Source organism: Carboxylicivirga agarovorans (assembly GCF_050589845.1).
Taxonomy (GTDB): domain Bacteria; phylum Bacteroidota; class Bacteroidia; order Bacteroidales; family Marinilabiliaceae; genus Carboxylicivirga; species Carboxylicivirga agarovorans.
The window spans coordinates 1-115,343 of record NZ_JBNGPA010000006.1; the positions used below are offsets into that span (position 1 = coordinate 1).

At 38.6% G+C, this 115,343-nt stretch carries 78 protein-coding genes (1 of these 78 running past the window's edge); 30 read left to right on the forward strand and 48 right to left on the reverse strand.

Annotated features, from left to right (window positions below):
• Positions 1–413 precede the first annotated feature (413 nt).
• From ACRD69_RS08470 to ACRD69_RS08495, 6 genes are all read left to right on the forward strand, one after another.
• Positions 414–1,640, forward strand: coding sequence for a site-specific integrase (locus tag ACRD69_RS08470; protein WP_430814637.1), 1,227 nt, complete (start codon positions 414–416; stop codon positions 1,638–1,640).
• 2 nt (positions 1,641–1,642) lie between these two features.
• The gene (locus ACRD69_RS08475; RefSeq protein WP_430814638.1) at positions 1,643–2,113 is read left to right on the forward strand and encodes a hypothetical protein; all 471 of its coding nucleotides are present in this window, start codon (positions 1,643–1,645) and stop codon (positions 2,111–2,113) included.
• A 255-nt stretch (positions 2,114–2,368) separates the two neighbouring features.
• Positions 2,369–2,653, forward strand: coding sequence for a helix-turn-helix domain-containing protein (locus ACRD69_RS08480; protein WP_430814639.1), 285 nt, complete (start codon positions 2,369–2,371; stop codon positions 2,651–2,653).
• A gap of 74 nt (positions 2,654–2,727) precedes the next feature.
• Entirely contained in the window at positions 2,728–4,371 is a 1,644-nt protein-coding gene (locus ACRD69_RS08485) for a phage/plasmid replication domain-containing protein (RefSeq protein ID WP_430814640.1), read from the forward strand.
• A 436-nt stretch (positions 4,372–4,807) separates the two neighbouring features.
• Positions 4,808–5,389 (forward strand): hypothetical protein, encoded by a 582-nt coding sequence (locus ACRD69_RS08490; protein WP_430814641.1) that lies wholly within the window; start codon positions 4,808–4,810, stop codon positions 5,387–5,389.
• A gap of 434 nt (positions 5,390–5,823) precedes the next feature.
• Entirely contained in the window at positions 5,824–6,438 is a 615-nt protein-coding gene (locus ACRD69_RS08495) for a DUF6266 family protein (protein ID WP_430814642.1), read from the forward strand.
• A gap of 48 nt (positions 6,439–6,486) precedes the next feature.
• Here the strand turns inward: ACRD69_RS08495 and ACRD69_RS08500 are convergent, their stop codons facing one another.
• From ACRD69_RS08500 to ACRD69_RS08575, 16 genes are all read right to left on the reverse strand, one after another.
• Positions 6,487–7,995 carry a glucosamine inositolphosphorylceramide transferase family protein gene (locus ACRD69_RS08500; RefSeq protein WP_430814643.1) on the reverse strand — a complete coding sequence of 503 codons (1,509 nt, stop codon included), beginning with the start codon at positions 7,993–7,995 and terminating at the stop codon, positions 6,487–6,489.
• Positions 7,985–9,112 (reverse strand): glycosyltransferase, encoded by a 1,128-nt coding sequence (locus tag ACRD69_RS08505; RefSeq protein WP_430814644.1) that lies wholly within the window; start codon positions 9,110–9,112, stop codon positions 7,985–7,987. The genes ACRD69_RS08500 and ACRD69_RS08505 overlap by 11 nt, the downstream gene beginning before the upstream one ends.
• 18 nt (positions 9,113–9,130) lie before the next feature.
• Positions 9,131–10,774 carry an asparagine synthetase B family protein gene (locus ACRD69_RS08510; RefSeq protein WP_430814645.1) on the reverse strand — a complete coding sequence of 548 codons (1,644 nt, stop codon included), beginning with the start codon at positions 10,772–10,774 and terminating at the stop codon, positions 9,131–9,133.
• Complete coding sequence (locus ACRD69_RS08515) at positions 10,764–11,930, reverse strand: sugar-transfer associated ATP-grasp domain-containing protein (protein ID WP_430814646.1); 1,167 nt, start codon at positions 11,928–11,930, stop codon at positions 10,764–10,766. The genes ACRD69_RS08510 and ACRD69_RS08515 overlap by 11 nt, the downstream gene beginning before the upstream one ends.
• Positions 11,931–11,955: 25 nt before the next feature.
• On the reverse strand, positions 11,956–13,083 hold the full coding sequence (locus tag ACRD69_RS08520) for a sugar-transfer associated ATP-grasp domain-containing protein (RefSeq protein ID WP_430814647.1): 1,128 nt from the start codon (positions 13,081–13,083) through the stop codon (positions 11,956–11,958).
• A 179-nt stretch (positions 13,084–13,262) separates the two neighbouring features.
• Complete coding sequence (locus tag ACRD69_RS08525; RefSeq protein ID WP_430814648.1) at positions 13,263–14,429, reverse strand: sugar-transfer associated ATP-grasp domain-containing protein; 1,167 nt, start codon at positions 14,427–14,429, stop codon at positions 13,263–13,265.
• A gap of 31 nt (positions 14,430–14,460) precedes the next feature.
• The gene (locus ACRD69_RS08530; protein WP_430814649.1) at positions 14,461–15,297 is read right to left on the reverse strand and encodes a glycosyltransferase family 2 protein; all 837 of its coding nucleotides are present in this window, start codon (positions 15,295–15,297) and stop codon (positions 14,461–14,463) included.
• Positions 15,298–15,304: 7 nt separating this feature from the next.
• A complete protein-coding gene (locus tag ACRD69_RS08535; protein WP_430814650.1) occupies positions 15,305–16,543 on the reverse strand; it encodes a glycosyltransferase in 1,239 nt (412 codons plus the stop codon).
• A 34-nt stretch (positions 16,544–16,577) separates the two neighbouring features.
• The gene (locus tag ACRD69_RS08540; protein ID WP_430814651.1) at positions 16,578–17,945 is read right to left on the reverse strand and encodes a lipopolysaccharide biosynthesis protein; all 1,368 of its coding nucleotides are present in this window, start codon (positions 17,943–17,945) and stop codon (positions 16,578–16,580) included.
• Entirely contained in the window at positions 17,923–19,170 is a 1,248-nt protein-coding gene (locus tag ACRD69_RS08545; RefSeq protein WP_430814652.1) for an O-antigen ligase family protein, read from the reverse strand. Before ACRD69_RS08545 ends, ACRD69_RS08540 begins: the two co-directional genes overlap by 23 nt.
• Entirely contained in the window at positions 19,163–21,529 is a 2,367-nt protein-coding gene (locus ACRD69_RS08550) for a polysaccharide biosynthesis tyrosine autokinase (protein ID WP_430814653.1), read from the reverse strand. The genes ACRD69_RS08545 and ACRD69_RS08550 overlap by 8 nt, the downstream gene beginning before the upstream one ends.
• A 4-nt stretch (positions 21,530–21,533) precedes the next feature.
• Positions 21,534–22,298, reverse strand: a complete 765-nt coding sequence (locus ACRD69_RS08555; protein ID WP_430814654.1) for a polysaccharide biosynthesis/export family protein — start codon at positions 22,296–22,298, stop codon at positions 21,534–21,536.
• 181 nt (positions 22,299–22,479) lie between these two features.
• Positions 22,480–26,400: a T9SS type A sorting domain-containing protein gene (locus ACRD69_RS08560; RefSeq protein WP_430814655.1), complete on the reverse strand. Its 3,921-nt coding sequence runs from the start codon at positions 26,398–26,400 to the stop codon at positions 22,480–22,482.
• Between the two features lie 144 nt (positions 26,401–26,544).
• Complete coding sequence (gene def, locus ACRD69_RS08565) at positions 26,545–27,114, reverse strand: peptide deformylase (RefSeq protein WP_430814656.1); 570 nt, start codon at positions 27,112–27,114, stop codon at positions 26,545–26,547.
• A gap of 1 nt (position 27,115) precedes the next feature.
• Positions 27,116–27,529, reverse strand: a complete 414-nt coding sequence (gene ruvX / locus ACRD69_RS08570) for a Holliday junction resolvase RuvX (protein ID WP_430814657.1) — start codon at positions 27,527–27,529, stop codon at positions 27,116–27,118.
• A gap of 93 nt (positions 27,530–27,622) precedes the next feature.
• Positions 27,623–28,327, reverse strand: a complete 705-nt coding sequence (locus tag ACRD69_RS08575; RefSeq protein ID WP_430814658.1) for a hypothetical protein — start codon at positions 28,325–28,327, stop codon at positions 27,623–27,625.
• 327 nt (positions 28,328–28,654) lie between these two features.
• On the opposite strand from ACRD69_RS08575, the gene ACRD69_RS08580 reads away from it, so the two are divergent.
• Positions 28,655–29,176: an RNA polymerase sigma factor gene (locus ACRD69_RS08580; protein ID WP_430814659.1), complete on the forward strand. Its 522-nt coding sequence runs from the start codon at positions 28,655–28,657 to the stop codon at positions 29,174–29,176.
• Entirely contained in the window at positions 29,160–29,687 is a 528-nt protein-coding gene (locus ACRD69_RS08585) for a hypothetical protein (RefSeq protein ID WP_430814660.1), read from the forward strand. Before ACRD69_RS08580 ends, ACRD69_RS08585 begins: the two co-directional genes overlap by 17 nt.
• Positions 29,688–29,742: 55 nt before the next feature.
• Here the strand turns inward: ACRD69_RS08585 and ppdK are convergent, their stop codons facing one another.
• The 7 genes from ppdK to ACRD69_RS08620 form a co-directional block, all read right to left on the reverse strand.
• Positions 29,743–32,457 (reverse strand): pyruvate, phosphate dikinase, encoded by a 2,715-nt coding sequence (gene ppdK, locus ACRD69_RS08590; protein ID WP_430814661.1) that lies wholly within the window; start codon positions 32,455–32,457, stop codon positions 29,743–29,745.
• A gap of 222 nt (positions 32,458–32,679) precedes the next feature.
• Entirely contained in the window at positions 32,680–33,690 is a 1,011-nt protein-coding gene (locus ACRD69_RS08595; protein WP_430814662.1) for a dihydroorotate dehydrogenase-like protein, read from the reverse strand.
• A gap of 453 nt (positions 33,691–34,143) precedes the next feature.
• Positions 34,144–36,885, reverse strand: a complete 2,742-nt coding sequence (locus tag ACRD69_RS08600; RefSeq protein ID WP_430814663.1) for a S8 family serine peptidase — start codon at positions 36,883–36,885, stop codon at positions 34,144–34,146.
• Between the two features lie 270 nt (positions 36,886–37,155).
• Positions 37,156–40,695 carry a pyruvate:ferredoxin (flavodoxin) oxidoreductase gene (gene nifJ / locus ACRD69_RS08605; RefSeq protein ID WP_430814664.1) on the reverse strand — a complete coding sequence of 1,180 codons (3,540 nt, stop codon included), beginning with the start codon at positions 40,693–40,695 and terminating at the stop codon, positions 37,156–37,158.
• Between the two features lie 170 nt (positions 40,696–40,865).
• Complete coding sequence (locus ACRD69_RS08610) at positions 40,866–42,041, reverse strand: ATP-binding protein (protein WP_430814665.1); 1,176 nt, start codon at positions 42,039–42,041, stop codon at positions 40,866–40,868.
• Between the two features lie 607 nt (positions 42,042–42,648).
• Complete coding sequence (locus ACRD69_RS08615) at positions 42,649–44,991, reverse strand: TonB-dependent receptor (protein ID WP_430814666.1); 2,343 nt, start codon at positions 44,989–44,991, stop codon at positions 42,649–42,651.
• 181 nt (positions 44,992–45,172) lie between these two features.
• Positions 45,173–46,189, reverse strand: a complete 1,017-nt coding sequence (locus ACRD69_RS08620; RefSeq protein WP_430814667.1) for a helix-turn-helix domain-containing protein — start codon at positions 46,187–46,189, stop codon at positions 45,173–45,175.
• A gap of 234 nt (positions 46,190–46,423) precedes the next feature.
• On the opposite strand from ACRD69_RS08620, the gene ACRD69_RS08625 reads away from it, so the two are divergent.
• A complete protein-coding gene (locus ACRD69_RS08625; RefSeq protein WP_430814668.1) occupies positions 46,424–49,006 on the forward strand; it encodes a beta-mannosidase in 2,583 nt (860 codons plus the stop codon).
• Positions 49,007–49,313: 307 nt separating this feature from the next.
• Here the strand turns inward: ACRD69_RS08625 and ACRD69_RS08630 are convergent, their stop codons facing one another.
• The 7 genes from ACRD69_RS08630 to ACRD69_RS08660 all read right to left on the reverse strand — a co-directional run bounded on the left by ACRD69_RS08630 (position 49,314) and on the right by ACRD69_RS08660 (position 58,910).
• Entirely contained in the window at positions 49,314–50,282 is a 969-nt protein-coding gene (locus ACRD69_RS08630) for a type I phosphomannose isomerase catalytic subunit (protein ID WP_430814669.1), read from the reverse strand.
• 64 nt (positions 50,283–50,346) lie between these two features.
• The gene (locus tag ACRD69_RS08635) at positions 50,347–51,429 is read right to left on the reverse strand and encodes an ROK family protein (RefSeq protein WP_430814670.1); all 1,083 of its coding nucleotides are present in this window, start codon (positions 51,427–51,429) and stop codon (positions 50,347–50,349) included.
• A gap of 39 nt (positions 51,430–51,468) precedes the next feature.
• On the reverse strand, positions 51,469–52,446 hold the full coding sequence (locus ACRD69_RS08640; protein ID WP_430814671.1) for a LacI family DNA-binding transcriptional regulator: 978 nt from the start codon (positions 52,444–52,446) through the stop codon (positions 51,469–51,471).
• Between the two features lie 104 nt (positions 52,447–52,550).
• Positions 52,551–53,483 carry a YitT family protein gene (locus ACRD69_RS08645; protein ID WP_430814672.1) on the reverse strand — a complete coding sequence of 311 codons (933 nt, stop codon included), beginning with the start codon at positions 53,481–53,483 and terminating at the stop codon, positions 52,551–52,553.
• Positions 53,484–54,642: 1,159 nt separating this feature from the next.
• A complete protein-coding gene (locus tag ACRD69_RS08650) occupies positions 54,643–55,857 on the reverse strand; it encodes a PNGase F N-terminal domain-containing protein (protein WP_430814673.1) in 1,215 nt (404 codons plus the stop codon).
• A gap of 21 nt (positions 55,858–55,878) precedes the next feature.
• The gene (locus ACRD69_RS08655; protein WP_430814674.1) at positions 55,879–57,111 is read right to left on the reverse strand and encodes an MFS transporter; all 1,233 of its coding nucleotides are present in this window, start codon (positions 57,109–57,111) and stop codon (positions 55,879–55,881) included.
• Between the two features lie 359 nt (positions 57,112–57,470).
• The gene (locus ACRD69_RS08660; protein WP_430814675.1) at positions 57,471–58,910 is read right to left on the reverse strand and encodes a DUF3078 domain-containing protein; all 1,440 of its coding nucleotides are present in this window, start codon (positions 58,908–58,910) and stop codon (positions 57,471–57,473) included.
• A 561-nt stretch (positions 58,911–59,471) separates the two neighbouring features.
• Here ACRD69_RS08660 and tnaA point away from each other — a divergent pair.
• Together tnaA and ACRD69_RS08670 are read left to right on the forward strand one after the other, a co-directional pair.
• Positions 59,472–60,866: a tryptophanase TnaA gene (gene tnaA, locus ACRD69_RS08665; protein ID WP_430814676.1), complete on the forward strand. Its 1,395-nt coding sequence runs from the start codon at positions 59,472–59,474 to the stop codon at positions 60,864–60,866.
• Between the two features lie 166 nt (positions 60,867–61,032).
• Positions 61,033–62,367 (forward strand): MATE family efflux transporter, encoded by a 1,335-nt coding sequence (locus ACRD69_RS08670; RefSeq protein WP_430814677.1) that lies wholly within the window; start codon positions 61,033–61,035, stop codon positions 62,365–62,367.
• A gap of 151 nt (positions 62,368–62,518) precedes the next feature.
• Here ACRD69_RS08670 and ACRD69_RS08675 read toward each other — a convergent pair whose 3' ends face one another.
• Genes ACRD69_RS08675 through ACRD69_RS08700 form a run of 6 tightly spaced genes read right to left on the reverse strand, consistent with a single transcriptional unit; the run spans position 62,519 to position 74,374 of the window.
• Positions 62,519–64,102, reverse strand: coding sequence for a glycoside hydrolase (locus ACRD69_RS08675; protein ID WP_430814678.1), 1,584 nt, complete (start codon positions 64,100–64,102; stop codon positions 62,519–62,521).
• A gap of 19 nt (positions 64,103–64,121) precedes the next feature.
• A complete protein-coding gene (lacZ, locus tag ACRD69_RS08680) occupies positions 64,122–67,199 on the reverse strand; it encodes a beta-galactosidase, LacZ type (RefSeq protein WP_430814679.1) in 3,078 nt (1,025 codons plus the stop codon).
• 50 nt (positions 67,200–67,249) lie between these two features.
• On the reverse strand, positions 67,250–68,137 hold the full coding sequence (locus ACRD69_RS08685) for an alpha/beta hydrolase (RefSeq protein WP_430814680.1): 888 nt from the start codon (positions 68,135–68,137) through the stop codon (positions 67,250–67,252).
• On the reverse strand, positions 68,130–69,710 hold the full coding sequence (locus ACRD69_RS08690; RefSeq protein ID WP_430814681.1) for a GDSL-type esterase/lipase family protein: 1,581 nt from the start codon (positions 69,708–69,710) through the stop codon (positions 68,130–68,132). Before ACRD69_RS08690 ends, ACRD69_RS08685 begins: the two co-directional genes overlap by 8 nt.
• A 60-nt stretch (positions 69,711–69,770) precedes the next feature.
• The gene (locus ACRD69_RS08695; RefSeq protein ID WP_430814682.1) at positions 69,771–71,306 is read right to left on the reverse strand and encodes a RagB/SusD family nutrient uptake outer membrane protein; all 1,536 of its coding nucleotides are present in this window, start codon (positions 71,304–71,306) and stop codon (positions 69,771–69,773) included.
• 20 nt (positions 71,307–71,326) lie between these two features.
• Positions 71,327–74,374, reverse strand: a complete 3,048-nt coding sequence (locus ACRD69_RS08700) for a SusC/RagA family TonB-linked outer membrane protein (protein ID WP_430814683.1) — start codon at positions 74,372–74,374, stop codon at positions 71,327–71,329.
• Positions 74,375–74,584: 210 nt separating this feature from the next.
• Here ACRD69_RS08700 and ACRD69_RS08705 point away from each other — a divergent pair, with 210 nt between their 5' ends.
• Both ACRD69_RS08705 and ACRD69_RS08710 read left to right on the forward strand, forming a co-directional pair.
• Complete coding sequence (locus tag ACRD69_RS08705; RefSeq protein ID WP_430814684.1) at positions 74,585–78,670, forward strand: hybrid sensor histidine kinase/response regulator transcription factor; 4,086 nt, start codon at positions 74,585–74,587, stop codon at positions 78,668–78,670.
• A gap of 431 nt (positions 78,671–79,101) precedes the next feature.
• On the forward strand, positions 79,102–80,481 hold the full coding sequence (locus ACRD69_RS08710) for a hypothetical protein (protein WP_430814685.1): 1,380 nt from the start codon (positions 79,102–79,104) through the stop codon (positions 80,479–80,481).
• A 716-nt stretch (positions 80,482–81,197) separates the two neighbouring features.
• On the opposite strand, the gene ACRD69_RS08715 is transcribed toward ACRD69_RS08710, so the two are convergent.
• Both ACRD69_RS08715 and ACRD69_RS08720 read right to left on the reverse strand, forming a co-directional pair.
• Positions 81,198–82,082, reverse strand: a complete 885-nt coding sequence (locus ACRD69_RS08715) for a MerR family transcriptional regulator (protein WP_430814686.1) — start codon at positions 82,080–82,082, stop codon at positions 81,198–81,200.
• Positions 82,083–82,226: 144 nt separating this feature from the next.
• The gene (locus ACRD69_RS08720) at positions 82,227–83,603 is read right to left on the reverse strand and encodes a fasciclin domain-containing protein (RefSeq protein ID WP_430814687.1); all 1,377 of its coding nucleotides are present in this window, start codon (positions 83,601–83,603) and stop codon (positions 82,227–82,229) included.
• Positions 83,604–83,850: 247 nt separating this feature from the next.
• On the opposite strand from ACRD69_RS08720, the gene ACRD69_RS08725 reads away from it, so the two are divergent.
• From ACRD69_RS08725 to nadD, 3 genes are all read left to right on the forward strand, one after another.
• Positions 83,851–84,726 carry a YicC/YloC family endoribonuclease gene (locus ACRD69_RS08725; RefSeq protein WP_430814688.1) on the forward strand — a complete coding sequence of 292 codons (876 nt, stop codon included), beginning with the start codon at positions 83,851–83,853 and terminating at the stop codon, positions 84,724–84,726.
• A 124-nt stretch (positions 84,727–84,850) separates the two neighbouring features.
• Positions 84,851–85,444 (forward strand): guanylate kinase, encoded by a 594-nt coding sequence (gene gmk / locus ACRD69_RS08730; RefSeq protein WP_430814689.1) that lies wholly within the window; start codon positions 84,851–84,853, stop codon positions 85,442–85,444.
• A complete protein-coding gene (nadD, locus tag ACRD69_RS08735; protein ID WP_430814690.1) occupies positions 85,441–86,016 on the forward strand; it encodes a nicotinate (nicotinamide) nucleotide adenylyltransferase in 576 nt (191 codons plus the stop codon). The genes gmk and nadD overlap by 4 nt, the downstream gene beginning before the upstream one ends.
• Positions 86,017–86,100: 84 nt before the next feature.
• On the opposite strand, the gene ACRD69_RS08740 is transcribed toward nadD, so the two are convergent.
• The gene (locus ACRD69_RS08740; protein ID WP_430814691.1) at positions 86,101–87,141 is read right to left on the reverse strand and encodes an endonuclease/exonuclease/phosphatase family protein; all 1,041 of its coding nucleotides are present in this window, start codon (positions 87,139–87,141) and stop codon (positions 86,101–86,103) included.
• 313 nt (positions 87,142–87,454) lie between these two features.
• On the opposite strand from ACRD69_RS08740, the gene ACRD69_RS08745 reads away from it, so the two are divergent.
• From ACRD69_RS08745 to nspC, 3 genes are all read left to right on the forward strand, one after another.
• Positions 87,455–88,648: a saccharopine dehydrogenase family protein gene (locus tag ACRD69_RS08745; RefSeq protein ID WP_430814692.1), complete on the forward strand. Its 1,194-nt coding sequence runs from the start codon at positions 87,455–87,457 to the stop codon at positions 88,646–88,648.
• 498 nt (positions 88,649–89,146) lie between these two features.
• Positions 89,147–90,733: an asparagine synthase B gene (gene asnB / locus ACRD69_RS08750; RefSeq protein ID WP_430814693.1), complete on the forward strand. Its 1,587-nt coding sequence runs from the start codon at positions 89,147–89,149 to the stop codon at positions 90,731–90,733.
• Positions 90,734–90,845: 112 nt separating this feature from the next.
• Positions 90,846–91,988: a carboxynorspermidine decarboxylase gene (gene nspC / locus ACRD69_RS08755; RefSeq protein ID WP_430814694.1), complete on the forward strand. Its 1,143-nt coding sequence runs from the start codon at positions 90,846–90,848 to the stop codon at positions 91,986–91,988.
• Positions 91,989–92,053: 65 nt separating this feature from the next.
• Here the strand turns inward: nspC and ACRD69_RS08760 are convergent, their stop codons facing one another.
• From ACRD69_RS08760 to ACRD69_RS08770, 3 genes are all read right to left on the reverse strand, one after another.
• On the reverse strand, positions 92,054–92,452 hold the full coding sequence (locus ACRD69_RS08760) for a DoxX family protein (RefSeq protein ID WP_430814695.1): 399 nt from the start codon (positions 92,450–92,452) through the stop codon (positions 92,054–92,056).
• A 258-nt stretch (positions 92,453–92,710) separates the two neighbouring features.
• On the reverse strand, positions 92,711–93,226 hold the full coding sequence (locus ACRD69_RS08765; RefSeq protein ID WP_430814696.1) for a DUF4136 domain-containing protein: 516 nt from the start codon (positions 93,224–93,226) through the stop codon (positions 92,711–92,713).
• A gap of 34 nt (positions 93,227–93,260) precedes the next feature.
• Positions 93,261–94,700 carry a DUF3300 domain-containing protein gene (locus ACRD69_RS08770; protein ID WP_430814697.1) on the reverse strand — a complete coding sequence of 480 codons (1,440 nt, stop codon included), beginning with the start codon at positions 94,698–94,700 and terminating at the stop codon, positions 93,261–93,263.
• 286 nt (positions 94,701–94,986) lie between these two features.
• On the opposite strand from ACRD69_RS08770, the gene ACRD69_RS08775 reads away from it, so the two are divergent.
• The gene (locus tag ACRD69_RS08775) at positions 94,987–95,844 is read left to right on the forward strand and encodes an SDR family NAD(P)-dependent oxidoreductase (protein ID WP_430814698.1); all 858 of its coding nucleotides are present in this window, start codon (positions 94,987–94,989) and stop codon (positions 95,842–95,844) included.
• 39 nt (positions 95,845–95,883) lie between these two features.
• Here ACRD69_RS08775 and rlmD read toward each other — a convergent pair whose 3' ends face one another.
• Entirely contained in the window at positions 95,884–97,293 is a 1,410-nt protein-coding gene (gene rlmD, locus ACRD69_RS08780; protein WP_430814699.1) for a 23S rRNA (uracil(1939)-C(5))-methyltransferase RlmD, read from the reverse strand.
• 194 nt (positions 97,294–97,487) lie between these two features.
• Here rlmD and queF point away from each other — a divergent pair, with 194 nt between their 5' ends.
• A complete protein-coding gene (gene queF, locus ACRD69_RS08785) occupies positions 97,488–97,928 on the forward strand; it encodes a preQ(1) synthase (protein WP_430814700.1) in 441 nt (146 codons plus the stop codon).
• A 103-nt stretch (positions 97,929–98,031) separates the two neighbouring features.
• Here the strand turns inward: queF and ACRD69_RS08790 are convergent, their stop codons facing one another.
• From ACRD69_RS08790 to ACRD69_RS08810, 5 genes are all read right to left on the reverse strand, one after another.
• The gene (locus tag ACRD69_RS08790; RefSeq protein ID WP_430814701.1) at positions 98,032–98,205 is read right to left on the reverse strand and encodes a hypothetical protein; all 174 of its coding nucleotides are present in this window, start codon (positions 98,203–98,205) and stop codon (positions 98,032–98,034) included.
• 39 nt (positions 98,206–98,244) lie between these two features.
• Positions 98,245–100,212: a T9SS type A sorting domain-containing protein gene (locus tag ACRD69_RS08795; protein ID WP_430814702.1), complete on the reverse strand. Its 1,968-nt coding sequence runs from the start codon at positions 100,210–100,212 to the stop codon at positions 98,245–98,247.
• Positions 100,213–100,351: 139 nt separating this feature from the next.
• On the reverse strand, positions 100,352–101,074 hold the full coding sequence (locus tag ACRD69_RS08800) for a class I SAM-dependent methyltransferase (RefSeq protein WP_430814703.1): 723 nt from the start codon (positions 101,072–101,074) through the stop codon (positions 100,352–100,354).
• 286 nt (positions 101,075–101,360) lie between these two features.
• Positions 101,361–102,017: a ribulose-phosphate 3-epimerase gene (rpe, locus tag ACRD69_RS08805; protein WP_430814704.1), complete on the reverse strand. Its 657-nt coding sequence runs from the start codon at positions 102,015–102,017 to the stop codon at positions 101,361–101,363.
• A gap of 227 nt (positions 102,018–102,244) precedes the next feature.
• On the reverse strand, positions 102,245–103,111 hold the full coding sequence (locus tag ACRD69_RS08810) for a sigma-70 family RNA polymerase sigma factor (protein WP_430814705.1): 867 nt from the start codon (positions 103,109–103,111) through the stop codon (positions 102,245–102,247).
• A 304-nt stretch (positions 103,112–103,415) separates the two neighbouring features.
• On the opposite strand from ACRD69_RS08810, the gene rho reads away from it, so the two are divergent.
• From rho to ACRD69_RS08855, 9 genes are all read left to right on the forward strand, one after another.
• Positions 103,416–105,158: a transcription termination factor Rho gene (rho, locus tag ACRD69_RS08815; RefSeq protein WP_430814706.1), complete on the forward strand. Its 1,743-nt coding sequence runs from the start codon at positions 103,416–103,418 to the stop codon at positions 105,156–105,158.
• A gap of 511 nt (positions 105,159–105,669) precedes the next feature.
• The gene (locus ACRD69_RS08820; protein WP_430814707.1) at positions 105,670–106,221 is read left to right on the forward strand and encodes a DJ-1 family glyoxalase III; all 552 of its coding nucleotides are present in this window, start codon (positions 105,670–105,672) and stop codon (positions 106,219–106,221) included.
• Positions 106,222–106,410: 189 nt separating this feature from the next.
• On the forward strand, positions 106,411–109,629 hold the full coding sequence (locus ACRD69_RS08825; protein WP_430814708.1) for a sensor histidine kinase: 3,219 nt from the start codon (positions 106,411–106,413) through the stop codon (positions 109,627–109,629).
• Between the two features lie 25 nt (positions 109,630–109,654).
• On the forward strand, positions 109,655–110,140 hold the full coding sequence (locus tag ACRD69_RS08830) for a hypothetical protein (RefSeq protein ID WP_430814709.1): 486 nt from the start codon (positions 109,655–109,657) through the stop codon (positions 110,138–110,140).
• A 115-nt stretch (positions 110,141–110,255) separates the two neighbouring features.
• Positions 110,256–110,837 carry an RNA polymerase sigma-70 factor gene (locus ACRD69_RS08835; RefSeq protein ID WP_430814710.1) on the forward strand — a complete coding sequence of 194 codons (582 nt, stop codon included), beginning with the start codon at positions 110,256–110,258 and terminating at the stop codon, positions 110,835–110,837.
• 40 nt (positions 110,838–110,877) lie between these two features.
• Positions 110,878–111,822 (forward strand): FecR family protein, encoded by a 945-nt coding sequence (locus tag ACRD69_RS08840; RefSeq protein ID WP_430814711.1) that lies wholly within the window; start codon positions 110,878–110,880, stop codon positions 111,820–111,822.
• Positions 111,813–113,378: a carboxypeptidase-like regulatory domain-containing protein gene (locus tag ACRD69_RS08845; RefSeq protein ID WP_430814712.1), complete on the forward strand. Its 1,566-nt coding sequence runs from the start codon at positions 111,813–111,815 to the stop codon at positions 113,376–113,378. The genes ACRD69_RS08840 and ACRD69_RS08845 overlap by 10 nt, the downstream gene beginning before the upstream one ends.
• Positions 113,379–113,399: 21 nt before the next feature.
• Positions 113,400–114,968: a carboxypeptidase-like regulatory domain-containing protein gene (locus ACRD69_RS08850; RefSeq protein WP_430814713.1), complete on the forward strand. Its 1,569-nt coding sequence runs from the start codon at positions 113,400–113,402 to the stop codon at positions 114,966–114,968.
• Positions 114,955–115,343, forward strand: partial view of an ATP-binding cassette domain-containing protein gene (locus ACRD69_RS08855; protein WP_430814714.1) — the 5' portion only. Its footprint extends 301 nt past the window's final position; 389 of the gene's 690 nt are visible here — the first part of the coding sequence; it begins with the start codon at positions 114,955–114,957; its stop codon lies off the right edge, out of view. Before ACRD69_RS08850 ends, ACRD69_RS08855 begins: the two co-directional genes overlap by 14 nt.

Consider the following 115,343-nt stretch of genomic DNA (forward strand, 5'->3'; position numbering starts at 1 on the left):
CTCCCCTCTCCTTCGTCGAGGTACTCCTCCTTGCCAGGAGGAGAGCTGATTTACAGCTTGCAAAACACTATATATGTGAATGTTTGAATCTTTTCGAACACTCGTGCGCTTTGCCCCGGGCTATGATGTGGCAGGCCTACAGCCTGCTATTGACAGCTTGGTAATCAAATCCAGGGGATTTAATCCGTGTAATCCGTGGTCAAAAGGAAGAAACCGTGGTTTCGAAAACCTGCATTTGTCCCCAAGGGACTAATATTTGACTTTTAAAGACAAACAACATAAAACAACATCATTCACAAAAGCTAGTATATTAAAGGGTTTTGTTATATTTGACATGTAATAAGATTCAAATAGTCACAAATGAATTAAGTAATTATTGACACCACATTTGACACCTTTAAAATATTTAGCGCATGAAATACAATACAAAAACATTCGTCAAGTACAACCTAAAGAAGCATAGCGACACTACAAAACCGTTTCAAATAATCCTTATCATCGTTCATAAAGGGCAACGGTTAAGATACTATACAGGAAAACGAATAAAACAAAGTAATTGGGATGCAACTAAGCAACGTGCTAAATCATCCTACGCTACTGCAAGCACTTTAAATAGCTTTCTTGATACACTTGCCAACTTTGTAGAAGACGAATACAACAAGATGAAAATGTCAGGTGAAATCATAAGCACCAATAAAATAAAAGAGCTTATTGAACAACACCAACACAGAATTCCTACAGATGGCATTCTAAAGCACTACGATGAGTTTATAGAACTTTCAAAGAACTACAAAGCAGAAAGTACAGTCAAATCCTACCAATCCAACAAGAGCCGCTTAAAGGGCTTTTATGAAAGCACAAAGTATTCAATGTCATACAATCTTATTGATAAGCATTTCTATGAAAAATACATCAGCTATCTGATAAACGTAAAAAAGCTAACCAATAGCACAATAGCAAGAGATACCAAGTATATCAAGACTTTTCTCACATGGGCTACAGAAAAGGGATACAATAAGAATACAGAGTACCGAAAGTTCAAGTATAAATCAAGTGAGAGTCCGATAATCTTTTTGACGTGGGATGAACTGTTACACCTCTATAATCATGAATTAAATAATGATGCAACTCTAAAGCTAACCCGTGATATATTCTGTTTCGGTTGTTTTACCGGTATGCGCTTTTCTGACATTATGAATTTGAAGCATGAGAACATTGAAGGTGATTACATGAACTTTATTACAGTAAAAACGAATGATCCGTGTTCTATACCATTCAATAAGTACTCAATGGCAATTTATGAACGATATGCAGCTAAGAAGGGTAATGTGTTTCCAACGCTCACCAATTCAAAGATGAATGAGTATCTTAAAGAAATGGGAGAAATAGCAGAACTAAACGATGCAGTACACGTAGTCAGTCATAAAGGTTCCAAGAGAATTGAAGAATATGTGCCAAAGTATAAAAAAATAACTTCGCACATTGCCAGAAAAACATTTATCACAAACATGTTGGTAAAAGGTATGTCAACACAGGTAATCATGGATATTACCACACATAAAAGCTACAGTGCATTCAAGCGTTATTTTAAGGTTGTGGATGAGCATAAGAAAAACGAAATGGATAAAGTATTTGAATAATTATGGGAATAGGTAATGTACCTTCACTGGACGAGTGGATTAGGAGAAGTAAACAAAAGGAAAAAGAACAACTGCAAGACGAGAGAGTTGAAGCACTAACAGCGGAACTTGAAAAACTTGCGAATACTGACAAAACCAAACCAAAGAACACCAATCAGGGAACTAATAAACAAGTGGCATTGGCGTTTTATTATCTTAGAGAAGCTGAGAATTTTAAACGAACAGCTAGCAATAGTGCAGATGCAAGGTTTATTCAGTTTCTAACCGGACGTGATTTTGATGAGATACGCAAAAGGTTAGGTCAACCTTATAAAAGAGGAGAAGACAAAACAGGGAAAGCAACGAAGTCTCTAATAAAAGATTTAGAAGTAATAAAAGCGCAGTTTAAATCAGCAGAGCTTGTGGATGGTATGAAATTGATACAAAAAGATATTGACATTCTAGAAAATGACCTTAAATCCTTTGATGAATAAATGAGGTGTAACATTATTACGTTTCACCCTTCCCCTAAAAACAACAATACGATATTGCATAAAATTCATCTTTTGAAGAATTTCTTCTTTCATATTTCTTCTTGATTTATTTCATCTTATAAACTAATCGCCTCAATAAGTGCTTCGCCTTATTGAGGTTTTTTTGTATAGTTGGGTATACCCAAGCTGCCCCTCCCCACACCTCCAATGAGCTTCAATTTTGCATCGAATCAAAAAATAAAAAATCAATGCATCATGAAGTTACAATTTGAATTAACAGAAGATTTTAAAAATGAGCTTAAACAGCTTTTAAGAGAAGTCATTAATGAAGAGCTAAACAATGTTAGTTTAGACGTTCAGCCGGTAGTGGAAGATAAAGAGCTACTATCAAGAAAAGAAGCCAGTAAATTTCTTGGCTGTTCCCTTACTTCGCTTTACAACTACCAAAAGAATCGCTTAATACCATACCATCAGGTAGGGCGTAAAATTCTTTTTAGCAAATCTGATTTATTAAACCATTTAAAAATTAGTGCCAATTAAAAACGTTTCTGCGTGCTTATAACATAGCAGAACCTGCGCAATTATTGCACAAAGTTATATAAAGAGAATATAAGATGATAGATACAATAGTTTTAAGAATACACAACATTAACCAGTACCCCGAAGCAATAGATGCTTTAATTAAAGAGGGAGAGGGTGAATATTATTCAACAATTGATAATCCGCATAACAAAGAGGTGGTAGATTGTGATACTGGTGAGATTTCAAATGCTCCGCACTTACAGATTAGACAAATATATTATTCGGATACAGATAAAACCTATACACTTTATAGAAATAAAACCCTTACATCATCACACTACTATTTAGGTTATCGCATCAGCTTGGATAAGGATTTTGTGGAGTTTAACTTCTCAATTCCTAAGTACCTGTATGGTACAAATCTAAAGCAGTTTGTACCGCATAAAGAAGAGGGGCAAAATTACAAAGATGGGGAACTAGACTCGTTTGAATTCAATATGAACATTACCTATGAGCGTCTTATTCAGTTTATTCGTGATTTTATAAAGAAGTGGTTCAAGGGCGAAATAATATCTGAATTAGATGTTGAGATAGTTAGATTAGATATATGTTACAATCAAATATTTAATACTAAAGAGGATGCTTTAAAGTATTTGGAATATCAAAAGAAGATTAAAAAGAAGTACCTCAAAGCAACTTCTAAAAACAAGACCGATTGGGGAACATCTATCTTTTTACAAACCGATAGATACGCAGCTAAAATATATCATAAGGGCTCTGAATATTCTAGTAAAGATGGAGAGCGCAAGCATCACTTACAAGTCAACAAAAAACTTGGTAAAGAACAGTTTCCAATACAAAGTAAATACGATAAGGATTTTGGCCATATGCTTAGTGAAGGATTGCAAGACTATTCTGACCGCATATTAAGGTATGAGATAAGCTACAAGAATGCTTATATGAGTGCATTGTATAAGAAGTTTCTATTTGCACCGTCATGCCCAATATTTAAACAACTGGAAAGAGATTTTAAAACAGTTAAAGCACTACAAAGGAAAATTGACACGGCAAGGGAGAAAACAACAAAAATAACTGCTATCAAATACGACCAATTCGAACTTGAAGCTTTTGAAAATCAATTGCGTGATTTGCCTAAGCTGGTTAAATCAAACAGTAAGTTGTATGAAAGCATTTTGAATAAAAGAAATTCATTCCGATTGCAGATAACACCACAGGAAAAAGATGAAAACGCATTTTTAGAATATTGTGGTAAAGATGAAAAGGGAAAATTAATGATTCCTAAAACGGCACTATTCTCAAAAGAGTTACTTGATGAGATGTTTAAGGTATTTGTGGATTTTAAAGACCAGTTTCGCATTGAATCATTAGAGAAATTCACCGACGTTACAAAAAGGGTAATCAATTACAACAGGGATGTAGAGAAGTTTAACAAAGATATTCCGGCAGACTCTAAGCTTCGCAAAAAGCGGATTAATCAAACTTATATCAACTCAATTCTTTTGCACCTGCAATCATATTCTTTCGATGAGTTGGTAGATAATAAAATCATATCAAGACGCACAAAATACTACTACATAAAGGCTCTTGAAGCAATTGGATTAAGTAAAAATCATTTGGCCGTAGATAGTATAGATATTAGTAAAAGTGAGGAATTTGACATTTACCACATTGACAATAAGAAAGTATTAAATCAAATATTAATAAGTAAAAACTAGAATAATGGATAATTTAAAAATGTTATTAGACGAACACATGTTATCATGTAATAAGTGTAATTCAAACAGGAGAAAACTTGATTATGAAGAGTTGCCTATTAAGATGCAGAATGTATTTAAAGAGCTTAGAAACTGTGTAGATTATTATTTATACTGTTCCTGTTGCGAAGAATATTCGATGATAATGAATGATTTTTAAACCGACACCCTTGTTATTTATTTAGCAAGGGTGTTTTTGTTGGTAGGATACCCTAATTGAATAACTTCAATTGTTGAATTAAATAAAGTAAGAATTAGTCAATTGTAACTTTTTTGGAATAAATACATAATTAATATAGATTTGATATGCTTTATATAATACCAATATGGTACGATATAAAGCATATTACGTATATCGACTAGTTAGCGGTTATTTAAAAATTACAACGAATTATACATGAAACTAAAACTAATCTTGTTCTTCTTCATCTTTTTGTCGTTTAATCCATCATTTGGACAAGACTCAAATTCAACGCAGGAAATAGACCGTTATAATTTGAAAAACAAAAGTAATGACCAAAGGGTTAGGCAGTTTCTGACTATGAATAAACAATTGATTGCTTTTCGATGTCACCCTTTTGTAGCTCCTGAAATTCAAGATTCTTTGAAGCAATTTTATGGTATAATTGATTCTATAAGAATTACAAATGACTACAAAACAGACAGTACGATAGTTTGTATTAAAAAAAGTTATTGCTGGGAAATTGATAATGATCTACCTCAGATAAGTAACTATAAAATGCTAAAGAAACTCATTAAGAATAAAAGTAAGCTGACTAATGACGAAAAAAAGCTATTGGAATACTGGGCTTTCTATTCGAAACCACAAAATGCAAGGATAGAAAAATTCATTCACTATCAAAGTTTCACTGATACTGAGAAGCATATGCAGGTAGAATATGAAATAACATTTGATGCGGATTTGAAATATAAAGTCAACATTAAAAAGATAAAAACAACCGCTAACACGCCGCTATAGCGCATAGCAGAGGTGGCAGGGCTTTGGTCGTGCAGGTTCCCGCCTCGATAGTCTCGTCCTCTCGGACGGACAATCTCAACGCAAATCTGCTACAGCGCCATGCGTCCAACCGTTAAAAACAAATACTTATTTGACACCCAAATTGACACCTAATATTTTCAAGTATCTGATATTTAGTTTCTTGTAGATTTTTATACAGTCCCCAAGGGACATCGAATTTCTTCATCGTTTGTTCAATATTCGTTCAATGTTTGTTCAATGTTCGTTCAATATTCGTTCAATGTTCGTTCAATGTTCGTTCAATGTTCGTTCAATCATAATTGTATAAATATTGACAATAATATGATTTATATCTAACTTAATAATGAAGTAATAGTGAGAATGTGTTTTAATTGAAATCAAGCTTAGATGTTAAACCCTAAAAAAGGAACAAAATGGCAGAAGTAAAGGATGGTATCAACGGTAAAGTAAAAGGTAGAGTAGGTAATGCTGTTTTTTATACGATGAATGGAAAAAACATTGTTCGTTCATTACCACAGATCAACAAGCATAAAAAACCTACGCTAAATCAGGAAAGGCAGCGACAGCGTATGAGCCTTGCACAGGAATTATTAAAACCACTAAAAGATCTGATAAAATTAACGTTTGCAAGCCTTGCAGAAAACAGCGCGCCATATCATGTGGCCAAATCCTATAATATGCGCCATGCCATTATAGGGGAATTTCCAAACCAGGAGATTGACTGGACAAAGGTATATTTAAGTGCAGGATCAGTAGAGAAACCTTCTGAATGCATAGTACAAAAGAGGGATGGGGGATTACACTTTAACTGGAGCAAGGGAGAAGGAAAACACAACGATACGCTTGTAGTTATGGCTTATAATCCTGAAAGTAACAGATTAGAATATCGTTTTACCGGCATATCGAGACAAAGAGAAGACTATTTTTGGGATGTGGCTTTACAAGACATGCCCATGCATGTTTGGGTGGCCTTTCGCCGTCAGGATGAAACAGATATAAGTGACAGCTTATACCTGGGAGTGATCTGATAATTCGGGTTATTAACCTGGGGGCAAATTATTTCACACCTCAGTATATTAGAATTTAAGTTCCCAGGTTTGGCCATCGTAAACCGTGTGCTCGCTGTCTTTATTAAGCGTGTGCACTGCATGTGCCTTTACACCTAATGATTCGGGGCTTATTTCTTCAACCAGTTCTTCCTGATACTCGGTCTGACTAAGCTTGACCACTTTGTTAATTTTGATGCAGCCTCCATACTTTTCAAAACAATTTTGCGACGGACGATAAAGCGCTCCGTTTTCAAAATATAACTTACCGGCGGGGCGCGCCACTGAACTATCCGTTACAATTGGATTTTGGGGATGTGCCTGCCACTCATCGTTGATAAAATCATTTGAATAGAAAAGAAACAACTGATCATACGAACCACCGTCATCCATTCTTTTGGAAATGGTAAACAGCCACCACATATCGTTGTAGTACAAAGGTGTAAAATCCAGTAAACGGGCATTTGCCTGTAATATTTTCAAAAACTTCCAGGTATCAGGAAAGTGAGTCGCCTCATATAACCTCAGGCTATTATCGGCTGCCGATTCAGGAATCATATACCAGCTATCATCCAGTTGAAAGATGTTTGGGTAAGACAAGTGAAAATCCTCCTTTACAATGGTAGAATACTCACTTATGGTACTACCACCATTAAGTTTGGCTGCCACTAAATGGCCTTTGCCAGAACCGGCATTGATCTGTTCTACAAATAGATGTTTATCAGTGATAAAAGGATCGGCCCAGCCATCTTTTCCTTTGGGCACCAGTTTGGTAAATTCATTTTGTTCGTTGGTGATTACCACAAACCAACGCTTGTAAAACAGCACTTTCTTAATGCGTTTTATAACTCTTGTTAAAGCTGTTTTGCTCCAGGATAAACTGGTTTTTAATAAGCCCGGACTATTATAACTGACATGCTCTATACTTTCAAGCTTCTTTGTTGAACACCATATACTCTCAAAAGACTGCTTAACAGCAGCTTTGAAAAAACCACTGTTTTTATCGATGCTGTACTCCAGAGTTTGAAACCGGTGCTTCCAGACCACACGACCTTTTGAAATGACCTGGTATGGCCTTTTGCACAGTAGAAAACGCTTCAGGAAATGAATAACGCCATTATTACCATGGTATATCAACTCATGCGGTAAAATGTAGCAGTCTTCCTGCGCAGAGTATTCGCAGTTACCGAAATAAAAATTTACAGCATTCTTTTCTATTTCCCTGTCTGGACTTGCTTTGAAAACAATGTTCTTCTTAAGTCGTAAAGACGCATGAATATCAATTGGCTTAAAAGACCTGAACTTTTGCCGGAAAACCAACTTCTCAATAATAGTAACCGGCCATAACAATTTACTACTCTTCTTTCCCGTGATATTTAAAGGTTTATAGAAGAGATAAATTGTTACATCAGGATAATCATCGGCCAGTTTAGCGATCACTTCAACCAGCCAAGCCGGAAGTACAGTTACCGGAATATGAATAAGCAATGGCTTGATAAGCTCTTTCTTATCTATGTAGTTCAATGTTTTACTGTCCATCAATAAGCCCTTTGATTGATAATTCAGCCCGTTTTTTCCAGGTATAATTCTCTTTCAGATCTTCAAAAGCCTTGTTTGCCAAACGCGTTCTTAGTGCCTCATCAGCGCAACTGTTTAAGGCATCATTCCATTCTTCGGTATTGTCGGGAGACACTAAAATGGCATTGTGCTCATTGAGTACTTCGCGTAAGACAGGCATATCAGAGCATATGATGCATTTTTTTGAAGACATGTACTCAAATATTTTAAGTGGTGACATATATTTCGATGACTCATGCCCTTTGTTTTCAACCCACACCTCTCTTTGGTAGGGAGCTAATAACACATCACATAAAGACCTGTATAAAGCAACTTCAGATGGTTCTACAAAGCCATAGAAGTGCAGGTTTGGCAAATTTGTTAATTGTTTACGCCAATGATCAACATCTTGCTGACGTCCGCCAACAATGTGAAAATCCACATCACGATTGCTCTTTGCCATATCAATGATGACCTCGACTCCCCTTCCCTGGTACAGATGACCGAAATATCCCACATGTAACACGCCATCTCTGCCTTTCCAATTGAGCCCCTTATTAACTTGCCCAACCGGAATATCAGCAGCATCGTGCAATACCAGGCTATCAATGCTTTTCTTAAAATGAAGGCTGAACATTTGCTCCAAGACCTTTGAAATGGCCACAAAACGTTTAAGGTTATTAGCCTGGAATATCCGTTTTAAGAAATGTCCTTTAATACCATCGGCATCGGCAAATGGTTTATGCGCCTCAATTACAAACGGTATTTTGGTATATGACAGGTAAACAGCCGGTAATTCGCACCGTGTATAAACCAGGTCGGCATGAAAACGTTTGGCAAACCTTACCGCTTCCAGGGCAAATAGGTGCATTTTTCCCTTTACATTTCTCAATGGTATTTTCTTTATGGAAAAAACATTTTTAACACCATAATACGAATACACATCGTTTATACCTGCCTCCTCATTGTTAGGTGAATCAAAGGTTAATAAAGTAATATCATGTCCCAGCAGACCAAATGCCTGACACATTTTCATCACATGAATACTATTGGCTGTTTTACTTGGCACAAATGAGTTTGCTATGTATAATATCTTCATATTAAGGCTCTGTAAAAGTTATTTGATGTCTGTCAATTTATTGAAGAACATGAATATCGTTAATAATGAACTCATAAAAACAAAGTCCTTTTTGATAAGGGCTTCAAGATGTTTATTTAAATAGTCTTGATCAAAGCGTTCTTCTATTAATGGGTTTTCTGAGTTAATTACATTTCTTATAAAATCAATATTAGGGCTTTGACACATCCATTCTGCAACATTTTTGTGGCTTCCCTTAAACCAGAAGGAATGTCCTGTTTTTTTATACAGTTTCATATCAGCCCGCCACAAAACATCTTTGACCAAAGCAGCTGTTCCCTTTTCTTTCCCTTTCAGCCCCCATGGACTTCTTTCAAAGCGGACTTTTTGAAGGCTGGTCATCACTTCTGCCGCTGCATCCTTATAGAGGATACGGTCATCCCTCATCTGAAAAGGCAAAGCCAGAGAGAAGTCAACAATCGCGTTGTGACATAGAGGGCTTCGGCTTTTAAGTTGTCCATAATAATCGGTCCAGGGTTCATTCTTATTGAGGCGTCTTTGGCGACAATAGAAATCAAAAGTATCACAGATATCCCCCACGTCATTCATATCCAGAGTTTCCAGAGAAGCCATAAATGCCTCTTTCGCCCGCCCGCTATTCTGCTTCTTATAAACTTTATTGACCAGCTCTGTAACTGCTGGTTTATACAAAGAATAGCAGTACTCATGCTTATCGGTAATAGCTTTGTTTTCAAATTCGGCATAATTCTCAGCCCCATCCATATAGGTAAAGGCATCTAAGAATGTCGATATAAAACCATTGATATTAATATCAAGATCCGACAGGCGCTTATGAGCATCATAGTACCAAGTACTGTACATGGGTAACATGGGTGTTTTACTCATATGTATGCCGGCATAATTAGCTATAAAATCATTGGTACTGATTTGGATATAATCAGTGTTTGATAATCCTAATGTTTCGTTGATCTTCCTGGATATATGAGTCGCGTCCGAGTTATCTGAACCTGTATAGGTATACGATAAAAAGTTTTGCTTTTGCTGACTTGCGAAAAACAGGTTCCAGCGTGAATCGAGCCCGCCCGAATTGGCAACCGCGTATGTCGCATCAGGTTCCACAAAGCATTCTTTAACGGCATTCCGGATCAGCTCTGTTGTTTGCTCCCGGGCTGCTGAATAGTTAGTGATAACAGCTTGGGGTTTATGATGCCAATATTGCTCTATTGACGTAATTGCATTACCCGACAGGTCAATGGTAATGATTGTGGCCGGGGTACAAAGCTTTATCTCATTTAAATAGGTATTCTCCCAGTGCATATATCCAAATTGCAGCAATTGCTCAATGGCCGTTTCATTGACCGATACCTCAGAGAGCTCTTTAACCGCCAGCCAGTAATCATCGGTTATCAGCCAGTTGTCACCCTCCTGCATCAGAAATAAGTCAGCCATACCAAGCCTGTCATTGAATACATAAAGCAATTGCTTTTGTTCATCGGCAAGCCAACCACAGAAACTGCCATTTAATTGCTTAAGAGCTTCTTTACCTTTTTTGTTAAACTCATTAAGAACATGGCTTTCAATGTCGGAATCTTTGATTCCAAATAGAAATCCCTTGAAAAAGAAATTCGACAATTGAAACAGTTCCCTTCGCTTAACTTCCATAAATACTGTATTTAGACTTTGGTTTCATTTCAGTTTTGCAATATTCAATTATCTCGTCGGTAAACTCATGAAAAAGAGGACCTAAAGTACATTGCAACCCTTCCATTCCTATATCAGAGGTATTGGTTTCTATATGCATTACCTTTCCTTGTGCGTCAATAGCTAAATCAAAGCCTAATATACGACAGTAGTAATGAGAGGCAGCTAACTCCTTTGCCAATTTATAAACCTCATCAATAAACGGCGGGGTTCCCATTTCTTTAAATGGCTTTAATCCATTCATTTGCTTAACAACCACACCGCCTATTTTCATTCCTTTTTCAATGAATCGCCCTTCCTTTAAACATACGAAAACGCCACCATTGGCAATATTATCAACACGGCTTTTCTCGGCTCCGATGCGCAAGAAGCTATATAGAATATGTATTTGATTATCTGTAACCGATCGATAGGTATAAACCCGAAAGGTATTTAATGATGATGGATTAAATGCCTTATAAAAAGGGTGTTGCTCAACGGTTTTTTGAACCAGAAAGTCTTTTTTAAACTTTTGCTCCAATAAATCGAGCGATAAAATTTCATTTTTATCATTGACCAGTTGTCCCTCCTTGTTTCTGTCAAACATTTCAACCCCTTTACCGCCATGTATTTCAATTGTTTTTTTTATCACAACACTATCAACACCTGTTAATAAGCCATCAAAATCAATTGATTGTTTTTGAAGCACTTTTTTATCATTTGAGTAATAGACGCCATTAATATTTCTGACATAAATAGCCGGTATATGTTCTGGTTTGTTAATCCAGTCAATTCGGGCTTTATCCTCATAAGCAAGGGCGAACTTCCGATTGTTTAATAGTGGTTCTATAATAGCGAAGTACACATCTGACGGTACAATATTCTCATCAAAATAACCTAAGAAACCTGATGCATTTCTAACGTGAATATCTTTCACCCCGGCGCCAAACACCCCCCACTTTTTTTTATAATTCTTTAAATCTTCAGATGTCAGTTTATACAATACCTGGCCATTTTTAGGTTTAAACTTTTTGGCCAGTTGAATATTCTGCTCAACAAAATGCTCATAATTAAGCACACGATAGGCTTTGCGCGCATATGTAGACAAAAACCTTAACATTTGATATTTAAAACTCATAAGCCTTCCCTTTCAATTTTTCTGGTTAAGTTTTTACTCGTTTCTTACAAAAAGCAATTACTTCATCAGTGTATTGATGAAATAAAGCCCCGTTGGCCTGTTGAATGTTATCAATTCCTAAGTCCCAGGTGTTTACTTCAATTATTTTCACTTCATTTTGATCGGTATATGACATGTCAAAGCCCAAAACCCTGGCATGGTAATGTATTTTGGCCGACTCTACAGCTACTTTCTTTATTTCATCAATACCCGCAACGCGTTCAATTCCCTTGAGCTTAATGCCATTAAATTCATGCACGATACCCCCTTTGTTATTGACACCAAACGACCGCAGATAACCTTCAGGTGTAACACCAACCGCATGGCCACCATATTTCCGGTTATCAACAATACTGCCCGGCGCACCAACTCTCAGTGTTACATTCAATACTTTTATCTGATTGTCTGTAACTGAACGATAAGTCATCACCCTCAAGGTATTTAATGATGAAGGATTAAACTGCAGAAAGAATGGGTGTTGACGGACGTATGTCTGAATAACAAAGTTTGACTTAAAATTGCTTAATAAATAATTCAATGTCAAGTTATCCCCGTTAATATTGCAGTAGTGTTGATTCGTACGCTCAAAGATCTGAATATTCCTGCCTCCGTGTGATTCTACCGACTGTTTAACTAATACTTTGGGGTGTTGTTCCAGTATGACTGATAGATCAACCTGCTCATTTTTAACACCATTGCCATCCACATAAAAAATCCCATGTATATTCCTAAGTAATACCCCGGGTGTATGCTCATGGTATATCCAATCTAACAGTGATTTATCTTCCAAACCGGTAACGTATGGAATATTGTTTAATGCCGGTTCAATATATGAATAGTAAACATTTGCCGGTACAACATTGAAATCGACCTTCCTGAATATACTGGCGATATTTGATAAGTAAACAGAGGCGACCCGGTTATTAAAAATTCGCCATCTCTTTTTGTAGTTTCTGACATCAGCTCTGCTTAGCTTAAACCTGTCGTGCAGTTTTTTATTAAAACGAAGGGCTTTACGACGACATTCAAAATAGACATAAATAAGCGAAAGGTGCTTGTCCAGAAAACGAACGGACCGGGAACCAATAATTATGAGTGAAAAAAGAATATTCATAATCCTGACATTTAATTGAGAAGCCTGATAACAATTCTCATCCAAATCAATAGATATCTTTATTAATCTGCCATACAGCACAGTTCGTCACACACCCTTTACAGCTTAACAACAGTAAATTGCGCCCCCAATTAACCTGATCCTATATTTTAAAACCTATCCGGTCATCGGTTTACATCTTATGAGTAATAAATATGGTACTTAGAGCAGTTAACGAGTCGCTTTTTACAATACTCGATGACCTCATCGGTATACTTGTGAAACAAAGGTCCCAGCATATACTGTTGTCCTTCCATACCAATATCTGAGGTATTTACCTCAATTAACTTCACTTTTCCATCGACATCAACGGTCAGGTCCAGTCCCAGCAGGCGACAATTAAAGTGATGGGAAGCCACCTGTTTGGCAAAATCCCAAATCTCCTCAATTTTATAGGCTTTGCCCAGTTCTGCAAATGCAGGCTGCGTCCCTGCCTGAGTCCTGAATTCACTGTCCTCGGTCATTCCATGTCCGGCAAAGATGCCCTCCTGATTTAAACAAATAAAAACACCTCCGCATGATACATTATCAATTTGCATATTTGGAGCTCCAACCCGCAAATAACTGTAAAGTATATGAATTTTATTATCTCTGACAGAACGATAAGTTACAACACGAAAAGTATTTAAAGAAGAGGGATTAAAAGCCTTGTAATAGTCATGTTGTTCAAGACGTTCCTGCATCAGAAAATCCATTACATGCTTAGACTCCATGTAATCTAAGGATAATTTTTCATTATTTCGGTTAAGCAATACACCACCTTCCCTTTCAAAGATTTCAACACCTTTGCCACCATGCTCTTCTATTGACTTTTTAACAACAACATTATCTATTCCTTGCAATAAGGTATCAAAGTCAATGTCTTCACGCTCAATTACAGAGCCATCATTCTTATAGTAAACTCCATGAATATTTCGCAAATAGATTTCAGGCACATTATCTGTTCCATTTAACCAGTCAATGCGACACTTATCTTCATATCCCAGTCCATATTTTCTATTATTAAGTATGGGCTCAATAATACCGAAATACACATCAGACGGCACAATGCGTTTATCAAAACATCCAGTTAACAGTGTTGAGTTTTTGACATGGCACATGTTACAAAAGCGGTCGAGTTGTCCCCAGTATTTCCGATACTCCAAACGGTCATTAATGGATAACCTGCACTTTCTTTTAATGCCTTTGGGAGTAGAACTTTCAGCCAACCTGGCGTTGTCCAGCCTCATATATTTGTAGCGGGCAACCTTGTTAACCTTTTGGGTAATAGTTGTAATGGTTTTCCATGACCTGTGTCTCCATCTCATGCGAGTGTAAATTAACTGGTTGTAAACTGGCTTAATTCTCAGTGATTATTTCACCAATTCTCTCAATCTCCAATCGGCGTTTTTTTGATGATTTTTCCATTATCAACCTTAGTTGATTGGCAATAAAAAGCATTTTACGCACCTTAGGCATTCGACCCACTCTTGTACCATACAATTGCCTGTAACGTTCAATTTCCTTTTGAGCCTTATCTGATCTTTTATTGGGGCCAAACACTTCTATTGACTTGGATAAATGATGTTCGCGGTAGCCTCCCAGAAAATAAGGGATATGAATAAAACTACATTCTCTCAGGAAACGAGTCCATAAATCAACATCCATTGTATAGTGCAAATCGTTGTTAAGCCCTCCTACTTTAAAATAGATTTCCCTGGTGAAAAATGTTGTTTCCTGCGGGATCTTTAAAAAGTATTTTGATTCCCATTTTTTGAACGACGGCCCTTCGTTCACTCCAATAACTCTATCGTCTTTATCAAGTATTGTGCGATCACCGTAAAATACATGTTCGCTCTTATGCATATTATAATAATGAGCTATTAAATGCAAAGTACCAGAATAAAGTATATCATCAGAGTTGAGCCAGTTCAGCAAAACGCCGCTTGCTTTGTCGAATCCCTTATTAATGGCATGGCTCTGACCATCATCCGCTTCACTCACCCAATAGCTTAAATGTGCTTCATACTTCTTAATGATATCTACACTTCCATCTGTTGAGCCACCATCAATGATAATATATTCCAGATTGGGATAATTCTGATTAAGTACCGATAGGATTGTTCTCTCAAGAAACTCCTCCTGGTTATAAGAAGGCGTAACGATTGTTATTTTAGGATAATCAAGGTTTTCCAAAGCTCTCTTATTTATTTGTTATTTCCTGGTATAGTTTTATATGCTTTTGTGCAACTGCCAATTCCGAGAAGTTGTCAAGTATAAGCTTTCGACAATTGTTTAATAACTCAGACTGATCAGCCTCAAATAATACGTGCTTTATTCCCGCCACAAAGTCTGAAGAATCAAAAGGCATAGCCAGATATCCATTTACCTTATGCTTTACCATGTCTTTGATACCTCCCCGGTTATATGCCACCACAGGCGTTCCGCAAGCCAATGATTCTAAAATTGTGTTTGGTAAATTATCTTCTTTTGAAGTTACAACAAATAGATCAGCACTGCTGTATATATTGGCTAACTGCTCCTCATTGTTTATAAACCCCATAAATTTAACCGGGAATGGTAGGTTCTGAAGCTCATTATTTTTATCCGAACCAAAAACCATTAGTTCTATTTCATTGGCAATGCTTTCATCATTAGCCAACAACCTCAGGCCTTCCAACAGGTACTTTCCGCCTTTTCGCTCATCATCCAATGAATTAACAGCACCAAAAAGTACGCGTTTTTTATTGTTTTCCTTTTCCTGAACAGGATAGGGTTTATAAACATCGGTATCTAAACAATTAGGGATGACCTCAATTCGCACATTTTGAGAAAAAATTGCACTTTCCTTTGCTTTTTCAGCCATCCATGAACTCGGGCAAACGACACTGACATCAAGATTATGGATAGCTTCCATTTTCTTTTGATGCAAGTGGCTTGTAAATTGTTTGTTTTTTCCCTCCAAAACAGAAGGGCAATCAGAACAATTGCTCAAATACCCCAGGCACTCACCCGTATAATGACAACCTCCGGTAAAAGCCCACATATCATGAAAGGTCCATACAACAGGCGTATTAATTTGTGCTAATTCACCAATTGACAAGAAATTATCATTTATCCAGTTTAGATGAATCACATCTGCATTATGTGATAATAATCCCTTCTTTAAATTATATCTGTTGTTGGCCGAAAGCGACCAATAACCGCTTCCTTTCTTAACGTGCTTATGAATATACGCCCGCTCTTTCCTGTTAATATAGCGGTGGTACTTATCTTTAAGCCAGCTGTGGTTAAAACTGATATAATCAGTTTGCTCCGGCCTGGTCCTGTCAGCCACTAATTGTATGTCTAATCCTGCTTTTTTAAGAGCATTATAATTTCTAATAGTTGCTCTGGCAGCACCACCTTTTTCTGTTGTTGCATTCGTTATTAAAACCTTCATAAGCATACGATTTAGAAAGATTAATAATTAGTTTTTATGCATCCCAAATACCTTTGGCTTTACCGTTTACTATTTTGAAATATTGAATTGGATGTAGAATAGTTCCAAACAGTAAACAAATGATAGTGGCAAGGATAACACCATTAATACCCATCTCCATATTACGGGCAAGAAACACTGACAAGGGAATATTAATAATACTTGTAAAGACAGACATATAAAGCTGCATTTTGATTTTGCCTACTCCATTAATGAAGTAAACAAAGATGTTATTCCATGAACGCACCATAACATAAACCATCATAAGAACAGATAAGCTAAATGGTACATCCACCTTATCGCCTAACCATAGTTGATAAACAAATGGAGATGCAATTAACATGCTCAACAAGGTTAAAAATACTGCAGTCAATATCTTCATCAACTTCCTGATTGATTTTCGCACCCACGTTATTTCTCCCCTTACAAAAGCATCGGTAAAGGCCGACCAAAACGGACCAAGTATAATAGAAAAGCCCATTTCAACAATCCCAAAGTATTTACGAGCAGCACTATAAGGTACTACATCTTCAGGACCAAATAAACGTGTGATAATCATATTATCGGTTGCAAACAATACAATGACAGCTATCTGTACAATGAAGAACTTGGCCCCCAGACTTGTTAAGCCCTTAAGCATCTTAATATCAATATACTTAAAAGATGGTTTTAACTCTTTATATCTACCCTGATAATAGTATAATGAGAACAGCGTAAGAATAACAACAGGCACGCCACCTGATATACTGATCACATACAATAAGGAGGATGAAGTATACTTTATTAAGGCCAATACACCCAATAGAAAGAAACTGCTAAAAAGGAAGTCCATCATATCGCTAAATGCAGGGCGCTGATCGGCTTGCAAAACCGTACGAATTAAAGTTAAGATAAATCGTAAGCAGAAAAATCCGACAAAAGCGAGTAAAGACATTCGCAGCGTATCAGGATCGGCTTCCGGCATATTAAACACATGATTCCAGTCAACCAGCAATATTACAGGTAAAAGAAGAAGAAATAAGGAAACTGAAATAATAGATATAATGAAATAGGTACTGCTTACATACTTTTTCGACGAAAGTAAATCTTCTCTTGCCAGACTTTCAGCCAACTTATTGCGTAAGCCATTGCCCAGGCCAATATTAAAAAAACTCAACCATCCTGTAAAAGATCCAATGGTTAGCCAAACGCCATGCCACATATTTCCCAGATAAGACAAGATCAATGGAAAGCGTATATAACTAATCCCTAATCCTAAGCCCTTTACAACAACAGATAATGCAACATTCTTTTTTAGTAAAACAGAACGAGCATCACCTTTATTAATAAGGTTTAAAATGCTATTTCGAATCTTCTTTAGCATGAGGTAATTTATTCTGATGATAATATCGATCAAAAAGGAAAGACATCATTATACCATAGGTAAATATCTGATAGGTTACTAATGTGACATTGGCCCATAAAAAAACAAGAATACCAACTAAACTTCCCCAATAAGCCGTTCGAATTGCCGTTCTTCTAAAGCGAAAAAAGATGGATAACCAAAATCCAAATACAAAAAAGCTTCCTATTATACCATAAGAGTATAAGTGCGCTAAATAACCCACATGAATTTGCGAACTTCGCCCTGCCAAAGCAACAATAACTTCGTTTGTCAGGTGCACTCCTGTTCCAAACCATGGGTTCCTTCCAAAAAACTTCTGGAATATTTCAAATGCCAATAATCGCGTCGATGCCGAGTCAGCTAATAAACGTTGCTCAACATATCCCTCCACATCAAAACCTATCAGATTTAAACCGATGGCAAGAAGCAAAAGCGCTGCCGGAACAGATACACCGATTATAAGAGCTGTTCGCCATTTATTTTTGGCAAGCATAAACACAGGCAATAGGGTAATAAGAAATCCCAACTGTGCATATCTCGAATTATTAACAAATACAACAAAGAATGCCATTATTAGATACAGGTATGGCACACGTTTTTTCACCATGCTGTAATAGGACATCAAAATACCAAATACTGGTAGAAAAGAGATACTAATATCGTGCATCCCCAGGTAACCAAATATTGATACTCTCCTAATCCTGAATGAACTATAATAAGAGCCCATTCTCCTTGCATGGGCTGATATCTCATCCGGAGTGAAAAAGAAGGGTTTATCAAAAAATTGAATCAGTGACACCAGAAAGGCCAGTATCACAGTACCTTTAAAAATAAGTATCAGGTACTTAAACAGGCTATCCGGCATTTTATAATTATCGACCAGATAGATCAGAAAGAACATATGAAGGGAGGTGTTTACAAAAAAATCATATACATACCCTTTACGAATAACTGTTCCCTGTGTATGTACCAAATCTGTTACTAAATAAAATATATAAACAAAAAAGGCACCTAAGAGAAGTGTGTCAAAATGTGATTTGTTAACTCCCTTCTTAATTAATAAAAGGAGTGACAATAATATCAAAGACCCACCATATAACCTGTTAAATCCTATATCTATTGTTTCATAATCAAGAAATATAACAATAGGAGCAAAAGCAACTACCAAAAAGTATACATATATCAGGTTAGTGATTTTAAACATTCTTTTTGGCGTTTTGCTTTAAATAATACGATGAATAGTTGTAATATCTATTTCTGGATGCCTTAACACCATTAAGCAAAACCGTAACTTTCTTTCCTAAAGAAGTTTCTAACTCATTTAACACTTCTGTAAATTCCTTTTTCAAGGTATAATTAACCCTTAATACAACCATTACCAAATCGGCCATGCGTCCCAGCGATAAGCTTTCAGCTGTCACCGATGTAGGCGCCGTATCTGCAATGATGTAATCATACCTTTTTCTTAACTCCTGAAGCATCTCTCTGCAATCCTCTGATTCTACTAATTCAGATGGATTTGGAGGCAAAGGACCGGTACCGATATAGTGAACATTGCTTCCCTCCTGCGCTTGAATGACATCTTCTAAGGTTAACTGTGAAGAAAGGTATTCGGATATCCCATGTTCTTTTCTTTCAAAAAAGTTATGGCTCAAATCTCCTTTGCGTAAATCGAAATCCAGAATTACCACTTTTTTACCCAATGCGCCCAAGGCATGCCCCAGGTTATAGGAGCAAAATGTTTTGCCTTCGCCTGGCATGGTAGACGTAAATAAAATAATTCGCCCGTTTTGCTCGTGCTGCCATGTCCAGAAACCAAGATTAGTACGCAACTTTCTAAATGCCTCGGCAGCTATCGGCTGGTCAACATTTTCCTCAAATAACTTTTTATCACCATTAGCGCTTAGATAAATCTGTCCTAAAACCGGCGAGTCGAATCCTAGTCGATAATCATCAATATCGCTCACTTTTTCAAAATATGCTTCATGAATAAGCATATATATTGTAGGTAAGAGAAGCCCCAGGAATAACATTAGAGCAATATTCCTTGACTCTTTTGGAGCTTTCATGCCTTCATAAGCGGGATAATCTATGATTTCAAAATCAGGCAAATTGGATGCTTTAGCAATTTGTGCTTCTGATCGTTTCTGAATCAGAAATGTATATATTTCATCATTCAGCCTGAAGTTTCGCTCAAAAGTGGTTAAGTTACGTTGTGTTTCTGGTAAACTATTCAGTTCTGAATTAAGCGTACCCAACTTTTGCTCTAACTGTTGAAGAGCCAGGCGTGACGCATCTAATTCATATTGTAAGTTGACCAGAATAGTATTCTTCAGATTGGAAATTTGAAAATTTAACTCTCGTAACTGCGGACTTTTAGCCTGTCTGTTTTCCAATAAATGATTAACGCGACCGATTAAATTAATATACTCATTCAAAAGGTCATTTAACACCTGGTTGTTAAGATCAGAAATGACCGTAACTGAGTGCGCTGAAAAATCATCATCCTTCTGAAAGTTTTCATTCAGAAACTCCAGGTTATTAATATGAGCCTCCATCAGGTCTTTTTCATTATTGATAGTCCGAAGGTTGTCATAAATCTGCCCTGCCTTAAGATTTACATCGACAACTTGTCTTCGGGTTTTGAAATCCTGTAAGGACTGTTCGGCCAGGCTAAGTGAGTCAAAAACCTCATCGAGTTGTTCATCAATAAAATCGATTGTAGAAAAAGCAATATGGTTTTTACGCTGTAGGTCGTGTTCTATGATTGTCTCAACATATTTATCCAGAAAGTCTTTTCCCTGCTGGTAATTATTAGCCACAAGACTAATGTTAATTGCCGTGGCATCAACTTGTGTAGCTTCTATTAACAGGTTATCCTTATAGTCATTAACTAATTGTCTTTTACTTCGCGTTACAAAAAAGAACTTCTTTTTCTTGATCTTCTCAAGGTTAACACCATCCTTTAAAAGAATGGTAAAATTGAAGTTCTCATTTTCAACAGGATCACCAAACCTATAGGTATGTTTGTATTCCCAATCAAAAACTTCATTTTCATTTCTACCCGAAATATAGTTATGAAGAGGTGCCTCATCCACTTCCACAGTGAGAGTATAAAGCTCCTTTGAGAGAATTTCGATGTGCATCTCAACACCGGTCAGCTGAAGATAGTTACGATCCAGAATTACCTGAAAGGGCGAGGAGGTATATAAGTTCTCATCATACAACAATTGCTTTTGGTAATAAAACACACTAAAATTAAGCTTGTCAAGTACCTTTTCAAGCAAGGGTCGGGCATTAAGTGATATTAAACTGTTCTGAAACGTATTTCGTCCACTAAACAACTCTGAACCAGGCATGAAACTAGTAGGATCTATTGTATTGCGTGCATTTTCATGTACAACTACTTTTGATCCGATACTTACCATCGGTTCTGAAAACTTGTTATAAACAACTCCAATACCAATGGAAATGATAATAGAAATCAGATAAAGCTTCCAGTATTTTGTAATTTTACTTACAATGCCTTTTAAATCATTTATTTCTTCAGTACCTGTGCTCATAGTATTAGTTTACGTACTCCATAACTAAAATAATTGTTGTCAGGGATGACAATAACAAAGCATATGGAAAAGTATCAATTCCCCATCTTCTTCTCTTAAGTGGCTCGACATACACCACATCATTGGATCTTAAATAGTAGTAGGGGGAGTCGAAAATTGTCTCTGTCGTTAAATCAACAATTGCCTTTGTTGTATTGTTCTCATCTTCACGTACAATAACAACGTTTTTTCTATTACCAAATTCCTGTATATCACCTGCCATTCCCAGGGCCTGGAAAATGTTAATATGGTCGCTGGAATAATAATACCTGCCAGGGCGATTGACATAACCAATCAATGTGATACTTTTATTAACGAAGTTGATTTTTACTGAAGGTTGATACAGGTAATCTTCAAGCTGCTTTTCCATATAATCAGAAGCTTCTTCAATACTTAGCCCTGATATCTTGACTTTCCCGATTACCGGAAGGTTAACATTACCATATTCATCTACTCTATATGAAATGATGGATAATGCTTCTGGTGTTGTCGTATTGTAGAATCCACCGCCCCCTTGTGCCTGAAGAAAGTTAGCTCCTTCCCGGTCAGTACTAAGCACCTCAATATAAACTTCATCAAATGGTTGAATAATCTGTCGGTTCTTTTCTATATTGTACTCTGTATCAATATATTTATCTTCAATGTCGTCTTGAAAATACACTATCTCCTTTTGAGGAACACACGCTATACAACAAACGACAATAAACAGTAAGGGAAAGATTCTTTGCATGTAGTTGATAATTAATTTTTAGCCAATAACTAATTTATAAACATTTCTGAGCAATAACTTCTTTATTTTATTAACTCCTGATATTCCTTCACCAACTGTTCAATTATTTACATGAGCTAATGAGGAGCTGGATAAAAATAAAGGGGGCAGAATGCCCCCTTTACTATTCCAGTACATTGGATTAATGCTTAATAAGTACTTTTTCAACTTTGCTTGCTCCTGATTGAGTTGTATAGCGAATCAAGTAAACACCATCCGGCAGATCTGACACCGTAATTGATTTTACCATGCTATTATTATCCAGAGCCTTGACAAGAGATCCGGTTGCATTATAGACCCTGACATTGGAAATTTCAACATTACTCCTGATTTCCGAATCAGCAGGTACTGGATAGAATTTAGCACTTTCTGCATTTAGCTCATCAACAACTGTCGCCAGTGAAAATCTAACATCAAGCACTGCATCTTCTGTTAATCCCTGTATCAGATAAATAAATGATCCATCTCCGTTTTCACTGAGGTCAGAAAGGCGATCAACCCCTCCCAGGGTTATACCACCTACAACATTACCAGCTTCAGGTGTAATGGTTACCTCAAGGCTTTCTCCATCATCTATCTGCTGGTCACCTTCATGACTAAGAGCACCTCCGTTTCCTGCTACAATCGTAACCACATTGAAATGGATAAACTGTACCTGCAGCAATGCAGCTTCCGTTAAATCACTGACAATATAGGTATAAGTTCCATCCATGTTGTCGGTTAAGCCGGCAGTTACATCAATACCTTGCAACACAAGTGAACCAACGCGATAATTACCTTCATCAGGTGTAATGGTTAACTCCAGGCTTCCTCCATCATCAATCTGATAGGCACCTTCATGACTTAGAGCACCTCCGCTACCTGCTGTTATTGTAAGAACATTGAAATGAATAAACTGAACTTCCAGCATGGAAGCTTCTGTTAAATTACTGACAATATAGGTATAAGTACCATCCGTGTTGTCGGTTACGTCGGCAGTTACATCAACTCCTTGTAAAGTAACAGAGCCAACACGATAATTACCTTCATCAGGTGTAATGGTTACCTCCAGGCTTCCTCCATCATCAATCTGATAAGCACCTTCATGACTTAGAGCACCTCCGCTACCTGCTGTAACTGTAAGAACATTGAAATGAACAAACTGAACCTCAAGCATGGAAGCTTCCGTTAAATTACTGACAATATAGGTATAAGTGCCATCTGTATTGTCGGTTACGTCGGCAGTTACATCAACTCCTTGTAAAATAACAGAGCCAACACGATAATTACCTTCATCAGGTGTAATGGTTATCTCCAGGCTTCCTCCATCATCAATCTGATAAGCACCTTCATGACTTAGAGCACCTCCGCTACCTCCTGTTATTGTAAGAACATTGAAATGAATAAACTGAACTTCAAGCATGGAAGCTTCCGTCAAATCATTGACAATATAGGTGTAAGTACCGTCTGTGTTGTCGGTTAATTGTGAAGTCACATCAACACCTTGTAACATAACGGAACCAATGCGATAGTTAGCTTCCGGTGTAATTAAAACTGCCAGTTCCTCGCCTTCTAATAATTCAGTATCTCCCATCGGATTGGTAACACCACCAGTTCCTGCTGAAATGCTTAGTACTTCAAACTTAGTAAATACAACATCAATAGTAACATCTGCAGTAAGAGCACTAACTTCATAGCTATATGTACCATCAGGGTTAGCGGTTACATCAGCCATAACATCAAGACCATTGGCTGAAATTTGTGTGAATTTATAACCAATGCCTGGTTCAATATCGATAACTAAGCTCTCTTCTTCAAGCAGCTCATTAACACCGATATTCGATACTGTTCCTCCCATGGAAGCACTAACAGTAGCAGTATTGAATAAATCAAACGTTGCCTCAATTGTTAAATTCCCTGTTACTCCTGAAATTAAATAATTATACGTTCCATCATTATTATCAATAACATCTCCAATCGACTCAACGGTAGCTCTGAGCAATGATTTGAGTTTATATCCTTCATCGCGTGTTAAAGTCAGGTTAATGGTATTACCTTCCAATATTTGCACATCTCCTTCATGCGATGCCATTCCTCCTTCAGACAGATTGATTGTGACCGTATGAATAAGTGCAAAATCAACAACAATAGTATGAGCTGAAGCAACTCCAATGATGTCGTATGTGTAAGTTCCGTCACCATTATCAACAACATTCTCTATTTCTTCTACACCATCGACCATAACACTTCTTAAACCGTAACCATTTGACGGATCTAAATCCAGGCTAAAATCGAGCCCTTCAAATACAGTTGTTATTCCTTCAGGTGATACATCTCCACCAACATCGCCTGACACATCAATATCATAAGCGGTCAATGAAATGAACTCAACAGCTATGTTAAGATTACTCTGAACATCACTATCAGTAAAAGTAAATACACCGGTATCTTCAACAAGATCGGCTAACCTGTCAACATCATTTACTGTAAATGTATGAATCTGATAATTGGCATCAGGTGTAAAATCAAGCGTTAAAGAACCTCCCGGCTTAAGATCTATCGGTCCGGCTTGAGAAACTGAACCATTACCTGTTGATAAAATTGAAGCTCTGTAGTACAGTAACTCGTATGCTCCAATATCAATTCTATCCTGAATGACACGATCATTATCAGCCAGATCATCATCACCCAGTCCAAGAGCTGATATATCGGCTACTCCCATATCTGTCAATGGGCTTCCGACATTAAACTGCCAGTCAGCCAACATATATTGTTCTCTTTCCGTCGTGTTTTCACCTCTGCCATATGTAGCTGACGGCGCAGTAAACTGAGGACCATCTGCCTCAGTATTAACGAGGTTAAGGCTAAGCATATCTGTGCCTACTGTCAAATCTGTTAATCCACCTACTGCACAATTGGTATAAGCTCCACCATCGGCAAAACGAACTTCATTTGATGCCTCGCTATCCCGGCATATATTGCCCCAGATAACCAGGTTGGTAAATTCGGCTCCATCATAACCATAGACGCCACCACCGCTTGTCTCTGCGTAGTTGTTTACTACGGTACAGTTTATCCATATACCTGATCCGTGGGAAAATAATCCACCTGCATCTTCCCAGGATGTATTGTTGGCTATCAAACAATTTCTGAAAGTTCCTCCATTCGTTGGCACACCTTCGTCTTCACTGGGGTATGAGTACACTGCCCCCCCTTTTGAACCACAAAAATTATTGATCATCACACAGCTTTCAACTTCACCTGATGTACTGCAGATGGCTCCACCGGAACCTTCACTACGATTATAGTTGAAAATACAGTCTGTTACAATTGGGTTTCCAAGGTGCAGATAAATACCACCTGCCAAAGCTTCGTCTGAATTATAAACCCTTGTAACATTCTCTAAAAAAGTACAGTTTGTAAAAATCCCTCCTCTATAGGCGTAAACGCCTCCTCCTTTATTCGCCTCATTATCTACCAGCGTAATATTCGTATAAGTACCCCCATCTCTGGTCTGAATTCCTCCTCCACGACTATTTCGTCCTGTGCCATTTGCAAAACCCTTAGTGATGACTACATCAGAAAGCATAGCGCTATTCGCAGTTTTATCGTTGCCATAAACAACGTGATATGCATTATCTGAATCATCATTTTCGACACCAATATCTCCACTTAATATGGTTGCATTCGCCTCCTGGTAGCCATAATTTGCTCTATCTCCAGGATTTTCTTCCCCATTAAAACCACCAATAATTGATACATTATCCCGCATCATAAAACTAAAGCTTCGTGCTGCCTCATCTGCATCATATAAAGGATCTGTCGGATCTACGTTATAATAGTTTTCAGTTGGATAGTATGTTCCTGAACCTAACCATACTTCTCCGCCTCCGGCTTCAGCAACAGCATGAATAGCTGCCTGAACATCAGAAGTTGCGTTGGCCCATGAATTATGAGCTTCAACACTAGTAAAAGCGTCTCCGTCAGTTGTAACATAGACGCGTTCCTGGGCATTCATTAGCCCCACCAACATTATACAAACGAGTACAAAATATCCCCTCTTGTTTAGGTATAATTTTCTCATAATTATTAATTTTAGGATGATTTGATTAATCAATTTATGAGAAAAGAAATCGAAATGTGGGATCTTTACACTAACGCAGTAAAAATGTTGGCAAACTGCTGTTTAGGCATGAGAAATGTGTTTTTTTCAACATTATTCTTGCACCTAAACTCTTTCAACTGATTTGTTATCAATAATTTTATACCCAATATTGACTTTTCCTGAGCTAATGGATTTTAGTTTTTTGTTAAGAAAAAGCCTGGATAAAGGATTAAGGTAGTCAATGAACAGCTTTCCTTCAAGGTGATCGTATTCATGTTGAATAATTCTGGCAGCCATACCTTCAAAAACTTCGATATGACAATTCATTTCTTCATCCTGATATGACAATTCGATACGATCAGGTCGTTTAACTTGTTTGTTAACTGTCGGTACACTAATACAGCCCTCATTCATCCATACCTTCTTATCTGAAAGCACTTTCAATTGCGGATTTATAAAGGCTTGTCTGAAGCCCTTCAATTCGGGAAACTCGTCTTTGTAGACATCTGCATCAATTACAAATACACGAACACTTTTAGCCACTTGCGGTGCCGCAAGGCCAATCCCATCGGTTCGGTACATAGTAGACCAAAGATCCTTAATAAGATTTTTAATATCGGGATCATCCTTAGAAATAACCTTGGCAACTTTTCGAAGAACAGGATGTCCGTATACAGCAACAGGTAAAATCATTTTATCTGTTTTGTTCCATAAAGGTTTGTAATATGATAGTGGCACTCACCTTGTCAACCAGGGCTTTATCCTGACGAGCTTTTTTCTTTAATCCTCCATCAATCATTGTTTGAAAGGCCAACTTAGATGTAAAGCGCTCATCAACCCATTCAACAGGCAGTTGAGGGAAATTCTTTTTTAAACGATTAACAAAGGGCTTTATGTATTTCATTGACTCAGACTCCTGCCCATTATTTTGAGTTGGATATCCAATGATTATCCGTTCCACATCTTCATCCTGCATGTACTTTACCAGGTAATCGTATAATTCATGAGAAGCCACTGTTTCCAAGCCATTTGCAATTATTTGCAAAGGATCTGTAACAGCCAAACCACTTTTTTTACGTCCGTAATCAATTGCCAGAATTCGCCCCACTGCTATTATTTTTTTGCAAAGTTAAGCTTTCTGTTGCAAAAAAAAGAAACCTTAATGAATCAAGGTTTCTCTTTCTAAGCTGTTTCGTATCTTTTATGCCATCGATTGTTCCTTTCTTTTGAATAATGGCCCTCTCTCGAAAATCAATTCTTTTAAGTATAAAAAGAAAATGTAATACATCATGAGCTCTGAGAACTCACCAATATTCTTTTTAAATCCGCCATCAGGAAAAATCTGCCAATCAACAAGCAAACGTGGAACCAGATATGAGAATATTGTAATAATCGCTGTTACGATTATAATTTTACTCGGAATAAAAAAACGGATGTATTCATTCTTAATTCGATCAACAACTAACGGTCCAATAATAAATAACAAAGCCATTAAAGGATAAAAAGGTCTTTTAAACAAACGAGCATTATTTCCGAGATTATGCAAATTTTTGGCACCTGTCAAATCTCTAAATAAAGTATTGGATTCACCTGTAAAATATTGCACGTAATGTAAGCCATAATCTATTTCTTCGAGAAAGATAAATAGTGTAAATAAAGACAGAAAGCCTAATGCTAACTTTTCAATCATTGGTTCCTTATACCTGAAGCCCCTCAGACTATCTATAAAAATAAGAAGCAGAACAAAAAGTTGCAGGTTTTCAACAATGCCAAGTTCCCAATTTACAGTTGGACACACCAACTCCATGGCCCATTTTACACCAGAGAAATACATTGTTATCAATGGAATAAGAACAGCTAATGGTAAGATCCAATACAAGAAGTGCTTCTTTTTAATATCATTCATAATCATAGCATTTAGGTTATCGGGTATGTTCTTTCTCTGGAAGATTTGCTGTTATTACACTTTTTAGGCAAACATTAATAATCCACAAACCTTCAGCAATTTATTAATATATATATAAAATATCACACTTGACATTATCGGTTTTTTAACAATATAAGGATTAAAAAATGAATTTCAGCAAAAAACACCCATTTACATTTGCCTAATATTGTGACACTTACATATGTAATCGTTTTAAATACAAGCTACCCCTGTAAAATAACTGTTTTAATTCTGTAACTATTTCTCATTTTAGCAGACTAATAAGATGTAACAATATTTGAAACCTTGAAAAAAGAAGATCGATTCAATACAATCATTTTAGAAAATGATGAACGCATACGGCGCATTTGCCGTTATCATAACTCTAACCAAACTGACCGGGAAGATATGTACCAGGAGATATTGGTTAATATTTGGAAAAGCCTGGACAACTTTAAAGGGGAATCTAATATCAATACATGGATTTATCGAATAGCCGTTAACACCTCTTTAAGTTACACAGGGAAATCATTTAAAAAGATGAAGTTTCTAATTGACGGGGATACGCATAATCTAAATGCTTTGATTGATGAAGAAGCAATGGAAGAAAAGATGGATCTTGAAGCAAAATTAGAACAGCTTCAGCTGGAGCTAAACACCCTCTCTGTAATTGATAAGGCTCTTGTATCACTTTTATTAGAAGAATTAAGCATGAAAGAAATAAGCCTTATTATTGGAATATCAGAATCCAATGTAAAAGTTAAAATCCATCGGATTAAGGCTCAACTTAAAACCCAATTAATCTATTCAAATGATGAAAACAGATAGTAGCATAGACATACATCAACTTGTTAGCAAACTTAAAAACGAAGATCAGAAATACTCCAATTTAAGTAGAAGAATGCAGGTAATGTACATGGTGCTAATCCCAGTATACTTATTTTTGATTATCGTTCACATCATTGATGGCAGCTCTGGCTTTGAAATATTAAGTAGTATATGCTTTTTACTGGGAATGGTTAGTTTTGCAGTTTTATTCCATAACTACCACAAGGAATACAAACTGGTTGATTATTCGCAACCAACTGTTCTAATGCTAAAAAAAGCAGTTAACAGATACCAACCGATCACAAAAAGAACAATATGGACGATACCTGGTATTTTGTTTATTGGTGCCGGACTTAGTTTAAAAACCTCTTTAGGAGAGACCATAATTATCCAGGTCATTTTCTGGGTGAGCATGGTGCTGGCCATTTTTATTGGTCTTCTTTGGTGGAAAAAACGTTATAAACCCATTAGAGATTCAGCCCTGGCAATGTTAAGAGAATTAGAAAATTAAAAAAAGAGGCGTTCCATAAGGAACGCCTCTTTATATATCAAGTCGTTATTAACAATTAACGAAGGTTTGCCTGAGCAGCAGCTAAGCGCGCGATAGGCACACGGAATGGAGAACAAGAAACGTAATCCAAACCTGTACGGTGACAGAATTCAACTGACGATGGCTCACCACCATGCTCACCACAGATACCTAACTTAAGTTCCGGACGAGTTGCACGACCTTTCTGACATCCTGTTTCCACTAACTGACCAACACCTGTTTGATCTAAAGCCTGGAATGGATCTTGCTTAAGGATACCTTTCTCAATGTAGATAGGTAAGAATTTACCAGCATCATCACGAGAATATCCGAAAGTCATCTGAGTTAAGTCGTTTGTACCGAATGAGAAGAATTCAGCTACTTCAGCTACCTCATCAGCTGTTAATGCAGCACGAGGAATCTCAATCATGGTACCAACCATGTAGTCAACTTCAGTTCCTTTTTCTTCGAATACTTTTGCAGCTGTAGAGCGGATGATTTCTTCCTGCATCTTCAACTCTTTAACAGTACCAATCAATGGAACCATGATTTCCGGCTTAGGATTCAATCCTTCTAATTTTAAGTCACAAGCAGCTTCAATGATAGCGCGAGCCTGCATCTCAGTAATTTCAGGATAAGTATTTCCTAAACGACATCCACGGTGACCTAACATTGGGTTGAATTCGTGTAAAGACTCAACTTTTTCTTTTACAACCTCAACAGCAACACCTAACTTCTCAGCCATTTCTTTTTGTGAAGCTTCATCGTTTGGAGTAAACTCATGCAACGGTGGATCCAGTAAACGAATAGTTACACCATATCCGTCCATAGCTTTAAGAATTCCGTGGAAATCTTCACGCTGGATAGGCAATAATTTAGCTAAAGCTTCCTTACGACCTTCAACTGTTTCAGCAAGAATCATTTCACGCATCTTCCAGATACGATCGCCTTCGAAGAACATGTGCTCAGTACGAGTAAGACCAATACCTTTAGCACCAAACTCACGAGCAGTCTGTGCATCAGCTGGAGTATCAGCATTAGTACGAACATACATACGTGTGTTCTTTTCAGCAAGATCCATCATCTTACCGAAGTCACCATCTAATGATGGAGTAATTGTAGCTACTTTACCTTCGTAAACAACACCAGTAGTACCGTTCAACGAGATAAAATCACCTTCTTTGTACTCAACACCATTAATAGCCATTGAAGAACCTGACACCAACAGACCAGCAGCAGAAGAGATACAACATTTACCCATACCACGAGCTACTACAGCCGCGTGAGAAGTCATACCACCACGCTCAGTTAAGATACCTTCAGCAGCATACATACCTTTTAAGTCTTCCGGTGAAGTCTCACGACGTACCAAAATTACTTTTTTACCGGCAGCAGCCCACTCTTCAGCAGCCTCAGCTGAGAATACAATCTGACCAGTTGCAGCACCTGGAGAAGCAGGAAGACCTTTAGATAATTCTTTAGCAGCATCTAAAGCAGCCTGATCGAATACAGGGTGTAATAACTCATCCAGTTTGTTAGCTTCCTGACGTAAGATAGCAGTCTTCTCATCAATACGTCCTTCTTCCAACATATCAATAGCCATTTTTACCATGGCAGCACCAGTACGCTTACCACTACGAGTCTGCAACATCCAAAGCTTACCGTCCTGAACAGTAAACTCCATATCCTGCATATCGCTATAGTGATCTTCCAGCTTTTGCTGTACAGCATCCAACTCAGCATATAATTCTGGCATTGCTTCTTCCATAGAAAGGAAGTTTTTCTGACGATCTTCTTCTGAAGTACCGTTACGCTCTGCCCAACGCTGAGAACCAATTTTTGTAATTTCAAGAGGTGTACGTACACCGGCTACTACATCTTCACCCTGAGCATTGATTAAGTACTCACCGTTGAATAAGTCTTCACCGGTAGCTGCATCACGAGAGAAACATACTCCTGTAGCGGAAGTTTCACCCATGTTACCATATACCATAGCCTGAACGTTTACAGCTGTTCCCCACTCATCAGGAATTTGTTCCATACGACGGTAAAGGATAGCACGCTCAGTATTCCATGAATCAAATACTGCACAAACAGCACCCCAAAGCTGATCCCATGGATTTGTTGGGAAATCAACACCAGCATGTTCGCGAACTACAGCTTTATAACCTTCAACCAGATTCTTAAGGTCTTCAACTGTTAATTCAGTATCTAATTTATATCCTTTTGATGCTTTTAATTCATCTAATACAACCTCGAATGGGTTGTGCTGACCTTCTTCAGCCTCAACACCCATTACCACGTCACCATACATATGGATGAAACGACGGTATGAGTCATACGCAAATTTCTCGTTACCTGATTTTTCAGCGATGATTTTTACAGCATCATCATTCATACCAAGGTTAAGAACTGTGTTCATCATACCAGGCATAGAAGCACGAGCACCTGAACGAACAGATAATAACAATGGGAAAGCCTCACCTGTTGAACCAAATTTAGCATTCATTACTTTTTCAGTAGCAGCTACACCAGCTTCTACTTCAGCTCTCATTAATTCAACAACAGCTTCTTTACCTTTTTGATTGTACTCTGTACATACCTCAGTTGTAATTGTAAAACCAGCTGGTACAGGAACCCCGATAAGGTTCATTTCAGCAAGGTTTGCACCTTTACCCCCAAGCAGATTTCTCATATCAGCTTTACCTTCAGCTTGTCCGTTACCGAAGGTATAAACGCGTTTATTGCTCATACTTAGATTATTAAAGAATTATTATAAAATAGTAGTTATCAATGATTTCAAGATATTTTGTAGTAAAACATCAAAAACCCTACAAATAAACAAAAAATTTGGGAAAGTCACTACTTTGAGGCTTTACAGAGTACGTTAATAAATAATAAATTGGATCATTATGAAAATAAAAAGAGCAATCCCTTTGGGAATTGCTCTTGTCATATTTATTATATCAAATAATTAGCTTACCGGATACTTTTTCAGGTACTCTTTTGCTTTCATTAAATAATCTACATATTGTGCTCTTCGGTACGCATGAGGATCATCCACATTCTTTTTACAAAGTTTTCCTTTAAAATCATCGATCTTTTCATATCCTTTATCCTTCATCCACGCAGACAACTCTTCAATGATGCGGGTTACCTGGATCACTCCATTCTTATAAACGGTACTTACAATTTGAACGGCATTTGCTCCGGCCAGTAACATTGATATTACATCTTCTCCATCATGAATTCCTGTATTACTGCAGATACTGCCATTAAGATTACACGATAACAAACCGGCAAAACGTAATGCAAGACGGCTATCGCCTTTTTGACTTAAATTGTATGGTACACGCAGCTTTTCTTCCTTAATGTCTATATCAGGCTGGAATAAACGGTTAAACAATACAAATGCATCTGCTCCCACTTTGTCCATACGATAAACCACGTTCATCATATTAGTGTAGAAAGGACTCAGCTTAACACTAACCGGGATATTAACAGCCGCTTTAATCTTTTTAAGAATTTCTATGCGCGCATCCTCAATATCAGCAGGTGTTTTTTCAACGTCTGATATGGTAGAGTAAAAATTCAACTCCAGGCCGTCAACTCCCGTTTCTTCCAAATATTTAGCATATTCAACCCAACTTACATCATACGTACAGTTAAGACTTGCGAAAACAGGAATAGATACTGTCTCTTTTAGTTTTTTTAGCGCCAGCAAGTGTGCTTTCGGACCTGAATGCTCAATATTGGGGAAAAGAGAGGTCATCTCTGCGTGAATGTTATCAAACTCATGCAATTCATCTTCTAACTCTGCTGCCTCAAGGTTTAACTGCTCTTCAAACAGAGACTTATATACGATAGCTGCCGCACCTGCTTCCTCAAGCTTTTTAGCCATTTTTAAATCCAGGACCAGGTTACTGGCTCCAATAATTATGGGGTTTTTAAGTTCAATCCCCATGTAAGTTGTTTTTAAATCCATAAGAGGTGATATAAAGGGTTATTAATTCATTCTGCTCTTTTAACAAGAAGCTGATATTAATTGTTTTACAAATAAGATATAAAAGTCTTTATTGCAGCCTCACACTCTTTTTAAGTTACGTTCTTTCCATTGTAAAATCAATGACAATGCTAAATTAACACTCTAAAATCTGAATCTGATTATTTCAATTGCATCTAATATTGATCCACTCCAAAGCAATTCATTATTTTTATTGTTCAATGAATTACTCAGATGCTTTTATGGCATCGGAAGTTTCCAATTAAACATCAGCAGCCTTTGTAAGAGACTCATACCAACAAAATGTATTTTACGGAGAAAAATAACCAAATACAGGAGATATAACCAGCAAGCTAAATAAAACAGGGAAATTAATATTTGTCAGGTTAAAAAGAAAAGGCAACCCAATGGTGAGTTGCCTTTGTATCATTGAAACTATTTAATAATAATTCTTTGAGGCTTTATATCTGAAAAGCCTTCAATCTTCATGATGTATACACCAGGTTTCAAGCCCGTTAATGAAACTGTTGCGAACACATCATTTATTTTCTCTATTAACTTAACACTGCCACTAACATCGTATAGTACCATCCTGGCATCATCAACTAATTCTGGCAATACGACATTAATAATACCATCTGTTACCGGATTTGGATAAACCATAAATTCTTCAGGCAACTGTTGCATTCCCTGCACCTGAGGAGATGCAACGGAAGCATTCGATTGGCTATTATCAACATCCCAATAATATCCGGTTTTCGTAACATTAGTAATTGTGAATGTAAACGTACTTCCATTTCGCGACTTTTCGTCAAAATCTATCGTTCCTTCCGAATTAGTATAACCTGATGCTGATGCGCTAGCATTACCAGTCCAGTACCCCTCAACAAACGCATTGCTTACCGCCTGATCCTGAGAAGTAATACTTACGGTTGCCGTAACCAAGTTCCAAGGCCCTCTGGTTCTCGTAGACATGCTAACTGAACTAATCATCGGAAGATCTCCTCCAACAGCATTAACAGTAACTGCTGCAGTCGCCTGATCTGAATCAGTTCCATCACTTACCGTTAAAATTGCTGTGTAGGTTCCTGCAGAAACATATGTATGCGAAGGAGTCACACCTGTTCCTGTGGATCCGTCACCAAAGTCCCAGCTATATGATAATGGATCACCATCTGCGTCACTCGAACCGGTTCCATCAAACGTTATGGCTGCACCTTCATCACCGACATAAGGCCCCCCGGCATCCGCAAGCGGTGGTGTATTAGCACTGCCTTCCAGGGTTGTAACATCCAGAGAACTACTTGCAGCAGAAGAGTTTCCGGCAGCATCCTTTGCTGTAACTGTAAAAGTGTAAGTAGTTGAAGCGACAAGTGCAGTTACATTATAATTGGTTTCAGGGGAAGAGCCGATTTTATTACCATCCTGAAATACATCATATCCGGTAACACCAACATTATCGGTTGAGGCAGTCCACGATAAAGTAACGCTATTAGACGTTATATTATCTGAAGTCAGATTTGTTGGTACCGTTGGAGCCTCCTCATCTCCGCCTCCACTTGCAGCCACAACCGCCCCGTATGCATTTACAATTCCGGCGCCATATTGATTGGCATCTCCCATGTCTGTGGCGGTTGTATATAAGATATTTTCCACCTCGCTTTTGGTTAAATTACCATTTACTGAAAGAATAAGTGCTGCAACGGCAGAAACTTGAGGAGTGGCTCCTGAGGTACCACCCATCGCCTCACTATAGTTGCCACTATACCAACCATTACTACCCATCCTATCAATGGTTCGTAAGCCATGAGTACCTGTGGAATACCAGTTACGTCCCTGCTTTACCCAATCATCATCACTAGGAGCTGCAATATCAAGAGCGGGGCCATAATTGCTATACATACTTCTTTCTCCGTCACCCGATATACCACCAACAGCAGTAACAGTAGGAAGATTAGCAGGATAACTTACACAGGTTTGAAAATCATTTCCTGAAGCAACTAAACTTATGCACCCTCTGCCACCACGACCATTTGTAGCTGCATAAGAGAAAGCATCAGTAATAGCTGCAACATCATATGTACAAGAACCAAATCCCCATGAGTTTGAAAGAATATCAGCTCCGTTATCAACAGCCCAGACAATACCCTCAGCAACATCTGCATTGGTGGTATTTGGTGCAAAAATATTAACACTGAAGGTACTGGCGCCAGGTGCAATACCAGCTGCACCAATATCATTATGCTGAGCACTAATTAATCCGGCAACCTGTTGTCCGTGACCGTCTCCACTTGATGAAGGAGTTCCATCACCTCCGTCGACCGGAGTGTAGCCAGGTAAAAGAGCAGGCATATCTTCGTGAGCCTCAACACCATCATCTATAACGGCGACAACAACACTTGAATTTCCTGTTGTAATTGCCCAGGCTTCAGGAGCATCAACATCTATATCAGCAACCAGTGCTTTACCATCAACAGAACCACCTGTATTATTTAGGTGCCATGAATCATTATACATTGGATCATTGGTTGATCTTACTAATTCAACTTTAAAATCCGGTTCTCCCCACTTTAACACACCCATATCATGCAATTCCTGTATCAGGGGTAACTGATTTTTTACATCCTCAACCTTGATCAGGTATGTATCATCATTAGTAATATTTTTAATATAGCGAGCATCATAAATTTCAAGAATTTCTGAAATGTCATCATAAAATATTCCATCCTTCAATCGAATACATACGCGCTTGGTAAACCAGGCCTGCTTATCTCCAATTTTGAATGCAGGCAATAGCTCATAAGCTCCTTCATCAGAAAGTTTGTAGGAGTTTAACAATTCTACACGATCCTGAGGCGTGGCTGTCGATTTCAAAGATGTAACGGATTTCACTCTGATCATCCCTTTACGATCCATAACCTCAATTTCATCAGAGACACCAGCCTCCAGCATTAGTTTATGTTTAATTTGTTCAATGGATTCCTTTGATAGCTGATCATTTTTAAAATAAACAGCCATCGAATTGTAATCTGGCTCAATGAAAACTTTTCCTTCTGAGCCCAGGTAATACAAACCAGACCTTTCCTGAGTCCAGTCCTGAGCATAAGTATTGGATACAATACCCAATAAAAAAATGACAACGATAATTACCTTAAAAAAAGTAAAGGTTCTTTTCATGATAATACTTTTAGTTAATAATGGGATTCAATAATTACCAGTCAATTAACGATAAAGTAATTCAAATGTCAACCTTGACTTTATAAAAAAAACACACAACAATATACTATATCCCTTATTATCAATCCTTTAAAAACACCAAACAAGAAGGCAGATGTATTTTGTTGTTCATAATTATTACTACATAAAATGTTTAGCTCTAAAATTCTTGTTATAAAAAAGCCGCTCTCTTACGAAAGCGGCTTCTGTATATCTGAAATTGAACAATTATTATTCAATCACTTCATATTCCAAATCATTCAAACGCTTGTATGAACTGTAACGCCATTTAGCATTCTTTTCAGATTCAGCAAACAATACTTTTGCATCTTCAGGGAATGATTTAGCAAGAGCTGTATAACGAACCTCATTCATTAAGAAGCTCTGGAACTTATCCCATTGCGGAGGCTTAGAATCTAAAGTAAACGGGTTCTTACCTTCGTTCTCCAACATTGGGTTGTAACGATATAAGTGCCAGTATCCACACTCTACAGCCGACTTACCTTCAGCCTGGGTTTTACCCATACCAGTTTTTAAGCCGTGTGCAATACATGGTGAGTAAGCAATGATTAATGATGGCCCAGGATAAGCTTCTGCCTCTTTTAAGGCCTTGAAGTATTGTGCCTGGTTAGCACCAATTGCTACCTGTGCAACATATACATAACCATAAGTAGTAGCCATTAAGCCAAGATCTTTCTTACGGATACGCTTACCTGAAGCAGCAAACTTAGCAACAGCACCAACAGGTGTAGACTTAGACGACTGTCCTCCAGTGTTAGAATATACCTCAGTATCCATCACTAAGATATTAACATCTTCACCAGACGCAATAACGTGGTCCAAACCACCGTAACCGATGTCATAAGCCCAACCGTCACCACCAAAGATCCAAACTGACTTCTTAGACAAGTAGTCTTTCAATGCCAGGATTTCTTTAGCAACAGCATGAGACTCGTTTTCAAGAGCAGTTACAACAGCTTTTGAAGGTGCCACATTTTCGTTACCATTATCTTTCGTTTCTAACCATTTTTCAAATGCAGCCTTGGTTTCAGCACTCACTTCAGCCATCGACTCATTCATCTTACGCTCAATACGCTCACGAAGCTTATTAACACCAGTAGCCATACCTAAACCATACTCAGCGTTATCTTCGAATAATGAGTTAGCCCATGCAGGACCTTTACCTTCTTTATTGGCACAATAAGGTGTTGCAGGAGCCGAACCACCATAGATTGAAGAACAACCTGTAGCGTTGGCAATCATCATACGGTCACCGTACAATTGAGTGATTAACTTGATATATGGTGTTTCACCACAACCGGCACAAGCTCCTGAGAACTCGAATAAAGGCTGAGCAAACTGAGAAGCTTTAACATTCATGTCCTTAGCCATGATGTTATCTTTGATAGATACTTCTTCTACCATGTAATCCCAACGGTTGATTTCTGCCTGCTGAGTTTCAAGAGGCTTCATCTCAAGGGCTTTTGTTTTAGCCGGACAAACATCAGCACAGTTACCACAACCGGTACAGTCTAGCGCACTTACCTGGATGCGATACTGAAGACCGTCAAATCCTTTACCATTGGCTTTTTTAGTGGCAGTTCCTTCCGGAGCACCAGCTAATTCTTTCTCGTCTAATAAGTAAGGACGAATAGCTGCGTGAGGACATACATAAGCACACTGGTTACACTGAATACAGTTATCTGAAATCCACTCAGGAACATCAACTGCAATACCACGTTTTTCGTAAGCTGTTGTACCAGCAGGTAATGTACCATCTTCGCGACCTTTAAAGATACTTACAGGAAGATCATCACCTTTTTGTCCGTTTACAGGGAATACGAAATCTTTAATGAACTGAGGCGCCTTTTCGTTAGTTGGGAATACCACTTCAGCAGCTTCGCTGGCCCATGATGCAGGAATTGCGATTTCGTTTACCTCGCCACCTTTATCAACAGCCTGATAGTTCATATTAACGATGTTCTCACCTTTCATTCCGAAAGACTTCACAATCGCCTTCTTCATTTGCTCTACAGCCTGCTCATAAGGTATTACCTCAGCAATTTTGAAAAATGCAGATTGCATAATGGTGTTGGTACGGTTACCTAATCCAATTTCTTTAGCGATGTGAGTTGCATCGATTGTGTAAAACTTGATTTTGTGATCAGCAATATAACGCTTAACGTGAGCTGGCAAATGTCCTTCTAACTCAGCCTCGCTCCATGAGCAGTTCAATAAGAAAGTACCCCCATCTTTCAAACCTTTAAGCATGTCGTACATGTTAAGGTAAGCCGGTACGTGACACGCAACAAAGTCAGGTGTATTTACCAGGTAAGGTGAACGAATTGGTGTATCACCAAAGCGTAAGTGAGAAATTGTGATACCACCCGACTTCTTAGAGTCATATGCAAAGTAAGCCTGCGCATACTTATCTGTGTTATCACCAATAATTTTAATTGAGTTTTTGTTGGCACCAACAGTACCATCAGATCCTAAACCGTAGAATTTACCTTCGAAAGTACCTTCATCGGCCAATGAGAATTCTGGCAACAATGGCAATGACGAGTGAGAAACGTCATCAACAATACCAACAGTAAATTGATTCTTAGGCTCTTCAAGCTTTAAATTCTCGAATACGCTCAACATCATAGCAGGCGTAGTATCTTTTGATGATAATCCATAACGACCACCAACTACAACCGGAGCATCTTCTTTTCCGTAGAACAGGTCGCGGATATCAAGATATAAAGGATCACCGTTAGCACCCGGCTCTTTTGTACGGTCAAGAACAGCAATTTTCTTAGCTGTTTTTGGGAAAGCTTCCATGAAGTACTTAGCCGAGAACGGACGATACAGGTGTACAGCTATCAAACCAACTTTTTCTCCTTTAGCCGTTAAGCTGTCAATTACTTCGCGAATGGTTTCAGTGATAGAACCCATTGCAACGATAATGTTCTCCGCATCTTCAGCACCATAGTAATCGAATGGACGGTACTTGCGACCTGTAATTTTACTTAACTCATCCATGTATTCCGCTACCATATCAGGTAAAGCATCATAGAATGGGTTAGCAGCCTCACGTGCCTGGAAGTAAACATCAGGGTTTTGAGCAGTACCTCGTGTTACAGGATGCTCTGGATTCAATGAATTATCACGGAAAGCCTGAAGAGCTTCCTGATCTACTAAATGAGCTAAATCTTCATTCTCCAATACTTCAATCTTCTGAATTTCGTGAGAAGTACGGAATCCATCAAAGAAGTGTAAGAAAGGAACGCGTGATTTAATTGACGTTAAGTGAGCAACAGCAGCTAAATCCATCACTTCCTGTACAGAACCTGTTGCTAACATAGCAAAACCAGTCTGACGAGTAGACATCACATCTGAGTGATCACCAAAGATTGATAAAGCCTGAGCAGCCAAACTACGTGCACTTACGTGAAATACACCAGGAAGAAGCTCTCCGGCAATCTTGTACATATTAGGAATCATCAATAATAATCCCTGTGATGCTGTAAATGTAGATGTTAAAGCACCAGCCTGTAATGAACCGTGAACAGCACCTGCCGCACCAGCTTCCGACTGCATTTCTTCAACTTTCACTGTCTCACCGAAGATGTTTGTTCGTCCGGCAGCAGCCCATTCATCCACATTCTCCGCCATGTTTGACGATGGCGTAATTGGGTAGATAGCAGCCACTTCACTAAACATATACGCGATATGTGCAGCGGCGTGGTTACCATCACATGTAATAAACTTTTTTTCTTTAGCCATTTTATATACTCCTAATAATTAATTGGTTATTATAATTAGTACAAAGCATTAAGTACTGAGTATCAAGACTTTTTACAGAGTGAATACTGCTCTTCTGTGAAGAATATCTCATTACTCACTACTCACTACTCATATCTTTTATCTCTTTTCTTCCATCTTCTATCCAATCATTAATATAAAAATCCGAATAGCCATAACGGAATTTGATTCTTCTCTCCTACCTCAAGCATGTGATGAGCCAGGTATTCATTGTCTCCCAGCTCTTTACCTGGCACTTTTTCATCACCAATGTAAAAATCAAGCTGTTCATTTACTTTAAAATCACTGCTTTTTGACACATTAACCTGATGACGATATCCTACCTGGTTAAGAAAAAAGGTACGATTCATATTTAACTGACTTACTTCTCCATGTGTAACTGAATAGTATACATTTGGATTTTGGATGTAAATCTTTGATGGCTTCTTTGCCGATTCACTATCTTCGTAAAGCATATTGATTAAACGCCCGTTCTTCAGATAATTAAGATAGTTCATCACTGTGGCTCTTGACGTTTCAATTTCCTGGCTCAAGCGACTCACATTGGGCTGAAGCGGAGCCATCTTAGCAATGGAATACAGCAATTTACGTAATTTGGGTAAATACTTCAATTCAATTTGCTCGAGGTATGAAATATCTATTTCAAGTATCAGGTTGATATTCTTCACCACATTCTCATGGTAATTTCTCTTTTCAAGGAAAAACGGATAATAACCATGCTCGAGGTAATCATTAAAATAAGCCAAAGGACGAACTTTCGAACTTATCTCAGCGCTGATTTCTTTATGATTATTTAATATTTCATCTAATGAATATGCCTGGAACTTATTCTTAGTTGCCAGATTTAAATGCTCTCTGAATGAAAAACCATCTAAACGATAAACCGCTACACAGTCTTTCAGATCAGGATTCTGATCCATTAAGCGCATAACTGCTGAACCACTGAATACAATTTTCAGATCCTGAAAGTTATCGTAACAATACCTCAATTCTTTTGACCAGTCAGGGTATTTATATACCTGATCCAATATTAGTGTCTTCCCGCCTTTTTTTCTAAACTCATCGGCAAAGGAAATAATGGTACGCTCAGTAAAATAGAGATTATTTAAATTGACATACAAACAACTTTTGTCGTAACCAAAGTTTAATTTGGCAAAATCAAGTAAGAATGTTGTTTTACCAACTCCTCTTGCACCCTTTATACCTATTAAGCGATGATTCCAGTCTATTTCATTCATCAATTCACGCCTAACAGGCGATCCCAGATGTTCTAATAAATAGCGGTGTGTTTCAAAAAATGATTGCATTCTCTATGTTTATAATTACAAATCTAAAATGATATTCCGCACAATTGCAAACTCTACATTACAATTTTAACAAACTCCTGCTATTTATATTTATTAAAAATAATCACAACAATGCTTTCATTTTCAATATGAAATTGAAGAAATATTTCCACATTAAAAGCTAAAAGCTTTCTCCACTTAACTTGCAGCATTGTTTTATCCGTTCATTTTCTATATTTTACGAGCATAATATCCATGCCCTTCCAAAAACAAAACCTGATGTATTTCATGTAATTTTTATCTGTTTTTACACCCGACGAAACAGGGAAACATCACTCGTTGTGTCAACTATTTAAGTATTACTCTCATAGGCACGTAATTTACTTATTTTACCCATAGCAAAAAGGTCACTTCACCATAGTGAAATGACCTTCTGAAAGAGCATTCTTTATAAATCCACACAGCATGCATTAAAAATCTATTGTGGCATGAATTATCTGCCCAAAGTGCGTCAACCAACTTCTTTCTATGCATTATGATGATTCAATGAGTCACTACAACGTTTTCTTGATTCATTGAGTAATGATTCATCCCTTCATACAATATTTTAATACGATACAAGCTTAGATCAAAACTCTAATCGATAACTAAAAAACGGATAAATCATTGTCATACCATGTGATACGACTTCCTGCTTTTTAAAATCATAGGCCCAGCCAAACATTTCTTCCGTCATCAAGATATTTTTACCTTGTAAAATAAACACATGAGATACTTTGGGGCGATTTATGCGGTAATTAACCGCCAAATCAACAAAGAGCTTATTGTCCTCCTGCCACTCAAATGCACGCGATTCGTCAAGAACAACCATTTCTGTGGCCTGAGACAACTCCTGATCAGGAGGCGTAAAACAATTACCCCCCATCCAGGCCAGCTTACCATTAATACTGATAATGTTGTTTTTACGTACTTTCCACTCCCTACCTCCAAGTAGGTTCAGCACCATGTTCCGGTTATACGAAGTATTACGCTCAATACCATCACCTCCTTTATATTTCGAATCAAAAAAGGAACCTGTAAACATGTAATAATAACCATCTTTCATATAGCGTTCTACGGTAATATCAACACCAATATTGGTTCCGCTCCCATCGTTTATCAATGGCTCATCAAAATACATATCCCATTGATAATTAATTAATGATTCTGAACTTTCTGCCAATACAGGTACATCATAGAGATACTGGTAATAAGGTTCTATCTTTATACTCATATTATCAGATACACGCCAATCGTAGGAAAAAACGAAGTGATCGGCCTTTGTGACATTTAAATCAGGATTCAGGTAATTCCCATCATCATTTTGAGCCAGGTAAAAACGCAACGGCTCTAAGCGACTATGCTTTCCATAGGCGAGGCTAAATGAATGCCCTGGTACAAAACGCCAGGTCATTCCAAGGCGTGGCTCTGGCATCAGCTCTTCATTCAGATCGAAATAACTGAAGTTCATACCCGCGTTAATGTCAAAAGTGGATGCTACACGAAATTTACTTTGTGTATATGCCTGCATCATATATGACTGATCAGTTTGATCAGCAATCCTTATTAATTCATCTTCAATACCTGGATCAGGATTCCCTTGAATATCCAGATCGAAACTCAGATGGGTGTACGTCACTCCGGTACGATTGGTGTGCCGGTTGCCAAACTTGTGGTTCAAGTATGAACCGGCAATTAATCGATAGTTTTCTTCACGATGATCGGAAATGGGAATAATACTTCCATCACGCTGCAATTGTTCACTTTCGTTGGTAAACCCATCGTAAGCTCCAACCAACGAGGTGTACAAATAGCTACTCTGTCCAATATTTAACCGGTGATTGATCCCACCCGCGGCTATCTCTGAACCGGTATCGTATTCATTGTTGTCCCAGGATGTTTCCCATTCATCAGGATCTTCATCGGGCTCAAAAGCAACAGAGCTTTTTCCGCCGATACCCCATACCGAGAATGTTCCTGTATTTTTGGTTGGCATATGCAATTTAAAACTTAAATCCTGGTAGTTGGGCAACCCCACATCCATATCAGCCAGCTGTCCAACCAGGCCCATGGATGAATAACGGTAATTGAAAAGATATGATGCCTCTCCTCCACTTTTAAAAGGCCCTTCAGAACTGATGTCAATGCCCTGACTTCCGATCTGAAAGGCCGATTCTCGCTTATCATTATTTCCATTACGAAACTTCATATCAAAGACACCCGACATCGCATTGCCATATTCAGCAGGAAAAGCACCGGTGAAAAAATCGGAATTATCAAGCATGTTAACACTGAATACCGTTTCAATTCCACCACCATTATTAATACCATTTAAATGGTTGGGTGCTGGTATTTCAACACCTTCAAGCCGCCATAAGATGCCTTTTGGTGCATTACCCCTCACCACAATGGCATTATCATTGACCCCTTCTGCCATCGTAACACCTGCAAACGATCCGGCCAGTCGCGACGGGTCATTCCAGCCACCTGCAAAACGACCTGCCTCTTCCACGGTAAAAGAGCGGGCCGACAATGTTGCCATATTGTTTTGCGCTTTATCTTTACGTTGCTGTGGTTTGATGACTACTTCGCCTATTTGCTGAAATGTCTCTTTCAAGGCAACGTTCAACACTACCTCTTTTCCTGAGCCAACCAAAACCTCGAATAATACTGCAGGTTCGTAGCCCATAAAACTTATTTGTATCGTATATCGACCAACCGGCACTTTATCTATGGTAAAATACCCATCCATATCTGTAATGGTTCCCATTTGCGGATTCGTTTCCAACACCACCACATTTACTCCGGGTATACTGATTTCAGAATCAGCATCCACTACCCTTCCTTTAATCGTTTGTAAAGGCTCCTGCGCCAAAATACTTCCAATGATACCTCCTGCACCTATTAATAAGGCTACCAATATTTTCTTCATGCTTTATCAGATTTTAACCTGCCACACCTATTAGTGAAACTAATTTGCCTAATACATCATGCAGGTCTAACATTTAAAAGCAAAAATACTGGTGGTGGATCGTTTAAAAGTTCTGATTTATAAGTTCGAACCAATTACTAACATTTGATTCAATGATAGTTACAACACTACTATTACCATCTTATAAACTCGAACATTTTTTCTTGTATTCAGACGGCGTTAGTTCGGTCATTTTCTTAAATGTGGTATTAAAAGATGTTTTTGAGCTGAATCCTGATTCGAAAGCGACACCTAAAATTGATAGTTTATTGTTTTCATTATCCGCCAGCATCAGCTTGGCTTTTTCAACACGGAAACGATTAACGAACTGAAAAAAGTTCTCGTTGTAGCCTTTATTTATAACATATGACAATTGATGAGAGCTAATATCCAGCAGTTGTGCCAGTTTGATTAAATTCAGTTCACTATCCAGGTAAGGTGATTCTTCATTCATTAAATCATCTAACTTTTGTTTTATCATAAGAACCTTGTCATCGGATAACAAAACCCGTTTTTGCTCTTTGCTTTTTTCCTCTTCACTCAGGTCGGCAACCACTTTAACATCGGCATCATTTTTAGGAAAAATCTCCGTTTGCTTTAATGCATTATAGGTTATAAATAATACTACGGCCAATACTGCAGCATTCATAAATACATTAAGAGGCACATCAAAAAATACGAGGTTAAAAACCCCTATGCCTACAACAAGAGCTATCATGGCTATTATAATGTACTCCAGCCAATTTAAATTGATCTCTTGTGTTGATGAGGCGTACTGTTGAATATTATCCTGGTGTTTTCTTATTCGAACCAATGAAAGAATGGTGAAAGTGAGTGCATTGATCAGGATCAACAGCATTTGAAAATAGTATAAATCGGTATCTGTGAGTTGATTGATAACAATTAGAAATAAATACAACAATGGAAGAATAAGAAACTTAAGTACATCTTTCGACCACTTGTAGGCCGGCACAGTATAATGGCATACCGAAATAAAAAACAATGGCGGAGCTAAAAACTGTATCCAGGCCACAGGCCAGTAACTGCTAATTTGAATAACACTACCTGTTGACAACTGGTATACCTCATCAAACCAATATGAAGCCCACAATAATAAAAGCCACCCAAACCACCTGTTAGCTTTTATATTTACTCTCATGGGATTGGTCACCAATATAAACGAGAGTAACAAGAGAGAACCAAAAACCAGAATTTCCAACAGTTTTAATATCAAATCGTTTACTTCTATTCCCGATAAAGATACAAATATAAAGTCTCCATCCTTTATTGAGTAACATTAGATATTAACTGAGAATATGTCTATCTTTTTAAACAATTGTCTCCTACGAAAAGACAGCAACTATTGTAGTTTTACAGCCATAATTTATGCAACATGAAAACATTAACACATTTAATTGTTATAGCATCCACACTACTCATATTAATGGGATGTTCAAATGTCAATAATTCGCCGTCATCAGTCACCCTGAAAATTCAAGATGGCTGGCAGTTTAGCGAAGCTGACAAAGATGAGTGGCTCGATGCTAAAGTTCCGGGCTGTGTGCATACCGACTTATTGAATCATGATCTGATAAAAGATCCCTTTTATCGCCTTAACGAGCATGATTTGCAGTGGATCGATAAAAAAAACTGGGTGTATCAGACCACCTTCACAGTTGATAAAAACACCTATAATAAAGATCGTATCAACCTCAACTTTGCCGGACTGGATACCTATGCTGATGTATACCTGAATGACAAGCTGATCTTAAAGGCGGACAACATGTTCAGAGGGTGGACAATTGATTGTAAAAAACACATTAAGGAGGGAGAAAATAAACTCAGGGTATACTTTCATTCACCTATCAAGGTAGGACTTGATATTTACGACAATTACCCCTATGTGGTGCAATCGTCGGCCAACGATCTGGCTAAAATAGGAAAAGTACCCGGCGAGAAATGGGTTAGTCCGCATGTACGAAAAGCACCATACCACTTTGGATGGGACTGGGGACCACGGCTGGTAACATCAGGCATATGGGAACCTGTTACTTTAAAGGCATGGAATGTAGCCCGACTTGACAACATCCATACCAATCAAATTTCGCTAAATGACGCTGTTGCTCAATTAACATCTGTATTTGAAATTGAAGCCCAAAGCAATGAAAATGCGGAACTTAGCATTATGATCAATAACAGGGAAACAGCTGTAAAAAAGGTTCAACTAAGGAAAGGAACCCATACATATGAAGTTGATTTTGAAATTAAAGATCCTAAAAGATGGTGGAGCAACGGATTGGGCGATGCTCACCTTTATCAACTCGAAGGCCTTCTAAAAACTAAAGCAGGAACCGAAAGCTACGAACATACTTTAGGCTTACGCACCATTGAACTAATAAGAGAAGATGATGAGATTGGCCGTTCATTTTACTTTAAACTTAATGGGCAGCCAGTATTTATGAAAGGCGCCAACTACATTCCCAATGATGTATTTCTTGACCGCGTATCGCCCGAAAAGTATGAGCACATCATTAAATCGGCTGCCGATTGTCACTTCAACATGCTGCGCGTATGGGGTGGCGGCATATATGAAAAAGAAATATTCTATGACCTGTGTGATAAATACGGCATACTGGTTTGGCAGGATTTTATGTTTGCCTGTAACATGTACCCTGGTCATCCTGAATTTTTAGAAAGTGTTAAGCACGAGGCAGAGTACAACGTGCGTCGTTTACGTAATCACCCAAGTATTGCTTTGTGGTGCGGTAACAATGAAATACTTGGCGCCTGGTTTGGCTGGGGCTGGAAAGAAGACAATGAAGAAAAGCAGCCGCACGGTGCTAAAGCAATGTGGCAGGCCTATAAAGATATCTTTTTGGATGTATTACCTAAAGCTGTTGAGACGCACGATCCTGTTAAACAATATTGGGCTTCGAGCCCACAAGCCGGTGACACCATTAAGACCAATAAAATTGATGGCGATGAACATGACTGGCGTATCTGGTTCCAGGATGTACCTTTTATAACCTACCACGATGGAGCGGCACGCTTTGTCAGCGAATATGGTTTTCAATCTTTCCCGGAACTGAAAACGGTTAAAAAATATACCTTACCTGAAGATTACGACATCAATTCGGAAGTAATGAAATCGCACCAGCGCTCATTTATTGGCAATGGTGCCATTAAGCGCTATATGGATAACTACTATCACAACCCTAAAGATTTTAAATCATTTCTGTATGTAGGTTTATTGCTGCAGGCCGAGGGTATCAGAACCGGTATTGAAGGGCATCGTATTAACATGCCAACAACAATGGGAAGTTTATACTGGCAGCTTAATGATGTTTGGCCGGCGGCATCATGGTCGAGCATCGATTATTTTGGCAACTGGAAAGCCCTGCAGTACTTCACCCGCAAGGCCTTTGCCCCGATCATCGCCGTACCTGACACCAAAACAGATGACCTTTTAATATATAGTGTTTCAGATAATTTTGAAGATAAAGCGGGACGACTTGAACTACAGATAGTCGATTTTGAAGGTAATGAACTTTGGTCAAACAATAGTGACATTACTATCAAAGCCAATACATCCAAAGTTGTTTTTCAAAAATCACTTAAAGAACTACTAAAGGGGATGGATACCTCCAATGCAGTTCTTTCAACCAGGTTATACACCAATAATAAAGAGGTATATTCAACCACCAGCTACTTTAAAGAAGCCAAGGATTTAAATCTACCTCAACCACAAGTTAATCACTCTATTGAAAAGGTAGACAAAGGCTACGCAATAACCCTAACAACTGACAAGCTGGCTAAAAATGTTTACCTCAGTTACGATGAAGCCGAAGGCTGGTACTCTGACAATTACTTTGATCTGTTACCTGGTCAAACAAAAACAGTAGTATTTGAAACAGAAGAGCTTATTGAAGACTTCACCAATAAACTATTGGTGCGTACACTTAGCGATACTTATTAGAAATTAATTACACACTAATTCTAAACGGTTCAGTGCATTATGCCTGAACCGTTTTTTGTTGCTTGTTGTCTTGCATTCATAGCCCTTTCTTTCTATTATCTCTTGATAAACGGATATCTCGCAAGGCATTATACAGGCGCAGAATGACACGTTATATTTTTTCATAAACATCACCCATTCAACAATAACATATTGAGTTAGATATCGATATATGGACTATCAAGCTTTAACAAAAAGCGATTAACAGCAAAAAGCGCCCTATCATAATGATACAGCGCTTTTCATATCTGGCATTTAATGATTACCCTTAGATATACACCTCTAACAACCTGGCTGAATCAGCTTTTAGTTCAACCCGACTGATCGCTGCCGGTATCAGAGCAGCTTCCATTTCATTTAATTCTATGCTTGATCCATCAGCTTCAACACTGCACTTACCGCCCACATTCATAAGAATAATAAATGAATCCTGTTGTGAATAGTCTTTATTAACAATACCCTTGACCTCAAGCATGTTGGTCGTAAAATATTGGCATGACGCAATATTTACTGACTCATTACTTTTGATCTTATAGTCAACTTTACCCGATTCATCATCACTAAAATTCATTGCATCCATGGCGAGCTCATGATGTAATTCCCGCGGGTTACCAAACTTATCACGACGATCGAAATCGTAAATACGATAAGTAATATCCGAGGTTTGCTGTATTTCAGCAATTAAATTACCGCTACCAATTGAATGAACCTTACCAGCCGGAATAAAAAATGAATCACCTTCAGCAGTAGGGTGCTTAGCCATTAATTCCATTAGATTACCCGATGAGTGGTAAGTTTCAAACTCCTCAGCTGTTGTTTTTTTGCTAAAGCCGGAGATCAGGCCTGCGTCTTTTTCAACATCAACCACATACCACATTTCAGTTTTCCCAAATGAATCGTGTTTAACTTTTGCCAATTCATCATCAGGGTGCACCTGAATAGATAAATCATCGTTGGCATCAATGTATTTGATCAACAAAGGAAAGTTAGTTCCAAACTGCTTGTATACCTTTTCGCCCAACAATTCACCTTTGTATGTCTCAATCAGCTCAAGCATGTTTTTACCTGCTAAAGCTCCATTGCTGACAATTGACAAATCATTTTTCAAGCCCGAAACGGCAAAGTTTTCACCTATCTTCACATCACTGTCCACCTTAACATTTAATGTTTGTGGAATCTTTTGTCCACCCCAAATCATTTCTTTCAGGATAGGATTGAATTTTAATGGATATAGCATTTTTATTAATATTAAAATCGTTGTTTTCTTATCTGTTAATTAGCATCAATAGCTTGTCTCAATATTACAATTGACTTAAGGCGTATGCATAAGCTCCTAAAGCAATGGCCTCGCTGGCATCGAGCTTACTGGTAGCAACCGCGACCTTTTGCTCTGGCGAATAATCAACCATCTTTTCTGTAAAAGGTACTTTAATCTGATGACTGTCTAATTTACAAAAGGCATCTTTATCCTGCTCATTATCCAGACAATATATTTTCTGAACCAAACGTGCCTGTCCATCAGCAAAATTTCCTTTCAACACCTCCAGAACAGCAGGCATATATAGTTTACTGGCACCTGTTAATCCGCCGCCAATGACAACAATACCGTCAAACAGGTTAATCAGGTTCGCAACAGCATCTCCCAGGTGCGTACCAAATGTATGAAAAGCCTTCATTGCAGCCTCCTTATTGCCCGGCTTATCGCCCAAAGCAATATCGAAAATATCTTTTGGCATCAAGGTTTCAGTGTTTCCTGTAGCATTATTGTATACATTTACAATGGCACGGGTACTCACCCCTTCTTCAGCATTACGTTCAGGCGAAATTGTATTACCGATGTTCCAAACCTCAGCAGCAATACTATTATCTCCACCTATCAGCACATTATTATGTACCAGTCCGGCTCCAAAACCAGTTCCAAGTGTTAAACCAATAACATTTTTGTAACGTTTAGCGCTTCCCTGCTTTTCAAGCTCATCATTAATCTCCGGCAGAATACCGCCCAAAGCTTCACCATAGGCATATAGATCCCCATCGTTCTGTATAAATACAGGAATATTAAAATGACTTTCCAGCATTGGTCCTAAAGCAACACCTCCTCTAAAAGCAGGCAGGTTACCCAAGTCACCAATTATTCCATTGGGATAATCAGCCGGACCAGGAAATGCAAAGCTAATGGCAACCGGTTGCCCACTTAGTTTATCTTTGACTTCTCCAAAGCCATTAAGCATTGTTTGAAGACACAAATCAAGATTATCGCCATTTGCTGGTTTCTTTATTGGGTCAATTAATGTTTTACCTTCCTGAATAGCATTAAAAACAAAGTTTGTTCCTCCTGCATCCAAAGTCATTACAATCCTGTTGTCGAAATAAATATTGCTCATATCTTTTAGTAAACCGTTTTAGTGAATTAATAAAAATTTTTATCGCTCAATTATGGTGGTTGAAAGCCGAACACCATTCGACCTTTCTTTATTATCAATGTGGTGGCATAACATCTCAACACAGTGACGCGCAATAGCATCACCAGGCTGCAGAGCTGAAGTGACCTTTGGTGTGGCATAATCAAAAACATCCAGGTTATCAAAACTCGCAAACTGAATTTTATCTATAACCTGTGGATAATACCTGTTAACCAGCCAAATACCTTCAGCTGCCAATACATTATTAAGGAATAAAAAGCCATCGACATCAGCGGTTAACATATTTTCCATAGCTTGTTCTACTCCTTTTTTAATCGTATCTGTATTAACATCAACAACCAACTCCTCATCAACAAGCATCTTATTATTATCCAAAGCCAGTTTATACCCATTAATACGTTCTTTAATGTTGGGTAAAAACGATGACAAACCAATCAAACCAATCTTTTGACATCCTTTGTCAATTAGCGATTGTGTAAGTAGCCTGGCAGTTTCAGTGTTATTTATGCTGACATATGCCTTATCTTCTTTATGAAAGTGACGGTCGAAATTAACAATCGGTAAAGCGGAATATCTGTTTTGTACCAGCTCAGTCGCAGGCGCTATAATAACACCATCAATCTGTCTGTTTGTAAAGGTTTCCAAAATCACCTGCTCTTTATCCGGTTTCTCATCTGTGCTGGCCACCATAACAGAGTAACCGCGCTCCTCAGCATAATGCTCAACAAGCCTGGCTATTTTACTGAAGAAAGGATTGGAAATATCAGGTACAACAAAACCTATGGTATACGAACGCCCCATACTTAAACTTCGCGCCAGGTGATTAGGCCGATAGTTTAGTTGTCGCGCAATATCCTTTACGCGTTTCTGAGTTTCTGCACTAATATTTTTTTCTTCACCCCGCCCGTTTAATACAAACGATACAGTTGTTTTAGATACGCCAGAACGCTCTGCTATTGTCTTAATTGATGGTTTCACTAATATTAACTAAACCGGTTTAGATGCAAATATAGCTAAGATTTTTATTATAAAAAAAGCGCCCCGGTACCGAGGCGCTTTCACACTATATCTTAATCAGCACATTAGTGAGCTCCACCATCCGAATCAATTGATTTAAATCCTTCACCCAGCACCTGGCTGCTATCCATTACGTTTACAAAAGCTTTAGGATCGATCTTTGAAATATGACTTAAAAGAATTTGTGATTCACGACGCGTTACTGTTGTATAGATCACTTTTCTTTCAACGCCTTCATACATACCCATTGCAGTGATCATTGTACCGCCGCGCTTGATATTATTAAGTAGTTTCTCCTGTATCTCGTCAGACTTATCAGATATAATAAACAAGGTTTTATTCACCTTCATACCGTCTATCACCATATCAATAATCTTACCTTCGATAAAAATGACCACCCATGAATAAATTGGTAAAGTCCAGTCAATTCCTCTGAAGCTAAACTCACCGCCTTCCTGAGGCATAAAGATGGTTAGCATGGTAATGGTACCATCTACAATCATCACCAGTTTACCCAAAGAAATTCTCGTGTATTTATTCAGAATCATTGATATAATATCTGATCCTCCTGATGTTGCCCGCGATTTGAAGATAAATCCGATAGCCACACCATAAATAATACCAGAGATAATGGTATTCAGAATTGGTTCATTAGGAATAAATGCTTCGTGCCCCCATACTTCAGGCATTTCTAACACATACACAAATCCCATAATTGCAAACGTGCTTACCAGTGTTTTAATACCAAAACGAGGTCCCAGGACAATGGTACCAAGCACAAGCAAAGGGATTTCCATAAACAATACTGAAGTACTGATATTCCATCCAACAGTGTGAAAAATAAAGTTTGCAATACCATATACACCACCTGGTGCCAACATGTAAGGGTTTACAAACAACACATCTCCAATTGCAAACAGGAGGCTACCCATAATGATGTACGAGTAGGCAACAAACCAGTCCTTTGATAAGAACTTTTCTTTTGTAACAAAAGCCATAATTTAATTTAAATTTTTGTGTTCATGCAAAAAATCGCGCAAAGGTCGGTTTTTTATTCCACACTGAGAAATGATAAAATTCAGTTATAGGGAAAATTGTTGATTTTATTTGATGAGAGAAGACAGAGAAGTTGAATCGATGAACTGGCGAATTGATTAATTGGCGAAAAGTTTAGGAGTTTAAAAATTTATTGGTTGACGAGTTGAAGTGTTTATTCGTCAAACCATCTAACGAGCTATACCCGCAGGTGCGAATATGGGAAGTTGCAAGCGTGCTTTCAGCTCGATTTGATTCATGTATTTATAAAATACAAGTTATACTCAAAAATCCTTAAGGTTTAAAACCTTAAGGACTGGTTGATTGATTATCTGCATACCCTTGTACTATTTAATGATCTAACTATAGATATTAATAATCTAATGATCTTTTAGTGCATGGTGCCTGTCTCACTACTCGCCTCTCATCTCTTTGTCGAATTGTCGAGTTGTCGAGTTGCTAAATTGAGGAATTGTAGAGTTATGCTTAAAGACCTTAAGTTATTCAAAATCTTGAGGTCTGGTAACACTATGATGAGTTAAACAGATAAATTTTAAACTAATAAACAGTCGCATGATCTAATGGTCTTTTAGTGCACATATCTCCTTAATCATACAGCTACCTATTCCGCTGCAAACTAATTCCTGCATTAACATATTCGGGGTTGCAGCGGGTGGATGTGGATGACTAGTCCTGGGGTGTCGCTGCGCTTTACCCCAGGCTATGATGATGTGGGCCTTCAGCCCGCTATTTACAGCCAGGTAATCAATTCCGAAGGAATAATTCGTGTAATTGATGTTTATTACTGAGAATTAAGATTCGTGTAATTCGTGTAATTCGTGTAATCCGTGGTTCATCTTTTTTTTATTTATTTATATCATTGGCTTGTGTTATATTTTGCCTCTCTTAAAACCACCGTTTTCTTTTTTTTGACCACGCACCGATGGCCATCGGGGTCTCACCTCTCACCTCTTTGTCGAATTGGCAAATTGTCGAATTGTCGAATTGTGAAGAAAGTTGAAGAGTTTAATGTTTTGACTCCCGATACCTATCCGGGATCGACAATTCAGCAGTTCGACAATTCGACAGTTTCTCAATTAAACTACTAAACAGCCTAAATAATCACTCCTCCCAGGTAAGGTAAGCAGATACCAGCCAGTGGTTCATTTTATCACCATCTATCTCCTGCGCCTCGGGTATGCTAAATACAAACTTGTTATTACCGTCTTTTAACTCCACGTCAACAACGACAGGTGCTACATCAGATCCGGGACACCAGTTTGAACGCGACAAATCAGAAGATGCCAGCCGCTCTTCAATCACTTTCTCTTCATATTTCCAGGTATTCCAGTCAATATAGGTCGCTGTATCTTCTATGAGCCACACTCCGGAACCCGGGTTAAAACGACGGAAGGATGCACAATCATCTCGCCATGGAATAAAATTAATTACCTCATTATTATTCACTATGACAACATTGCGTTTCTTAACAAACTCATCCCCACCGGAATGACCTCCATGCCCTGTAGTAATATAGTTTAATCGGATATTTTTGCCCGCTGCAGGCACTGACGCTGTTAGCTCCAGGTCTTTCCGGGCAAACAAATCAACATGTTTCTGGCCCCTGAAATAGGGAATTGTATTTAACAATGACAGCACTTTAGTCTCTGGTTTTTCAGCATATAAGTAATCGGTTTCATCAAAGGTAATATCAACCGAAACGGTATAACCTTCTTTTGTCCAGGTATCGATCCATACTCCCACCCATACTTCGCCTTCAAGCAATGACAAACGATCGCTAACATCTTGCTCCCAAACCACTTTATCTTCCCAATGCGGAATATAAACAGGTTGTCTCAAATCCATCTTGTCGTTATAAAAGCCCACACCAAAGGGCGTCATGAATCGCATCAGTTCAACCACCGGTTCATAATCACTTCCAGCGGCAATTCCCTGCAGTCCTTCGTGTTCTGCATAGCCTACGGGCAACTCACCTTCCTTGCTTAATGTGACAAAATTAAGCAAGGAGCTTTGAGGAATAACGAATAAAGATCCTGACTTATCCCAGCGATCACCTGCTGATGCAACAGTCACTTTGACCGATGCATTTACCTCCCTGTTATATGTTGGCAGATTTAATTTCTTCAACAAGATTCGCCCGTCCATGATACGATAAGTAGTTTCAGCTTTAGAAAGATCATCAGTAAAGGCTCCGCCATCAAAATACAGATGTTCATTATCAAAAACAGAGATCTGCTTATCTCCTATAGAATCAATGACACGAGGCCCGCACCCCGCCATGAATAAAACAACAAACAGCCATAAACTATTTTTCATAACCTAGAATTTTTAATTAATCTAAACCTTTATTCGCCGAAAAGCAATCGACATCACTAATAATAATACAGACAAAGATGTAATACCCCACCCCAATCCGGCGACATCAACCACTACACCTAAAATAAATGCCAGGACAGAAGCGAATAAGGTTTCACTCTGACTCTCTACTGACATTACGCTAGCCATAATTTTTACATCAAATTGTGTAGTAATATATTTAACGGCCAGGGGCCTGCGCAAATTCTGTATAATCAGTATCATTGAAAAAAGTAATAAGGCAGGAATAGCATAATTCATCATAAACAAAAGACCAGCAACAATACCAAAGGCATATCCTGAAATTTGCAATACTCCAAGTCCGTTTGTTGCCTGTTTAAAAAAGTTTTCAACACGATAGGCATTACGGGAAGCATTTGAAGTAATAAGGTAAATAATGAAATAAATGACTCCAATGTAAATGGCGGTATTCTGTTCAATGGTAAATGAATCTGATAATATGTGCAATCCGGCCAATGTGGTAATTATTATTTGTATATAATCACGTATAGCTTTATAGTAGCCGGTAAATCCACTTGTCAAAACAATTGCTTTCAAAGCTGCTTTATTAATAATAGCCTTGAATAAACGTATTACATGTTCTCTAAAATCTTTAAAAACAGTTTTGACAGAGCCACTTGTATCTCCGTTTAAATAGGATGGATACGAACTTAGCAACAGCAAGTCAAACAAATAGGGGATGGTGGTCATTAAAAACATCAGGGAATAATCGCCAGTATAAAAAACCAGGCAAGCACTTATCAGGGAAGAAACAGCTGAACCTTTCTGCGACCAGGAACGGGTCATGCCATAATAACGGGTTTTTTCACTTTGCCAATCCTTACGCACCAGGTAGGCATGAATCATAGCTTTATGGGTTCCCGTCCTGAATGAATCACCAACACCATAAAACAGAAAGGCTAACATAAAGCCCCAGAAGCCTGAGAGAAGATAAAACAGGATAAAGCTAAGCAAGTAACACGAAAAGGCACTCACCATGGCTTTCTTTCGGCCAAGCACATCAGCAATAACACCAGAAATGATCTCCAGTAAATTGATCACTAATTCACGAAAAGCGTATAAAACACCAATCTCTGAATAAGAGATTCCGCTTTCTACAAAAAACAATAATAAAAAGGGATCGTAGAACTTGAGGTTTTTAAAAAAACCGTATAAGCTAAACTTATAAAACTGTTTGTCTTTTCTAAATCTCAAAGAAATGCTTATTGAATTATTAAAACAACAAGCTAATTTAAATATTGGTTCTTTACAAATGGTATAAAAAAGAAAGCCGCCTTAAAGCATTCTTTAAGACGACTTTCAACTTTTAACCAAACCTAACCCTAAACTATGAGAAAACTTACTCAATATCTTAATTGGCAACTCAATGCCGATCTTTCAAATTATATTACGCAAGAAAAATAAAATGGTTACAAATGTTTTCCCTTAAATTTGTTTTCCCTTATTCTTACATTGCAAATGTAAATCGATTTATCTCTAACACATAATAACTAAAGTTAAAAGAAGTTAAATTGAATATTATCTGATCATTAACAACTGATTTTCAACCCTTTTTAAAAGTTATAACTAAAAGTAATATTAAAACTTTCACGTATCTGCACACGCGTCGACTCGTTGGTAAAATAACGAAGATGTCCCAATATACGGGTAGATAGAAAACGGTTGATTCGCATATCTGCAATAACCTCCCAGTCTATTTGAACTTGTCGGTCCTCTCCTGCTTTCACTTTATCCAGGTACTGGTAAAATGCATCCAGACGTGACGCTATTTTTATTTGTTTTGATATTTCGTAACTAAAATTATTGACGATGGAGATACCATTGGTAACATTTGTCCTTTTACCCTCCTCAATTCCGTAATCAGTCTCATCAAACTTATCAATATCATTTACCAGAACAAGACGAGTCGTTACCGGAGATAATAACAGGGTAAATTTACTATTGGGTTTGTAGTCCATACCAATCGCAAATGACATATATGCCGGTGCAAGAAAGCCCGATATAGGAGTTTCTTTCTCCACATCGTCTTTGTCATAGCCATAAAAAAACTGCGTTTTAAAATTGTAAAGAAAACTATAGTACCATTTCTCCGAAGCCTTATGACCGTATTTGGTATTGATCTCAATTAAATCAGTATTAATTCTTCCCGGATCATTCTCTGTTGATAACACACCTATTTTATGAATAATGTAATTATCCCACTCATGCTTACCTTTTTTGTAATTGGCACTCAGGCGTAGATCACTACCTAAACTAATGCTGCTTTCACCCCCTTTAACCCAGTTATCAACATAGCCTTGTGACAACAAAATATTTTCGGTCCCTTTTAATGTCCAGGGGCCCGATGAAAGTTTTACTTTTTCTAAACTAGGATGTGTATCATACGTCTTATCGCGTAACAACATACTAATACCATCCATGGCTGAACGACGTTGTAAGAAACCATTTCGTCCGGGTTGGGGTGCATCCGGTATTGAATCCCATGAAACACTGATATTACCCGGATGGCTGAACATATAATTATCACGCGCTTCTGCAATAAAGAAACGCTCCCCAAACACCTCTTTATAAGTATTAGATAAAGCAGTCGATCGCATTAATTCCTCGTATTCAATCAACTTTTGCTTCTTAAATTCGCTTGGCTCATAGCTAATGTCCGGATAATCAGGCATCCTGAATTTCACCTCAAACCTAAAGGTTTTTAGTCTATTATCCTGCAAAGGCGAAAAGAGATAATTTTCAAATAGTTTGTCTCGTTCAACTGAGTTATTGATATACCTGGCAATATAAAGCGTTTCGAACACAGGGTATCTGTCTGCATCCTGGTAATTATAGAATAATCCGTGCCACGGCTGACTGATTGTTGAATCGCCTGACCAGTTTCGCCAATCAAAACCATAGCTCTGCCACTGAGCATTCACACTAAGAGCAACGCTTAAGCCTATAATAAAGAAACTGATTACTTTTTTATATATCGATGACGAAACATTCATAAATACTGATGCATGTAATAATGTATAGGCTTATTTTTCTGCAACAAAAATAATATGATTATCCGTAAACCCGACGTTCAGAAGCACACAATATTGTTCAAAATCATTACTACTCTATTATAAGCGTTCCAATAAACATTTGAAACAATAATCAGGAGAATCAAGCTCACGCTTAACACTTTCATTTTTATCCCAAAGCCACAAGTGCTTAAACCTCTATGAAAATGCCCATTAACAAAGCACAAAGCTGTTTTTGAATATGATTTTCAACACATACCTTACAATTTAACACCACTTTTTTTTGTCAATTGTATATCTTTTTTACATTTGCACCTACATTAGTTTAGAATGGTGAATAACTATATACAATCCGCATTATCGTATCGCGTTTTTATAAACATTAAAAACCGCGACGAATTCACCTGTTAATACCGTTGATACGGAATCCTCACTTTTTATTTGATTCAGTTTAATCTTATCAGAATGATAAATGCATTCAGGCATTTTGATTTATCGATAATGAGCATCTGCTATTTCTAAAAAACTAAAAATACATATACAATGGAATTACCTTTTTCAGAATCTTTTAAGATTAAGATGGTTGAACCCATCCGTAAAAGTACACGTGAAGAAAGAGAAGCGTGGATTAAAGACGCTAAATACAACTTATTTAACCTTCGCAGCGATCAGGTTTTTATCGACTTATTAACCGATAGTGGCACCGGCGCTATGAGTGATCGTCAGTGGGCTGCCATGATGCTTGGAGATGAAAGCTATGCTGGTGCCTCATCGTATTACAACTTAAAAAATGCCATTAAAAACATTATTGGCTTCGATTACTTTTTACCAACTCACCAGGGACGTGCTGCAGAGAATGTATTGTTCTCAGCATTAGTAAAAGAAGGTGATGTGGTACCAGGTAACTCTCACTTTGACACAACCAAAGGACACATTGAGTTCAGAAAAGCCACTGCCATCGATTGTACAATCGATGAAGCTTTTAACACAACAGTTGATCACCCCTTTAAAGGTAACCTTGATTTAAATAAACTGGAGTACGTATTGCAGAAACACCCCAAGGAGAACATTCCGATGATCATTGTTACTGTAACATGTAACTCATCTGGAGGTCAACCTGTTTCAATGCAAAACATGCGCGAAGTTTATGCCATGGCAAAAGAATATGGTATTCGTGTTTTATTTGATTCGGCACGTTTTGCTGAGAATGCCTACTTCATTAAACTACGTGAGGAAGGGTATGCAGACAAGAGCATAAAAGAAATTGTAAAGGAGATGTATTCTTATGCTGACGGCATGACCATGAGTAGTAAGAAAGACGCTATTGTTAACATGGGTGGTTTTATTGCCTTGCGCGAAGAAGACTTATTTAAGAAGGCCAGCCAGTTTAATATCATTTACGAAGGATTTGTTACATATGGCGGTATGTCGGGTCGTGATATGAATGCTTTGGCCCAAGGACTGGATGAAGGTACTGAATTCGACTACCTGGAAACACGTATTAAACAAGTTGCATACCTGGGTAATAAATTGAAGGAGTTTGGTGTACCTGTTCAGGAGCCATTTGGCGGTCACGCTATCTTTGTTGATGCCAAACGCTTTCTGCCAAATATTCCAAAAGAAGAATACGTTGCTCAAACGCTAGCCATAGAACTATACAAGGAAGCTGGAATCCGCGGTGTTGAAATCGGAACCTTACTGGCTGATCGCGATCCGCAAACACGTGAAAACAGATACCCGGCACTTGAATTACTTCGTTTAGCTATACCGCGACGCGTATACACTAACAACCATATGGATGTCATTGCGGTTGCTCTTAAGAATGTATATGATCGTCGTAATGAGATTACAAACGGTTATACCATTTTGGAAGAAGCGCCAATCATGCGCCATTTCACTGTTGAGTTAACTCCTGCTGTAAAAGAAACAGCTGAATAAAATATACTCAATCACACACTTAAAGGTTGGTTCACATTTGAGCCAGCCTTTTTTTGTCGCTAGTTTTGCATGCCCTCTTTTTTTTATCTTGTTTTGTAAGCCAATTGAGTAAACCAAAACAACCCTCAATTGGTTGTACTTGTCAACAATAATAAGAAACACCTGCATGAAAGACCTGACCGTAGGCAATGAAGCTAAACTGATATTTAAATTTGCGTTACCTATGGTGTTGGGCAATCTGCTTCAGCAGCTTTATCATGTAGTCGACAGTGTCATTGTAGGTAATTACCTTGGCAAGGAAGCCCTGGCCGCCATTGGGGCCTCATCACCCATTTTTTATGCCCTCATTGCTTTTGTCATAGGTATTGGAAGTGGTGCCACCATTATTATCAGTCAATACTTTGGTGCCAAAAACCTTGAGAAGGTTAAAAGAGCAATTGACACCACCTATATCTTCTTATTCATCGCCTCAATTATCATCACCAGCATAGGCATCTTTTTTAGTGAAGAAATATTCAGGCTACTCCATGTGGAAGAAGATGTCATTCCATTGGCTACCGATTATTTCAATGTGTTTATGATGGGGATGATCGCTTTTTTTGGCTTTAGCGGAACATCATCCATATTGCGCGGACTGGGCGATTCAATGACTCCTCTGTATTTTATGGTAATTGCAACCATTGTTAATATCGTTCTGGATATCGTTTTTATAGTGGTATTCGGATGGGGAATCAGTGGAGTTGCCTATGCCACATTAATAGCTCAGGCTGGAGCGTTTATTTCCGGAGCTATTTATCTGAACAAAAGGCATCAGATCATATCATTCAATGTATTAAAGTTCCGATTCGACAAGGAACTTTTTATGCAAAGTATCCGAATAGGTTTACCAACCGGTTTTCAGCAGACCTTTGTTGCATTGGGAATAATGGCACTTATCCGCATTGTTAATAACTTTGACACCGATGTACTGGCAGCATTCTCCGTTGCCAGCCGGATCGATGCTCTGGCTGCCATGCCGGCCCTTAACCTGGCCAGCGCACTTTCAGCTTTTGTAGGTCAAAACCTGGGAGCCGGAAAGGTTGATCGCATAAAAAAAGGACTCAGAGCCACCTTATTTATGGCCTGGGGAATATCCTTGTTTGTTATGCTTACCGTTATCTTCTTCGGTGAATTCATGATGCAAGCCTTCACCCAGGATGAAGCGGTGATCATGCATGGGGCCAATTACCTGGTGATAGTGAGTTCATTCTATATGATCTTCTCTACGATGTTTGTAATGCATGGAGTACTTCGCGGCGCAGGTGATACGCTTATCCCTATGTTTATAACCTTATTTTCACTCTGGGTCATACGTATTCCATTTGCTTTGGTACTCTCAAAACACTTTGGAGTGAACGGTATCTGGTGGGCTATACCAATTGGCTGGAGCATGGGACTTGCCGGTTCACTTATTTATTATTTCACAGGAAGGTGGAAATACAAAGGTGTGGTCAAACATTGATATCGTTTTATAAAGTCAAGGCTCTGCTTTATAAAAACAGGCCTTGACTGGATTCACTATTCTAATATTTACAGTGCTTTACTAAATGTATGAAAACACTTAACATGCTTTCATACTTCCTTTAAGCATAAAATAAGCATTCGTCCTAAGACTAGTCCACATTGGAAATCGTTACAACACTGCGTGCTGGAATCGTTAGCTCTTCATTCAGGTCTATTTCCTTCTTAAACGCGAGGTTATTACCACTTTTTCCATCTGTCAGGTAAACTTTTAGTTTACCTGACAGCATTGCGCCCTTTAAATTAACCTTTACAGGCACATCTGCATGTAAATAATTCGTAATAACAACAGTAAGCTCGCTTTTATCTTCTGAAGTAAATGCACACGACATGATGCTATTAAGTGATTGCTCGTCCGTCTTTGAATCACTTCTTGTGATCAAAACACGTTGCATGCTCTCTTTGATAAAACGGGAGTAGTTACCCAGGGCCCACATTGTTTTAGAATCATAAATAGTACCATCGTTTTTGTTATAATCGATATATACTAGTCCATCTTTGTAGTCATAAGGGCTGATTGCCAACCACCATTGCCATGATGAGGCATTTGCAATGGCCAGATCGGTAAAAATAACACGTGATGTATACAGTGCTGTCTTCATACCCAAATCACGCCCGTTACCTTCTATATCCGGATTATTCTCTAATACACAATATTCACTCATCCAGAACTCTACTTGTTCAGGATTTGATTTTATGGTCTCATTAACCTTACGTCTGATCGAAGCCATTTCATCAACCGGCCAGGTGGTGTAATAACTGTGCGCCGCTACTTTAGGGGCCACATGTGACAGTTTACCAAGATATTCGGGAGATGATGGATCGAAAAAACTATAAACCTGGAAGCCTCGACCTGATTTACCACCATTCTCATACATAAAATTCAATTGTGCTGATTCTGGTATCTCAAGCATGGCATTAACGTTCTTCTGCTCAAAAGCCATATTTATTACTTTTGTTGCTGCAGCAATCTCAGTATTTTGAGCAGGAGTTCCCTCCTGCCCTTTATTGGTCCAATCCCATTGCGGTTCATTAAACGGACTGATGTATTTGAAACTGACACCATCCTGTTCCTTAACCTTCAACGCAACATCGGCCAGATAATCAGCAAAGAGTGAATAATTCTCCTCTGCCAGATTGTAATGATTTTTATCCGAAGAATAAGCCTTCCCATTTTTTGTAAGACTAACAGGAGGGCTGTTAACAAAACCAACAAACTGATTCACACCTCTTTCTTTCGCCGCCTTTAGAAACCATCTTTGTCCCTGGTGTTTACTCCAATCATAAACACCTTTGCTGGTCATAAAGGATTCAGCACGTCGCCATTCATCTTTAATCTCGCTTGCAGCTCCCTGCTCCGCACTACCTCCTCCAATATTAAACCGCCAGGTATTCAATCCAATGCCTTTGGGGTGGCCCTCCCCATCAAGCTCTCTGCTAAACAGCCAATCGGCCATTTGTTCTTTTTTATTCTCGGGCCAATTCTTACCAACAAACTGACAACTCCAGGCATCAGATGCTCCAAAGCCATGAATCTTCTGACGGGTTGCATCCGCTTGAATAGTCAGATTCAGTGCCGACGAATCGCCGGGCTCCCCCCCGCTATCCTTTTCACAGGAAGTAAGAGCAATTAATACTGCTAAATATATTTTTACGATCATCTTTATTCGTTTCATAAAATTCATTCTTCTGCTACTAAAGTGGACAAATGGTAAAGGTGTAATGATAGGCATTATCCACCAGTTTATAAGCTTCATGTGTATCATGACCCCAACTATTGTCGCCACCAACACCCCGTTGAGTTAAATCGATGTTGAGTTCTGTAATATTCCGCTTAGGAATCTGGTAATAGTGTGTCAGGTTATTGTTCAGATCATCAATGGTGAAATGATGCGTGCTCATTTCCAGCGGCTGCTGGCCTGAAATGAGAAATCCACGTCCTTGTTCATTCGTTACCTTCATCCAGCGTACCTGCGTTTTGTTACCACTCTCCTGAGGCCATACATACGGAGTATGCTGATCGCTTACCTTTCCTTTGTACACATCCACCATTACGGCATTCCTGCGGTCGTTGTATGATTCGTGCGGCCCATTACCATACCATTCAACTAGTTCAAAGCCATCAGGCATCACCAGGTTCATACCAAAGCGTGGTAATTCGGGTAGTTCACCAGCACCCTTTTTAAAATCCACGTGTACCTGAACAGCTCCATCAGGATAGATGTTATAAATAACATCATAAGCTGATTCCCCAACACTTATCATTGAGGTCGTGGAAACTTTTACACTTTCATCAAGCTTTTCAATCTTTAAGGAGCTTATGGTGCGTTTTGCCTCTACATCATACCAATCCCAGCATCGGTGATGCATACCGTTTCCACGATCGTTATTGGTAGGAACACGCCAGAAGTTAGGTTGCAAGCCACGGCGTAATAAATCCTGACTACGAAATTTCCAATCACTTATGTTACCTGTTGCCTTGTCAAAAACAATGGCAAAATCCTTTCCGAATACATAGTGCTTCGCCTCATCTTCAGACAATGTTAAAGTACCTTGTTGAGAATCTTCCCTGATCGCTGGTTTAAAACCGCTTAACTCAAATTGCTCTGCAGCTATAGCATATCCTTTTTCCAGTAAACCATGTTCTTTAGAAGTGCGGACATAGAAGTTGATAAAATATTCCGTGTCTTCAATTGATTCATAATTATACTTGACTTTAAAGGCTCTTTTCTCCTGAGGATTCACTGCTTTTTTAAGATCAACAATCCCTTTTTGAAGTACCTGGCCTTCAGCCTTAATTTCAAAGTAGAGTTCTAGCCCATCGGTATTTCTGAAAAAGCTTTCATTGTAGATATTGAATTTACCTTTTGAAAGATCAGTGGCAGTTATCCAGAAATCCTGATACACCTTTTTAACATCATACAAAGCAGGTTTGGGCGTCTGATCTGCAAAAATAAGTCCATTCAAACAAAAATCGCCGTCAGATGGCACATCCTGTGGACCAAAATCGCCTCCATAAGCCCAAAACCGTTTTCCATCAGGTAGTTGCCGCTCAATTCCCTGATCCATCCAATCCCATATAAAACCACCTTGCAGCTGTGGTTCTTTGCGAATAAGTTTCCAGTAATCCATTAAGTTACCATTGCTGTTACCCATAGCATGGCTGTATTCGCATTGTATCATAGGACGATGATCATTCAAAGTGAGGAACTCCTCCATCTGCTCAATTTTGTAATACATAGGGCATACAATATCCGTGTAGGACTCTAACCAAGCCTGCTCATACTGCACAAGCCTGCTGTTATCACGCTCTTTAATCCAAGCGGCGGTAGCTTCAAAGTTTTGTCCCGAACCCGCTTCATTTCCCAACGACCAGATAATGACAGAGGGGAAATTCTTATCCCGTTCCACCATATTTATTGTTCTGTCAAGGTGTGCCTGTTTCCAATCAGGATTATTTCCCAATGTTCTGTCAAGACTATAACCATCATTCCATAGTGAACCCATAGCATGACTTTCGATGTTGGCCTCATCAATCACATACAAACCATATTGATCACATAGTTGGTACCAATAAGGATCAACAGGATAATGGCTGCAACGCACTGCATTGATGTTGTGTTGTTTCATGAGGGTAATATCGCGCAACATAGAAGCTTTTGAAACCACATGCCCATCAGCCTCGTGGTGCTCGTGTCGGTTAACTCCTTTTAATAAAACCGGCTGCCCATTTACCACCAGTTGCTTGTTTTTTATTTCAACGCTACGAAAACCAACCTTGGTACTTCTGACATCAAGTGTTTCTCCGGCGTCATTTTTCAACAAGACGAACAAGGTATATAAGTTAGGAAGCTCTGCACTCCATATATCCACTGAAGGTAGAGTTGATTCAAAGATTTGCTTGCTGCCATCAGCATTTCTCACATCCTGATAAACCAGTTTTCCGGCATTATCAATTAGTTGAACCTCCAGTTCAGAATCTGATGTTTGCAACTTCAGGTCTACATCCAGCTGAAACACTCCCTCCTTGTATTTGGCATCTAAGCCACTTTTCACAAAGAAATCACGAATATGTGTTTGCGGTAATGCGTATAAATAAACATCGCGTTCAATACCACTTAAGCGCCACATATCCTGGTCTTCAAGGTAACTGCCATCGCACCAGCGATAAATTTCTACTGCCAGCTTGTTTTCCCCCTTTTTCAGGAATCGCGTAATGTCAAATTCAGCAGGTGTTTTGGAATCCTGTGAGTAGCCCACTTTTTGTCCATTGACCCACACATACATGGCCGAATTAACTGCTCCAAAGTGCAGTATTACCTGACTTCCATCCCAATTAACAGGTATCGTAAAAGTACGCACATAGGATCCAACCGGATTGTACTCATCCGGAATATTAGGCGGATCCATTTTGAAAGGGTATTTCACATTGGTATAAATGGCTGTGCCATAACCTTCCATCTGCCAGTTGGCAGGAACCTTTATTTCATCCCAATCAGTAACATCGAAAGCCATCTGATAAAAATCGACAGGTCGCTGCGAGGGATTAACAGACCAGGTAAATGACCATGTGCCATTTAAACTTTGATAGTAATCAGAGCTTGTTTTATCATTTTCTTTGGCCTTGTCTAATGAACGATAAGGAAACGACCAGGCAAAGGGCTGTCGCTTTCCTTCTCTGACTTTAGCCGGATTTTGCCAATCCTTGCTGATCGCCACATGAGTAGACAATCCTATTAAAAGGATGAGAACAATCATTTTTCTATAGTACATAGTTTCTGTCTTTTAAAGTATTTGTAAATACCATTCGTCACCAGTTTTGCTTAAAGTCTCTTGATCCAACGAATAGCCAAACCTATCCATTGGTCTGTTCCATTGGATTCATCGCCTAAACCGAAGCCATGACCTCCGTCTGGAAAAGTATGTAACTCAAATGCTACATTATGCCTTCTCAGGGCTGCTGCATACTCACTGGTCTCTTCGTAATGGCAGACCTTATCATCTAATGCATGCACCAGGAATGAAGGCGGAGTTGAAGAGTTAACCTGCTCAAGAATATTAAATTCATCATACTCCTGCTCAGTCATTGTCCGGTGAAACAATTTATTCTCCAACCAGTCAACATTTTCATCGCTCAAGCGTGGACAACCATAAATGATGAGTGAAAAATTGGGTCGCTGCAGAACTTTGGAACAGGCAAAAGCTGCTAAATGCCCTCCGGCCGAAAAACCCATCACTCCAATATTATCAGTTTCAAAACCATATAGTCCAGCCCACTGACGCATAAGTTCAAGGGCACGTTGCACATCTGTGATCGGTAATTTTTCCGGTGTATCTGAACTCTCGGCCAATGGCAGGCGGTATTTTAACACGGCGGCAGTAATGCCGTCCTTCGCCAGTTCCCTGGCAACATCATGTCCTTCATGATAAATGGCTTCCACCTCGTAACCTCCACCGGGTATAATAATAACTGCTTTACCGCTGTTTTTTCCTTGAGCCGGATAAATGTACAATTGAGGAATTACCACGTTGAAAACACAACGCGTTCCCCAACTCTCCTTTTCTTCTTCAATCAAATCATTTGCTTTGGAATAGGGCATTTTGTCTTCAGCCCATAGCGGCCTTAGCTCCTGGGAAGCTGAAGTAATGCCTGTCAGCAAAAGCAATCCGGTAAACAATGCTATCCTCAACATTTCTATCTTATTAATCATTTAAACCGATTTTAGTGGCATCAAAATCAACCACTGCATTATCAGCTGCCTGCAACACTACATCAATTTGCCATGTTCCAGCCGGTGCTGCTTGAGTTGTGAGTTCAATTTTCTGCCAGTCTTCAGTCATTTCCATTTCATTTGTAGCCTGTATCAACACACTTTGACTCTGGTTACGAAAACGATACTGTAACAATCCAATCCCTTCGCCTTTGGCCCACACCGAAATTGTGAATACATCACCCTCTTCAGCTAACACTGCCTGATGTACACCGTCGCTGGCCTTGCACCGAACAAAGGCATTGCCATCTTTGGCTTCACTTCCGGTCTGATAGCTGGCATTGGTATCGACATTGATCGGTCGCCAACCATCAGGACGCGGCCCTAACAGGTTCTTTTCAAACGAAGCATTACCCAACCGTCCTTTTTCCAGAGGTATGGAGCTATATGAAACGGGAGTCCATTCCCAAGCCATTTGTTCAGCGATATGAGCACCAAGGATATTGGCAAAACCCGCTTGTTCCGATATGATCGCATGATCTTGTCCCCATAGCCAGGGAAATTTCACAAACGACACATTGCTTTCGCCCATAGCATTGAGTTCCTGCGTCAGTTCATCAAGGTAATCGGCCGGTTCGTTGATTGCCCAGCCAATTGAATTGGCAAACACCACATGCGCATTGGGATACACCGGACGAATCTGCGTGGTCAACAGTTTTTTCCACGATGATTTAATATCTGCCTTTGCAGCTCCATTCCAATAGTCATTGGCTCCAAGATTGATGACCACTACATCGGGTTTTCTGCCCAGGTTGTTGTTTTCAAAATCCCAGGTATTCTCATTGATTTGATGATACACATGTATTTTATCGTGATAATCAGTCAAGTCTTTATCACCCATGCCTTCTGTTACACCAAAACCTCCCACCGAAAGGTTTACCCATTCAGCATCGAGGCCCCGGGCTGTAAAGCCAGGATAGGCATAATAACCGTCAGTGGCATCATCTCCTCCCTGATCTTTATCATCCCAGGCACTCCAGCCCGATGGGTTGGAATCACCAATAAACTCGATCAGGCGTTCTGCCCTTGGCTCCAAACCAACAACTCTGTTACCGATCATCTGTAATTCGTGCAGGTGAACAACTCCCCATGCTTCATTTTTCTTCACAATTTCGACCGTATGATGCCCCATGGGCAAATCCGATACTACTGGATAGAATTGTTTAATACCATTCAATCGAATAACCTTACGCTTATCTATACTATCATCACCATCAATAATTACATATAAGTAACTAAAGCCGTCACCATCATAGTTATCGCTTGACAGCAATGCCGATAAACCGGTGCCATTAAATGCTATCTTAACCGAACTACCCGTAGCACTGGCACTTGCAATGTGTTCATTTATTTGCCAGCGACCACTGTACTGTAAATCAGGGTGTGTCACTTGTATTTTTATACGCTCGTTCTTGTTTCCAGCATTTATATTGTCGTCATTGCACGAGCTGGACAGCAAAACAATTAGCATAACCTTTGTAAAAAATATATGCCAGTTCATTTTAATTTCCATCTATCCAAAAACTAAGTAAGAGCCCTCAGCCTGTTTTTGCAGGACTGAGGGTCCGCACTTTTAATATCCTTTGTTTTGTGTTAATGTCCCGTCTGACAGATCTATTTCTGCCTGAGGAATTGGGAATAAAAGGTGTACATTCTCATCAAATAATTCACCTTTGGCATTGCCGGCATCATAATCGTCATTGGCGCCAAGATTATATGCCACGAAATCTTCCATCACTTCTTTCAGGCGCGATGAATTGGGATATCTGATGCCTTTTTGACGCTTTAGATCGTAATACCGATGACCTTCCAGAGCGAGTTCCATTCGTCTCTCCATGTAGATATCCATCAGCAACTGCTCACCGGTTGAACTGATACCTGCCAGACCAACCCGTTGTCGCACTAAATTTACAGAGGCAATAGCTTCGCTCTCATTATTATTGTGCCAGGCAGCCTCAGCATGTAGCAATAATAAATCGGCATAACGGAATAAAATATGGTTAAGCGGCGTACGTGTATGCTCCGATTGAGATGGTCGATCGTTCCAGGCGATCCAGTATTTACGATTGATTCGTCCCGTCTCATTTTCTGACAACTGGGTATCATAATCAGGATAATCCTCATCAACGTAATCGCCATGTTTAATAATGGTTGCGTTTCTGCGCGGATCACCTTCCATGAAGTTATCCAGATGGCTCGACGGTGTGGCAAAACCCCAACCACCATCGGCGCGGCTGCGTGTGAAGACTGGCAATACCGTACCTGCATCCAATACATTATCAAACACTGTTTGGATTTCGAAAAGAGAACCGTTGCCATTGGGATTATGAATACTCCAAACCATTGTAAACGGATCGTTAAGATTATATTCACCTGTTTCAACAATTTGTTTGGCCAATGGCTCAGCCTCATTCCATTTTTCCTGATAAACATATGCTTTCACCAGGTAAGCCAAAGCTGCACCTTTAGTGGCCCTGCCAATATCTGAAGCCCCTTGTTCTGAACGTTCTGGTAATGCACCTGACGCATCTTTTAAATCCTGCTCTATTTGCGTCCAGATCAAACTAGCAGACACGCGTTCCTGCTTGGGGTCATTTACAGTTAATGGCTCTAGTAAAAGTGGCACATCACCAAAATTCTTTACCAATTCAAAATAAGCAAAGGCCCTGAGAAATTGGGCTTCTGCAATAACACGCATTTTAAAATCGTCGCTTACAGGTGCATCTGGTACATTTTTTATCACCAGGTTACAACGATAGATCTGTTCATAAGCATACTGCCATTTGTACTGTATCCATTCATTCTGTGGAGTGATATTAAAGCGGGCCAACTCACCAAAGTCACGCTGGTCACCTTCCAGTGAATTGCCTTTAAAAGCATCATCTGAACAAATATCGCCCACCAGGTAAAAGAGATCATTCTCCCACCAGTCTTCGGGGCTAAGGGATGCATAACAACCCGAAAGGGCTTTTAAACACTCATCTTCATTAGCAAAGTAATTTTCTAACACTTGCTTACCCTGTATCGGTTGTTCTAAAAAGTCGCTGCACGAGGACCATAAAACGACCAATACACTAAATATTATAATAAGTTGATTATTTCGTCTCATCATTCTTGCTATTCAATAGGTTAAAAAGAAATGTTAGCTCCCACCATAAAAATACGAGGCAAAGGATATTGTCCCCAATCAATGCCCCTTTCCAGTGCACTACCGCCTAAATCCACATCCAGACCGTCAAAGCTGGTCAGTGTAAATAGGTTTTCGCCTCCAATAAACAAGCGGGCATTACTTATCTGCACGCGATCCAACCAGCTTTTGGGTAGACTATAGCCAAGTTGTAACGACTTTAAACGCAGGTGCGAACCATCTTCTATATAGTAATCTGAATAGATGAAGTTGTTGTTATTATCAACAGCGGCCAGGCGCGGCTGCGTATTTGTTGATCCCTCTCCATCCCATGCTTTTTCCAGTAATCCGGCAAAGGAGTTGTAACGCTCACTTCCTGTTCCGGCATATGGCTTAACAGCATTGAGCACATCGTTTCCATACGAGCCGGTGAATAACATGCTCAAATCAAAATTCTTATACCCAAAGTTCATATTAACACCGAAGGTAAAATCTGCTTCAGGATTACCAATCACGTCACGGTCATCGGCATTTATTTGTCCATCACCATTCACATCCTTAAAACGCATATCTCCAGGTTGAGCATGTGGCTGCAATATATTTCCAAACTCATCTGTATAGTTAATGACTTCACTTTCATTCTGGAAAATACCATCGGTTACCATACCGTAAAATTCACCGGCAACACCATCCTCAACCGTACGGGTTAAATTTTCAAGACGTTGATGATTACCGCTCCAAATGGCTTCTCCTTCAACCAGCTTGGTAATTTTGCTACTGGCTTTGGATACGTTCAATGAATGCGTCATTCTAAAACCTGAAGCATATTCCTTTCGGTACGTTAGTATTATTTCAAAACCTTTAGTGGTCAAGGTACCAATATTGGCATATGGCGTACTCCATGCTGATCCCAGGTAATAAGGAATTGACGTGGCCAGCAGCATATCTTTTGAACGTCGTTCAAAATAATCCACCGATGCTGTTAAACGCTGATTCCAGAAACCCAGGTCGGCTCCAATGTTCATATCTTCAACTGTTTCCCATTGTAAATCTGCATTACCAACCGATGCCGGTGCCTGCCCCAAATTAATGTCCCTTTCGGTTCCAAACACATAAACTGTTCGCCCTAATGTGGTTAATAAGGCATCGTTATTGATGTTATCATTTCCCACTTGTCCCCATCCGGCTCTTAACTTAGCCTGACTCAACCATTGTACGTTTTCCATAAAATCTTCTTCTGCCAGGTTCCAGGCTCCTGAAACAGATGGAAAATATCCCCAACGATTCTCTTTGTTAAATCGAGATGAAGCATCAGCTCTAAAAGAAGCGGTTAGTAAATACTTGTCACCGAAAGAGTAATTGGCTCGCGCTAAAAACGATTGACGTGTGCTTTTATTATTACTTCCTGAAGCAAAACGTTTGGTGTCTTCGGTAGAATCGATATACCTTAAATCAGGATGATTGTTAGGAGCGTTGTAACCTTCACCATACAGATAACGATTTTCATCACTTTCCATGGTCATACCCGCTGTGGCATTCAGCTTATGCTTATTCAACTGCTTAGTATAGTGTACCAGATTATTCCAGGTAAATTGTGTTCGATTATTATGACTACGTGTTACCCAATTCTCATTGTTATAATCTGTGGATTCAATAAAATAGGTGGGACCAAAGTCATTATCTTCCCACTCACTCAGGTAAAAAGCAAACTTACTTTCAGCTGTAATGCCATGGCCAAAATCGAATTTAGCAAACATGTTACCAATAGTTCTCAGGTAATCTGTTTCACTGAACGAACGTGCCAATGTTCCCATAGGGTTGGGCACATCGGTGTACAAAGTAGGATGATAAATACTGTATTTATTTTTGCCTTCCTGCTCATAATCAGGTAAATAAACTGGTACATTAGGCTCTACGCGTTGTACATCCCATACTAAATTGGGGCCGTTATCAGTCTTATCTTTACTCAAACTAAGGTTTTGACCCACCGTTAACCATTTGGCCAGTTTATATTCGGTGTTCAATTTCATGGTGATACGCTCATAACCTCCCCCTTTGACCAATCCGTCCTGGTTGAAATAGGAGAATCCAGAGGCTATCTTCATATCTTCAGTCCCTTTGTTAATACTGAGTGAATAGTTCTGAATGGGTGCCAGTTGTGTCACTTCATCCCACCAGTCGGTGCCTTTCCCAAAGGCTTCAGGGTCGGCAAAAGGTGCATCTGAACCTGAATTGGTGGCTGCTTTATTGACAATCTTAGCATATTCTGTAGCATCAGCCATATCAGGCTTTTTAGCTGCATCCTGTATGCTATAGGTAGCATCAATGGAGATAGTTGTCCGACCATCTTTTGCTTTCCTGGTTTCGATCACAATAACCCCGTTTGAAGCACGGGATCCAAAAATAGCACTGGCTGATGCATCTTTTAAAACCTGGACATTTTCAATATCCTTAGGATTTAACCAGCTTATATCGTCCATAGGTACATCATCAACCACATATAATGGATTATTATTATTAATGGTCGAAATACCACGAATTAGGATAGAGGCCTCACTACCTGGCGAACCGCCATTGGATGATACCTGAACACCCGCCAACTGCCCTTGTAATGCCTGTGAAACATTAGCTACATTTCGCTTGGCCAGTTCATCTCCCTTTACGGTAGAAATCGCACTTGTCAGATCTTTTTTCTGAACCGAGCCATAACCGATGGCTATCACCTCACTTAACTCGGTCAATTCTTCTTCAAGATTAATATTAATGATATTTCGTCCATTCACTGGTTCCTGAACAGATTTAAAACCAACAAAACTAAATACCAATATATCTGTTGAGCTCGCCTGTATGGAATACTCTCCGTCAATATTCGTTATTGTTCCGGTGGTAGTCCCTTGAATTACAATGGAAACACCAGGAAGCATTTCATTGCCTGATTGCACCTTACCTGTTATATTTATCGTCTCCTGGGCATAAACCGATGGAAAATGTAATATATTAAGCAGCGCAATCACCAACGACACATAATAGTGTCTGGATATATTTTTCATAGTACGCTTGAATTTTTAGATTATTAAAAATGACTTTAAATCTTGTTTGCCTGTTTGTCAATTAACAATTACAAACCTATAGATTCAAGATTCAACACAAAATAGGCAAATTGTCCATTAACAAAGTCCTTTTGTTCACATTAAAGAATTTTGATTATATCTGAACAATTTGCCCCTCTCAAAGACTAATCAACCCCTCACCCTCCTCACATGGGCTCACCTTTATTAAAAGGTATTTTAGTTACTTTTGAAATAAAAATCGTTGTGAGGACTCTTCTTCTCTTTATCATACTTTTATCCACTCATTCAATAGCTGCCCAGTTGGCAACCGACAGCCTGTACTTTCGAAATCTGCGCATGAAAGATGGCTTGCCCGGCAGTTCCATTAACACTATACTTCAGGATTCACTTGATTTTATCTGGATAGGCACCAATGATGGATTGTGTCGCTATGATGGAGAGAACTTCAAGATCTTTAAGTCAACGCCCAACGATCCGAATACTATCTCAGACAACAATGTTCAAAATCTATTTCTTAATCAGCAAGGCAACTTATATATTATGACAGCGCATGGCTTGGATTTATTTGATCTGAAACATCAAAAGATGCATCGTATCCAAGCACATGAAAATGGGGGTATTATTGACCATTCTCCTACTGATATTGTTGAAACCAGTGCCGGCGACATATATATAAGCTCATACTATTCAGGCATTAGTTATAAAAAAAAGGATGATAAAACTTTTAGTTACCTGTTTAATGAATTAAGCAATAAAGCACCTCTCTCCTCAGACCGCATCAGCAGCCTTGAATTATATGAAGATTCACTATTAATTATAGGCTATTGGGATGCTGGTGTGGACATCTTCAATCTGAGCACCTGGGCAAATGAAGATTTCAAGAAATATGCCAATGCCCCTGTTGCTCCTGTAAATGTGAATACACTTGCTTTAGATGCCAATAGCGGTATCTGGATCGGCACAAAACAAGGCTTATCATACCTCAACCTGGAAACCCGGCAGGTTGAACATTTCTACCATACTAAAAAGAATTCAAACTTTCTGCCTGATAATGATGTTATTGCTCTTCATATAGACAGTTATAACAATCTCTGGATTGGAACACGAGATGGTGGATTATCCATCACCAACTGTAATGACATCCTCAGACATGGCACGAAAGCGCGGTATTCAAAGTATACGTCCAATTATCAGAAAGGCAGCTTATCATACCGAACGGTTCTGAGCATTTTTGAAGATAATAACAAAGATGTTTGGATTGGTACACACGGTGGTGGTCTTAACTATGTTGAGAATAGAAAAAATCGGTTTTCAATGCTGCAGCATCAACCAGGTATCAGTAATTCATTATCCTATAATAAAGTCTGGGGCATTACTGAAGATCAAACAGGTAACCTATGGTTGGGAACCGATGGAGATGGTGTGAATGTTTGGTCAAAGCAAAAGGGCGTATTCAAACATTATAAACACGACGAAAACAGGCCAACATCTATCTCTGACAATGCCATTATAAGCGCTTGTACTGATTACACAGGTGCCATATGGTTAGGTACATACGAAGGAGGTCTCAACCGTTTTATTCCTGAAAAACAATCATTTAAAAGATATCAGGCACCTCAGGGGATTCCGGTTAATGATATCAGGTGTTTATACGAAGATGATGAGCAGGTTCTTTGGGCCGGACTGAACCAGGGTGGAATTTGCCAATACGATAGGCCAAATGATCGTTTTATACAGCATCCGGTGATAGCCAGTGAGGATGTAAGAGCCATACTAAAAATCAAAAATACATTGTGGATAGGAACCTATGGAGATGGTTTAATCAGCCTGAACCTCATCAATCGTAAAGTAAAAAAATATAATCCTGAAACTACAAGCAGTAATAGTCCCCAGGTGATATTTACACTAATGGCCGATAGTGATGATAATATCTGGGTAGGAACAGCCAACACTGGCTTATGCTACTTTAACACTCAGAATGAAACGTTTAAAGCTTATCAAACACAAGAAGGTCTGAGCAATAACAAAATACACAAAATCCTTAAAAACAACGACAATGCCCTGTGGATGAGCACCAACAGCGGCATTTCACAATTTAATAAAGCCTCTGAAAGATTCATAAATTATGATTGGAATCAAGGCGTTCAATCAGAAGAATTCCACAATGGCTCTGGTATCGTCACCCGGTCAGGCTTGTTTGTATTTGGAGGGATAACAGGTGTTAATCTGTTCACACCAGATGATTTTGATACCAATGAAAAACGATCCAACATACGTTTTACTGGCCTGAAAGTACTCAACCAGAATGTTTTAGTTGGCGATGAAAAAATAATTGACCGAAGCATCGAATATAAGCCTGATATTTGGCTAAACCATCAACACACCATCTTTACCATTGATTTTCAATCGGTAAAATATCCAACTTCAATAGATGACACTTACCATTATATACTGGAAGGATATGATAAAGCCTGGAGCATTAATGGTTCTGACAAATCAGTGACATACAGAAACCTGCCTCCTGGTGATTACAAGTTCAGAGTAAGGTCAACCAACAAAATGGATCAACAAAACGATGAAGCAATCCTTAAGATTCATATGAAGCCTCCTTATTGGAAAACAAAAATCGCCTTTGTTGTTTATTTTATATTACTGGCACTAATCATTATTGGCATCTTCCGCTACAGGGTGCAACAATATAAAATCAGAAACCGACTCAAATACGAACAAAAACTTCGCATAAAAGAGGGTAAGCTACATGATGAACGCTTAGAATTCTTTACAAATATTTCACACGAACTGCGCACACCATTGACGATCATTAATGTTGCCCTGGAGGAGTTAAGCATCTTTAAAACCACCAATCCCAGAATTAAAAAACCTATTGATGTTGCTTTAAACAACTCCAACCGCTTAATTGAACTCGTCAATAAAATACTTGAGTTCAGGCAAGTCGAAACTGGTGTTTCCAGTCTGGTAGTAAGCGAAGTTAACCTCAATGCTTACTTAAGCGATTTTTTACAGGGTTTTCGTGAAATGGCCAAACATAACTCGGTGAACCTGAAGTTACAATTGCCCATCAATTCGTTAAGCCTGTGGGTAGACATTGATAAATTCTCAATGATATTAAACAATCTGCTTTCCAATGCTTTTAAACACACTCCATCAAACGGCCAGATAATCTTAAGTATTGATGAAAGCAACGAACACATTATCTTAAAAGTTGAGGACTCAGGTAAGGGCATTCCCCGAAACATTCAAAACAAAATATTCAAACGCTATTACAAGCTCGAAAATGAATCAACTAATACTGGAATTGGTCTGGCCTTAACCAAATCTCTGGTGAACCTGCATCACGGGCTTATTAGCGTAGATAGTTCACCGGGTAAGGGCGCTGTCTTTAGTATTCATTTCTTAAAAGGTAATAAACATTTTAGTAGCGATCAGATAGCAGAAAGCGTTCAATCAGAAACCGGTGATATTCCTGAAATCAATTTGTCATCAATGATAGAAATCAGGGACAATGAACAAGTGCTTTTATTGGTGGATGACAATGAGGAAATACTTGAACTACTTTGCGAAAAGCTTGGTAAAGACTATAAAATCATAACCGCCACCGACGGAGAACAAGGTATTGAACTTGCTAAACAATACAGTCCCAACCTGATTGTTTCAGACATTATGATGCCCAAGCTCGATGGAACTGAATTATGTAACGTTCTGAAAAACGATGTTAAAACCAGCCATATCCCAATCATTTTACTAACAGCTAAAGGCACAACAAATGATGAGATCGAAGGGCTGAATGCCGGCGCCGATGACTATATCTCCAAGCCCTTTAAAATTGGCATCCTGCAGGCGCGCATAAAAACTATTTTAGATAACCGCATTAAACTGTACCATTACTTCTCAACCAATAAAGGTAGTGATTACGACCAATCAGAATTAATGAAAGAACATCCGAAAGAGATTGATTTCTTAATGAATATTGAAAACTATATTCTTCAACATTACCTTACAAGCGAAGTATCTGTTTTTGAACTGGCATCGGAATTGGGTTTTAGTCGTACTACCTTATACCGCAAGATAAAAAGTCTCACAGGTATGTCAATTAACGCTTTTGTACGTAGTGTAAAAATCAAAAAAAGTGCCCAATTAATTACTGAGGGGATGAATGTTTCAGAAGCAGCCTTTTATATAGGTTTTAACGACTTAAAATATTTCAGGGAAAGCTTTAAAAAACAAATGGGTAAAAACCCATCTGAATTTAAATAATACCATATCAATAACAAAATGACTGATAAGGCATTTTGCTTATATTATGGGTAAATGCCGAAACAGAATCACAGATTGATTTTATCATTCCTTTTGATTCACAACCGGTATAAGGGGTAATTTGTTCCATACTGCCCTTTAATGTGAATCAAACACAATTCAGCTCAATCAACAACAAACTACAAACAACTGATTATATACACCTTACAAATATTTATTACATTCGAACAAATTCTCCCTCATAAATGGACATTCAGCAACCCGGTCCAAAAAAGCTAATGCGATAAATTTGTTAGTGCCTAAAAGTCAATTAACAAGTAATCGTTAAAAATTCAGTTTTATGAAACCCACCAATGAATCAAATAAGAAACATTCTGCGACTTAAATTGCATTCATGGGTGCGTTTTATCTGACCATTAAAAAGTTTACAGATGAAATCATTACTAAAGATACCATTTGCCATTGTTTTATGCGCCACATTTTTGATGGCCTGCGATGATGATGAGAAATCAGGAACACCACCAACAGCTGACAATGTAACTGCTAATATTTTAGCTGAACCAGGTGATGAAATTGTTTTTGAAGGCACCTTCAATGCCGAGGCCGGTTTTTTAAATATTTCACTTTCAAACGAGGAAATAATGCTTGATAAGCAAATTGTATTTGCCAATCATGTTACTCAATACTTTCTCGAATATAAATTTTCCTTACCTCAAGATGCCGCTTTAAAAGTATATGACATTACCATATCGGCAGAAACACTTGGCGGTGCAACAGAAACATTTATAACAAAAGTTGATGTTGCTACGCCTCCATCGGTTGATGTCAACACCGATTTTACTGGCTTACCCGGTGATGAAATTGTGTTTGAAGGTACTATTACAGACGATCAGGGCTTAACAAGTATATCACTTGTTAATGCAGGTATTGGGTTAGAGCACACTATTGAGTTGAATGATAACCCAACAAGTTATGACCTGAATTACACCTATACAATTCCGTTAGCATCAGAAATGAAAATGCACAATGGTAGTATCGACGTGCTTAATATAGCAAACCGCACCACTACATTGCCTATGAAAGTTAACCTTTCGGGTGATGACATTGTGTATGAAAACATCTACATAGCAGGTGGCTTCCAATGGTGGCCTTGGAGTCCTCAACTGGCATTCCCTATGGATCAGGACACGAATGATGACAAATGGTTTGAAGTACCTGTTCATTGCTGGGATGGAGAATATGAACAACTTAAATTCTTAGGTCAGCTTGATTGGGCACCTGACAACTGGGGATTGATCGATCAGGCAGATCCTTCAAAAGGTATGTTGAATGATGAAAGTAGTGCAACTATTTTGCTGGGAGCTAATGGTGCAAATCCTGCCTATAAGAAAGTAAGATTTAATCCTTACATCATGCAGTATTCGGTTGAAGATATCACCGATGTTGTTACTCCAAGAACGGAAATGTATATTGTTGGTAACGGCTACCCTGGTTACCCTGATTTGAACTGGAATACTGAAGCAGCCATACCAATGACTCAAAATCCATATGGCTATGGCGAACACATCTTTTTGATTGAAGGACTCGAGTTTAGTGACGATGTAAGTCTTAAATTTATAGGACAAACAGATGGCTGGGGACCATATGACGCCGGCTTTGATGTGAGCGAGCAAGAGGTTACAGCCCCTGTTAGCTGGGTGAAAATTAAAGAGGGTGATGGCAGCAAGGATTTGAAATTCAAAAATCAGGCTGGTACATATACAGTTCTGTATGACTATTACCTGAAACGAGCCTTGATCTGGCAAGAGTAAATTAATTGTACGTTAATAATTTCAAGTCCATCGTTTTACGATGGACTTTTTTTATTCTAATAGGTACATGCAATAAATGATAGGCAACCAACCCTTCAATGGTTATTTAATTCATCAGGCATGTCTCTCTGTCGGAACTAACAATTATGCTTACCGGTAATTAACTAACAATCTATTTAACTTAACAACAAGACTTTCCCAATCCTTTACCTCTTTCAGAGCTCATTTTCATCTCGAATTTTCACCCCACACTCTTGCAGATGTCTTCGGTAAGTCTTCGACCTTCCTTCGGTATTTCTTCGGAACCGCTTCGGATCAACCTCGCTCCCGGCGAGGTTGATCCCGAAGAAGCCCCCTATATGGGCCTAAGCAGGTACGTTTTGAATAGTGCGGTAAAACCAGCTTAGTATCGCTGGTGAAAATCCTTTTGTTTGCACCATATGTTACATACTGTTTATTGCAAGCCGGGAGCTATTGTCGCTTTTTGGAATCGATACCCACAGAAAACTGAACATTATAATGGGAAGAACACTATAACAGATCATGAGTCGTTTAAAACAACAGCAGACCTATCAGGATCAGTTGTGTTTACAAAACTTGCGCATTTTCATGCACGATTACGGAAAAAACACCGTTAGTTATCCGCTAATGAATTAGCCTGGATATGTCTTTGTAATCTGTTATTCCGAAAAATTAGTATGAAAATGAATCTGGATTTACAGTTCACTAACCCGCTCTTTAAATTCGTTGGATGAACTAATGATTTTGCAGGATTCAGGAACATTTGGCTGCATTTCCCTGATCTGTAATCCTGTTATATAAACCGGAATATTTGGAATACAGTCAACAATATCAGTCATTAGTTGCTCAAGCTCATCTTTCTTACGTGCAGCCACCAGTGAGGTAAACAAGGCATCTGCCCCTCTAACATCTATCACTACCTTTAAATCTTCAACAGGAACGGAAGCACCAAGATAAACTACATTATAGCCTTCTTTACGGGCGATCAGACTATAAAATAATAAACCAATCTCATGCAGCTCATTCTCAGGCAGGAAAAAGACAATTGATTTATTGGCTTTTGGAACAAAATTCTGCATTTCATTATCAATGGCAACAATCAGCTTCTGACGAATAAGATTAGATATAAAATGTTCCTGGGCAGGATTTATTGTGCCGGCCTGCCACAATATGCCAATTCTATCGAGGAAAGGAAATAATATTGTTTCAACAGTAGACTCAAAACCAAGTTTTATAATGGAGTTAGTCAGTACATTGGTAAATTTATACTCATCCATTTCAAGCATGGCAACCAGTAAGCTTTCGATCTGTACATCTGTGTTTCGTGTATCCAGACACAAATCTATAACACGCTCGCGTAACTGGGCTTCAGACATTGTGGCAATCTTCGATATTTTATAGCCGTTCTGATTCAGTATCGACACATTTAAAATGCGTTTTAAGTCATCATCGTTATAAAATCTGATATTTGTAGTGGTACGCTGTGGTTCAATCAGATTGTAGCGACGCTCCCAAATCCTGATAGTGTGGGCTTTAATACCTGAAATTTTTTCTAAATCTTTGATTGAATAAAATGCCATATGTGGTTTCTCTATTGTCCTTCTTTCATTAATTGAACGTTAAACGCTTATTCAGCAAATAATGTTCAGCAAATCTGCATAATTAAGTAACAAAAAAAGGGGACACATCACATGCCCCCTCAAGCTCAACGTCAGAGCCGATTATTAAGGAACAATCACCTTGTCAATAACGTGAACTATTCCGTTTTTACCTTGTACATCCGCTGCTATTACATTAATTGAACCATCAATTGATACTCCGCTGTCAATGTTTATAGCTAGTGTTTTCTGATCATTTAAAGTTGGTACATTACCGTTGCTTAAATCTGTTGAAGCTACGTTACCACTAACAACATGCGCCAGTAAAATTGGTGTCAGGTCTTCTTTGGTCAAGTCGGCAATACCTGAAATACCAAGCGTTGAAAATAATGCTTCAAAAGCTGCATTGGTAGGTGCAAATACAGTAAACGGACCGTCTCCTGACAAGGCATCAACCAATTCTGCCTTAACAACAGCTTCAACCAAAATTGAGAAATCTGAATTATCGATAGCAATATCCACCACACTTGGAGGCATGATTACCTTGTTAATGGCATGTATCACTCCGTTTGTAGCAACAACATTGGTTGCAACAACCTCTGAATCAGAATTTAAAAACACGCCGCCCTCTGTTTCAATCTTAACACTTATATTTCTCTCAAAGGCTGTGCTTAAAGTAGGGAAATAACCTGCTTCTACCATAGATGCCGGCACAAAATCTCCAAGAGCATGATATAAAATAACTGAACTTAAAGTTTCCGCACTAAGATCATCCAATGTGATACCAGCATCAGTAAAGAACATTGCAAAAGCATCATTTGTCGGAGCAAATACAGTAAATGAGGCATCATCATCGCTTAATGCTTCTGCCAAACCAGCTTTAGTAACACCTGCTACAAGTGATGAGAATGCTGGATTCGCAATGGCATGATCAGTAATTGTCATTGGCATAATGACTTTGTCAATAACATGAATTACACCATTGTCAGCCTTGATATCAGTGGCGGTAATTTTGGCCCTGCCATTGATCATTGTTGTTTCCATGTCCACATAAAATGACAGGCCATAACCATCCATCGGGCCATCACTCAATGATGAATAATAACCTGTTTCAATCATTGAAGCCATTTTTGTTCCTGATGCCACATGGTAGAGCAGTACGCTTGTCAACACATCATTGGGAATATCATCAAGACCTGATGCACCCAGTTCTGTTAACAAGTCTCCAAATGCAGCATTAGTAGGAGCAAACACTGTAAATTCACTACTCTCTGAAGCTAAATCGTCATCTAAGCCCACTTTTTGAAGAGCAGCAACCAGAATACTGAAATCGGCATTGCCGGCAGCAATATCTGTAATAGTCATCGTTTCAACTGGCATAGGATTTTCATCGCCTGAATCATCATCGTCGTCGTCGTCACAAGATACGTTTACAAAAGCTAAACCAAGTAAAAGCATCATTACCCAAAGGTTTCTTCCAAAAATGTCAATAAATCGTTTCATGTCCTTAATATTTAAATGGTTTTTAAAAGGTGATTTGAAAGGTAAACTCTGCATGGAGTATTTTTGTTTAATCTTTTTATATTTTTCTTAGTCATTATTTGATATTCTAAATAATAACTCTTGATTGTTTGATGTTTACGAATATTATTTAGACAAAACTTTTTCATGAAAATTGCCTTTTGCATTTTACTTAGCCAAATACTGGAAAAAGATTACCTTTGCGCTTTACTTGTAATACCAGAAACTTATGATTCAATCGATGACCGGTTATGGGAAGTCCGTATGCGAGCTCCCAAACAAAAAAATAAGCATTGAAATTAAATCACTAAACAGCAAGCAACTAGACCTTAATACACGTCTTCCTAACTTGTACCGGGAAAAAGAAATTGAAGTAAGAAGTTTATTAGGCAAGCGCCTATCACGAGGAAAAATAGACCTTAGCTTTTATGTTGAGGCTGCCACTTCTGACAAAATAACAAAGGTCAATCAGCAGGTTATTGCCAATTACCATGAGCAGTTGAAGACTATTGCTTCCAATCTTGGACTCGATAACTCTACCGATTATTTAAAAGTCATTATGCCTTTGCCAGACACCGTAAAGGTTGAGTTGGCTGAATTGGACGAGGAAGAATGGAAAGCTATCACTGTTACATTAAAGGATGCTATCAAAGACATTACAGAGTTCAGAAGAAGCGAAGGCATGGCACTCGAATCTGACATTAAGGATCGGATTAAAATGATTGGAGACCTTTTGAATGAAGTTCCAAAATACGAATCACAGCGCATTGATAAAATCAAAAATCGCATTCGTGAAAACCTTGAAGAGCTTGGGCAAAGTAATAAAATAGATGAGAATCGTTTTGAACAGGAGATCATCTTTTACCTAGAAAAACTAGATGTGACTGAAGAGAAGGTGCGCTTGAGTAATCACCTTAATTACTTTATGGAAACCATCGAATCCAACGAACCGGTTGGTAAGAAACTTGGATTCATTACCCAGGAGATTGGTCGTGAAATCAATACACTTGGTTCAAAAGCCAATGATGCTGACTTGCAGAAGATCGTGATCCGCATGAAAGACGAATTGGAGAAGATCAAGGAGCAAATATTAAACGTACTTTAGCGATATACAAAGAATTTCAAGAGCCGGATAGTTAGTAGTAATGGCATCTGGCTCAAAAAATATACTGAATTAATACACTAATCAACAACTATTAAGAATACACCCCCAAGTGAAAAATTCCTGCATGCAAACAAGTGACAGTGACACTAAACAAGAAGGTAAACTGATCATATTCTCAGCGCCTTCAGGCTCCGGTAAAAGCACCATTGTTCAAGCTCTGTTAAAAAAGGGTTTCAATCTTGAATTTTCTATTTCTGCAACCAGCAGGGCTCCCCGGGGCGAGGAAAAAAATGGTGTTGAATACTACTTCTTATCCCCCGATGAGTTCAGAGATAAAATTGCAAAAGGTGACTTTTTAGAATGGGAAGAAGTATATGAAAACAATTACTACGGCACCTTAAAAAGCGAAGTTAATCGTATTTGTTCTGTAGGTAACAATATCGTTTTTGATGTTGATGTAGTTGGAGGCGTTAATATAAAAAAAATGTATGGCGATAAAGCACTGAGCATATTTGTTCAGCCTCCATCAATTGAGGAATTGAGAAAACGTCTTGTAAACAGGGGAACAGACTCTGCAGAAAAGATTGAAATGCGCATTGCAAAAGCTGAAGAAGAATTGGCTTATGCAGCTGAATTTGATAAGGTAATTGTAAACGATAACCTTGAACAGGCGCTTGAATCAACAGAGAAAGCTCTTCTTAATTTTCTGGGAAAATGAGATCGGTAGGCTTGTTTTTTGGTTCATTTAATCCCATACACATTGGGCACCTGGCGTTAGCCAATTACATGCTTGCCTTTGAAGACCTTGATGAAATCTGGTTTGTGGTCAGTCCACAAAATCCATTCAAAAAAACAGATGACTTATTAGGTGCGGAACATCGGGTTGAGATGGTTCGCCGGGCAACAAAAAAACAGGAAAACTATCGTGTTGAGGATATTGAGTTAAGTCTACCCATTCCTTCCTATACAATTGACACCCTTAAAGCACTTAACAGCAGGCACGCCAATTGCCGGTTCAGCATTATAATGGGAGCCGATAATATATTGAACTTCAACAAATGGAAGGCTGCGGATGAGATAATTAAAAACAGCCGTTTATTAGTATACCCACGTCGTAATTATACTATAAAAGAGAAAGACTTACCAGCCAATTGTAAATTAACTAATGCCCCACTGGTTGAATTAGCCTCCACGGAAATTCGCTCCTGGATCAAAGCGGGCAAAATGATTCCTTTCCTTATTCCGGAAGCCGCCTTTGAGTACATCAAACAGCACAAGTTATACCAATAATTTTAGCCTATAATAGGAAATGGCCGGAAAGCACTTTTGCAATCCGACCATTCATCCATAACTAAAGGTATAAACTAATAAATATTATTCCAAGACGATAAAAACCGGGAAGTGATCACTGTATCCGCCAAAATACCTGTTCCCCACGTAGGTTCTGAAAGGGTATCCATTATATTTCCCTTCCTGCTGCTGGCGCAATTGTTCAGCATCATACACAAATGCATTCTGATAACGTAGGCCAGTTGTTTTATTTAGCAGGTTTTGCGATATAATAAGCTGGTCAAACATATTCCAGTTACCCCGATAGCAAAGAGTTCCTACACCGGGTTTATGCTGTTCTGCCAGGGGATTATATAAATCGGCATCACTTAATTCACTTTTAACCACTGCACGCAACTCATCTTTCACGCTAACATTATGCGGATCATCATTTAAATCACCCATCACAATGATATTGGCATCTTTATTAATAGTAAGCAATGAGTCAACTACCGATCGGGTTAACTGCGCTGCCGCTTTACGCGACGGACGACTTCTCTCCTCACCTCCATACCTTGAAGGCCAGTGATTTACTATAATATGAAAATGTTCATCCCTGATTCGCCCGGTCACCAGTAATTGATCGCGGGTATATATCCTGTCCCCGTCTTCCTGGTCGTATATATAAAGAGGTAGTGCATCAACATTATCCACTTTAAAATAATTTGGGCGGTACAACAAAGCAACATCGATACCTCTCTTATCCGGTGAATCCTGATGCACTATCTGATAATTATATGCTTTTAAATTCGGATGATTTATCAAATCTTCTAAAACGCCTCTGTTTTCAACTTCACACAAACCCATAACGGCCGGACCTGGATTTGCTACCGTATCTCCCAACACACTAATAATTGAAGACATTTTGGCCAATTTATCTTCATAGCGTTGTGTATTCCAGGCTTTCTTTCCATCTGGAGTAAATTCTTCATCCCTGACCTCAGGTGCATCAATGGTATCAAAAAGATTCTCCAGGTTGTAAAAACCGATAACAACAGGCTCAGTTGTTTCACCTGCCTTTTGTCCGGTCAAAAAACACGAAGACAAAAGGCATACCGAAGCAATTAAAACAAATACAAATCTCACTATTAACATATTCTATTTTGTTTGACAGCCGAAAAGTACAAATTATAGTTTTAAAAACACAACTTCAAACACTAATATTCAATACTTTAATATTACATTAACAAACTAAACCAACCACCAACTAGACCTATTGGTCTAGTTGATAATTAATTAAATACAAATTAATTATTTATTAAAATCATCAAATAATATTCTAATAAGCTATTGATAGTTTTCCGTTTTTTTTGTCAATTTGCACTGATGCCAAAGTCACTTGCGCATCATCTATTATCATCAATATAACAGTACGTTACGTTTTATTATATCTTATAAAATGGGTAAAGTTTTAATCATTGGAGCTGGCGGTGTTGGTACCGTTGTTGCTCATAAGATGGCTTCACTGCCTTCTGTTTTTACTGAAATTATGCTTGCCAGCCGCACAAAAAGCAAGTGTGATGCTATTGCAGAGCGCGTTGGTGGAAATCGCATTCAGACGGCTCAGGTTGATGCTGATAATGTTCCTGAACTGGTAGAACTCATTAATGAGTTTAAACCTGACATTGTAGTAAATGTAGCATTACCTTATCAGGATCTGACTATCATGGATGCTTGTCTTGAGACCAAAACAGCGTATTTGGACACTGCCAATTACGAGCCGATAGATGAAGCTAAATTTGAATACAAATGGCAATGGGCCTACCAGGACAGGTTTAAGGATGCTGGTATCACTGCTATATTAGGCTGTGGTTTCGATCCGGGTGTAACAAGTATTTTTACTGCACATGCTGCCAAACATCACTTTGATGAGATTCAGTATCTGGACATTGTTGATTGTAACGGTGGTGACCATGGTAAAGCCTTTGCTACCAATTTCAATCCTGAGATCAACATTCGCGAAGTAACCCAAAAAGGAAAATACTGGCAAGATGGTCAGTGGGTAGAAACTGAGCCACATGAAATTCATAAAGCTCTTAACTATCCAAATATTGGCGAACGTGAATCATATTTGATTTATCATGAAGAACTGGAATCACTGACCAAAAATTTCCCTTCATTGAAACGAGCACGTTTCTGGATGACCTTTGGCCAGGAGTATTTAACCCACCTGAGAGTGATACAGAATATTGGAATGGCAGGAATTGAACCGATCATGTACGAAGGAAAAGAAATAGTTCCTATTCAATTTCTGAAAGCCGTATTGCCAGATCCGGGTGACCTCGGTGAAAATTATACTGGTGAAACATCTATAGGCTGTCGCATCAGAGGCTTGAAAGATGGAAAAGAAAAAACGTATTATATCTATAATAACTGTAAACACCAGGATGCTTATAACGAAACCGGAGCCCAGGGAGTCAGTTACACAACAGGGGTACCAGCAACAATCGGTGCTATGATGTACTTGCAGGGTTTATGGAAAAAAGCAGGTGTATACAATGTTGAAGAATTTAATCCTGATCCTTTTATGGAGCAATTGAACAAGCTAGGATTACCCTGGATCGAACAACATGATGTAGATATTGAACTCTAATCTAATAAGTGTAGCATTTAAAATAAGCTGTCCATTACGGGCAGCTTTTTTTCTGCATTAATCCGGATACCCGATTGAAGTTTATACCAATTGCATTCCGTTATTACATCAGAAACTCTATTGGCTTCCTTAACGATCATCATGCCCCCTATCATTTAATACTATAGATGTGCGTTTTAGTTTCTATTTGTTATTTATACGTACATTATATTTACGTTTTATATTTTCTTCATTTTTTAAAACAAGTCCTCATTTTTATAATTCAACTAAAAATAAACCTACCTTTTGCAGTAAACACCCCTTATTCAGAGTTATTTCATTGTCATTCAGTAATGATTTTGGTCACTACCCCCTTTTATACAGATATTACTATTTGATATTTATTTCATCTTTTTACTTATTTTTTGATAGTTTTTCTTGTTTTTAAATAATGATTCATTACTTTTGAATCAAGAAATAAAACAAATTACTCCATTACTAATTAAAAACAAGATTGTCATGTGCGGATTTGCAGTTTATACAGGAAGCGACAAAATGGACAAACTAAAGTTTGCCAGAGAGTTTAAAAAGATCCAATACCGGGGACCGGATAACTCAATTACCAGAGACTTTGAAGATAATGGCTGGATGGGATTCCACCGTCTTAGCATTATGGATGTATCTGAAAATGGCAACCAACCGTTAGTTTATAAGCACATTAATTTAGTATGTAATGGAGAAGTATATAATTATAATGCGCTTAGAGCTAATTACGAACAGTCATTTGAGTTCAAATCAACAAGCGACTGCGAGGTTATTATTCCACTGTTCCTCGAAAAAGGAATAGAAGAGACAGCCCGAACTCTTGATGCCGAATTTGTATTTGTCATTTACGATTCGGTAGCAAAGAAGTATTTTGCTGCACGTGATCCAATCGGCATACGTCCTTTATTTTACGGATATGACCAGCAAGGCGCGATTATGTTTGCCAGCGAAATGAAGTCCTTACATGAGATGTGTGATGATGTCAAACCATTTCCTCCGGGACATTATTACGACGGAGAGGCAATCAGGCAATACCGTGATATATCAAAAGTAGAGCAATTTGTAGACCACGAACAGGACGAAATATTTATGAACATCAACCATTACCTGACTAAGGGTATTGAGAAGCGTCTGCATGCTGATGTACCTGTTGGATTTCTGTTAAGTGGAGGTTTGGATTCAAGCCTTGTTTGTGCAGTTGGCGCCCGTATGCTTGATAAGCCCATACGAACATTTGCCGTTGGTATAGAAGATGATCCGATTGACACCAAGTATGCACGCGTTGTTGCTGATTACCTGGGGGCTGATCACACCGAGGTACTATTTAAACGTCAGGATATATTTGACTCACTAAGTCACTTGATATATTGCATTGAGACGTACGATATCACTACCATCCGAGCTTCAATGGGTATGTATATGGTTTGTAAGTATGTTTCTGAAAATACTGATATAAAAGTATTAATGACCGGTGAAATAAGTGATGAGATTTTCGGCTATAAGTACACTGACTTTGCTCCTTCACCCCAGGCTTTCCAACAGGAAGCTGAAAAGCGTCTGAATGAAATATACATGTACGATGTTTTACGCGCCGACAGAAGTATTTCATGTAATGGACTTGAAGCACGGGTTCCGTTTGGCGATCTGGACTTTGTTGAGTACGTAATGAGCATTCAGCCAGAGAAGAAAATGAATTTTACAGGCATTGGAAAATACCTGTTACGAAAGGCCTTTGAAGGTGACTATCTGCCAAAAGATATTTTATATCGCGAAAAGGCTGCCTTCTCTGATGCTGTTGGTCACAGTGTGGTAGATTACCTGAAGGCATATGCGGAAGAAATGTATAGTGATGAGGAATTTGAAATCAGGAAAGCAAAATATACACATGCAACACCTATTTCAAAAGAATCATTGATGTATCGCGAAATATTTGAACAACATTTCCCTGACAGAAGTCAATCGGTAAAAGATTTCTGGATGCCAAACAAAGAATGGGAAAACTGCGATGTTAATGACCCTAGTGCGCGCGTATTGCCGAACTATGGTAAAAGCGGAGAATAAACAATCATTAGCCATAAAAACAAAAGTCTGCAAAAGGCCGTTACCTGAAAGGGTGGCGGTCTTTTCTTTTTGTATCCGCCCAATTTCTTATTTTTGCGAAAAATGAACTACAATGCCAATTGACTATTCTCAAATAAAAACACCAGCCTATGTGCTGGATGAGCACTTGCTCCGAAATAATTTACAACTTATCAAATCGGTGCAGGACAAAGCAGGTATTGAAATTATTATGGCTTTCAAAGCTTTTTCAATGTGGAGCGCATTCCCTATTGTGCGCGAATATATTCCGAAAGCAACAGCCAGTTCTGTATTTGAGGCACGATTGGCCTTTGAGGAAATGGGAAGCAAAGCTCACACCTATTCTCCAGCGTATAAGAAGGAGGATTTTAAAGAGATCATGACGATGAGCAGTCATATCACATTTAATTCTTTATCTCAATTCCATCAGTTTAAACAAGACATAAGGGAACACCCCGAGTCTATTTCGGCAGGTCTGCGCATCAACCCACAGTTCAGTGATGTTGAAACAGACCTTTACAATCCTTGTGCACCAGGTTCAAGGCTAGGGATTATAGCCAGTCAATTACCGGAACAGCTTCCTGAAGAAATAGAGGGACTGCACTTCCATACACTATGTGAATCATCATCATATGACCTTGAAAAAACCCTCACTTCAGTGGAAGAACGTTTCGCCAAATATCTCCCCCAGGTAAAATGGATTAATATGGGTGGCGGGCACCTGATGACACGTAAAGACTATGATACCGAGCACCTCGTTCAACTTTTGAAACACTTTAAAGAAAAGTGGAATCTCCACATCATACTTGAACCGGGCAGTGCTTTTGCATGGGAAACAGGCGATTTGGTATCATCTATTGTTGATATAGTCAATAACAATGGTATTCAAACAGCCATTCTGGATGTGTCATTTACAGCACATATGCCCGATTGCCTCGAGATGCCTTATCAACCCAAAGTAAAAAACAGCGAACAAGGTACCATTGAAGGACAACATCATTACCGCCTGGGAGGCAACAGTTGCCTGGCCGGCGATTACATGGAATTCTGGTCTTTTGAAAAGGAATTAAAAATTGGTGACAAAATCATATTTGAAGATATGATACACTATACCATGGTTAAAACTACAATGTTCAATGGTGTGCCTCACCCTTCAATTGCCATATGGAATGATGAGAAAGGATTAAACGTCGTAAAAAGATTTGGCTATGATGATTACAAAAGCCGTTTAAGCTAAAAAACACAACAGGCTGTTTGCTTATAACAACAGACAGCCTGCCAGATAAAAATACCATTCACCCTTTAATCCCATTTATGTCCTGACGAAATGGAGAGTCGGCCGGCTCCGGTTAAAAACAAAGCAACAGCACCAAACAAGTACAGACCCAATAGTTCTATACCCCATCCACCATGCTGATTTAAGGTAAAAATATCATTGGCATGAACCAGGAAGATAGCTACCAGCACATTGACAATGTAGACGACACTTACCAGGCGGGTTCTATAACCCACGATAATTAATATAGGTGCGACAATTTCGCCCAGGTAAACCCCATAGGCGATAAAAGCTGGCAACCCTGCTTCAGAAAGCATGCCTTTTATAAATCCTAAGCCAGATAATTTTGCCAGTCCATGCAATAGCATTAATATGCCAACCGACAATCTTAATACCAGTAATCCTAAGTCCAAATTTCTCTTCATTGTTATAGCTATTAGTATTAAACCTGAAGTTATCTAATTCAACAAATTGATAAAAACCAAGAAACGGCTTAACTATTCGACGCCGGTCTCAGAGTTCTATATTTCAAACAAGAAACCTATGATTGAGTTTAAATCCTTATCAGGCTTAACATTTGATTAACAAATCCCTGTGTCTTATATTATAAGAGAAACCTGAGACTATTATAAAAAAACCGCAGTTACAAAACTGCGGTTTATGATCATATTAAGCACTCATTACTATATCGGATATTTCAAAAACAATTGCTGCACTAATTCATCTGTTGCTTTCGTTCTTTTTTCACCACCCGATGGAGGCATAAAGCCTTCTCCTCGTCCTTCCCATATCAATTGCTTTTCTCGCACATCAATAAGGCTGACAATTAGGGTTCCTTCCCGGTAATTATTAACATCAGTTGAGGTGTACCAACCTCCCCAACCATAATAATAAGGTCCGTAACCACCATAATGCGTATTGGTAACAACTGTTTTCTCCACCGCTGTCACATACCCGTTAACCAATAGATCAGGTTGTTCAGAAAGAGTATATCCACGCTTTTCCATCTCTGACTTAATGGCATTTTTTATGCGGCGCTTATCTAAATCATTCACTTTAATTTCATCAAAACTCTGACTGAAATTAAAAGTCTGATACCCTCTGAAATCAGCTGATGGATCCCAATCTGCCGTCGTTCGAATAGAAGAGCATGCTCCTAACAAAACGGCTATCATTGCTAAAACAAACAACTTCTTCATAATCTCAAGTTTAAAAATCAAACAAATAATATAACTATCGCCTTCTGAAACCACCCGAAGGACGTGTTGCAGGACGTGTTGCCGGTGTTGATGGCCTACTCCAGTTCTGCCTGAAACTTTCATTAGAACGGTAATTGTTATAATTCGTTTTCGGAGCAGGACGTGTAGCTGGCCTTGTTGAAGGCTGAGTCGGACGTGTCGAAGGCTGACTTGGCCTTGTCGAAGGCTGTGTCGGACGCGTTGAAGGTTGACTCGGACGTGTCGAAGGCCTTGTTTCAGGTCGCGTTGAAGGACGCTGAGCCGGTCGCGTTTCAGGCCTTACATCAGGTCTTACCGCCGGACGCTCATTGGGCCACTGTTTAGGTATGATCTTACCCCTGTTATTATCAATGCGCGCCAGGTTACCACGATCAATATTAATGTTGTTATTTATGTTAACATTAACAGTTCTGTTAAAATTATAATACGATCGCGGATGGCGATGCGAATGACGATAATAATGATAGGTCAGATGCGGATAACGGTTTGGATAATACCTGTGATGCCATCCAACATACCAGTATGAAGGCATTCCTATAAACACAACGCCACGTGGCCCGTAGTAAAATCCGGTATGGTAATACCATGGATAAGGTCGCCAGTATGGGTAGCTGTACCAATAAGGATAGCCATACCAATAGGAATAATGGTTAACATGTACAACCTCCACTTCTTTTGTTACCGGATCAGTTATACTTTTATTAGTCATTTCTTCAGAAGCAAATTGCTCCGCAGCATCAAGCATTTCCTGATAAGCCTCCGGATCTTCCTTCAACTTTTCCTGGTAATCAGCAAGCTCCTGTTCCTTCTGCGCCTTTATCTGATTATGCAGCACTTCCAGTTTGGCATTCATCTCTTCAGGATACTGCTTGTAGACACTCCCGGCCAGGCGCGTAAACTCATAGTTTTCGGCCATGGTCGACAGAACTTCAGGCGTATCAAGCAGGCGTCTTATCGACCTCTGAAAATCATCATCGTATTTTCCAATAAGTGTTTCAAATCCCTGCTGATTCTTCTCATTCAGCTGATCAATAGCTGCCAGTGCCTTATATCGTTTTCTTCCATACTTTAAAGCAGCTTCATGAATATCCTGGGGATATGACAGAATGATATTTTCAATGTCACGCTTTTTAAGCTTCCCTTCGATGGTTAATTCTTTAAGCAGATCAGGATAACGACTAAGCTCGTATATTCCAAATTGAGTATCACGATCAAAATCCTTAATAATATGCTGAAAAGAATTTTGAGCATCCTCCTGCATTTCTTTAAGCTTCGTAACAACCTGTACCTCCTGGGCCACTGTCAAAATATCTTTTCTGATGGTTTCATCATAACCTGCCAGTCCATTTAACAAGCTACTGTCTTCCTTTATCACCTTCCGAAGTTGATTACGATCAGTTTGAGCAACTGAATTAAAAGCAAGTAAATGCAACATCAACATCCACATAAGGTGAATTCTGTACTTTCTATATTTGTTAATTATCCTCATAGTAAAAAGCTATTAAGTTTTGTTTAGGCTATATTTATTTGTTATACAATAATCAATTTGCATGCCATTTTAAGAGCATCTAATATCTGAAATAAATAAACAGTACTGAAAAGTAAGAAAACTTTCATACATCCGGATGCAACTTTCACTTTAAAAAATTGTCACTTTAAACAGAAAAACAGGTTTAACTACCTATTTGTCACTACCTTTACCTTACAACATCACAAGAAAAATGACTAACACCCCAAGTAAACTAGCTGTTATAACCGGTCCAACCAGTGGAATTGGCCTCGCTTTTGCACATAAGCTTGCTAAGCAAAACTACAAGCTCCTTCTTATTGCCCGAAGTAAAACAAAAGTACACCACACAGCCAAGTTATTAAAGCATGAATACAATATAGATGTTAACTACCTTGTAGCTGACCTGGCAAATGACAATGACATCTGCAGGGTTGAAAACAAACTAAAAAACCTGAACAACATTGAACTGCTTATTAACAATGCGGGTTTTGGCTTAGCAGGTTTCTTTATGGAAATTTCTCTTGAAGAACAACTCAAGATGTTGAATGTACATATTGCCTGTACTATTCGATTCTCAAAGGCTGTATTGCCTGCAATGATCAGACAAAAGAAAGGTTACATCATTAACCTGTCCTCTTTTGCCGCTTTTATGGAACTACCGGGAACTGTTATGTACTCAACAACTAAAGCCGCCATAATTAAGTTCTCCCAAACCCTGCAATCTGAAGTAGTTAAATATGGCATTAAGATTCAGGCCTTAAGCCCGGGCTTCACTCCAACAGCTTTTCATACATCCATCAACCGGGAAACAGAGTTTATTGATCGTGTACCATCGTTCTTGTGGACCCCTATTCAACAAGTCGTTGATACATCATTAGCCAGGCTCAATACTAATAAAGTCATATGCATTCCCGGGACCATTAATACCATGCTCTTCTGGCTAAACAAAGCACCTTTCTTGTCAAGGTGGATCCAGCACATTGCAGCAAAACGTCAAAAAGAGCAAGCCTGCTCTACCGCGATAATTGCCAATGAAGACTTACAAAAAACCGCGGCTACTGTCACATAAATCGACATATAGCCACGGTTATACCTATGCTTTATAAGCTTATTTTCTTTCTAAAAGCACTACATTTTCAACATGATGTGTATGTGGAAACATATCAACAGGCTGTACTTTAGTTACTTTATATCGAACATCAAGCATATTTAAATCGCGTGCCTGCGTAGCAGAATTACAACTCACGTATACAATTCGGTCAGGAGCTGTGGTTAATATGGTCTGAACAACATCTGCATGCATACCTGCGCGAGGAGGATCAACGATCATCACATCAGGATGGCCTTGTTTTTTGATAAAATCAAAATTCAGAACATCCTTCATATCACCGGCAAAAAACACGGTATTATCAATACTGTTGATATCTGAATTCACGCGGGCGTCTTCAATGGCTTCAGGTACATACTCTACTCCCACTACCTTTTTAGCCTGACCCGCGACAAAGTTGGCAATGGTTCCGGTACCTGTATATAAATCGTAAACAACCTCATGCTTTTTTATATTTGCAAAATCACGTGTTACTTTATACAGTTCATACGCCTGCTCAGAATTTGTCTGATAAAAAGACTTAGGTCCTATTTTAAACTTTAGCCCTTCCATCTCTTCAAATATATGATCGCGACCGTTAAACAGGATAATATCCTGATCGGTTATGGTATCATTCTTCTTGGAGTTGATCACATACATTAATGATGTGATCTCAGGAAACTGCTCCTTGATATGGTTCAACAAAGCCTCTCGGTTTTCTTTATCCTCATGAAACACAGTCAAAATTACCATCAGCTCATTGGTTGAACTCGTTCTGATGATCAACGTCCTTAAAAAACCTTCCTGCTTCTTTAAATCAAAGAAAGTTATTCCGTGTTCAAGTGCAAATTCTTTAATGGCCAGCCGGATGGCATTGGAGGGATCTTTTTGAAGATGACATTTCTTCACATCTTCAACCTTATCGAACATACCTGGTATGTGGAAACCAACACCATTTCGGTGCTCTATTGTCTCATCGCTTTGCAGCTCCTGTTCTGATAACCAGCGGTTATTTGAAAAGGTAAACTCCAGTTTATTACGATAAAACTCCGTTTTTGCAGAACCCAATATAGGCAATGATTCAGGCAGCTCAACCTTACCAATACGTGACAGGTTATTCAGCACCTCACGCTCTTTATATTTTAACTGATGCTCATAAGGTAATGCCTGCCACTTACAGCCTCCGCACACACCAAAATGCTCACAAAAAGGTTTCTGCCTTATTGGGCTGTATTCATGGAAGAATACAGGAAATCCTTCGTAATAACTCCGGCGCTTCTTTGTTACCTGCACATCTACAACATCACCTGGTACTGCACGCTGCACAAATACCACACGGTCTTCAACCCGGCACATTGCTTTACCCTCTGCCGCTACATCTGTTATTGTTACCTTTTTTAATAAAGGCTTACTTTTTCGTGATCGTCCCACTTTTATATTGTTTTTCGGGCGCAAAATTAATTAAAAAAGCATACAATTACGACTAAAGTGTTTGAATCAGCAGATGTTAAAGTTAAACCTCCCAATAAAAAGCATGATATGTTAACGTTTAAGCTTCCTTTATGCCATAAATAACTATTTTTGTGCTTCATATAGCAAAACAAAAACCAAAAATTATTTAATTAATGGAACAAAAGGTATTAACCTACAAAGACATTGATGCGAGCATCTTAAAGTCTTTACCAAACCCAACCGGGCAGGCGTACGAAATTAAAATCAAGATTCCTGAATTTACATTTTTAGGGGTAAAGAACCAGCCTGATTTTGCAGATGTATACATTACTTTTTACCCCAAAAAACGCATTATTGAGCTTAAATCGTTGAAGGAATACGTTCACCACCTGCGTGACATTACAGTATCATACGAGCGCTTGATTAATGTATTTTATGACAACATGGTGGAGATCTATGACCCGGAACGCATCCGTGTAACCATGATCTGTAATCCACGCGGAGGTATAAGTTCAAAACTGACTGTTGACTCTGATTGGAAAGTTCGTGGAGGTGATGAAAAGTTCAGTGACTGGAAAAACAACCTGGAAGACACCTGGCAGGTAACAATGTAGAATAGATCAACAGGTTATTAGGTAATAGACCGCTGATTAATAACCACGAGATTTCAGAATATATAATTACAAAGGCGACCGTTGGTCGCCTTTGTTGTATATGCTATTCTAAGTTATTTTCATCGAAAGGATTTTCTTCGAAAGAATTTGACTGCTGTGCAGCTCCGGGCGGTGGCGGCGGATTATCCTCATCACCATAAGACATCATAACCAATGAAATGTCCTGATCAATCGTATAACATTTTATATTTGGCTTTATGTAATCGCGTTTAATCATTTAATATTTATTTGCTCAACAAAATAAACAATTATTCTATTATTTAACAAATAGCTTCTTTGTTATCGTTCCTTGATTCATATTTTGAATCTTAACAATATACATGCCCTTCCTTAGACTTGAAGAATATGTTGAAGACATGGTTCTTTCTTCTGAAACCTTTACACCTGTAAGAGAGTAAATGCTAATCGTTTTGAAAATACCGCTCTGCATATTTTCAACAACAACATTACTGTTAGCACTATAAAGAACAATTGCAGATGCTTCATCCTTTTCATCATGAATTGCAGTAGGGATACCTGGAATTACCCTTATTTGAAAACGACTTTGACATTCACCAGCAGACTCAGTAAAAGCATAACCTAAAGTGGTCCTAAGGTCTGTTACCACTGGATTATTTGGATCTGTTAAATCTTCTAAATAAACCTCATCCTGGTCGTCAAAATTAGAAATCTCAACCCTGTTTATTGAGTAAGTTCCATCTGCAGGTACTTTAAATGAAAGAGGAATGATAACTTCCTGATCACTTAATTCATTTTGCCCCAAAATACAATACTTCTTACCATTATCAAGAAAATATGGCTGCAGAAAATCTGTCGAGTAAGAAAAATACTTAGTTGTTTTAAACTCAGTTGCATCAACAACACCATCACTAAAAACGATAACAACCTCATCCTTATTTATTCCATTAATACCCGCCAATTTTATCTCAGGATATAACTTTGGAGTAGATTTCAGATATGAATTATTTACATTTGATTTACAGGCGTCTGTAAAGGTAATTGACTCACTGCCTGTCACTGACTCAGGAGCTACCTTAACGAAAAAGGCATGATTGGAAGGAATCTCAGGAACATCAATATTAACACCGGTTCCTGCATCTGCATTGTATGCACCATATAAGGCTTCTTGATTTTTAAAAATCCAAAACGCATCTTCTACAGCATTAGATGAAGTGTTTACATATCTCCAATCGATGGCACATGTGTATGGATTACCAACTAAGTTCCAGCCTGCACTGCTCCCTCGATTAATATTTACAGTAACATCACCTGTATTAAAAGCTCCTGAGGCAACGATAGTCTGTGCATCCCCATCATAAACATAGCCTCTCCCCAGCTCATAATTTGCACCAGCCGAAGTTGTTGCCCAATCCCCAATGGAATTGTCCCAATAATACATGGTAAAATTTGTCCCAATATCATCAATAGAAGCACCATTAATTGGAAATGTTGAATAATAGAGTCTGCTACCGGATGATATCTTCTGATACAAATACACTTTTTGGGGGTCAACATTTACAGCACCTGTACCTAAAACGACCAAATCAGCATTTGAAACAGCTTCTGAATTCAATGATAGCTCATTATTTACAGTTAAAGTGGCTCCATCAGACACAACAACAGCACCTCCATATTCAATAACTAAATTATTAACAGTAGCAGTCCCTGATAAACTTGCAGGATTTGATGCAAGAGCTGAAATTGTTATGTTGGCGCCATCAACATATGGCTCACTCCAATTCAAATCATTATTCCAATCTGAAGATTCCCCTCCATTCCATGTAAGGTCCGGAATAGGTAATACCGGGGTAAAATCAACCGCATAAGGTGTTGATTCCAATACTGTTCCGTTATATGAAGTTACAAAATAGGCTGTATATTCTGTATTTGTTGTCAAATTACTTATATCACCATTTAGTGGAGTATTCGCAGAAGTAATAGTTATATAGCCATAATGACCAGCAGGTAGGCTCCCATCAAATGACTTATTATAAACATCATCTACAGAAGGTGCGGCATCTGTTCTAAGCAAAACAATATAATGTGAATAATAATAAGTTGGAGGGAAACCACTGGGACCAACTGTAAAACTAACCTGTGCTGTTGCGGTTGTATTTAGTGCATCAATAACAGTTGGATAACCATCATTGTAGCTTTGTCCGAATCCGACATTACATAACATCAGAAACGTGGAAGTAACTATAAGAGTAATTAATTTTTTCATAGCAAATTGTTTTTGCGGCTTGTAAATCTATTCGAAAGATACTAATTAACATTCAACTAATGCGCAATTGTTTTGTTAAACACATAGCAGATCGACATTCTTTGACGAACATCAATATTATCGTTGTAATTAGGCAAATTTAATTGATAAGCGATAGACTTGTCAAGTAATCGTAATGCTCTCCATCAGCAATTTTATTAAATAAAAAGCCATTTTCTTTAGCCTTTTGCGCCAGTAACACAGGATCGATAAACAACCACTCAAAAGGTGCTGTTTTGTGGGTACCGTATTCCATTGTGTACATAACCTCTCCGTAATACTGCTCTTCAGGAGCTTCACAATAGCTATCTTCGTCAATATATAAATAGCGTAAATCAGAGCTATCAAGTATGAGTTTACCTCCCTCGTTTAATAACTCTTTCACTTTGGCAAAGAAAACCGGTAAATGATCAATGGCAGCTGCCAAGCCAATGCCGTTCATCATCAGCAATAAGGTATCGTACTTTTCCGCAGGCTCAAAGGTATAGAAGTCTTCATTGATCACATTTCTAACACCTCTTTGCCTGGCTACCTGGCAACATCCGTATGAGGTATCCAGAAGTGTTACCTCAACTCCTTTCTTCTGCAACTCCAGGGCATGTGAACCTACTGCACCACCTATATCCAATACTTTTCCTGAACAATGGTTTAAAGCCATTTGCTCCAGATTAGGCATATGCCTGTAATCTCTGAACAGGTAATCAACCGGTATTACATCATCTTCAACAATATTAGACTGCACCTTAATTTCAAGTCCCCGCTTGCCACTCAAATAGTCAAGAGCTGCCTGACCCAATGGATCGTTATTTTTTCCTTCTCCCATAATTAAAATGTGTGCTACAAAAGTAAAGTTTACTAAAATGATTACCAAGTTGTTCAGCAGACGACTTTTGAGAATCCACAGATCTGCTTATAAAATTACCATATAATGCGATACTAATTCACAGGTAGCTCATACGAAAAGATTCCGGCACAACTTAGTTTCAATCAAACACTGCATACTGTAACAAGCAAAATAAATATACTGTGGCAGACAGTCACTACTGGCACAAAAAAACTGCCTTGGAAAAGTTTCCAGGACAGTTTAGTTCTATCATAAATGTCTTTGCCTAAAAATTTAATTCTTTCAGTCCTTTAATGGTTTCTTCAGGATTTGGCGATTTAAACACATAACTTCCGGCTACCAAAACATCTGCACCCTTTTCGACCAACTGAGCTGCATTTGTATTATCAACGCCACCATCAATCTGAATGAGCGCGCGGCTGTTTTTCTTTAAAATAAGCTCTTTTAATTGCTCTACTTTATTATAGGTATTCTCAATGAATTTTTGACCTCCAAAGCCTGGATTAACTGACATTAAAAGTACCAGGTCCAGTTCTGAAACAATATCTTCCAAAACAGAAACCGGTGTGTGTGGATTTAACGTTACTCCAGCCTTCATATTATTGGCATGAACCGTTTGAACGGTACGATGCAGATGTGTACTCGCCTCAAAATGCACATTAAACAAATCGGCACCCGCATTTTTGAATGTTTCAATATATCGCTCAGGCTGTGTAATCATTAAATGCACATCAAAGGGCTTCTTCGCCAAAGGTTTGATTGATTCTAAAACAGGTATACCAAATGAAATATTTGGTACAAATACACCATCCATAATATCAAGGTGAAACCAATCTGCTTCACTATTATTAATTAATTCAATATCCTTTTTAAGGTTACTAAAATCTGCTGCCAGTAAAGATGGCGCTATAAGATGTTTCATTGCCCGATTACTTGTTTAATCAATAAAAAAATGTGCTGCAAAAGTACAACACATTTACTTATACCTATATGATATTTAACACTTTTTAGTTAAGTCCTAAGCATAGCTAAGGTAACATAGCCCTATCAACTCGCCATAACCAGACAGCTCATTTACAAACAATAATTTAGGACTAAATTTAGTAAGTCTTTGCGTTTATAATCGCTTTATTTTTGAGATCCCTGGTCTTACTGACCAAGGAAAGAGCGCAAAATTTTACTGCGGTAGGTATTCTTAAGACGTTTGATTGCCTTCTCCTTAATTTGTCTAACGCGTTCACGGGTCAAATTAAATAGTTTACCTATTTCTTCCAATGAATAAGGAGGTTCACCACTCAATCCGTAGTATAACTTAATGATATCAGATTCGCGAGTGGAAAGTGTAGCCAATGAACGGTCAATCTCCTGCCGCAGCGAATCATCAAGCAAATGGGTATCAGGACTCAGGGAGTCATTTGACAACAATACATCGTACAAGGTATTGTCCTCATCTTTCTTTAACGGTGCATCCATTGATACGTGGCGCGATGAAACCTTGAGGGCCTCCTTCACTTCTTTAGGAGCAATTTCTAAAATCCTGGCAATTTCATCGGCAGTAGGTTCACGCTGAAAATCCTGTTCAAGCCTTGAAAAAGCGTTATTAACCTTATTAATGGAACCAATCTTATTTAAAGGTAAACGCACAATACGTGCCTGTTCGGCTAAAGCCTGCAGTATAGATTGACGAATCCACCAAACCGCATAACTTATAAACTTAAAGCCCCGTGTTTCATCAAAGCGTTGGGCTGCTTTTATCAGTCCAAGGTTACCTTCATTGATCAGGTCGGGCAGACTTAACCCTTGATTCTGGTACTGTTTAGAAACTGAAACAACGAATCGCAAATTGGCATTAATCAATCGCTCCAGTGCTTTATTATCTCCCTGCCTGATCTTTTTTGCTAACACGACTTCCTCATCAGCATTCAGAAGTTTAACCTTCCCAATTTCGTGCAGATATTTGTCAAGCGAAGGTGTTTCGCGATTGGTTACCTGCTTTGTAATCTTAAGTTGTCTCATATCGAATCAGTTATGTATGGCCTTGGCTAATAATAACAACGTAGGAATTAAGATTTTTGTTTAATGCTACATTAAAAATGCATTTTTTTTTGAGACTTACAAAGTGATTGATAGTTAAAAAAATAAGGCTGATCCATTAATTTGACGAATATGTTTTGCGAGTAGATAAACTTTCCATACATTTGCATGAGTCATAGTTGACGCCTGTCAGGTTGTCAATCCTAATTATACTTTCGAGTTACATATAATTTCAGAACACAAATAAATCCAAAAAGATATTTCTTAAAATATTGTTTCTATAGTTATGTATGATATACTAGAACTAAACAAAAAGTTATTGACCGAATTGCGTCAAATAGCTAAAGAGCTTAATGTTAAGCGCGTTGAATCCTTTAAAAAACAGGATTTGATATACAAAATCCTTGACGAACAAGCAATACAGGTTTCGGGTGATAAAAAAGCTAAAAAGGAAAAGCCAGCTGAGAAGAAACCTCGCACAAAGCGCCCTCGTACTCAACGAAATGACGGGCCAATAGCTTCATCGGTAAAATCTAAAGTAGCCGAAGCCGCTGATGCCATCAATGACAAAGCTGAAGTAAAAGAACAAGCCAAAGAAACTCCTGCTGCTCCTAAAGAACCTAAGAAAGAGGTTAAAAAAGAAGTTAAGAAGGAAGTTAAAAAGGAAATTAAAAAGGAAGTAGCTAAGGAAACTGAAGTAAAAAAAGAAGCTGCTACGCCTCAGGCTGAAGAGAAAAAGGAAGTAAAAGAATCGGTTGAAGAAAAAACAGATTCGCCTCGTGAATTTAAACGACGCGACGATCGTGACAACCGTAATCGTGATAACCGTAACCAGGATGACAAACGTCGTTTCCAAAATCGCGATAACCGTCGTCAGGGTGACCGCAAAGAAGATAAGCAATACGAGTTTGAAGGAATTATTTCTGCATCAGGGGTGTTGGAAATTATGCCTGACGGATACGGTTTCCTGCGTTCTTCTGATTACAACTATTTAAATTCTCCTGACGATATTTATGTATCTCAGTCGCAAATCAAGTTATTTGGTCTGAAAACAGGAGATAGCGTATTGGGTACAATTCGCCCTCCAAAAGAAGGAGAAAAGTACTTCCCATTAATCAAGGTTGAGCAAATTAACGGACGTGAACCAGCCTTCGTACGTGACCGTGTGCCATTTGACCACTTAACACCAATTTTCCCTGATGAGAAATTTGACCTTACTACTGGTCCTAAAGCTAATTTATCATCACGCGTTGTTGATATGTTCTCTCCAATTGGTAAAGGTCAGCGTGGCTTAATTGTAGCCCAGCCTAAAACAGGTAAAACTGTTCTTTTAAAGGATGTGGCTAATGCTATTGCAGCCAACCACCCTGAGGTTTATATGATCATTTTATTGATTGACGAGCGTCCTGAAGAAGTAACGGATATGGCCCGCAGCGTTAATGCCGAAGTTGTATCATCTACTTTCGACGAACCTGCTGAACGTCATGTAAAAGTGGCTAATATCGTATTGGAGAAAGCTAAACGAATGGTAGAATGTGGTCATGATGTAGTTGTTCTTCTTGACTCAATCACACGTTTGGCCCGCGCTTACAATACGGTTTCACCAGCTTCAGGTAAAGTTTTATCAGGAGGTGTTGATGCCAATGCCCTTCACCGACCAAAACGTTTCTTTGGTGCTGCTCGTAACATTGAAAAAGGTGGTTCTTTAACCATTATTGCAACAGCATTAACCGAAACAGGCTCTAAAATGGATGAAGTTATCTTTGAAGAGTTTAAGGGAACCGGTAACATGGAGCTTCAATTAGAGCGTAAGTTATCTAACAAGCGTATCTTCCCTGCTGTTGATGTTAACTTGTCAAGTACGCGTCGTGAAGATCTGTTGATCGAACCGGATATGATGAATCGCATCTGGATTCTACGTAACTACCTGTCAGATATGACGGCTGTTGAAGCGATGGAATTCCTGCATGACAGAATGCGTAAAACCAACTCTAACGAAGAGTTTTTGATTTCAATGAATGACAATTAATGCTTAAGGAAAATGACGTTTCCTAACACGCTTCTTCGTTTTCATGTAAGCGTTAATTAAGTCAAGCTCATAAATTATAGGAACGGGATGCCAATTGGCATCCCGTTTTTTATTCTTCAATATTGCCTTGCCTTAAAATTACTACACCCAAAAAGAGTAGATAATTGGAGGTTCATTCAATGTTTGTTCAATGTTCGTTCAATGTTCGTTCAATGTTCATTCGATTATATTTGAATAAATATTGACTCTAATATCAATGATATATTATTAATTAAGAAGACACATTAGAGTTAGTCCGTTTAATCTGTAAAACTGCTCCGCGCTTTCGTTCTTCATATGGTTTATGTAATTTTATAAGTCAAAAGATTCTATGCTTAAGGTGAAAATAATTACAGCCGCTCAGATACGATTAGTTTAGGAATGAACGGCTCCTTGACTATCATGCATAATGATTGCTTCAAAATACTAGGATGTTGCGAGTAATTGTCTTAAAACATAAATATTTAAACACATGAAAAAAATAGCCCTCTTTTTAGCTGAAGGATTTGAAGAAGTAGAAGCTCTGACCCCTGTTGACGTACTAAGAAGAGCTGAATTAAAGGTGACTACTATTTCAATTAGCAATAAAACAGCGGTTTGCGGAGCTCATAACATAACAGTTTTGGCCGACCAAACATTTGAATCTGCTGATTTCTCCCAATTTGATGCTATTATTTTACCAGGCGGAATGCCCGGAACCAATAATCTGAATGCACACCCGCAACTCAAAGAATTAATACTGCGGTTTGCCAGTGAAGGTAAATTGATTGGGGCAATTTGTGCTGCTCCACTGATACTTGGTGAATTGAATTTACTCGATAAAAAAGAAGCTGTCTGTTACCCTGGTTTTGAAAATCGCTTAACAGGTGCTACTATTTCAAAAAAGCAATCTGTTACAGATGGACAGTTCATTACCGCCAATGCCATTGGCGCTGCTATGCAATTTTCATTAAACCTGGTGAGTGAGTTGTGTGGCAGCAAGGTAGCTGATGAACTGGCTCGTAAGATGCTTGTCAGGCCATAAACAAAATAGGACATCAAGCCGTTGCCTGTGTCCTATTTACTAACCTAACCCAAATCTATGAAAAAAATCTGTCAGGTAAATTCCAATTAACGTGCCAAAAATACTGATTATCAGTTATCAAAAGTTAAATTGGATTTTCAATTGTTAATTAGGAACTTTATTACCCAAACATTAGACCTGCAAACCATCATGATCAAACGCCTCTCATACAGTTTAGTCATCATATGTTTTAGCCTGATGCATCTTACCGCACAGGATCTGAAATTTAAATCCTATAAAACGGACGATGGTCTTACCGGCAGCACTGTAACATGTTTTTACCAGGCACAAAACAATATGCTTTGGATAGGAAGCGACAAAGGGGTAGATTTATTTACAGGACATTGTTTCATCCCCTTAAGAAGCTTTATTAACGATTCTGCCAGTTACACCCAGGTTCCTTCAACAGCTATCACCGAACATGAAAATAACAGCATTTGGGTAGGTACCTGGGGCGATGGTTTATATAGTGTTAATATTGAATCGGGCGACTACAAGCACTACAGAGCAGAAAATGAACTGAACAACAATACCATAAGCGATAATTACATCAATTGTCTTAAAGTATATGATGATCAGCTCTGGATTGGCAGTAATTATTGCTTAAGTCAGAAAAGTGGTAATCAGTTTATTCATTACAATTTTGAAGAGGTTTTAACAAAAGGCACCCCCGATATCAGGGCAATCATCCCAAGGTACCAACACCTACTAAGCATATTTACCAGTTCGGGCGAAATAATAGAATTAAACACACAAACCGGAACCTATCATAAAGTAGGTGAGATAAAGGCACCACTTAACAACATTACCTGTGTAGAAAAAGACCAGGAAAACCGTTACTGGATTGGAACGGAGTACAACGGCTTAATTCTACTTGGCGAAAATTACAACCGAATCACCCCTGCCGCCCCACTTGCTGAGCAACTCTCAAAGGCTCATATATCAGCGATTACTGCTCATTCTGATTATGGTATTTTTATTGGTTCCGATGGCGGTGGTTTATTTATTATCAATCCTGCAGATTACAGCTTCAAGCGTATTGAGAATTCATTTACCGATACCCATTCTTTAACCAGCAACCAGCTTGAAAGCCTTTTCATTGACTCCAATGGCATCTTATGGCTTGGTTATTTCAGAGCCGGCTTTAGCCAATCGATGTATGAAACCGATGGCATCGAACATGTTTATAAGTTAAATGCCAATGGTGGTCTTTTACCCAATAAAAATGTCAACTGCTTTACCGAAGACTCCAAAAGAAACATCTGGGTAGGCACGGAATCAGGCTTGGCTGTATATGACAAGGATTATAGGCCGGCAAGGCAAACATCGTTTGAAAAAAAGGTTATTAAAAAACTGGAAAACCTGCCTGTCACTTCCTTATCTTCATCTGTCAATCAGAAAAAAATATATGCCGGCACATATAACAACGGTCTGTTCATTATTGACCTGAAAGAAAATAAGATTACTAATCGCCATGCTGACAACTCTAATCTGGAGAGTAGTTTCATTCGAGATGTAAAAGAGCTAAACGACAGTCTGCTCTATGTAGCTACAGTTGACGGGGGCTTTTATAAATACTACAATGATCGCTTTGAAAAAGTGAAGGTCTATTTCGATGACAAGTATGAAATACAGGATTTCTTCCACATCGAACTCATTAATAAAGAATACCTCTGGCTATCAAGTGCAGGAAAGGGTGTGCTTCGCATTCATGCACCAGGGGGTAAGGGCGAGGTATTTGAATCAGTTCTGTCAACCATTTGTTACTGTACACACACCAACGCTGATCAAAGCACATACATAGCAACCAATAAAGGAATATTCAAATATGACAAACCATCCAATACTTTCAAGCCTGTTCACACTGGTCCCGAACCTGTTGATTATTACGGCATCATCGAGGATGATCTGTCAAATATCTGGATAAGCAGTTCATCAGGCTTGCATCGATTTAATCATAACACCCTCCAATTAAAAACAGTTTCAAGTCCTAACCTTCAAGGCAAAGAATTCATTCCCGGTGCATTTTATAAGCGCAATAACGGTCAGCTACTTTTCGGAGGTACAAATGGCTTTAACATTGTGTCACCAGAGAGATTCTCATCTAAGCCAAATCCAGTAAACTTGTTTATTAGTGAGCTAAAACTATATAATACGCCCATTAAGCCGGGTCAGCTTTATGATGACCAGCAAATCATTAACAAACACATAAACTACACTGAAGCAATAAATATCTCGCATGACATTGATTTGTTCAGTATTCGTGTCAATGCCATTGATTATTTTGACCAAAGCACCAATATTGCCTATACCATAAGTAACAACAGGAAACAGGGCGATGTTTTTTATTCTGAAGGAGAAATTACCTTTTTTAATATGCAACCTGGTAAATATACACTTCGTATTTACCCTGTCAGCACATCAGATGGCCAAATTAAGCAATCAGCTTTTAAAGAGATCACAATAGTTAAGAAGGCTCCATGGTGGCATTCCTACTGGCTTTTTGCCGCTCTGTTCATTTCAATCATTGGAATTATTCTTACGCTTCACCTGCTTCGTATACGAGAGTTGAGAAAAACCAAAAGAACGCTTCAGAAAAAAATCACAGAACGAACCGCTGCCCTCTTAAGCCAGAAAGAAAGATTGCAGTACCAAAAAAATTCACTGCAGGAAATGCTGGCTCAGAACAAAAAGCTGGAATCCTTTAAGGAAAGTATTATAAACATGATCGTTCATGACCTGAAAAACCCGCTTAATGGTATCATTGGCCTATCATCACTTAATGAAGCTGAATACCTGGAGCATATAAACAGTGCCAGCCGTCAGATGCTTTGCCTTGTGGAAAATATACTGGATGTGAGGCGTTCCGAGACGCACTCCCTGCAACTCTTTTATCAACATTGCGATATCAGGCAGCTGGTAAATGAAGCCATTGATGAAGTTCATTTTCTATTGAAAGATAACCAGATAGAGATACTCAATCAAATAGATACGATTGAACTATCACTGGATAAAGATATAATTCGCCGCGTATTTATTAATTTACTGACAAATGCCATCAAGTACAGTAAAGTTAATGGGAAAATAACTCTCAGAGGTACTCTTTCTGATCAACAAAAGGAAAAAATGCTACTTTTGTCCGTGCAAGATGAAGGTCATGGCATACCTGAAAAATACAGGGAAAGCATTTTTGATCTTTACCAGCAGATTATGACAAAAAAATCAGGCAAGGCAAGCTCTAATGGATTAGGCTTAAGCTTTTGCAAGATTGCTGTCAACGAACATGCGGGTAAAATATGGGTTGAATCAGAAATAGGCAAAGGTGCCACTTTCTTCATTCAAATACCCTTACAAAAACCCGCGGATTAAGCATTTAATTTTAACCTTATTAATAATGAAGAAACAATTCGCAACACTTATCATTTGCCTGATAAGTCTGGCAGCTTATGGCCAGGTTAAAAACCAACATGCTATTGGAGGACGCCTTGGAGCGGGTAATACTTTTGGTTCACAAGTAAGTTATCAGTACGGGCTGTCTAATTACAACCGCATTGAAGTTGATATGGGTTTTAACTCAAACAGCGATGGTAATGGCTTTATCCTGTCAGGTGTTTATCAGTGGGTGTGGGCTATTGAAAGTGGTTTCAACTGGTATGCGGGTCCCGCTGCATCATTAGGATCCTGGAGTTATAAAAACAGTTACACTGGCGATGGTGGTTCAGGTGCTTACCTTGGTATTGGTGGACAAATCGGTGCAGAATACAACTTTGAAGAAGTGCCTATCAACCTGAGTTTAGACACCATGCCACAAATAGGTTTTGGGCCAACTGATGAAAATTTCACCATGGGTTTATCCATTGGTGTGAGATATACTTTTTAGATTATTTTATTTTCAGAGTAATGAGGTCCGGATATGATGTCCGGACCTTTTTTTGTATCTGTTGTTTAACGCTGCCTTAAAAAATAAAATTACTTTTGGGGTAACCTGCTTGAGAATGGATACGACCAATAACCCACAAATACTGCTAAATGCGCTTATTGCAAGTGAAAAATCGGCTTTCGACTCACTATTCAGGATGTATTATACTACATTATGCAGATTTGCAAATACCATCACACGTTCGCAGATACTGGCAGAAGAGGCTGTTCAGGATACGTTTGTTAAACTGTGGGAAGAAAGGAAAAAACTTAAGCAGGTTAAAAACATCAAATCATACCTCTTCAAATCAGTTTATAACCAATGCCTGTGGTTGGTTAAAAAGCAACATACACAAGAACGATACGAGCAGCAATATGCTTTGGACATGCCTTCTCTTCTAAATGAGGAAGAGAAAGAAAGTTGGGAAGCGTTTAAACCACATATTCAGGCAGCTGTCAATAATCTTCCGGCGAAATGTCGACAGATATTTTTATTACGCCGGTATGAAGGATTAACAAATGCTGAAATTGCCGACTACCTCAACATTTCAATAAAAACCGTTGAGAATCAACTTACAATTGCCATACAAAAGCTCCGTAAAGAACTCCATCCTTTTATAAAAAACCTGATTATTTTATTTTTTATCGAAAACTTTTAGGGGTTTCTGTTCTGGCTTTTCTCTATAAAGAAAAAAGCTCATGCAAAAAGAGGCTCCCATTAAAAAGATATTATCAAAGCTGGATCATTCAATTACTGCGGAGGACTCACAGGAACTTGACAGCTGGCGAAAAACATCTGAGGAAAATGAATCGTTCTATAAAACATTCACTTTTTTATGGAACGATAAACTGACTGGAAAATCATCCTATCATCCTGAAACTGAGAAAGCCTTATCAATCACCCATCTGCGTATTTCACGACGACAGTTTATGAGGAGAATGGTTAATGCAGCAGCCGTATTAACAGCACTTATTGCCATTGGCAGTATATTATTGATGTTGCAGTCCACTAAGCACACCATCAAAATAATTGCAGATCGGCAAAAGGAATTTACCCTGCCCGATAAAACAACCGTCATTTTAGCCAAAGGCAGTGAGCTAACTTATCCTGACATCTTTAAATCCTCAAAACGTGAAGTTGAACTCGTTGGTAAAGCCTGGTTTCATGTGACGCATAAGCCTGAACAACCCTTTATTGTAGAGACCCACAACGCTTTCACTAAAGTATTGGGAACACAATTTACTATAGCAGCTGATAAAACAGAGCCAACAGCGGTTTTTCTTGATGAAGGAAAAGTTGCTTTTCAGGCTAAGCAATGGTTTTCAAAAAGCCACATCCTGAATCCCGGTGAGATGATAGATTATTCAAATGGAGTGTACCAAAAAATAAAGCAGCATAACCTGAATGCTTCTTCATGGGCAACACAACAATTGAAATTTAAAAGTACTCCTCTTCTTGAAGTTATTCGTGAAATAGAAACGTATTACAATGTTAACATTGAGCTACAAACACCTCAGATTGGTGAGCTTCGGTTTAGCGGCATGCTTAAAGAGTCGAATGCTCAGGATGCACTTGAAATAGTAGCACTAACGCTTCAACTCAGGTTGATTCAAAATAATAAGACCTTTACCCTATGCCTGTAAATAATAAATTCCTTCTTCTAACCTTTTTGCTTACCTGTGCCTCACTAATTAAGGCACAAAAAACAGCACACTTTTACCTTGACAGCATCGCTCACTTAAACCAGCTGGAACTTTGCTATAGCGAAGACATGGTCAACCTGCAGCAAACTATTTATCCGTCAGGCGATAGTCTTTCGTTGGAGGATTACATCAGGCATGTGGCATACGAAAGTCACCTCCACATTCAACTTAAAGGCGATAACTTAATCATTACCAACCCCAATGAGCAAACCATTTTGATAAGCGGAAAGCTTATGGATTTAAGCTCAAAGGAATCATTACCTTTTGCGCATATCCTGCAACGCGACTGGGGAACGGGCTCCATAACCAATGCCGAAGGTGGATTTGAACTGCATGTGCCAGCTGTTTTAAGCGGATTACCCCTTGAATTCTCATGCATGGGGTATGCCGACACAACAATTATCGTCCCCCATCAGGACAGCCTGAACCTGCGGATAGCTTTAAGACCAAAACCCTATAACCTCAACGAGGTGTTGGTATTACCCAATGGCAATACCGCCGAAGATTTAGTACGCATGGCAACCAAACGCATCAAACGCAATTACCACCGTAAAACGGCACAAATGGATGCTTTTTACAGGCGCACCGGATTTAGGGATTCCATGTTTGTGCAATTAATGGAAGCGGCTTTGCTGATTGAAGACAAAGGCATTGACATGCCTTCTTCTACAACAAAGATTAAGCTTCTTGAAGCCAGGCAAAGCAAAAACTACCTGGTTCAGATGGATGCCAAACGAAAGTGGGCTCACAAAAGAATGGAGGAGTTGATACATGGTGGTCATCGTAATACCTTTTACAGAGCCTATAATAACCCGGTCAGAACGTATAGAGATGATTGGTGGTATAAGCCATTGACCGACTATGAGGACTTCAAATATGAATTTCATGGTGCCATGTGGTTAGACTCCAATAAAGTTTATAAAATTGAATTTGAACGTGATAAGTTATATATAGATGGGCGACGGTCATCAGAAAATAAAAACTACTATAGAGGAGGCTATATTTATATTGATGCAACTGATCATGGCATTCATAAAATGCAGTATATCAACAGAGCGAAAGAAGGCAATAAAAGCCAGTACGCACGTGTCCTGCGCAGAAATACCATCATAAGTTTCCAGAAAATTGACAATAAGTACTACTTAAAATATACAAAAGCCATTGTGTACCCTGAAGCGAAGCTTTATGTATATGAAAACCCACATGCAAATGAAGAAGATAGGAAAATAAAATCGTACCAATGGGCCGAACAACTACTAGTTATCACCAATATTGTAAGGGAGCGACAGCAACGTGAACGCATCCGACAGAGGGACCTGTTAGATAAACATGAGAATTCGTTTGAAACCAATTACCCATACAATCCCGATTTCTGGCTTAACTATAATATGATCAAACAGAAACCATTGCCTGGTAAAGCCATTGAGGACCTGGAATGGGAAAAGTCTCTTGAATTACAATTCCAGGATAACAGTACTGTCAATATCAATAAGTAATAAAAACTCTAAGCTGAATATATGCAACTCAAAACCCTTCTTCTAACCTGCCTGCTGCTTTGCACTTCTATAACTGAAGCTCAAAAAACAGCACATTTTTACCTTGACAGTATCGCTCGGTTAAACCAGCTGGAACTTTGCTATAGTGAAGACATGGTCAACCTGCAGCAAACTATTTATCCATCCGGTGATAGTCTTTCATTGGAGGATTACATCAGGCATGTGGCATACGAAAGTCACCTCCATATTCAACTTAAAGGCGATAACTTAATCATTACCAACCCCAATGAGCAAACTATTTTGATAAGCGGAAAACTCATGGATTTAAGCTCAAAGGAATCATTGCCTTTTGCACATATCCTGCAACGCGACTGGGGAACGGGCTCCATAACCAATGCCGAAGGTGGATTTGAATTGCATGTGCCAGCTGTTTTAAGCGGATTACCCTTTGAATTCTCATGCATGGGGTATGCCGACACGACAATTATCGTCCCCCATCAGGACAGCCTGAACCTGCTGATAGCCTTAAGACCAAAACCCTATAACCTCAACGAGGTGTTGGTTTTGCCCAATGGCAATACCGCCGAAGATTTAGTACGCATGGCAACCAAACGCATCAAACGTAATTACCACCGTAAAACGGCACAGATGGATGCCTTTTACCGTCAAACCGGTTTTCGTGACTCTACCTTTGTCCAATTATTTGAAGCAGCATTGCTGATTGAAGATAAAGGCATTGACATGCCAACCTCTACTACCAAAATAAAGATAAGGGAAGTAAGGAAAAGCCAGAATTACTATATCCCCATGGATGCCAAACATAAGTGGGCCTACGAAAAAATGGAAAAGATGATTCTTGGCGGTCACCAAAATGTTCTTTACAGAGCATACAGTAATCCTGTAAGAGGCTATAAAGTCAGTTGGTGGTATAAACCTTTAACAGACTATGAGGATTTCAAATATGAATTTGAAGGAGCCATGTGGTTGGATACAGTTAAAGTCTATAAAGTCAAATATGAATACGATCGGCTTTATGTAAACGGCAAACGCGCATCGGAACTGAGTGACAATTTTGATGGTGGCTACATTTATATTAACGCCAGCGATTATGGTATTTTAAAGATGAATCGGATCTGGTCGTTTCACGCATCTGATAAAAACAGAAGTTTAGCAATTAAAGATGATAAGTTTGCTGATACTGAATATAGCTTTCAGAAAATTGATGGTAAGTACTATTTAAAATACATAAGCGGATTAAATGGTCCTCAAGGCAAATTCACCATTTATGAAAATCCTGATGCTGCGAATAAAGATAAAGTCATCAAATCAAGGCAATGGGCCGAAAGCATGCTTGTAATAACCAATATAGTAACAGAGCGTCAGGAGCGTGAACGAATCCGTCAAAGAGAATTATTGGATAAGCACGAGAATTCCTTTGAAACCAATTATCCCTATAATCCTGAATTCTGGCTTAACTACAGCATGATCAAACAAAAGCCATTGCCTGGTAAAGCCATTGAAGATTTGGAATGGGAAAAATCGCTTGAATTGCAATTTGAAGAAAACAGCACTGCCAATGTTGAAAATTAAAGAACTAAGCCATCAATATGGAAAACAGGTCATTATCGACCAATTATCCATTGAAACACAAAAGAGTGGATTACATGTTTTTGCCGGTGCTAACGGAAGTGGAAAATCCACCTTATTCAGACTAGTTGCTGGCTTCGATATTCCACATAAAGGCACAATAGAGGTAAACCAGTTAAGCAATGCCGATGACTACAGAAATCAGCTGGGCATTTCCCTGGAGCCATTTAAAACTGAACCGGATCTGTCGGTTGCCCAAATACTGTCCATGGCACAACAAGAAAAAGGTGTGAAGGATGAAGTAATTGATCTCTGGCTAAATTTCTGGGAGTTAAAAGACGTAAGAAACAAGCGTTTTAAAGAATTATCTGTTGGCAT

What these genes read in the sequence shown, in the direction of transcription:
- ACRD69_RS08470 (WP_430814637.1), top strand. Translation starts at nt 414, where the DNA reads ATGAAATACAATACAAAAACATTCGTCAAGTACAACCTAAAGAAGCAT.
- ACRD69_RS08475 (WP_430814638.1), top strand. Translation starts at nt 1,643, where the DNA reads ATGGGAATAGGTAATGTACCTTCACTGGACGAGTGGATTAGGAGAAGT.
- ACRD69_RS08480 (WP_430814639.1), top strand. Translation starts at nt 2,369, where the DNA reads ATGAAGTTACAATTTGAATTAACAGAAGATTTTAAAAATGAGCTTAAA.
- ACRD69_RS08485 (WP_430814640.1), top strand. Translation starts at nt 2,728, where the DNA reads ATGATAGATACAATAGTTTTAAGAATACACAACATTAACCAGTACCCC.
- ACRD69_RS08490 (WP_430814641.1), top strand. Translation starts at nt 4,808, where the DNA reads ATGAAACTAAAACTAATCTTGTTCTTCTTCATCTTTTTGTCGTTTAAT.
- ACRD69_RS08495 (WP_430814642.1), top strand. Translation starts at nt 5,824, where the DNA reads ATGGCAGAAGTAAAGGATGGTATCAACGGTAAAGTAAAAGGTAGAGTA.
- ACRD69_RS08500 (WP_430814643.1), bottom strand. Translation starts at nt 7,995, where the DNA reads ATGGACAGTAAAACATTGAACTACATAGATAAGAAAGAGCTTATCAAG.
- ACRD69_RS08505 (WP_430814644.1), bottom strand. Translation starts at nt 9,112, where the DNA reads ATGAAGATATTATACATAGCAAACTCATTTGTGCCAAGTAAAACAGCC.
- ACRD69_RS08510 (WP_430814645.1), bottom strand. Translation starts at nt 10,774, where the DNA reads ATGGAAGTTAAGCGAAGGGAACTGTTTCAATTGTCGAATTTCTTTTTC.
- ACRD69_RS08515 (WP_430814646.1), bottom strand. Translation starts at nt 11,930, where the DNA reads ATGAGTTTTAAATATCAAATGTTAAGGTTTTTGTCTACATATGCGCGC.
- ACRD69_RS08520 (WP_430814647.1), bottom strand. Translation starts at nt 13,083, where the DNA reads ATGAATATTCTTTTTTCACTCATAATTATTGGTTCCCGGTCCGTTCGT.
- ACRD69_RS08525 (WP_430814648.1), bottom strand. Translation starts at nt 14,429, where the DNA reads ATGAGATGGAGACACAGGTCATGGAAAACCATTACAACTATTACCCAA.
- ACRD69_RS08535 (WP_430814650.1), bottom strand. Translation starts at nt 16,543, where the DNA reads ATGAAGGTTTTAATAACGAATGCAACAACAGAAAAAGGTGGTGCTGCC.
- ACRD69_RS08540 (WP_430814651.1), bottom strand. Translation starts at nt 17,945, where the DNA reads ATGCTAAAGAAGATTCGAAATAGCATTTTAAACCTTATTAATAAAGGT.
- ACRD69_RS08545 (WP_430814652.1), bottom strand. Translation starts at nt 19,170, where the DNA reads ATGTTTAAAATCACTAACCTGATATATGTATACTTTTTGGTAGTTGCT.
- ACRD69_RS08550 (WP_430814653.1), bottom strand. Translation starts at nt 21,529, where the DNA reads ATGAGCACAGGTACTGAAGAAATAAATGATTTAAAAGGCATTGTAAGT.
- ACRD69_RS08555 (WP_430814654.1), bottom strand. Translation starts at nt 22,298, where the DNA reads ATGCAAAGAATCTTTCCCTTACTGTTTATTGTCGTTTGTTGTATAGCG.
- ACRD69_RS08560 (WP_430814655.1), bottom strand. Translation starts at nt 26,400, where the DNA reads ATGAGAAAATTATACCTAAACAAGAGGGGATATTTTGTACTCGTTTGT.
- def (WP_430814656.1), bottom strand. Translation starts at nt 27,114, where the DNA reads ATGATTTTACCTGTTGCTGTATACGGACATCCTGTTCTTCGAAAAGTT.
- ACRD69_RS08575 (WP_430814658.1), bottom strand. Translation starts at nt 28,327, where the DNA reads ATGAATGATATTAAAAAGAAGCACTTCTTGTATTGGATCTTACCATTA.
- ACRD69_RS08585 (WP_430814660.1), top strand. Translation starts at nt 29,160, where the DNA reads ATGATGAAAACAGATAGTAGCATAGACATACATCAACTTGTTAGCAAA.
- ppdK (WP_430814661.1), bottom strand. Translation starts at nt 32,457, where the DNA reads ATGAGCAATAAACGCGTTTATACCTTCGGTAACGGACAAGCTGAAGGT.
- ACRD69_RS08595 (WP_430814662.1), bottom strand. Translation starts at nt 33,690, where the DNA reads ATGGATTTAAAAACAACTTACATGGGGATTGAACTTAAAAACCCCATA.
- ACRD69_RS08600 (WP_430814663.1), bottom strand. Translation starts at nt 36,885, where the DNA reads ATGAAAAGAACCTTTACTTTTTTTAAGGTAATTATCGTTGTCATTTTT.
- nifJ (WP_430814664.1), bottom strand. Translation starts at nt 40,695, where the DNA reads ATGGCTAAAGAAAAAAAGTTTATTACATGTGATGGTAACCACGCCGCT.
- ACRD69_RS08610 (WP_430814665.1), bottom strand. Translation starts at nt 42,041, where the DNA reads ATGCAATCATTTTTTGAAACACACCGCTATTTATTAGAACATCTGGGA.
- ACRD69_RS08615 (WP_430814666.1), bottom strand. Translation starts at nt 44,991, where the DNA reads ATGAAGAAAATATTGGTAGCCTTATTAATAGGTGCAGGAGGTATCATT.
- ACRD69_RS08620 (WP_430814667.1), bottom strand. Translation starts at nt 46,189, where the DNA reads ATGAGAGTAAATATAAAAGCTAACAGGTGGTTTGGGTGGCTTTTATTA.
- ACRD69_RS08625 (WP_430814668.1), top strand. Translation starts at nt 46,424, where the DNA reads ATGAAAACATTAACACATTTAATTGTTATAGCATCCACACTACTCATA.
- ACRD69_RS08630 (WP_430814669.1), bottom strand. Translation starts at nt 50,282, where the DNA reads ATGCTATATCCATTAAAATTCAATCCTATCCTGAAAGAAATGATTTGG.
- ACRD69_RS08635 (WP_430814670.1), bottom strand. Translation starts at nt 51,429, where the DNA reads ATGAGCAATATTTATTTCGACAACAGGATTGTAATGACTTTGGATGCA.
- ACRD69_RS08645 (WP_430814672.1), bottom strand. Translation starts at nt 53,483, where the DNA reads ATGGCTTTTGTTACAAAAGAAAAGTTCTTATCAAAGGACTGGTTTGTT.
- ACRD69_RS08650 (WP_430814673.1), bottom strand. Translation starts at nt 55,857, where the DNA reads ATGAAAAATAGTTTATGGCTGTTTGTTGTTTTATTCATGGCGGGGTGC.
- ACRD69_RS08660 (WP_430814675.1), bottom strand. Translation starts at nt 58,910, where the DNA reads ATGAATGTTTCGTCATCGATATATAAAAAAGTAATCAGTTTCTTTATT.
- tnaA (WP_430814676.1), top strand. Translation starts at nt 59,472, where the DNA reads ATGGAATTACCTTTTTCAGAATCTTTTAAGATTAAGATGGTTGAACCC.
- ACRD69_RS08670 (WP_430814677.1), top strand. Translation starts at nt 61,033, where the DNA reads ATGAAAGACCTGACCGTAGGCAATGAAGCTAAACTGATATTTAAATTT.
- ACRD69_RS08675 (WP_430814678.1), bottom strand. Translation starts at nt 64,102, where the DNA reads ATGAAACGAATAAAGATGATCGTAAAAATATATTTAGCAGTATTAATT.
- lacZ (WP_430814679.1), bottom strand. Translation starts at nt 67,199, where the DNA reads ATGTACTATAGAAAAATGATTGTTCTCATCCTTTTAATAGGATTGTCT.
- ACRD69_RS08685 (WP_430814680.1), bottom strand. Translation starts at nt 68,137, where the DNA reads ATGATTAATAAGATAGAAATGTTGAGGATAGCATTGTTTACCGGATTG.
- ACRD69_RS08690 (WP_430814681.1), bottom strand. Translation starts at nt 69,710, where the DNA reads ATGGAAATTAAAATGAACTGGCATATATTTTTTACAAAGGTTATGCTA.
- ACRD69_RS08695 (WP_430814682.1), bottom strand. Translation starts at nt 71,306, where the DNA reads ATGAGACGAAATAATCAACTTATTATAATATTTAGTGTATTGGTCGTT.
- ACRD69_RS08700 (WP_430814683.1), bottom strand. Translation starts at nt 74,374, where the DNA reads ATGAAAAATATATCCAGACACTATTATGTGTCGTTGGTGATTGCGCTG.
- ACRD69_RS08705 (WP_430814684.1), top strand. Translation starts at nt 74,585, where the DNA reads ATGGGCTCACCTTTATTAAAAGGTATTTTAGTTACTTTTGAAATAAAA.
- ACRD69_RS08710 (WP_430814685.1), top strand. Translation starts at nt 79,102, where the DNA reads ATGAAATCATTACTAAAGATACCATTTGCCATTGTTTTATGCGCCACA.
- ACRD69_RS08715 (WP_430814686.1), bottom strand. Translation starts at nt 82,082, where the DNA reads ATGGCATTTTATTCAATCAAAGATTTAGAAAAAATTTCAGGTATTAAA.
- ACRD69_RS08720 (WP_430814687.1), bottom strand. Translation starts at nt 83,603, where the DNA reads ATGAAACGATTTATTGACATTTTTGGAAGAAACCTTTGGGTAATGATG.
- ACRD69_RS08725 (WP_430814688.1), top strand. Translation starts at nt 83,851, where the DNA reads ATGATTCAATCGATGACCGGTTATGGGAAGTCCGTATGCGAGCTCCCA.
- gmk (WP_430814689.1), top strand. Translation starts at nt 84,851, where the DNA reads ATGCAAACAAGTGACAGTGACACTAAACAAGAAGGTAAACTGATCATA.
- nadD (WP_430814690.1), top strand. Translation starts at nt 85,441, where the DNA reads ATGAGATCGGTAGGCTTGTTTTTTGGTTCATTTAATCCCATACACATT.
- ACRD69_RS08745 (WP_430814692.1), top strand. Translation starts at nt 87,455, where the DNA reads ATGGGTAAAGTTTTAATCATTGGAGCTGGCGGTGTTGGTACCGTTGTT.
- asnB (WP_430814693.1), top strand. Translation starts at nt 89,147, where the DNA reads ATGTGCGGATTTGCAGTTTATACAGGAAGCGACAAAATGGACAAACTA.
- nspC (WP_430814694.1), top strand. Translation starts at nt 90,846, where the DNA reads ATGCCAATTGACTATTCTCAAATAAAAACACCAGCCTATGTGCTGGAT.
- ACRD69_RS08760 (WP_430814695.1), bottom strand. Translation starts at nt 92,452, where the DNA reads ATGAAGAGAAATTTGGACTTAGGATTACTGGTATTAAGATTGTCGGTT.
- ACRD69_RS08765 (WP_430814696.1), bottom strand. Translation starts at nt 93,226, where the DNA reads ATGAAGAAGTTGTTTGTTTTAGCAATGATAGCCGTTTTGTTAGGAGCA.
- ACRD69_RS08770 (WP_430814697.1), bottom strand. Translation starts at nt 94,700, where the DNA reads ATGTTGCATTTACTTGCTTTTAATTCAGTTGCTCAAACTGATCGTAAT.
- ACRD69_RS08775 (WP_430814698.1), top strand. Translation starts at nt 94,987, where the DNA reads ATGACTAACACCCCAAGTAAACTAGCTGTTATAACCGGTCCAACCAGT.
- queF (WP_430814700.1), top strand. Translation starts at nt 97,488, where the DNA reads ATGGAACAAAAGGTATTAACCTACAAAGACATTGATGCGAGCATCTTA.
- ACRD69_RS08790 (WP_430814701.1), bottom strand. Translation starts at nt 98,205, where the DNA reads ATGATTAAACGCGATTACATAAAGCCAAATATAAAATGTTATACGATT.
- ACRD69_RS08795 (WP_430814702.1), bottom strand. Translation starts at nt 100,212, where the DNA reads ATGAAAAAATTAATTACTCTTATAGTTACTTCCACGTTTCTGATGTTA.
- ACRD69_RS08800 (WP_430814703.1), bottom strand. Translation starts at nt 101,074, where the DNA reads ATGGGAGAAGGAAAAAATAACGATCCATTGGGTCAGGCAGCTCTTGAC.
- rpe (WP_430814704.1), bottom strand. Translation starts at nt 102,017, where the DNA reads ATGAAACATCTTATAGCGCCATCTTTACTGGCAGCAGATTTTAGTAAC.
- ACRD69_RS08810 (WP_430814705.1), bottom strand. Translation starts at nt 103,111, where the DNA reads ATGAGACAACTTAAGATTACAAAGCAGGTAACCAATCGCGAAACACCT.
- rho (WP_430814706.1), top strand. Translation starts at nt 103,416, where the DNA reads ATGTATGATATACTAGAACTAAACAAAAAGTTATTGACCGAATTGCGT.
- ACRD69_RS08820 (WP_430814707.1), top strand. Translation starts at nt 105,670, where the DNA reads ATGAAAAAAATAGCCCTCTTTTTAGCTGAAGGATTTGAAGAAGTAGAA.
- ACRD69_RS08825 (WP_430814708.1), top strand. Translation starts at nt 106,411, where the DNA reads ATGATCAAACGCCTCTCATACAGTTTAGTCATCATATGTTTTAGCCTG.
- ACRD69_RS08830 (WP_430814709.1), top strand. Translation starts at nt 109,655, where the DNA reads ATGAAGAAACAATTCGCAACACTTATCATTTGCCTGATAAGTCTGGCA.
- ACRD69_RS08835 (WP_430814710.1), top strand. Translation starts at nt 110,256, where the DNA reads ATGGATACGACCAATAACCCACAAATACTGCTAAATGCGCTTATTGCA.
- ACRD69_RS08840 (WP_430814711.1), top strand. Translation starts at nt 110,878, where the DNA reads ATGCAAAAAGAGGCTCCCATTAAAAAGATATTATCAAAGCTGGATCAT.
- ACRD69_RS08845 (WP_430814712.1), top strand. Translation starts at nt 111,813, where the DNA reads ATGCCTGTAAATAATAAATTCCTTCTTCTAACCTTTTTGCTTACCTGT.
- ACRD69_RS08850 (WP_430814713.1), top strand. Translation starts at nt 113,400, where the DNA reads ATGCAACTCAAAACCCTTCTTCTAACCTGCCTGCTGCTTTGCACTTCT.